Raw genomic sequence first — 115,343 nt, forward strand, 5'->3', positions numbered from 1 at the left:
CGGCGCTAAATCCATTTCATGTTTAGGTTGGCTAAGTGTTGAGCCCAACCATTGTTTAAATAACTTATCGTTTTCTAGCAGTGAAGCCATGAGCGTTTTAACTTTATCAACCTCAAGGTTTGTAAGTTCACCTTTTGACTTCCTCAGTGCTAGATTGTGATCGGTATAGCGTTTTTGGCCGCTTTCGGTATCAATAATATGATCGGCAAAACTTGAAAGTAAATCTTGTTGATTAGGCGCTCTAAAACCAACTGAATAATTTAAGGCATTTTCTACTGCGTAACCTTCGTGAGGGCAGCCTGGTGGAATATATAAAATGTCGCCAGGCTCTAAAATGCAGTCAATGACCGCTTCAAAAGCTTCTACTTGCAGTAGCTTTTTGTTTTGAGCGAACTGCTTAAGTGTAGGATCGGGTAAACCTACGCGCCAATGGCGCTTACCTTCACCTTGAATAATAAAGACATCGTACTGATCTAAATGCGGACCAACGCCACCGCTAGGTGTTGAATAGCTGATCATTAAATCATCGATGCGCCAATTAGGAATAAACCTAAATGGTTCGAGCAGTTGTGCAGCATCTGGATGCCAGTGATCAACCGCTTGTACAAGTAAAGTTGAATGTGTGTCTGTTAGTTGTTCAAAGTCTTCAAATGGACCTTGATGCGTTTGCCAGTCATTTTTATTATTTGTGATAATACGTGATTCTATACTTTCTTCCATAGCTAAACCGGCAAGTTCATTAGCATCAAGCGGGTCTTGAAAATGACTAAACCCTTGTTTGATTAAAAGTGGTTTTTTTTGCCAAAAATCATTCAGAAATTCTTGTTCAGATAAGTTGTTAATTACTAATTGATACATACTTTTTACTCAAAAAAAAGTGGTACGTTTAAATAAGAGAAAGTTAAATTTAACTTAGTCACGCTATATTCGCACTAATATATCAAATAAAACAAAGCTATTCAGCTTAAAACCAGAGTTACCATAGTTCAATCATTTAATCACAAAAATTATCCAACGGTATTATGCTTTTGATTAAATATTACTGGAGAGAATTTAAAATCTAGATCTAGATCAATAAATGTTCACAAAAGTTAAGTATTTGTTATTTATATTTGTCACTCACTTTATTTATATTTACCCTGCACACCCCAAGTAATTTAATCCACACATTAATTATATCAAGGCAAATTATGGAATGCTTAAAACGGACAAAGGATATTACACCAATTACAACCCCTTCTTTTGAAATTATAGTTAATCAAAAAGCGGTTGAAGTGAGTGGAGGTGAAACTATTTTATCAGTGCTGCTAGCAACAGAACACACCGAATTAATGGCCAATGATCATCGAGTTATATCTGGTGCTTATTGTGGTATGGGAGTATGTCATTGCTGTCATGTTAAAGTTAATCAACGCTTTAAGAAAAGAGCATGTCAGACAATAGTACAGCCTAATATGGTAGTTGAAACATTAACAAATCGATTTTTAGAGGAGGGGATAAAATGAGTAATTTATCATACCCAGTTGTTATTGTTGGCGGCGGTCCTGCAGGTACCGCTGCGGCTGCTCAATTAGGAAAATTTGGCATTAAAAGTGAGATAATCGAAGAGGCTTCAAAAATAGGAGGGGTTATCTATCGTGGTCCTTTACGTAATACACTTTCTTTACCCCATCTAGATGATAATTTAAAAAGAGCTATGTCGGCTTTACAAACGCGTTATGAAAGTCAGCATGCTAATATTAAATTAAAATTAGACACGCGAGTATTAGGGCCTGAAGCTAACAGTAAGTTATTGTTAAATAAGGATGATGCACTCGATATTATTGCTTATCAAGAGCTGATATTAGCAACGGGTTGCCATGAAAGAAGTATCCCTTTTGGAGGTTGGGAGTTGCCAGGCGTGATGTTGATGGGAGGCGTACAATTACAAATTAAAAGTGGTTTAGTAAAACCTGGTAGTCGTATGGCACTTGTTGGTACTGGACCTTTACTACCGCTTGTTGCTTGTCAGTTACATAAATCAGGTGTTGAGGTGGTTGGTGTTTATGAGGCCAGTCAATTTAGTAAACTGGCTAAAGAAGCCGTTGCTCTATTAAACAAACCAAAGCTGACGCTATCAGGTTTGGGTATGATGGGTTATTTGAAAAAACAAAATATACCATTTCATTATGGGTGGGGTGTGGTTAAGGCGAAAGGGAAGCAAAAATTAAATCAACTTATTGTTGCTCCTTATAATGAACAATGGCAAGCAGATACCCACAAATCTAAAACTATTGATGTTGATTCTATTGGCGTTGGCTATGGTTTTGTAGCGCGTAGCCAGTTAGCTATGTTACTGGGTGTTGAGCATAGCTACAGTAATGTTAGTGGCAATGTTCCCGAGCTAGATAAGTGGCAGCACAGTAGCATTAATAACGTGTATGTCGCAGGGGATAGCAGTGGTTTACTTGGCGCTGATGCGGCTATTTGTGAAGGTCAAATTGCTGCGATCCGGATTGCACAAAATCGTGGTAAGTTAACAGCTGAACAAGCGACTCAACTAGCAAGTAAAATAATTAAAAAGCTAGATCGCATCAAACGTTTTCGATATGGATTTGATCGTTTCTCAACAAGGCAAGTTGGCTTGATGGATTTAGCTGAGGTTGACACTATTGTTTGTCGTTGTGAACAAACTACACGTGGACAAATTGATATTGCTATTGCTCAAGGAGTAAAAGATATAACAAGTTTGAAGATGCGGACTCGGATTGGTATGGGAGATTGCCAAGGTAAAACCTGCTCTAGTTATGCAATAGATAGGCTACACCAAGCTGGCTATACAGAAAATGTTGACGTGATAAAACCTCGCTTTCCACTTGATCCAATTCCTTTTGCTATGTTGGAAGAACACATATGAAAAAATTTGATATTGTAATTGCCGGTGGCGGCGTTATTGGTGCTGCATGCGCTTATTTTTTAAGCCGAGATACAGATTTAAAAATTGCTCTGATTGATATTAAGAAACCCGGCAATGCTTCGCGAGCATCTGCTGGTGGCCTATGGGCAATTGGTGAGTCAGTTGGACTTGGATGCGGCGTTATATTCTTTAAAACGTTATCTAAGTTGCAAAGTGAAGCTAATGGTAAAGAAATTCCTGTCATGCGACCTCATCAGTTACCTGATTGTTTTTTTGAGTTTGCATTAACATCAAATGATATGTATCCCGCTCTGCATCAAGAAATGTTAGATCGTCATGGCGTTGATTTTAAATTTGAACGCACAGGCTTGAAATTTATCATGTATAACGAAGATGACAGAATTTATGCTGATCAGATCACCAGCGGTATTCCTCATCTGGCAGATCAAATTAGGTGGTTAGATGCTGAACAGTTAAAAGAAGAAGAGCCTTATATAACACCTGATGCTATTGGTGCCATCGATTTTATTTGTGATCATCAAGTAAATCCTTACCGCTTGGTTGATGCATATACGGAAAGCGCACGTCAAAACGGTGTTGAGCTAGTACTCAATACAGAAGTAACATCTGTGATTCGAGAAGGAAGTCGAGTTATGGGAGTTGAAACAACATTGGGTAGTTTTCAATGTGATACTTTGATCAATGCAGCTGGTGCTTGGGCTGATGAATTATTTCATAAAGCCACTGGATACAATATGCCTGTTTATCCTGTTAAAGGACAAATTGTGTTGTCTGAACGTATGCCTAAGATTCTTAATGGCTGTATCAGTACCAGTGATTGTTATATTGCGCAAAAAGACAATGGCGAGATATTGATCGGTTCAACGACCGAAGAGAAGGGGTTTGATACGACGAATACACTAGATAAGATAACGGAGCTTTCACAAGGAGCAATGAAATGTTTACCTATCTTAAAAGAAAGTAATATTAAACGTTGTTGGGCAGGGTTACGCCCTGGTACGCCAGATGAGCTACCCATTTTAGGTGAAGTGCCTGGAATTGAAGGGTATTTAAATGCATGTGGACATTTTAGAACGGGTATTTTAACTTCGGCTATTACTGGAAAATTAATAACTGAGCTAGTGAAAGGTCAGCCAACTAGCTTGGATTTGACTCCATTTAGTGTTGTGCGTTTTTTAGAGGGCTAAACGATAGGATCAAAAAAGCGAAAGAAAACCTTTCGCTTTTTTATACTGATTAGCTATTAAACTAAATCATCAATAAACTCAACAGCACGACCAATATAGTTAGCCGGTGTTAATTTTTTCATTGCTATTTTTGCATCTTCAGGAAGGTCTAAACCATCGATGAAGTCAGCCATTATTTCTTTGTTAACTCGTTTACCGCGCGTTAAATCTTTAAGTTTTTCGTACGGCTTTTCAATGCCGTATTTACGCATAACTGTTTGAATTGGCTCTGCGAGTAATTCCCAGTTTTGATCAAGCTCGTCAGCTAAACGTTGCTCATTTACTTCAAGTTTACTTACACCTTTAAGTGTTGATTGGTATGCAATAAGTGCATAGCCCATACCTACACCTAAATTACGTAATACCGTTGAATCGGTAAGGTCACGCTGCCAGCGAGAAACGGGTAATTTTTGTGCAAGGTGTGCAAAAATAGCGTTTGCTAATCCTAAGTTACCTTCTGAGTTTTCAAAATCAATCGGATTAACTTTATGCGGCATTGTTGATGAGCCAATTTCGCCAGCAATTGTTTTTTGCTTAAAGTGATTAAGGGCAATGTAACCCCACATATCACGGTCAAAATCGAGCAATATAGTGTTAAAACGAGCGATTGCATCAAACAACTCTGCAATATAATCGTGCGGTTCAATTTGTGTCGTAAATGGGTTTAGTGTTAAACCTAAACTTGATACAAATTTATCAGCGTGTGTATGCCAGTCGTAGTCTGGGTATGCGCTAAGGTGAGCGTTGTAGTTACCTACAGCGCCATTAACTTTACCTAGCATTTCCACTTGTGCAATTTGGTCACGTTGGCGTTTTAAACGCATGTATACGTTTGCAAACTCTTTACCCATAGTTGACGGTGTAGCCGGTTGTCCATGCGTTCGCGTCATCATTGGGATAGATTTGTACTCAATCGCTTTTTCTTTAATTGCGCTTAAAAGTTCATCGCAATAAGGAAGTAAAACATTGTTGCGCGCTTCGCTAAGCATTAAACCATGAGATAGGTTATTAATATCTTCTGAGGTACAAGCAAAGTGAATAAATTCGTTGATTGCATGAAGTTCACTGTTATCGGCTACTTTTTCTTTTAGTAGGTATTCAACCGCTTTAACATCGTGATTTGTAGTACGTTCAATGTCTTTAACGCGCTGTGCATCAGCTTCACTGAAGTTATCTACAATGGCGTTTAGTAGTGCATTAGCTTGTTCGCTAAATGCAGGTACTTCTTTAATATCGCTTGCCGCAGCTAACGCTTGCAACCAACGCACTTCAACGGTTACGCGGTATTTGATTAAGCCAAATTCGCTGAAAATACTGCGCAGTTCAGTGGTTTTGCTGCCGTAGCGACCATCCACTGGAGAGATAGCCGTTAACGCTGAAAGCTCCATAATAACTCCTAAATTTTAGTTTGAACGATAGTTAAATTTTTGTTTTAGCAATAGCGAGTATTTTTCTTTTTGCAAAGAAAAAGTGACGGCGTTTACCGCCCATTTGTCGCCATAATACTGCACTTCTAATGCCGGCTAATAATAATGCACGGATTTTATTTTGAGTGAGTTGCTGTTTTAATAACTCGGGTTTACCATAAACCTGTATTCGGTGCCCAAGGGGGCTCAGCACCGACGAGTATATATCTGCTAAACCGGCAACAACGCTCTCGTCGGTAATAGCAAAGTGGTCTAAACGACGATGAATATCATCAATGCGTTTACCTAATTCGTTTAAGCTTTTGTCGTTTGCACTCAGTGCTCGCTCAAGCTGCATTAAACCACCCACGTATTTGACTATTTCAACATCTTTTTGAGCACCCGCTGTTAGCTGTGCCATTAATGTTTTATAGCCATCACGTAAGTTGTCAGTACCTTGATAAACATCTTCTGGCGATGCAGGTGATGTTTGAATAATACTGGCTAGTAATATTTCTAAATCGTGTTCGTTATTGCTGCCGTACTGGGCAATTTTTTGAACTTGTTTAGCTACTTGGCACATGGCGGCAAGGGCCATGACTTGGTGTTCATTCATTACTTAATCACCGAATCAATAATACCACCACCTAAACACACATCTTCTGCATAAAATACGGCAGATTGACCTGGAGTCACTGCTTTTTGTGGCTCGTCGAATAATACGCGTGCCATGCCGTCTTCGCCGACAAGTAGTGTACAGCTTAAATCTTCTTGGCGGTAACGTGTTTTAACAGTACAACGAGTAGTACCTTTAGGACCAACGCGGTCGACCCAATGTAATTGGTTTGCGTTAAGGCCGTTGCTGTACAGGCGAGGGTGATCTTTACCTTGGCCCACAATAAGTACATTTCGCTCAAGATCTTTATCAACTACATACCAAGGTTCACCAGAGCCTTCTTTCATACCACCAATTAACAAGCCTTTGCGTTGTCCAAGTGTGTGGTACATTAAGCCTTCGTGCTCGCCTACGTTGTTACCGTCAGTGTCTTCGATAACGCCAGGTTGTGCTGGTAAGAACTTTTGTAAAAAGTCTTTAAATTTACGCTCACCAATAAAGCAGATACCTGTACTGTCTTTTTTATCGTGAGTGATTAGGTCTTGTTCTTCTGCTATGCGGCGTACTTCTGGTTTTTCGATATCGCCTACTGGGAATAACGTTTGGCCAATATGTTCATGGCTTAGGGTATATAAGAAGTAGCTTTGATCTTTATTGTTATCAAGTCCGCGACACATGACGTATTTGTCATCGCGAAGCTCACGGCGAACATAGTGACCGGTTGCAATATAGTCAGCGCCAAGAGCTTGAGCCGCAAATTCTAAAAAGGCTTTAAATTTAATTTCTTTATTACACATTATATCAGGGTTAGGTGTACGACCGGCTTTGTACTCTGCTAAAAAGTACTCAAATACGTTGTCCCAGTATTCTGCTGCAAAGTTAACAGTGTGAAGCTCAATGCCTAATTTATCGCATACGGCTTGTGCATCTTTTAAATCATCAGCGGCAGCACAGTATTCATCATTGTCGTCTTCTTCCCAGTTCTTCATAAACAGGCCTTCTACTTGGTAGCCCTGTTGTTGTAATAAATATGCAGATACAGAAGAATCAACACCGCCGGACATGCCAACAATGACTTTAATGTGACTATTTTCGCTCATGAATAATTTCGCTTATACAGATTGCTGTTAACTTGGAAAGGCCGCGATTATAGCATGTATTTTGTTTGTCCTTAAAGAGAGTAAAGGGGCAAAGGAAGGAATTAGTCACTATTTTATTTATATAACAAATAGAAAAAGAAACTTAGAAAGTATAAAAAACAATCCTTTTGTTTTAATTAGGTTTTTATATTGCTAACTATGTTATGAGTATGAGTGAATTTTGTTATATTTTTTCAGTGATTTAGTATTATTTTCTTTCAAATATTCGGCAGTAAATATAAACTGCGCCAGCACGAGGGCGTGTTGACCTTTCGTGATTGATTTTGCAGCAGACTGTTTGGTATTTGGGCAAGGCAGAGCCTATGGTGTGTGGTTATCCCCCATAAATAGGCGATAACGCAGCATAAATGCCAAACATGCGCTGCCCTTTGGGTTCTTTCTAGGGACGATTAACTCTTTGTTGCTCGGTTTTTACTTAGCCCACTAGGTTACAAACCTCGCGCAGCGATTAAATCGTCCCTAGATTGAACAAGTTTCAATCTACAAAGGTCAACACGCCCTAGGATATAACCTTGTTATATCGATTTAGGGTGCTGGGCAATATAATCAATGGAATGAATATATGAACTACGTTGAACAAATAAATAAAATTAAATCGTTAGTTGAATATTACACTTGCCAATCTAATCAGCCTATTAGTGAGTTACTAAATAACCCCTCAAGTGAATTTAAGCAATCGGCTTATCGTCTTTTTTACGAACTTATTAAGTTTAAAAGTCCTTCTTTTTATCAAGAACCAAACCCTATAAATGAGGTGTTTAGCTTAATCAAACGCTCAATTTCTTGCACTGAACACTCAAAAAAATCAGTACTTGAATGTGTAGAGCGTTGGTGGCTTGAATGGTACTTCACGCTAGAAATGGACACCAAACTTACATCAAACATAACTGATATCCCTGCGTGTTTTGTATCATCAAGTACACAGCATCCGATGCGCAAACATGAGCTAAGCCATTACGCTAAGTTATTTACGGTGCTGCCAATGCCAATTTGTAATGTGTGTGCCCGAACTGGTGATCTATTAAAAGTAAATCAGCGCTTTGTTGATATCTTTGGTTACACATTAGATGAAGTGCCTAATTTAGCTGTTTGGTGGGAAAAAGCCTTTCCAGATCCCGAGTATAGAAAATCAGCCAAAGCATTATGGAAAAATTCTTTGCAGTTTGCGAAGGAAAATAACAATGATATTCCTGCAAATGACTATCGTGTTCGTTGCAGTAATGGTAGCGAGTTAGTAATGGAAGTGTCGGGTATTGATAATGGTGATGAATTTATTGCGGTATTTTACGATGCCACTGAACGTTTAAAAGCACAAGATATATTACGTGATATGGCTTTTCTTGATTCGTTGACAAAGATAGCAAATAGGCGCCGTTTTGATGAGCAGTTTGCGTATGAGTTTGAGCGATTAAAAAGCAGTGCCGATAAACTATCTATGATCTTTATTGATGTTGATCATTTTAAACAATTTAATGACCGATACGGGCATGTAACTGGCGATATTTGTTTGCGTGATGTCGCGCAAAAAATTGCAGCGACGGTGAGTCGCTCTGAAGACTTTGTAGCGCGGTATGGTGGTGAAGAATTTGTTGTGTTATTGCCGCAAACGGATACGAAGGGTGCACTTTTCATTGCTGAGCAGATTCAAAAAGCAATAGAAGAGCTAGCAATACCACACCAAGATAGTTTTACAGGACTTTTGTCAATCAGCATGGGAGTTAACACAGCGGATACGAACGATGACAAACTTGTCTTTTTAAAAGCAACCGACAGTGCTCTTTATTATGCAAAAAGACAGGGACGAAATTGTATTGCACTTAGCTCTGAAAATTTGTAAATATGCTTCTTTAACTTTAGGGCGTGTTGATCTTTGTGGATTGAAAATTGTTCAACCTAGGGGCGATTTAATCGCGGCGCGAGGTTGTATCCTAGTGGGCTCGGTAACTGCTCTTGCGTTACTCTAATGGCTTACATCCCTGTAAGAATAAGTCAAAGCCGAGCAACAAAGAGTAAGTTGCCCCTAGGCAGAACCCTTCGGGCAGCGCATGTCTGGCATTTATGCTGCGTTATCGCCTATTTATGTGGAATAACCATACACCATAGGCGCTGCCTTGTCTGAAATTCAACCTCAAAAAATCAGCACGGCCTAATTAATTATAGATAGTATCTAGGTTAAGAGGCTGTTTGTGTAAGCTATCCTCTATGCATTTTAAAACTAATGGGCTTCTAAGAGGGAGTGTCTTAATTTGTTCTAGGGTATACCAATCAGCAGAGATGATATCCGGGTCGATAGGTTTAGGTATTTTAAGGGTATCGCACATTTCAAATATAAAACAAAATCGTAAATAGTGAGTGCCGTTATCAGCATATAAGTTGTAAATACCTAATAAACCTAGGGGCAACAACGTTAATCCAGTTTCTTCAAGTAATTCTCTGCTCGCGGCTTGTGCAAGAGTTTCGTTTAGCTCTAAATGCCCAGCCGGTTGATTGTAACAAATTTGCTGTGTAAATTTATCGCGCTCTTTTACAAGTAAAAACTCATTTTTCTTTTTTACTATTGCAGCAACTGTTACATGCGGTTTATGCATCAACTACGCCTTTAATTATTTTGTACTCACCTGAGTTAATGTCGTCCAACGTATAATTGCCAATACTGTAGCGAATGAGGCGAAGAGTAGGGTGGCCAATATGCGCAGTCATACGGCGGACTTGCCTGTTTTTACCTTCGTTAATGGTAATGCTTAGCCACGTAGTGGGGATGGCTTTTCGTTCACGTACAGGCGGATTACGCGCCCAAATTATAGGCTCATCTATTATTTTAACGTTAGCGGGGAGTGTTAGCCCGTCTTTAAGCTCTACGCCATTGCATAAATCGTTTATTGATTCACTCGTGGGTTTACCTTCAACTTGTACCCAGTAGGTTTTATTGGTTTTTTTATCTGGTGCGGTTAAGGTGTTTTGTAATTTTCCACAGTTTGTTAAAAGCAATAAACCTTCACTGTCTCTGTCGAGCCGTCCCGCTGCGTATACTTCTTTAATAGGGATAAACTCTGCAAGCGTTTTCCTATCGGCATCATCTGTAAATTGACAAAGCACATCAAATGGTTTGTTAAACAGGACAATTTTTCTGTCTTTAGACGCTATTGGTGGCTTGATTTCTCTTTTACCAGAAGGCGTTTTGTTAAGTGCGCTGCGTGAATAAGTGCGGCCAGTGTTTCTTTTAGGCTTAGCTTCACTTGCTTGGTTATTACCTGATTTAGCTCTCATTATATACACCTAGCTGGTTTTGGTAATCCGGCAATTTTTGTGGCTTGTTTAGCAGGACCTTTGGGAAATAATTTATATAAATAAAGGCTATTCCCTTTATCTTCACCGAGGGCTTTTGCCATCGCTTTTACTAGCATTCTAATTGCGGGGCTAGTGTTATATTCAAGGTAAAAGTCACGCACAAAATTAATCACTTCCCAGTGTTGTTCACTAAGTGTAATGTTTTCTTGGATAGCAATTACAGGTGCAAGCTCCTTTGACCATAAAGTATGGTCGAGTAAGTAGCCTTGTGTGTCGGTTTCAATCTGTTGGTTGTTAAATTCAAGCATGAGTTACCACGTAATTGATTGATTAGTTGATAAAGTGAGTGCTACAAAATCGTTATAACTAATCGCTTTATCGTTATCTGCTAATTTTATTGCACGTACTTGCGCGTCTTGTTCGAGTATTAGCAGTGTATCTGCAAATTGCCTAAACTGTTTTTTTGCAAAGCAGGCATCACCAACCAGCAAAATGCTATCGGTTGGTAAAATTAAATTTTTTAATTGATTTGCACAGTAATAGTTAAGTGGCTTTGAAAAAATATGTAAGGTGCTCATAGGTTCACCACATGTTGCTGTGCTTTAATTAATGTTTGTTGTTGGCTAAAGTTAAGTGCTTTTGCTTCGATGAGTAAATCATGTTTACTTAAACCATAATCAAGTAATGACTTCTCACACACGTAAATGTTTTCAACATCGAAGATTTCGAGTGTTTTTATATTTTTAAAAAAATCTTTTAAGCCAATATTGTTCGGTTGCTGATGCTTTTTTAAAGCCAAAACGGCAGGGCCGCTAAATAGCCAACTTACATTTTGATCAACGGCAGCAAATATCAACGTCATATCAAGTGCATCACGAATATTTAAATCATCAAATGGGCTGCACTGGCTCATTACTAGTACGTTTATCATTTAAATTGCACCCATTTGTCTGCATCAGATGCAAGCATGGCAAATTCAGCTAACCCTGCGACTGCAAATACACCGGTATTTTTAATATCTAATCCGCGTTTTTCAGCGGCGGTAACACACAGCATCAGGTTTATATCTTTATCAGCTATTTGCTGCCAAAGCTCTGTTATTTGAAGTTCGTCTGAGGATAAATCAAAATTATTTGAAGCGTGATAAATGCCTTGCTGATATAAAAATATCGCATCTATAGTATGGCCTTGCGCTAAACATGAATTCGCAAATTTAACTATGCGTTGCGTGGTATCGTGATCGGATGGTGGTGTATGTAATGAAAGAACAAAGCGTGCCAAAACAATTCCAATAAAAAAGCCCCAATAGAGGGGCTATTTTAACAGAACTATTTAATTAGTCATCACTTGCGCCAAGTAGAGCAAGCAAAGACGTAAATAAGTTATATACGCTTAGGTATAAAGACACTGTTGCGCGGATATAGTTAGTTTCGCCGCCGTTGATGATTCGGCTCGTATCGAATAAAATCAAACCAGACATAATCAATACAACTGCCGCATTAAGCACCATAAACATCAATGAGCTGCCAACAAAAATATTAACAATGCTTGCTACAATCACAACGATTAAGCCAACAGTTAAAAAGCCACCCATAAATGAGAAATCTTTTTTAGTGTTAAGTGCATAAGCAGATAAGCCAAAAAAGATAAGCGCCGTAGAGCCCAGTGCTTGCATAATAAGCATTGGACCATTAGGCATTGCAGCATAATGGTTAAGCAATGGACCTAAGCCTGCGCCCATTAGACCGGTGAAAGCAAACACCCAAAATACACCAGATGCGGTATCTGCTTTTTTATTGACAACAAATAATAAGCCAAATGAAACAAGTGTAAACACAATCCCCATAAAGTAAGGTAATTGTAGTGCCATTGAAATACCAGCAGTTACTGCACTGAATGCAAGTGTCATTGCTAATAAAAAGTAGGTGTTTTTAAGTACCTTGTTTGTTTCAATGGTAGACATTACCGGTTTCGCGGTATTGTACGATTGATTAAACGCCATTGTAGAGCTCCTTTAAGTGAAACGTGTGTGTTTCGATAATTTAACTGAAATTAGATTACCAACTCTTATATGTTTGGGCAAACCTTTGTAGATCAATAGAGTCAAATATTTTAATAAAAGTTCATTAGCGATTAAATTAAAAACACTTTGCTCTAAGTTTGGACAAATCAATTGTTTTTTAATCACTTAAACAATTAATTTAAAAAAAAGCTTCACAAAAGGGATGGGTTTCCCTATTATGCAGGCCGTGCGGAGAGATGGCAGAGTGGTCGAATGCACCGGTCTTGAAAACCGGCATGGGTTTATAGCCCATCTAGGGTTCAAATCCCTATCTCTCCACCACTTATTTAATAAATGTGTGGTAATTAAAGTATCATTCATTTAAATAGTTATTAGTACACTCTTACTTTTAACTTAGCAGTATCGGAGAGATGGCAGAGTGGTCGAATGCACCGGTCTTGAAAACCGGCATGGGTTTATAGCCCATCTAGGGTTCAAATCCCTATCTCTCCACCATATAACAAAAAAGCCCGCTAATTTAGCGGGCTTTTTTGTGTCTATAGAAAACTAAAATGCATTATACCAACCTGTATAAATCTTTGATCAATTTAATGAATTAAATTGCACTACAACGTCGTTAAAAATTTTTCATTTAGAACAACTAGATACAAAAACCTTTGCTTAGTTCTAGCGTAATTTTCTTAACGTTAAATAGACCCCATATATAAGCAGATTGGTATTATTGTTAAATAGACTTCATATATAAGCTGATTAGTATTACTTATCATTTTATATTTACTGAGAAAATGAAACCAGTAATTAGCGATGAATTTGTGGTATTTTATTAGCAAGCTTTTTTTTAAAGGTATGTAAAATATGACGTTGTGGCTTAAAGATGATTTAGCGTCAAGAAAGTTGGTTGTATACAGGGCAATTTTATTTTCGATAGTAACTCTATTTATTCTATTTGTATTCCAACCTTTTGGTACAACCAACGATACTGAACCTTATAAATTACTCCGCCTTTCAGGTTACGGCTTAGTCACGTTTTGCGCTTTATTGCTTTCGGGTTTTATTGAGATCTTTTTAATTAGGTTAAATATTAGCAATAAACTTCGGATAATAGTGACCCCTAGCCTTTATATTTTAATTACTGCTTTGTTTAACCACGGATATTTTGTTGTTGCTATGTTAGGGGCTTGGCATTGGCAAAACCAAATACTCTTCATTGTATATACATTAGCAGTTGGGTTATTCCCGATTAGTTTCATATTTGTTGTCAATCGTCATGCAAAGCATATGGTCTTAACAACTGAAATAATACCGGTTGTTAAGACTGAACAGCGTTCTTGTGAAGAGATAGAAAAAAATAACGTCCCCCCACATCGCCTAATAACACTCATTGGTGATAATAAAGGTGACAAGCTAACAATTGCGCTATCGGATATATTGTTTATTAAGTCAGCCGATAATTACTGTGAGCTCGCAACGATAGAAAACGATGTTGTTTCTCATAAATTGCTGCGTATAACGTTAACTGGTTTATTAAAACAATTACCCCAAAATACATTTTTATATCGCTGTCATCGGTCTTATGCGGTTAATTTACAATTAGTCGCAGTAAGTAAAGGGAATGCCGGAGGGTTACAGTTGTCGATGAACTCATTTGATTTCACAATTCCAGTTTCGCGAACTTATGTTGATGTCATTAAACAAGCCTTGTTGTTAACCCCTAATGCTTGTTGACGACCCCAAAAACGTGTAGTTAGCACCTAAAAATGAAATTTAGCCCTAATTGATCGATTTCATAATTAGTGATTGCCATGATTAAGTTGAATTTAAAATTGTAACTTAAGAAGGTACGTATGAACCATACAATTAAAGCACTGCTACTAATCACCACATTTATATTTTGTCATTACATGATGAAAGAGTTCTGGGGGGATAACTGGGTAAGTGTCCTATCTGATCTTGATCAACAATCAGCCCTTTTGTTATTTCCCGCTAAATACTTGTTTATTTATGGGCCATTACTAGTTGTGGCAACATTATTATTTAAACATGAGAGTTGGTACAACGTTTTAGGTGTCGACATTGAAGGTTTTCAACGTTATTTACTCGCAGCGGTGGTGTGTTGCACACCTATGGTGATAGGTTACGCTTATTTAAGTAACGCGCTAAACCTTTCAATTACGGGAATAATTACAGGTTCAATATATGCGGGAGTTTTTGAAGAAATAATTTTTAGGGCTGCTTTGTTCGGCGTGTTATTTCGTTTTTGTCGTTGGGGGTTTATTCCCGCCGCATTAATTAGCTCAACGATATTTGGTTTGGGTCATATTTATCAAGGACATGATGCTATTTCAGCTGTGATGGCTGTTGCAATTACAACAATAGCAGGAACTTGGTTTGCGTGGTTATTTTGCGAATGTGGATACCGTATTTGGTTTCCACTATGGATGCATATATTTATGAATGCGGCTTATGGCATATTTAGCATGTCAGGTGGTGCTGCAGGGGATTTAAAAGGCAATTTGTTCAAGGCAACTGCAATAATTTTAAGCATACTCTACGTAAACTTACTTATACGTCGTGGTAAACCACGCCAAATAACACTCTCTACACTATTTAAAAAACGTCCATATTTTTCATCTCAACATTATAAATTAGCAACACAAAACACTTAAAGGAGATAATAATGTTTGAATTATTTTTAATTATAATGATTTTTTTGTCGCCTTTTTTACTTTTAGTGCTAATTAAAAATTACTTTACTTATAAAACAACTGCTAAAGAAAAGTCACTTTTATTACAAGATAAAAATCAGAAAAATACGATTGTGACTATGCAAAAAAAGTTAGACTTTTTAGTTGAAAGAGTCATAGTGCTTGAAGAGTTGGCGATAAATAAAAATATCGATTTATCACAAAAAATAGCTCAGTTGTAACTACTGAGCTATTTGTTATTTCTTTTAAAAACTGGGCTTTTATTACTTTATTAAATTACCTAGCTTATATGTTGTCTATTTTACAATCATAAATTACGACCATAGTCTCTATTTCTAAGCTTTAGATCTTGGTGCATTCTTAATACATTAAATTTTATACGCTGTATTAAGGATTATTAGATGAAACATCAACTTGCAAAAAGCGTCGCGCTTTCATTATTGTCCCCGGTGATTGTTGGCAGTTTATTAGGTTTGTATTATGCACTAGCGTTGCAGGGTGATTTTCTATCTGTGTTCTTTCAACTATTGATGACAGCCATATCAAATGCACATATTGTAGGTTTAACGATGGCGGCTTTTGTTGTACCAGGGTACTTACTAATGTTTAAGTATTCTAAAGTTAATTATTCAGGTGTTCTGACGCTTGGTTTATTGGGTGGAGCTATATTTAGTTATTTGTTGAGTGCATCAACGGGTGAGATATTTTTAATTAATAGTGTAATGTCGGCATTTGCAGCTGGGCTGTTTTTATTTGGACTTCGTAAATCGATAAAAAAATAATCGCAGCATTATTGACCAAGCACGCTGATAAACGGTGCGATTTCCTTTTTTTTACCTCCAAAAGGTTCCAATTTTTCACGACAAAGAGTACCTTTAGCTACTGTCTGTTTAATAAGAAGTAGTTTGGTATGCAAAAGCACGATTTTTACCAGTCATTAGTTAAGCAAACTGAATCACTAATAGCTGGTGAATCTAATGTAATTGCCAATATGGCAAATATAAGCGCGCTATTATTTACCTCTTTAGAAGATGTAAATTGGGCGGGTTTTTACTTTATGGATTCTCCTACTGAATTAGTACTTGGCCCGTTTCAAGGTAATCCTGCATGCATCCGTATTCCAGTAGGAAAAGGGGTATGTGGAACTGCTGCGGCAACCGCAGAAACACAATTAGTTGAAGATGTTCACGCTTTTGACGGGCATATAGCCTGTGATGCAGCGTCTAACTCCGAAGTGGTTGTACCTATCATGAAACATGGTAAAGTATTTGCTGTACTCGATATCGATAGCCCTAGTATTGGTCGATTTGATACTGATGACAAAGCCGGTCTTGAAGCGATAGTTAAATGCTTAGAGGCGAGCCTGTAATGAAAGATTTGCTAAATGTTCAAGACTACCTATTTGCTGTGCAAGATGTTGGCGATTGGGAAGGCGAAGAAGAACATGTAGCGGAAACGCTCAATGATTTGATTCACATTGCTTGGGATCGTCTTCCAGATGACGCAGAATGTGAATTTATTGATGAAACAATTAATGGTATTTGGGAACACCTTCGAGGTGATATGGCTGTTATTGAAGCCGATTTCGAAGAGTTGGTCGACTGGGTAACACACTACGTCGATTCGTCCCTTGATGAAAAGATGTGAAAAATAGGTTCTAAAATGGAAACCACAAACAAGCTAAAAGATGTTAATGAAGTGTTGGAATTTTTATATCAAGAATTTCCACAATGTTTTAAACAAAAAGACGGTATCAAACCGCTTAAAGTTGGTATCTTTAAAGATATTGCTGAGCGTATTGAAGGGTCTGATAAAGTAAGCAAGACTCAAGTACGTCAAGCGCTTAGAAAATATACGTCTAACTGGCGTTATTTAGAAGCTGTGACCAAGTCAGAGTTTCGTATTGATCTTGATGGCAATCAAGGTGAAAAAGTTGAGCAAGAGCATATCGACCATGCACAAAAAGCATTGGAAGAAAGCCGCGCTAAAATGGCAAAACGCAAAAAACAACAGCGTCCTCGCCAAGATTCTGATGCTAAATCTTTCAAGAAAAAACCAGCACATGCTAGCAAAGCAGGTGATAAAAACGCCTCCACTGCTAATAAACCAGCTAAAGTTGCACCGGCTAAGCGTTCAGGAAAAATTGAACCTTTACCAGCAACTGAGGTCAAGGTTAATAATAAGGTTAAGGTTAAACTTGGCCAAGCACTTGTAAATGCAGTAATCACTGAAGTGAACAAAGATGACGTTCATGTTGAATTAGTGACGGGTATGCAAGTTAAAACCAAAGCTGACAGTTTATACATCGTTTAAACTGTAAATAAATTAAGGAGTTTGTATGAGTAAAAAGTTTACGCTCATTCCGTTAGTTGCTGCCCTGTTTTCAGGTTCATTATTTGCTGCTGTTGAAGCCGTCACAATTGACGATTTACCCCAGCTCAAACAAGAAAGTCAACATGGTACTGCCAGCAAGCGCGTGGCTAGCTTATTTACTCGTTCACACTATATCCCAGTTCGATTTAACGATGAGCTTTCTAGTAAAGTATACGATCGTTATATCGAATCCCTTGATTTTAATAAAAGTGTTTTTCTAGCCAGCGATATTGCCTCTTTTGAGCAATATCGTGATGACTTTGATAACGCTTTAATTACCGGTAAAGTAGGCTTCACATTTGATATTTTTAATTTAAGCCTTAAACGTCGTTTTGAACGTTATGAGTATTCATTAGCATTACTTGAAAAAGAAATGACTTTTGATAAAGAAGATGAATACTTTTTTGATCGTGAAGATGCCGCGTGGCCAACGTCTCAGGCTGAGCTTGACGAAATTTGGCGCGAACGTGTTAAATACGATGCACTGCGTTTAAAAATGACAGGTAAAGATTGGAAAGGTATTAAAGAAGTGCTTACCAAGCGCTATAGGAATGCCCAAAAGCGTTTAGTACAATCAAACGCTGAAGATGCATTCCAAATAGTACTAAATTCTTTAGCACGCAGTATTGAAGCGCATACATCTTATTTATCGCCACGCCGTGCAGAGCAATTTAAAATGGATATGGACCTAGAGCTAGAAGGCATAGGTGCAGTATTAAGTCCAGATGAAGATTACACGGTTATTCGCAGTTTAGTGCCAGGTGGCCCTGCGGATAAAACCGAACAGATTAAAGCTGATGACCGTATTATAGGTGTTGCTCAAGATGGTGAAGAGTTTACTGATGTCATCGGTTGGCGTTTAGACGACGTCGTTGATTTAATTAAAGGTCCTAAAGGGACTAAGGTGCGTCTGCAATACTTAAAAGGTGCTGATGCCCATGGTACGCCTAAAACAGTTGAAATTACCCGTGATAAAATTCGCCTCGAAGATAGGGCGGCCAAATCAGAAGTGTTTGAGGCTAAATATTCAGACTTAACCAGTAAAATAGGGGTGATCGAAATACCTGGTTTTTACAACAATCTTTCCAAAGATGTAAAAGTTGAATTGGCAAAGCTTAAAGAAGAAAAAGTGGATGGTATTATTATCGACTTACGCCAAAACGGTGGCGGCTCTTTATACGAGGCAACGCAGCTTTCAGGATTGTTTTTTGACCAAGGCCCTGTAGTTCAAATACACACTTTAAATAATCGTATTGAAGAACAAAGAGATCGTGATGGTATTACCTATTACGATGGCCCGCTTACAGTGTTAGTTGATAGATACAGTGCGTCCGCATCTGAAATATTTGCAGCAGCAATGCAAGATTATGGTCGAGCGGTTGTTATTGGCGAGCAAACATTTGGTAAAGGCACGGTACAACAGCACAAACGCTTAGGTCGTAAGTATGATTTATACGACAACCCACTTGGCAGTGTGCAATATACTATTGCTAAGTTTTACCGCATTAATGGCGGTAGCACGCAGCACAAAGGTGTGATCCCTGACATATCGTTTCCTTCAGCAATCGATCCTGCACAGTGGGGAGAAAGCAAGCAAGACAATGCACTGCCATGGGATAGTATTGTAAAAGCTAAATATAATAAGCTGGATAATTTAACGCCAGTTATTACGCAGCTTCAAAAGCAACATGAAGTACGTATTAAGTCAGAGCCAGAATTTAATTATGTACTTACTGATATTGCACGCTACAACGAAGAAAAGGACCGTAAAACAATTTCGTTAGTAGAAGCTAAGCGCGTTAAAGAAAAAGATGAAAACGAAGCACGCGCACTTGTACGCACTAATGAGCGGCTTAAGCGTTTAGGTAAAGATCCGGTAGAAAACCTAGATGATTTACCTGAAGTCATCGAAGAGCTAGATCCATTTTTAGAAGAAGCGGCGTTAATTACTCAAGATTATATTAAGTATGGCCGTATAGCTAAGCAGTAACAACTAGTTTTACCTCTATAAAAAAGGCGCTTATGCGCCTTTTTTACTACCTATAATTTACTAAATTGTTATAATCTCTGATTACATAAAGTTGAGCCAGATCAAAGGTGCTCAATTAATGCGCTAATTGTGCTTAAAATAATAATTAGACACACCTTAAGTGTGTGTAGGAGTCTCTACTTTGAAGCCATTGGAAGATAAACCAATTAAACCCGCCTCGTTTTTTGATGCACTTATTCCGATTTCAGTTTTGATCTGTTTGCTTGGAGCTGCCGTTTACCTATTTGGCGATAACTCATCATCGGGTCCAAACCAAATTGCACTTTTATTTGCTACCTTTGCCGCTGCGTTAATTGGTCTTAAAAATGGGTACACTTGGAAAAAACTTGAGCAAGCCATGATTGAAGGGATCACACTTTCACTTGGTGCTATTTTGATTTTACTAATGGTAGGTGCCTTAATTGGCACATGGTTACTTTCGGGAACCGTACCAACCTTAATTTATTATGGCTTGCAGGTTATCAATCCGAGCTGGTTTTATGCAGCTAGCTGCTTAATTTGTGGCATTGTTGCAATGAGTATTGGTAGTTCATGGACAACAGCTGCAACAATCGGTGTTGCGTTATTAGGTGTTGCAACGGGTCTTGGCCTTGAGCAAACGGTCACAGCAGGTGCGGTTATATCGGGCGCGTACTTTGGTGATAAATTAAGCCCGCTGTCAGAAACCACAAACTTAGCACCAGCAGTGGTAGGTGCTGATTTGTTTGAGCATATTCAACACATGCTTTGGACCACAGTACCAAGTTTTGTGATTGCGCTTATTATATTTATTTTTATGGGCTTTAATGCAACGGCTTCAAGTGAAGCGGGGCGCATTGATGAGATAACAGCTATTTTACAGCAAAACTTTAATATTGGTTTTGAAATGTTAATACCGCTTATTGTATTACTCGTATTAGCGATTAAAAAAATGCCAGCGTTTCCAGCTATTTCAATTGGCGCAGTTGTGGGTGCTATTTGGGCTATGTTGTTTCAGTCTGATTTAATTAGTAGCCAAATAGATATTTCCCAAGGGCAGTTAGTAGGGTACTTTAAGCTTGTTTGGACCACCTTTTTTGATGGCTTTAGCATAAATACAGGCGATGATAAAATGGACTCACTCCTTAGCGGTGGTGGTATGTCAGGTATGCTAACAACCACGTGGCTTATTATGACTGCACTGATGTTTGGTGCCATTATGGAAAAAACAGGCCTTTTGGATATTTTTGTTAAAAGCATACTTAAAATAGCTAAAAGCACGGGCTCATTAATTGCTGCCACTATTGCTACTTGTATTGGTACCAACGTTATTGCGGCCGATCAGTATATTGCGATTGTTGTACCAGGGCGTATGTTTAAAGACGAATATAAAAAACGTGGGTTAAAGCCTGTAAATCTATCTCGTACTTTAGAAGATGGCGGCACGATCACGAGTCCATTAATCCCTTGGAATACATGTGGTGCTTACATGCAAAGCGTTTTATTAATAAATCCTTTTGATTATGCGCTTTACGCTTTCTTTAACTTGATAAACCCTGTTTTAGCGGTTATTTATGCCTATTTAGGTATTAAAATCTTACGCATTAAGCCAAAACAATCTGCCTAATTTAAATAGCTCCTTTTAACTCAAAAGGAGCTATTTTGGAGTATTTATGACTGAATCAAATAAACCTCAAGCACAATATCTTAAAGACTATAAAGCTCCTGATTTTTTAATTAATCACACAGAGCTAACTTTTGACTTACTGCCATTATCAACGAAAGTGAGCGCTTTGTTGACGCTTACACGTGTAGGGGATAAAAAAGCACCTTTAGTGCTTGATGGCATTGATTTACGCTTACTGTCTTTATCTGTTGATGCCGTGGACATAACAGATTATGAAATTATTGGCGAGCAACTAATAATTAATAATCTGCCGGATAGTTGTCGATTAAGTATAGTCACTGAGATATCGCCTGAAACCAATACTTCACTTGAAGGTTTATATTTATCAGGTGGTGCGTATTGCACACAATGTGAAGCACAGGGGTTTAGAAAAATAACCTATTACATGGACCGTCCTGATGTTTTATCTACATTTGATGTAACGATAATTGCTGATAAAAAATACCCACAATTATTGTCAAATGGTAACCAAATAGACAGTGGTGAAACTCAAAATGGTCGTCATTTTACCAAATGGCAAGATCCGTTTAAAAAACCAAGTTACTTATTTGCCTTAGTTGCTGGCGATTTTGATGTATTAAAAGACAGCTACGTTACTCAAAGCGGTAGGGATGTTGAGCTTGCATTATTTGTTGATAAAGGTAATTTATCTAAAACACCCCATGCTATGACTTCACTTAAAAAAGCGATGCAATGGGATGAAGCGCGTTTTAATTTAGAATATGACCTTGATATTTATATGATTGTAGCAGTCGATTTTTTCAACATGGGCGCGATGGAAAATAAAGGGTTAAATATTTTCAACAGTAAATGTGTTTTAGCAAATCAAGAAACGGCTACAGATAAAGACTATCACACCATTGAATCAATTGTAGGGCACGAATATTTCCATAACTGGACGGGCAATCGTGTAACGTGCCGAGATTGGTTTCAGTTATCGTTAAAAGAAGGCTTAACGGTATTTAGGGATCAAGAGTTTAGTAGTGACTTAGGCTCGCGTGCGCTTAATCGAATTGATGCTGTAAAAGTAATGCGTACACACCAGTTTAGCGAAGATGCTGGTCCTATGGCACACCCCATTCGTCCAGAAAAAGTTATTGAAATGAATAACTTTTATACGGTTACAGTGTATGACAAAGGCGCTGAAGTTATTCGTATGATGCATACGCTACTAGGCGAGCAAAACTTTCAAAAAGGCATGACGCTATATTTTGAGCGTCACGACGGTCAAGCAGTAACCTGTGATGATTTTTTAAGTGCAATGAGCGATGCATCAGGGATTAACTTAGCACAATTTAAACGCTGGTATAATCAAGCTGGTACGCCACGTCTAAATGCGCTGCAAAGCTTCGATAAAGATTCAAATACCTACAGCTTAACAGTAGAGCAATTAGCACCGCTTAATCAACCAAATAATGAGCCTTTACACATTCCTTTTGCGATTGAGTTATTGGATGCAAACGGACACAGTATTGCGCTTGAGTATCAAGGCAAAAAAATTGTGCATGTGTTAAATGTGACGCAATCTACGCAAACATTTAACTTCGATAATATTAGCAGTAAACCAGTTGCTGTATTACTGGAAGATTTCTCTGCACCGTGTATTTTAAATCAACAAACAGATGAACATGCGCTTCTTCATATTATGCGTTTTGCACGGAGTGATTTTTCTCGTTGGGATGCCCAGCAGCAGCTATTTATCAATGCAGTAAAAGCAAATATAAAGAGCGCCGAAAGTATTGCACTAAGTGATGAAATAATTAATGCGCTCAGAGTGTTAGTTGTAAACCAACAAGGTGATTTAGCGCTAATTGCTGAGCTATTAAAGTTACCTAGCTTTGATACATTGGCCGGTGAATTTGAAGTTATTCCTGTTGATGAAATAATTAAAATTACGCAGCAATTTGAAAAACAAATAGCAGATTCGTTATGTAGTGAATTTATTCAATGTTTTGAATCATTATTTGATGACGGCAGTGTAAGTGCTAATGCGGTTGCTATTCGTTCATTAAAACAGTTATGCCTTCATTACTTAGCCAAAACTCAAAGTATCCAGGCAGCTGGATTTATTAAAGATGCAGCGAGTTCATCTAATATGACGAATGTGTTAGGTGCGTTGAGCGCAGCGGTTAAAGCATCGCATGAAGTGTGTGATGAATTATTAAATCACTTTGATAGTCAGTGGCGCCACGATGTTTTAGTTATGGATAAATGGTTTGCTTTACAAGCGATGCAAACATCAGAAAACGCAATCGAAAATATTAAAGCCCTTTATGAGCACCCATGTTTTGATTTTTCTAATCCTAACCGAGTTCGTGCGTTAGTCGGCAGCTTTAGTCATTTTAATACGCCGCAGTTTCACCGTGCCGACGGGCAAGGTTATTCACTATTAGGTGACTTATTAATAAAGCTAAATGCTATAAACCCACAAAATGCATCACGTATGTTAACGCCTTTTATGTCCTGGAAACGTTACGATAAAGTGCGTTCTCGTGCAATGAAGCAGCAATTAGAGCGTATAGCTGCGTTGGATGGCCTAAGCGACGATTTATTTGAAAAAGTTGAAAAAGCGCTAGCGTAAATGATTGAGTACTATTTTAACTTAACACTGAGCTACAACGATTGCATGGATTATTATCATGGTCGTTTTAGCTCCTTACAAGTAGTGGAAGATGGGGGGAAAAGAATTCGTTTTTCTGCTAACCACTTGAGACCTTACATTTCTAGCTTAGGAATACGAGGTCGTTTTAGAATATTATTAACACCTGAAAATAAGTTCATTCGTATTGAACGAGTGGCTTAGCGCGCTATTTTTATGTTATAGATACATAAAAATATTGTCTTTTTGTTAATTTCAATTTGTTCTATTGTTAAATAACGTGTATAAATTATCTGGTATGACGTCTTACCAATACGTAAACGTCAGCCAGAATAAATGTATAACAGATTGAATGCGACCATTTGTAATTTATTAATATCGCTTCTATCGTTATGATTACACTAAAAACAATAATTTGATCACACAAAATGACCCGCGACAGGGGGGAACCACAATGATAAGAAGATCGCTTTTTGTTCGAAACAAAATAGCTTTAAGCATAGCAGCCGCTAGCTTAGGGTTGTCTGCAGCCAGCACACAAGCTGTAACATTCGAAGCTGGAGGTTTTGATATAACCTTCGACTCTACTTTTTCTTACGGGCAAAGTGTCCGTGTAGAAAATAGAAACTTTGACCTAATAGGTAAAAGTAATAATCCAGCGTTTAATTGGACGGGTTATAATCCTGCAATAAACACTGTCTATTCATCGCAAGATGTGTGGGCACAACCAGGCTCTTATTCAAATAATGGTGACGCCGGTGGGTTAAACTTCGACAGTGGTGATTCATTTTCAAAACTGTTAAAAGGCACACACGACCTATCAATTAGCAAAGATAACTACGGTTTGTTTACCCGCTTTATGTACTTTTATGACTTTGCGTTAATGGATAGCGATCATGCTTACGTTAATCCAACATCAGGTCAAGGCGTTGATCCGTGTGATGATAAAGATACTAAAGAACAAAGCTGTGCAGATATTCGCTTATTAGATGCGTATGTGTGGGCTAATTTTGATTTTAATGATGGTAATAATCCTTTATCAATCCGCATTGGTCAACAAGTTGTTAACTGGGGGGAAAGCACACTTATTTCTCACGGTATCAATATAAACCCAGTTGATATTGCGCGTTTAAAAGCGCCAGGTGCAGAGCTCAAAGAAGCTTTTATTCCTGTTGGCATGCTATGGGCTTCACTTGGTATTACTGAAAATATAACTCTTGAAGGTTTTTATCAGTACCAGTGGCATGAAACACGTTTACCAGCAGCGGGAACTTATTTTTCAACGAATGACTTTGCGGCTGAAAACGGCTATCAACAAAACGTTCAATTAGGTTTTACATCGAACCCTGACATCGATTTAGCATTTTTAACAAGCAGCTTAAATAATTTAACGACTAATTTTGCTCAAGTCGCTGCAGCTCGCGGTATTGACCCCTCGAGCACTGAAGGCCAAGAATTGCTTTCAAATATGTACCTTGCCCATCCAACTAAAGTTGCGTTAAAGGGTAAAGGTGATGAGGGTAAATCAGAGCCTGACGATGGTGGCCAGTATGGTTTGCGCTTAGGTATGTTTTTACCTGACTTTTATGACACCGAAATTGCGTTATACCATGTCAATTACCATAGCAGCCGCCCACTCATTTCTGGTCGAGTCTCAAACTTTACGCAAGCCTCTATAGCACAAGACTTAGCGATGCTCTCTACTACAGAAATCACACCTGATAATATATCAGATTTAAGAGCGTTTTCTAAAGCGACCAACGAATACCCTGAAGATATTAAACTCTATGGTTTGAGTTTTAATACGTCACTGGGTGAGACTGCCTTTGCAGGTGAGTTTACTTTTCGCGAAGATGAGCCACTGCAAATAGATGATGTTGAACTGCTTTATGCAGCTATGCCAGAGCAACTTGCTGTTGCTGGGCTTCGTCCTGAATTTGCTGGTATTTCACAGTTAAGTATTGGCGATGCGATTAGTGCTGTAGGACCTGGAGAACTAGCTAAAGGTTACATTGAGCGAAATACATCGCAACTACAGTTTACTGCTACTCATTTATTTGGTCCTTCATTAGGTGCTGATAGTTGGGCTGTGGTAGGTGAGATTGGTGGTGTGCGTGTTAATAACATGCCCTCATATGACGAGACGCGTTTAAATATTTCAGGTACTGGACGAAGTGGTCGAATTTCAGGCCCTAATGCAAGTGATTACTCAACGTTGCAAATGGGATTGTCTAATGGTGCTGAACAAAAATCATTTGCGACTGCATCCTCTTGGGGTTACCGGCTGATTGCTAAAGGTGATTATTATAATATTTATAATGGTATTAATTTCTCACCACGCTTTGTTTTCTCTCACGATGTAAATGGTAGTACACCTGATCCTATGTTCTTGTTCCTTGAAGACCGTAAATCATTAGGTGCCACTATGAGCTTTAACTATCAAAATGCGTGGTCACTTGATGTGAGCTATAACTCTTTTTGGGGCGGCGGTGATATAAATACTTTTTCAGACCGCGACTACGTTTCTTTCAATTTAAAATATTCAATCTAGGGGTAACATGATTATGATAAAAAAACCTACCCTCATCGCAACCGCTTTTTGTAGTTTGTTTGCAAGCAATGCAGCACTAGCAAAACTCACTGCTGATGAAGTTGCACAATTAGGCCAAAACTTAACACCACTTGGTGCAGAGAAGGCGGGCAATGCTGATGGATCTATTCCTGCTTGGAATAATGGCATAACGACTGCTCCGGCAGGTTATGAGCCTGGTATGCATCACCTTGACCCCTTTGCAACAGATAAAGTGCTTTTCACTATTGATAAAAGTAATATCGATAAATACAAAGCGAACTTAAGCCCTGGGCAAATTGCATTATTTGAAACGTATCCTGATACATTCAAAATGCCAATTTACGAAACACGCCGTTCAGCGTCTTTCCCTCAGTTTGTTTATGATGCAACAAAACAGTTTGCAACAACGGCTGAGTTAGTTGAAGAAGGTAATGGCATTAAAAGTACTGCAATTGGGACGCCATTTCCTATTCCAAAAACGGGTTTAGAAGCAATTTGGAACCACTTATTGCGTTACCGAGGTCAGTCTATCGAACGTTTTGGTGGTCAAGCGGCTCCTACAGCATCGGGTTCTTACAACTATGTTGGTTTTGATGAACAGCTATTAGTTAAATATTCAGATCCAAGTGCAACGCCTGCTCAGTTAAAAGATTCAAATATTTTGTTTAAATTTAAACAAAAAGTAACCGAGCCTGCGCGTTTAGCCGGTACTGCATTACTTGTTCATGAAACAATGGATCAAATATTAACACCAAGACAAGCGTGGACTTATAACTCAGGACAACGTCGTGTGCGTCGCGCGCCAAATGTTGCATATGATGCACCAGGTACAGCCGCTGATAGCTTACGTACGACTGATGATTTTGATATGTTCAATGGTTCGCCTAATCGTTATAACTGGACGTTGAAGGGTAAAAAAGAACTTTATATTCCATATAATAGTTATAAACTTCATAGCGATCAGCTTAAATACGATGACATTTTAATGCCTGGCCATATTAATCCTGCACATACGCGTTACGAAAAGCACCGTGTTTGGGTTGTTGAAGCTAACCTAAAAGACGACACTCGTCATATTTATAAAAAGCGTGTTTTTTATATTGATGAAGATAGCTGGCAAGTTCAGGTAACTGATATTTATGATAACCGTGATCAACTGTACCGTGTTGCAATGGCATATGGTCTTAATTACTACGAAGTGCCTACACAGTGGAGTACTTTAGAAGTTTATCATGATTTGAATTCACGTCGATACTTAGCAATTGGTTTAGATAATCAAGAGAAAATGTACGACTTTTCGCAATCGTTTAACGATAACGAATTTACTTCAAGTGCACTACGTCGCGCTGGTAAATAGTCCTAAAGTTGGCATCTAACTAATTGGTTAGGTGCCTTTTTCCTTTCTCATCGCGTTTGTCTTGTTAACGCGCTGGACTTTCCTCAGTATTAAAGACAAACAATTCCTCAGTTCAAGGCGATTAAAACTTATGAAGTATTTGGTATATGCCAGCCTAATTATAAGCGGTGCGAGTATTGCGCAAGATGCTCCTAAAAATGCTATTAACGTGATCAATGCAGATAAAACCCTCTTAACCGATATCACGAGTACAGATACACACTTAATTGCTGTAGGGAAGCATGGCACGATCATTAGAAGTACTGATGGAGCTCAATGGCAACAAGCTGACGTGGTACCAACTCAAGTTTTACTTACTGCTGTTGATTTTAGTAGTGACAATAATGGTTGGGCATGTGGTCACGATGCGACAATAATTAATACAACGGATGGTGGTGTAAACTGGCAGCTACAACAATCTAGCCCACAATTAGACAAACCATGTTTAGATATTCTTTTTAAAGACGACTTGCATGGCTTTGCTGTGGGGGCTTATGGCATGTTTTATCAAACCAGTGATGGTGGTGCGCATTGGCAAAAACGTTTTCTAGATTCATTACTTTTTAGTGAAGATAGAGAATACTTAAATGATTTAAAAGAAAATGATCCACAGGCATACGATGCTGAAACAGCGTCAATCTTGCCACACTTTAATCGGATAGAACAAAGTGCAAGTGGGTTGGTTTTGGTTGGTGAAATGGGCTTAATGGCAAAAAGTATGGATGCAGGCCTTACTTGGCAGCGTATAGAAGAAATTTACCCAGGTTCATTTTTTGCGTTTAATTCAGATGACGCACTCGAAGTTGTTGCAGGCTTACGTGGTAATGTATTTACTAAGCAGCGCGAAGAGCAAGATTGGCAACATTTAGAAAATGTTAAAACGGCAACCATTAACAGTATTCTCAATTATAACAATGAACAATGGTTAATGTTGGCCAACAGTGGTGTGATTTTTCATTTAAAAGATGGGCTGCTCACTTATGAGCAACTAGCAGATGGTAAAGCAATTCTTGATGGCGTGATTTCAAATAATAAGTTAATCATGGCAACAGAAAACGGCATTAAAGTGAAGGAGTTGACCCCTTAATGCATAAAATATTAGATTTTATAGAAAAAGCGATTTTTAGGCATCGTTTGATTATGCTTATAAGTTTTGCACTTATAACGTGTTTCCTCGTATTTAAAGCGACACAGATCCAACTTGATGCCTCGTTTAACAAAAATATTCCGTTAAACCATGAATACATGAAGGTATACACGAAACACGAAACACAATTTGGCGGTGCAAATAGCATTTTAATTTCGGTGTGTGATGACAGCGGGAATATATTTAACCCTGAGTTTTTCACGCAATTGAAAGCGGTTCACGATCAACTCTATTTTATCCCAGGTGTAAATCGTCCTTTAGTAAACTCAATATTTTCTCCCAGTGCTCGTTTTGTCGAAGTAGTTGAAGATGGCTTTGCCGGCGGCCCTATTATTCCTGCAAACTTTACAGCGGATGCGCGTGGTTTAGGCGTTGTTAAAGAAAACATCGAAAAAGCAAAAGTCGTTGGGCGAATGGTTGCTAGTGATTATTCGTGTGCGATGGTCACAGCGCAGCTTCTAGAAACTGATCCACAAACGCAGCAAAAACTAGATACGCTTTTATTTGCGCAAAAGTTAGAAAATGAACTTCGTGAACCTCTAAGTACTGACAAAGTCAGTATCCATATAATTGGCTTTGCTAAAATGGCGGGGGATATTGCTGAGGGTGCAAAAGGGGTCGTACTATTTTTTGCTATAGCGATTGCCTTTACGTTTATCATGGTGTGGTTATTTTGTGGTAGCTTAAAACTAACTATTTTACCTATTGCCTGCTCAATTATAGCCGTTATTTGGCAGTTAGGTCTACTCTCTAGTTTAGGCTTTGGCCTTGATCCTATGTCTATTTTGGTGCCATTTTTGGTGTTTGCTATTGGCGTAAGTCATGGTGTGCAAATGATCAATGCCATTGGCAAAAAAGTAGGTGAAGGCAAAAGTACACGTATTTGTTGTCAATCGAGCTTTCGATCTTTACTGGTGCCAGGTGGCATTGCCTTGCTATCTGATACGGTTGGCTTTTTAACGTTACTCACTATTGATATCGGTATAATTCGAGAACTTGCTATAACAGCGAGCTTAGGTGTTGCCGTAATTATATTTACTAATTTAATTTTATTACCTGTGTGGGCTTCGTACATGAAGTTTGAAGGCAGCGTGCATATTCAATCAGGCGATGCTAACAAGCCTAATATGCTCGATAAAATTAGAGATTTACTTGTCAAAGCAACTGACCCTAAAGTCGCAAAAATGATTATCGGATTTACGTTAGTGTTATTTGCGTTAGGTTACTGGCAAGCAGATAAAATGCGCATTGGTGATTTACATGCAGGTGCGCCATCACTGCATCAAGATGCTCGTTATAATCAAGATACTTTTTTGATCTCGGATAGATACACTATTTCATCTGATATTTTAAAAGTAATAGTAGAAGCTTACCCAGCGGCGTGTACTGAGCACGATGTGATGCAACGTATCAGTCGTTTCCAATACAAGGTAGAAAATGTTGTTGGTGTACAATCTGCGGTTAGTTTAAGTTCTGTGGCACAGTCGGTAAATGCAGGCTATAACGAAGGAAATCTAAAATGGCAAAGTTTACCACGTAATTCGGCAAGCTTAGTCCAGTCTACCTCTCGCGTAGAAACAAGTACTGGTTTATTAAACGGTAATTGTTCTGTTATGCCAGTGATTATCTTTTTAAATGATCATAAAGCACAAACTATTGACCGTGTAATAGAGAGCGTTAAGCAATTTGCACAAGAGGAAGGCACAGATAAAGTAGCCTTTAAATTAGCATCGGGTCCAGTTGGTGTAATGGCCGCTACGAATGAATCGGTATCTGAAGCCCAGATACCGATGATGTTATATGTTTATGGCGCTGTAATTATTTTATGCTTACTGAGTTTTAAAAGTGTAAAAGCGACGATTGCTGTGGTCCTTCCACTTTATGTGGTTTCAACACTTGCACAAGCACTAATGGTACAACTGGAAATTGGTTTAACAGTGTCTACATTACCCGTAATTGCATTAGGTGTTGGTATTGGGGTCGATTACGGTATTTATATACTCTCATCGATGATGGGCCAGCTAAAGCAAAATGTACCGCTTTCAGTGGCGTATCGTAATGCGCTAGTTGAACGTGGTAGTGCGGTCTTGTTCACTGGTATTACTCTAGCTATCGGTGTAAGTACGTGGATTTTCTCTGATTTAAAATTCCAAGTGGATATGGGAATACTGCTTACCTTCATGTTTTTAGTAAATATGCTAGGCGCAGTACTGTTATTACCTGCAATTGGTAGCCTGCTCTGGACCGACCAGAAAAAATAATGTGAATAATTTTGCTCCTAAATGGCTAGGAATAGCCATTTATATCTATGTTTTGTGAATAGATGACCAAATAGCTGAAATGCTTAAAATGTTTTCATCGAAAAGGCTGTTTATTAGTTGTAAAAGGGTTAGAATTTAACTGACTCCACGCTAATAAATGGCTGTACAAAATTCCTGCTCCTGAGCAGTAATAGATTAAGGAACATACAATGACACGAAATGAAGGCCAAGCCTCGGTTATCCTAGATAATGTCTGTAAGCTGATCCAGAAAAAAGTTCACGCTGATAATGTGTTACTCGTTGAAAAATTCGCCAAAGCCTTGTACAGCAATATGTCTAAAGAGGATTTGGCAAACCGCAACGATAGTGACTTATATGGCGCTGCACTAAGCCTTTGGAATTCGCTAGAAAAAAATACTAACGACGACGCTGTTATTCGCGTTTTTAATCCAGAAGTGGCAAAAGATGGCTGGCAGTCATCACATACAATTGTTGAGATTATTGCTAAAGACATGCCGTTTTTAGTTGATTCAGTTCGTATGGCCATGACTCGCGAAAATATCGCCTCTCATTTACTACTTCATAGCCCACTTAAAATTCAGCGTGATAAAAACGCTAAAATATCGGGCTTATCAAATTTAAAAGCAGAGCAAGAATCAACATCAACAAAAACAGTGTTTTTTATTGAAATTGACCGTCAAACAGATTCTTCTGTGATTGAGTCTTTTAAGAAAGAATTAGAGTCAGTCCTTGTTGATGTGTCTGTTGCGGTAGAAGACTGGCAACCAATTCGCAAAAAATTAATTGCGGTAAATAAAGCGCTGCCAAAGCGTAGCCACAATAAAAATGAAAGTGAAGTATCAGAAACAGTCGAATTTTTAGATTGGTTAGTTAAAGATAACTTTACCTTAATGGGTTACCGCGAATATGAGTTAAGCCCAGTGCAGGGTGATTATCAACTTAAAGGTAAAATGGAAACAAGCCTTGGTTTGATGAAAAACTCGACTGAAGAGCACACGCGCTTACTTTCTGAATTACCAGAAGTGGCACGTCAAGAAGCGCGCAGTAGCAATTTGCTTATTTTAACAAAAACAAATTCACTTTCTCGCGTTCACCGTCCTGCTTATATCGACTACGTTGGCATTAAGCGCTTTGATGAGGAAGGTAATGTTATTGGTGAAGATCGCTTTATTGGTTTGTTCTCATCAAATTTTTATAACAACAGCGCCTCAGATGTACCTGTTCTTAAAAGTAAAATTAATCGCATCATGGATATGTGTGATTTTGCTAAAGGCACGCATGCGTACAAAGCGGTACTGAATATCTTAGAAACGTATCCACGTGATGAGCTTGTTCAAGCACGTGAAAGTGAGCTGTTAGAAGTTGCCACCGGTGTTTTACAGGTACAAGAACGTGATATGTGCCGCTTATTTGTGCGAAAAGATGCCTATGGTCGCTTTTTCTCTTGCATGGTGTATGTACCACGAGAGCGTTACAACACAGCATTACGCCGAGAAACGCAAGCTATTTTAGGCAATGCATTTAATTCTGACGACAAAGTCGAATTTACTACTTATTTTTCTGAGTCAACACTGGCGCGTACTCATTATACCGTTCGTGTGACCGACAACAATATCGAATATAATGTGAAAGACATCGAAAACAACTTAGTAGAAGCTGCCCGAACATGGGAAGATAAATTACAATCTGCATTGCTAGAATCTGCTGGCGAAGCACGCGGAAACGATTTAAATCGTAAATATTGCAATGCATTTGCGCGCTCATATAAAGATGAAGTTTTACCTAGCGCAGCCGTTGTCGATATTGAAAAGTTAGAATTACTAACCGATGAAAATAAGCTGGAAATGCTTTTTTATCGCCCGCAAGAAGAAGCCAACAGTAATATTGTACGCTTAAGCTTATTCCATAAAGATGAGCCGATTCATTTATCGGATGTAATGCCGATGCTTGAAAACTTCGGTTTACGTGTTGTAGGTGAAACACCTTACTCAGTTAAAACCAGTGATGGTCGCATTAATTGGATCATGGATTTCTCTATGCTGATAGACAGTAAAGGGATGGCTGATTTTGATAAAGTGTCTGCTCGTTTTCGCGCAGCGTTAACTAATGTTTGGGCTAATCGCTTAGAAAATGATGGTTTTAACCGTTTAGTACTCATGGGTGGCTTGGCTGGACGTGAAGCTTCAATTCTTCGCGCTTATGCTAAATACATGCGCCAAATTGGTGTTACCTTCTCGCAAACGTATATTGAAAGTACATTTGCTAACTACCCAAACATTGCCGCGCAGATTGTTAACTTATTTGCTAAAAAATTCTCAGTTAAAGCACCCGCCAGTGCAAAAACAATAGAGAAACTTATTGCTCAGGTTTACTTAGAACTTGAGAATGTAGCGAACCTTGATGATGACCGCATTATCCGTTTATATGTTGATATGATTGTAGCTACACTTCGTACCAACTATTATCAAAAAGATGCACAAGGGCAGTTTAAATCGTATGTTTCATTTAAGATTCAACCTAGCTTAATTCCGGATGTGCCATTACCTCTACCAGCATTTGAGATTTTTGTTTATTCGCCTCGCGTAGAAGGTGTGCATTTACGTTACGGAAAAGTAGCGCGTGGTGGACTTCGTTGGTCAGACCGTCGTGAAGATTTCCGCACTGAAGTACTTGGCTTAGTTAAAGCACAACAAGTTAAGAATACAGTAATTGTACCTGTTGGTTCTAAAGGTGGTTTTGTATGTAAACAGCTACCGACTGAACGCGAAGCGTTTATTAAAGAAGGGCAAGAGTGCTATAAAATCTTTATTCGTGGTCTATTAGATATTACAGACAATATTGAGCGCGGTGAAATAGTGCCGGCTAAAGATGTTGTACGTCACGATGAAGACGATGCGTATTTAGTGGTTGCGGCCGATAAAGGAACTGCTACGTTCTCAGATATCGCAAACGGTATTGCTAACGAATATAATTTCTGGCTGGGCGATGCATTTGCTTCAGGTGGCTCTGTCGGTTATGACCACAAGAAGATGGGTATTACCGCTAAAGGTGCATGGGAGTCGGTAAAACGTCATTTCCGTGAAATGGATATTGATTGTCAGACGACAGACTTTACCGTTGTTGCAATTGGTGACATGGCGGGGGACGTATTTGGTAATGGTATGCTGTTATCTAAACACATCCGTTTACAAGTTGCATTTAACCATATGCATATTTTTGTAGATCCTAACCCAGATGCTGCTAAATCATACCCTGAACGTGAGCGTTTATTTAATATGCCGCGCTCTTCTTGGGAAGATTATAATAAAGACCTTATTTCTGCCGGTGGTGGTATTTTCTCTCGTGCGGCTAAATCAATCACATTAAGTCCTGAAATGAAGAAAATGCTTGGCACGAAAAAAGCAAGCATGACACCAAATGAATTAATGAAAGCGTCATTAATGATGAATTTCGATTTACTGTGGAATGGCGGTATCGGAACATACATTAAAAATTCAAAAGAGACCGATGCTGATGTAGGGGATCGTGCAAATGATGCACTACGTATTAACGGTAAAGAATTAGGTGCGAAAATTATAGGCGAGGGTGGTAACTTAGGTGCGACCCAACTAGGGCGAATAGAATTTGCTGAAAAAGGCGGTCGTGTTAACACAGACTTTATTGATAACGTAGGCGGTGTGGCGTGTTCAGATAACGAAGTTAACATTAAGATTTTACTTAATGGCTTAGTTGCAGAAGGTGATTTAACACGTAAACAACGAGATGAATTACTTTATTCGATGACAGATGAAGTATCTGAGTTAGTGCTAAAAGACTGCTATCGTCAAACGCATACCATCTCAATTACGCAGTCTAAAGGTACTTCTACGCTTAAAGAGAAAATACGCTTTATCCATGCACTTGAAAAAGAGGGCAAATTAAACCGTGCAATTGAGTTTATCCCTAGTGATGAAGAACTCGCTGAGCGTGCAGCAGCAGGTAAAGATCTAACTCGTCCTGAGCTTTCAGTGCTTGTTTCATACGCTAAAATGGTATTGAAAGAGACGTTAGTAAGTGATGAAATTACTGAAAACCCTTATTACCGTCAGCTGCTTGTTAAGTCATTCCCACGCCCGCTACGCGAGAAATTTGACGATGCGATGAATAATCATCCGCTTCGTAAAGAAATTATCGCGACTAAGTTGGCTAATAATATCGTCAACGATATGGGTTTGAACTTTATGGTTCGTATGCATGAAGAAACCGGTGCAAACGAAGCTGAAATTGCAATGTGTTATTCAATTGCCAGTGAAATCTTCGAGATGCGTGATACTTGGTCATCAATTAGTGCGCTAGATAATAAGATACCGTCAGCAGTACAAACTGAAATGCTGTATCAATTACGCCGTACTGTACGTCGTACTACGCGTTGGTTCCTACGCCATAGAAATAAAGCGCAAACGATTGAACAAGCAATTGCGCATTTTGCACCAACCTTTAAAGACCTAAGTGATAACCTAGGAAACTATATGGTCGAAAAAGAAAATGACCGTATTGTTATTGAAGCGAATAAACTGATAGAAGACGGTGTACCTCGTCAGATTGCTGAACGCATTGTGTCGTTATCAAGCTTGTTCTCTGTAATGGACCTAGCTGAAGTAGCAAGTAAAACAGGTCGTAATATAGCAATGGTTTCTAACACTTACTTCAAGTTAGGTGCGCGAATGGGGCTACATTGGTTCTTAGATCAAATCACAAATCAACCTGTTGCTAACCATTGGCAAGCACTTGCTCGTTCTTCTTACCGTGAAGAATTAGATTGGCAACAACGTACGTTATCTGAAGTTGTATTAAATAGCTTTGAAGGTGACGATAGCGATGTAGATAGCCAAATTGATCAATGGATGGATAGCCAAGAATTACTGCTTCTACGTTGGAAGCAAATGCTGGCTGAATTTAAAACATCACAAAGCCACGATTTCGCTAAGTTTTCTGTAGCGCTCCGTGAACTGATGTTATTAAGCCATAATTGCGATACATCTGTTAAATAATTTAGTATTTGGGTTATTATTTCTTTCGTAAATAATAAGTTAATCATTAAAATTGTTATACAATACCTCAGCCTTGTCTGAGGTATTTTTTTGTCTGTTATTTATTAGAGGATTATCTTGATGTTTTATGATTTAGCTCGCCGGTTTATGTTCACTCGTGATGCAGAGTGGGCCCATGAGTTTGCCCTCAATAATCTTCGTCGCTTTGCACACACCCCTTTAAAAGCCGCATGGTCACAAAATGTTGCAGACAAGCCTGTTAATTTTTTAGGCCTTGAATTTAAAAACCCAGTGGGACTTGCAGCAGGGCTTGATAAAAACGCTGAGTGTATTGGTGCCTTTAGCCAAATGGGCTTTGGCTTTATTGAAGTAGGTACCGTTACACCTCGTCCTCAAATAGGAAATGATAAGCCGCGTATCTTTAGGTTGCCAGAGTCAAATGCGATTATCAATAGAATGGGTTTTAATAATAAAGGTGTTGATAACTTAGTCGCCAATGTAAAAGCGGCAAAATACAATGGCATACTAGGCATTAATATTGGCAAAAATAAAGACACACCGAATGAACAAGGTAAGGATGACTATATTCATTGCATGCGCAAAGTATTTGAACATGCTTCGTACATCACAGTGAATATTTCATCGCCCAATACCCCAGGCCTTCGTGATCTGCAGTACGGTGCGGCGCTGGATGATTTATTACAAAGTTTGAAAAATGAACAGTTAGATTTAATCGCAAAATATAATAAGCAAGTCCCCATGCTTGTCAAAATTGCGCCCGATCTGGATCAGATCCAAATTGAGCAAGTAAGTGAGTCTTTGATTAACAACAAAATTGATGGTGTTATTGCCACTAATACCACGTTAGAGCGAAGCGCAGTGATTGGTCAGCAATATGCTGATGAAGCGGGTGGGTTATCAGGACACCCAGTAAAAGAGCGCTCTACGCACGTGGTAAGTGAGTTAAAACGTTTAACTCACGGGCAACTACCAATAATAGGGGTAGGTGGTATTGATGATGCGCTATCGGCAAAGGAAAAAATAAATGCCGGAGCAGATTTAGTGCAAATTTACACCGGATTTATTTATAAAGGACCGCAATTGGTAAAATCAATTGTAAATGGCTTATAAGGATCTGCTATCTAAGCTTTTGATCGTTCGATAAATGTTCTAAGTAAATATTTATATAATGGTTAAAAGCAGTTATACTCTAAGCTTATTGTATTATTTTAATTACATCACTTAAGTAAGGGGGGTTATATGTTACAAGCATCAAAGCAATGGCAATGGATTGCTTGTGCCGATAAAAATCGCTTACTGCTTGATTTAAATGACGATATGCAGTTGTGCACCCCCTATAAACTAAGGTTATTAACCGACTCTGTATTTAAAAACCCTTACTTTAGCGTGGAGGATGCCGCGTTTTACGAGCAAGTTTATAACTATTTAGTAGGCTTTAACGTGTGGAGTCCTGCAAAAATATGCCAAATATCACTTAATGCAACTGCAGTAAAATACCATTTAAAGCCAGTTTTAGCTAAAAGTTGGTTTTTTAAAGAGTATACTGGCTCAGATCCTAGTGTTGAAGCGATTGTAAAATTAACATCTAAAGCACAATCGGGTGATTTTCTTATTGTGGAGCATTGCCCTGATGCTTCTATTTGTTTAAACCTGAGTGAGGACTTTAAACTGGATGAAAATTTATCATTAACGCAGTTTGAAGTTATCCGTATTTTGAATAACCGCGTACACCCTATCTTAAATCAGCAATATCAAAGCCAAACCGCCTAACCAAATTTACCTTATATGCACGTGTTTATGGCGTGTTTGTATGCCAACCTATGATATAATCCTGCGCAATTAGCTATTAAGGGTTACTACTTTGCAATTTATCGCACTTACTTCTATCGGAATCGAAAATTTATTGGTTGATGAACTAACAGAGCTTGGCGCAACGGTGTCTAAGCAAACTGTGGGTTCAGTTCGTTTTGAGGCTGACTCATTACTAGCGCAAAAGGTTTGTTTATCAAGTCGTTTTGCTACGCGTGTGCTTATGCTTATTGAAGAAAAAGAAGGCGTAGATGACAAAAGTAGCCTGTACAACTTTGCGCGTTCGCAGCCATGGCAAGAATGGTTTGGACCAACGCAAACATTCGCAGTTGACTTCAATGGCACAAATGATTCATTAAAAAATACACAGTTTTCTGGTCTTGTAATTAAAGATGCGATAGTTGATTACTTTAATGATTTATTCGAACAGCGCCCAAATGTAGATAAGCAAGATGCTAACGTACGTGTTGTTGCACGTTTAAATCGTTATGGTGTATCAATGTATATTGATTACTCTGGCCCCCGCTTATCTGAACGTGGCTACCGTCAAGGTCAAGGTAAAGCACCGATTAAAGAACATTTAGCAGCCGCTCTAATTAAGCGCAGTGGTTGGCTTGAAAATGTAAAACAGCCTTTATTTGATCCATGTTGTGGTGCGGGGACTATTTTAATTGAAGCTGCTGGTATGGCACGAAATGAAGCACCGGGCTTGTTCCGTGAAGGTTTTGCTTTTGAGCGTTTGCCGAGCTTTAGAGCCGCCAAATTTAAAGAACTAAAAGAAGAGTTACTTGCTAATATTACCGATCCTAAATTGTGGTTAATTGGTCACGATTACGATGAGCAAGTGTTAAGTAAAGCTATTGATAATGCAAAACGTGCTGAGCTTGATGACGTTATTAAATTTAAACAAAGCGATGCAACCAAACTGACTGCAGTTGCTAAGTTACCAGGTGTGGTCATTTCAAACTTACCGTATGGTGAGCGTATTGGCTCTATGGCTGAACTTGTAGACTTACACCGTAATTTAGGTGTTGGCTTTAAAAAGCATTTTAATCACTGGAAACTTGCCCTACTAGGCATGGATGAGAGCTTATTTAAACTTTTAAAACTAGTTCGCCTTAAGCGTTATAAGTTTAAAAATGGCCCGCTTGACGTTGAACTTAACTTATATCAATTAGATGATAAGCAAGTAAGCCTAACGACAGATGACAAAAAAGCACTTAATTTTGAAGGCTCAACGTCATTTGCAAATCGTTTAAAAAAGAATAAACACGGTTTAAAAAATTGGCTTAAACAAAATAAAGTGGATGCTTACCGAGTATATGAAGCGGATATCCCTGAATACAATGTTGCTGTGGATATTTACGGTGATTCAGCGGTTATTTTTGAATACGCGGCGCCTAAAGAAATCGATGAAAAAACCTCAGAAAAACGCCTGCAAGATGTAATCAGTTTAACGTCTCAACAGCTTGAAATTGCCCCAGAAAATATTGCTGTAAAAGTGCGTAAAAAACAAAAGGGTGAAGATCAATATACGGCAATGTCTAAACAAAACCGTACTATGGTTGTTGAAGAATTTGGCGCTAAGTTTAAAGTCAATTTATTTGATTATTTAGACACTGGATTGTTTTTAGATCACCGTTTAATGCGTCGTTACATTCAAGAAAATGCCAAAGATAAACGCTTTTTAAACTTGTTTGCTTACACGGGTACAGCGTCTGTGCATGCAGCCTTAGGTGGCGCTAAAGCCATTACTACCGTTGATTTATCAAAGACCTACTTAAAATGGGGCCAAGATAACTTTGATTTAAATGGTATTAATAATACACGTTACCGTTTTGAACAAGCAGACTGCTTAAAATGGTTAGAACATGCAACCGCGCAATACGATTTAATATTTTTAGATCCGCCGACTTTCTCTAATTCAAAGCGTATGAAAGATGCATTTGATGTGCAAAGTGATCATATTAAATTATTAACCTGGGTTAAAAAGATTTTAAGCCCATCGGGTACGTTAATTTTCTCTAATAACAAACGTGGCTTTGTGATGGATGAAGTCGGGCTGATCGGTTTAGGTTTAAAAGCCGTTAATATTTCAGATAAAACATTATCACCCGATTTTAAGCGCAATAAAAAAATCCATAATAGCTGGTTAATTACGCATGGCTAAATGGGTTTTATATCACACGGATGGTTGCCACTTGTGCGAACAAGCTGAGCAACTTATCACTGAGGTACTTAGTGATACTAGTGGGTTATTACTAATCGATATTATGAGCGATGAGCAGCTTATAGCTGAGTATCAAATCAGTATTCCTGTATTAAAAAGTGAACATGGCGAACAGTTGTTTTGGCCTTTTACCTCACACAGTGTGCGTGAATTTTTAGCGCAAACAGAATAAGAGCAAATAAGAACTATGGATTTAATTAGAATTTTAAAAGCACAACTTGCCTTTGGTACACACGCCTTGTTGAACAAAGCTGATGCTGTAATTGAAAGTGGCGAGCGAGTGTGTGTGGTTGGCAGAAATGGCGCGGGTAAATCAACGTTATTAAAAGTACTTGATGGCCAAGTTGTTTTAGATGATGGTGAAATAAATCAGCTTGGCGGAATACGAATTTCACGCTTAGAGCAAGATCCACCAAAAGGTGCAAGTGGAACAGTATTTGATTACGTTGCGCAAGGTATGCCAGAAATTGCTAATTTACTCATTGATTTTCACCATGTAAGTAATGAGTTACAAACAGAGTGTAATGATAAGTTATTAAACAAACTTGAGCGTTTATCAAACCAATTAGAAGCTGCGGATGGCTGGCGCTTTGATAGCCGAATTCAATTAGTATTAACTCAATTAGAGTTAACACCAGACGCTAAACTCGAGTCTCTTTCAGGTGGTTGGTTACGTAAGGTGGCACTTGCTCGTGCACTTGTTAGTGAGCCTGATTTATTACTTCTTGATGAGCCAACAAACCACTTAGACATGGCAAGTGTTATGTGGCTTGAGCAGTTTTTAAAAGAATTTAAAGGCGGTATTGTATTTATATCGCATGACCGTGCGTTTATTCGTGCTGTTGCTACGCGTATTTTAGATTTGGATCGCGGTAAACTTATATCCTATCCTGGTGATTACGCGACTTATTTAGAACAAAAAGCGCATGATTTAAAAGTTGAAGAAGCTCAAAATGCATTGTTCGATAAACGTTTAGCAGAAGAAGAAACATGGATCCGACAGGGTGTTAAAGCACGTAGAACGCGTAACGAAGGACGTGTTAGGGAGTTAAAGCAGCTTCGTACCGAGCGCAAACAACGTGTTGATCAAGTAGGTAAAACTGACTTTAATATCGAAACGGCAGATCGCTCTGGTAAGTTAGTGTTTGAAGCTAAAAATTTATGTCATGCATTCAAAGACAAAGTCATTGTAAATGACTTCTCTACACTTGTTATGCGCGGTGACCGTATAGGTTTAGTTGGCCCAAATGGGATTGGTAAAACAACCCTATTAAAATTAATGTTCGGCGATTTAGTGCCAGATAATGGCATAACTAAACAAGGTGTTAATTTAGAGTTCGCTTACTTTGACCAATATCGTGAAAAGTTAGATGAAGAAGCAACAGTACAAGATAACGTTGCTGAAGGTAAACAAGAAGTGATGATGGGTGGTCGCTCACGTCATGTTTTAGGTTATTTACAAGACTTTTTATTCCCGCCAGCACGTGCTCGAACCCCTGTTAAAGCACTCTCTGGTGGTGAAAAAAACAGATTACTATTAGCTAAATTGTTTTTAAAACCGTCTAATATACTTGTTCTCGATGAGCCAACGAATGACTTGGATATTGAAACACTTGAGTTATTAGAGGACATAATTAATCAATACCAAGGTACAGTGCTGATTGTAAGCCATGACCGTGAGTTTATTGATAATACGTGTTCAAGTGTTTGGGCATTTGAAGGAAATGGTAAAGTAACTGATATAGTAGGTGGTTACAGTGACTATGAAGCTTATGTTAGCTACTTAGCAGAGCAAGAGAAACAAACACCGCAGCTAACAAAAAAGACTGAAAAATCGGCACCGGTGACGTCTGTAAAAGTAGAGAGTAAAGGAAATAAACTAACGTACAAATTAAAACTTGAATTAGAACAACTGCCTAATAAAATGGAACAACTTGAAGTTGATATTGAAACTCAACAAGCTGTTGTTAGTGACGTTGACTTTTTCAAGCAAAACAGTGATGTAACAACGAAAGCGTTGAACCATTTAGCACAACTTGAGTCTGACCTTGAAGCCGCCCTAGAGCGCTGGGAAGAACTTGAAGAATTACAGAATCAGTAGTAAGGATAAAAATGAAATATAAATTACTCGCTGCCAGTGTTTTAGCGACCCTGAGCACATCAGCAATGAGCGCAACGTATCAACTAAGCGAATTAGGCACACTCGAAGGCGCTAAACATTCTTATATAAGCGATGTGAGTAAAAATGGCCATATTATCGGTTTTGCAAACGGTGTTTACAAGCTGCCGATAGATATTAGCTATATTGATTTTACAGAAAGTGTAATAAAAACGGCTTATAGTAATGAGAAAAAAGCTTTCGAAGAAAGCGATAAAGTAATCACATTTACGCTGGATGATATTGAAAATAAAGATGCCATTAATACTAACCCAGATGCCCACAGTTTCATGGTTAGATTTTTATCATCACTTTCAAATAACTTTGAATACCAAAAGCTTAGCTCTTTGGTTGCAGTCAATTTTAAAGATACCAATGTAATAGAGCAGCCACTATTTGATATCGCTGCTGTTGATTATGATGGCCTAACCCAGTCCACTACCAATGTTTATAACGCAGTAAGTGAAGATGGTGTTACGGTTGGCTGGGGAAGCGCGCCTTATGATAAAGTGTCATTTACACCTGATGGTGAAGACGAGGCTGAAAGCTGGTTTACCCATGAATTTATTGAACGAGGGATCGTTGTTAGTGCTGATGGAGTGCGCGTACCTCTGACACCTGAATTTAATGAATATGGCGGGACAAGCCGCGCAAACGATATTGTAAAAACAGCAAACGGCTATACTGTTGTTGGTAGCGTATCTACAAGTATTCCAGACGACAGACAAGATAATATCAATGATAGTTGTGATAATGAAGATGAGCCAACATCAGTCTGCATTAACTTATTAAATACCAAGATTGCAAGAGGGTTGTTTAATAAACGCGCAGTTAAGTGGGAGCTAGATAATTCATTGAATATAACTTCTGTTGAACAGCTTGGCTTAGCACTTACTCCAGATGAAGGCGAAACTGAAGATGATGCTTTTACAAGTACAGCTTTTGCTATTAATGCAAATGGCACTATCGTTGGTTCTTCAAATATTCGTTATGACAATAATAATGACATAATTATAACAATGCCGGTATATTTTAAAGGTGGTAAGGCTGTTTCTTTTTTAGAGCAAGAGAATGATTCCATCCAATCCGGCAAAGCAGTAGCCGTTAATGACAATGACGTCATTACAGGTTACGCAACGAAAGTTATTGAAAATACTCGCCGTAATAAGTTTTTCTATCATGATATAAAAACAGGCAACACTGTTTTTCCAACAGGTTATTTTAATAGCTCTAGCTCTTTCGGTAACGATATAAACAACAAAGGTTATATTGTTGGTGAAGGCGAAGTAGGTACTACTGATAGTGCTCGACGTAAACAAGCATTTGTCTATAAAATTGGTGATGATAAAGTTACGAATCTTAATGACTTATTGCCGTGTTTTGAAGCGGATGGTGAAACGGCGTACGCTTATACTATGGCAGAAGCTAAAGTTATTAACGAAAATAATGAAATATTTGGCGTAGCGACTAAAACGGTTGAAAAACGTAATTCTTTAGGTGGTATTGTTACTGATATTGACGGTAAAACTGAATTTGAAAGCGTAGCGGTTGCTGTAAAGCTTACACCATTAGTGGATGGAACAGTAGAGAGTTGTGCTCCTCCTGAGGTAGAAGTTTATGAGCGTAATTCAGCGAGCTTTCCTTGGTATGCATTACTGTTATTACCACTAGTTGGCGTAAGACGACTTTTCCGCTTTTAGTCGATTAGTTTATTACCTCCTCAAGCAAACTGTTTCGTAATGCTTGTACACTGCCTATCATTTATACCTGTAAAGAGTATGGGTGATAGGTAGCTTTAACAACGTAAGCTTGCCCCTACCAAATAGTGCCGCTAAGATTATTATAAATATGCCCAGTTGCGTGCATTTATTATTGATTAGTACCTAAATTCAACATAATAAATCGATTACAAACCGCTATTTTCGATGCTAACTGAATTAAATTTACTGCAACAAGTCAGTAAATTTACTAGAGCCTGTTTATCTTTCGAGGTTAAATTTGCAGCAGACTGCTTGGTATTTAGGCAAGGCAGAGCCTATGATGTGTGGTTATTCCCCATAAATAGGCGATAACGCAGCATAAATACCAAACATGTGCTGCCCTTTGGGTTCTGCCTAGGGGCAATTAACTCTTTGTTGCTCGGTTTTTACTTATTCTTACAGGGATGTAAGCCATTAGGGTAACGCAGGAGCAGTTACCGAGCCCACTAGGTTACAAACCTCGCGCCGCGATTAAATCGCCCCTAGCTTGAACAAATTTCAATCCACAAAGGTCAACACGGCCTAGCCAGAGTTATCGAGTTTTTTATTACTGATAAACACAATGAAAATTTAGTCATTCTAAATAAAAACTGAATAGAACAACTAAATACTATAATCTCATTATTAATTTATTAGTAGGCTTTATCAACACGCACGGTATTGTCATTTAAATACACTAGCCTAACGTTGTCGCCTTTGCTAAAACGCATTGACTGGTCTTGATCTTGAACGACCATAAACTGCTCGCCACTTTCAACCTGTATCAATAACTCCACAAAGTGATTTTGTTGGTAGTGATTTCTCTGTTGTTTATTATGTGCGACACTGCCACCAATAACTGAGCCAAGTATTGTCGCGACAGTTCGACCGCTTCCGCCACCGAACTGATTCCCAATAACCCCACCTAACAATGCACCACCAAATGTTTCCCATCCGTTATTTTTATCTTGGATGATTTCTTGATCGGTAATATTACGCACCGACTTGACATCCCCAAATAGAACTTGTTGTACGGGCACCGCTTTATTGCGTTCATATTTAGCAAAAGTAGGTGCGCTTACCGATAATAAAGTACACATTAATACAGTAATTACTTTCATCACTCACTCCCACTAGCTACCAGCCAAAGGTTGATTTTTCTTTTGTTTTACGAATTTCAGTTTCGTCTGCCCACTCTATAAGGCCGCTTTCCATGTCCATTAAACGCATTGTAAATTTGTAGTAAACGTCGGACTTGTCGGCATTTGATTTAACAATGCTTGATAAGTTTCCGTATAACATAAATTGCGCACCAATCTGCTTACCAAACGCTACAGCTGTTGCTGGATTAACAAGGGCGTCTTCGTTTTGGAATGTTAACTGCTCACGTACAGACTCGACACGACTCATATCAACAAAGCGGAATTTACCGCTGCGAAGCATCTGAGTAGAGATTGAATCGGTGATTGATTCTGTATCAATGTGCTCACTGGTTTTGTTTTTAATACGCTCAACAAACACAACAGGGCGTTTATTCGCTGTCATAGTGCCAACTACTGGCGAGCTTAGCAATGAGTCTGTCATTTGACTCGCCACTTTCTGTAAGTCTGTCGAGCCAAAGTTAATATCGGTTGTTTCTACCGCTTGTGCATCTCCATAACTGACTACGGCTTTGTTTGCACAGCCGCTTAATACCAAGGCACTTAAGCCAACTAAAGCGTAAGTAGATGCTGTTTTATACTTTTTACTGATGATCATTGTCGTTTCCTTTAATCTTTGAATTCTTGTGACTTGGTTGAGACTTCTCTTACTGCTAATGAAAAGGTGACCGCATCTGGACTTGGTGCTAAGCCCGGTAATTGTGTTTTTGCAAAACCAAATAAAGTAAGTGCCTGCCAAGGCGAATGATTGCCTTTGATAATAAAGCCATCTTTATCAAACCAATTGAATTGATATTGCAAGTATTGAGACTTTTTATAATTGCTAGAAAGCGTAACGACCACGTCGGTTAACTGGTTCGTTTGGCGAGTTTTTACATCAGTGATAGCGAGCTTTTTAGCTAAATTTGGATTATCAACACGGAGTTGATCACTAAATGAGTTTTGATGTTGTTCAACAGAGATACCTGATGTAACGGGTCTACTTGAACATGCACTGAGCACTAAGGCTGCTAATAATGGCGCGATGTATTTCATGATGCCTCCTAAAGTTGAACTACATGGTAGTTAAAGTAATTATTAACAGAGGTTAAGTAAATTAATGTTAACCTTTGCTTACTAACGGTAAAATTTATAGGTGCGTGTGTACCTACATATAATGAATGTACGCCCACGTTAAGTGTGTCACGGGCGACACTAATTTGATTCGGAAGCGTAAGCCAGCTACGAGTATCGGCTTGCTCAGATGCTAAATTATAAATATTGGCTAGTATATTACCTACATCACCAGCACTGCGTGCAAGCTCCGCACGCACCTTTTCTTTCGCAATTAATCGCAATACTTGACGAGCTACTTTTGCAGGTATTGCATCCTCTAATGTTTTTGCAGCCAGCGCCTCAATATGTACCAAAGGGCTAAGTGCTAAATTTTGTGTATCTATATTTATATTATTGACGAGACGAACATAGGCATTATCTTTGTACACAGGTATTGCTAGGCTGTAAAAGCGCATATCGTCACGTGATGTATAAATTGGTAGACGTAATTTAAATTCATCTTGCTTTGGAACTAAACCTTGTTCAAATAAAACAATAACTTCGCCTTGATTTGCAGCCATGCTAGGTGCATCACTAAAACGTTGTTTAAACTCGTTTAAATCTTGCTCAAACCCTTGTTTTTTTGCAAGGCGCATTACGTCGCGTTGTAAATAAATATTATTTGGCTCAATTGCGAGTGCTTTTTTATAATCAATATAAGCATCGTCGTATTGTTTAGCGCTTTGATATAGCAAAGCAGATAAGTAAAAGGTATAAGCGTTTTGAAAGCCATTTTTTATCTTTCTCGTTATATTATTCATACTTGGATAGTGCCGTTGCGCTTCTTTTGCTATTGAATCAACGTCTTTATCATTTTCAACAAGCGCATCCACTTGTACCTTATTTGCTCGGCGAATTTCGACTAAAGCGCTTTCAACGTCGTTTTTATACACATAGTTAAGTGCTTTATAACTGTGTAGCATGCTCATTTCGTAAGCGGGAGGGACGTAGGTAATAACTGAGTCGTTAGTAAATAATGCGTTACTTTGCTCAAGCCCTGCACTGACTTGTATTTTTGCTGCTGCACGCTTGCTCTGCATTTGTTTGTATACGTTTTCGAACTTGTTTTGTGCATCATCAGCGCGCTTAGCAAAATCATCTAAGCGTGCTTGCTCTAATTGATTAAGTAAATAACTACTGTGCGTGGTGTTATTTTTAGCAATAAGAGAGCGTGCTTCTTCGATATTATTATTCTCGATCGCGTTTCTTACTGGTGTCATTTGAGTTGCGTAGTCATTAAATAGATCACTAAAACCTATGGTGCTACAACCACTTAAAATAAAACTAAAGCTTAAAATAATACTGCGGCGCACTGAGCACTCCTTTTAATTTACGCTCATACATTAACATACTCTTATCGGTTAAATATGTGAAAGATTGTAAAAAATCGTAGAGTAAAGTTGGTGAACAAAACGTGAATTTTTAAATTTTTTATCAACTACACTGAAATAGTTATTTAGCTTTTGCGGTCTAGCTATTTGTTATATCACTCAGAGGAAATAAAAATGAAAAAGTTCACAGGTGCTGCAATGGCAGTAATGGTTGCGGGTTTAGTTGGTTGTAATGCGACTGAAACACAAACGTCTTCATCAAATACAGTTGCGAATAATACAGCAACAACCGATTTAGTTCATTGTTACGATGCTAATGTATGTGGCGGCCATAACGATTGTAAAACAGCCGAAAACGCATGTGCTGGTCAAGCATCGTGTAAAGGCACTGGTTTTGTAGCAATGCCTGCAAAAGCATGTGCTGACGTTGGCGGTAAGGTAAAAGATAAATGGGTTGGCACAGTTACTAAAACTGATTTAGTACACTGTAATGATGTAAATGTGTGTGGTGGTCATAACGATTGTAAAACAGCTAATAATGCGTGTGCAGGTCATGCATCATGTAAAGGCACCGGTTTCGTTTCTATGCCAGCGAAAGCATGTGGCGATATTGGTGGCTCTGTAGGCAGTTAATAGCTAATTATTAATAATTAAAGTTATAAAATAAGCCTGAGCAACATATCAATTACAAATGTATTACTCAGGCTTTTAAGGAAGTATATGACGAACCGCTTTTTAGGTTTTGGCTTAGGCTTAAGAGCCCCACATTTTGAACAGATTATCACACAACAACCATCTGTAGATTGGTTTGAAATCATTTCAGAAAACTATTTTGTTGCAGGGGGTAAACCTTGGCATTATTTAAATAAAATTAGAGCGGATTATCCAATTGTGATGCACGGGGTATCAATGTCTATTGGTAGTGTTGATCCGATTAATAAAGCTTATTTAAATCAGTTAAAAAACACAATTGAAAGAGTTGAGCCGCAGTGGGTGTCTGATCATTTATGTTTTACCCAAGTAGGGGGGATCAATAGTCACGATTTACTGCCAATGCCTTACACTAATGAAGCGCTGAATCATTTAGCAACTAAAATAGCGCAGGTGCAAGACTACCTTGGCCGTGAAATGATTTTTGAGAACGTGTCGAGCTACTTAACGTATAACGATTCACAAATGACAGAATGGGAGTTTTTAGCGCAATTACATAAGCAAACGGGCTGTAAATTTTTAATGGATGTAAATAATGTTTATGTAAGTGCACGTAATCACGATTTTAACGCAATGGATTATCTAGCAGCGATACCGAGTACTGCTATAGCGCAAATTCATTTAGCAGGGCATCAAGACTTTGGTACGCATATAATAGATACCCATGATGAAGATGTACCTGACGCAGTGTGGGATTTATATCAGCAGTATGCGCAAACGCTAAGCCCAACAAGCACCATGATTGAGCGCGATGATAATATAGGCTCGTTAGATGAACTAATTAGCGAGCTTGAGCATGCTAAAACATTGGTAAAACCGTTTTGGAAAATGACGTCATGAGTGATTTAGCAAAGCTGCAACAACAGTTTATGGATTTACTGCAAGGTGAAAATTCGGATATTACCGAGCAAATTGCACAGCAAGGGCAGTTAAGTACACAGCAGCGGCTCTCTATTTATCAAAACGCTTATAAAATTCGCTTAAGAGCAGTGATAGAGCAAGATCACCAGCAGTTAGGTATTTACTTAGGTGATGATTTATTTGAACAAATGGTTGATGGTTATTTAGCCCTGTATCCTTCATCTCATACATCGCTACGAATTTTTGCAGATAAACTACCTGATTACCTAGCGACCCAAACTCCTTTTAAAAATTACCCCATACTCGCAGATATAGCCAAATTTGAACGCTTGTTGCTAAGTGCGTTTGATGCAAGTGACGCTGCATTGTTAGCGGTAGAATCCTTAGAAATGGTTGAACCGCTAGCATGGCCGACTTTAATATTAAACCTGCACCCCAGTGCTCAATTAGTAAAGTTTAGTACATCCGCTGTTGAAAGTTGGCAAGCAATAAAAGAAAAGCAAACCCCGCCAGATCCCCAATTATCAGCGCTGCGTTTTTGGGTTATAGCGCGTGATGCTGACAGGCGTACGCAATACGTAAGCGTTGATGAGCAAGAATACCGTCTATTAAATCTATTAAAACAAAAGACCCCCTTTGCACAGTTATGTCAATCCTGTTTAAATGAACTTCCTGGCGATAAAATCGCTGAGTTTTTAATTATTAAAGTTAATCAATGGCTTGAACGTGGTTGGTTAATAAGCGGTTAAATTTAAACAACGTTGTTCTTTTTAAGGATTTTTTTTGAAAGCCACCCTATACACAATTATTGCTTTAATAGCATTTGCTGCAAATTCTCTATTTTGCAGAATGGCATTAGCAGAAGGTTATATAGATGCTTGGAATTTTACCATTATTCGTTTACTCAGCGGCGCTGTGTGCTTGGGTATTATAATGGCTATTTATACGAGTAATTTAAAACGTAAAGGTAGATTTGATCGCACTATTCTAGATGATAAAGGCAGCTGGCGAAGTAGTATTAGCTTGCTTGTTTATGCAATTTGTTTCTCTATAGCTTACGTAAAACTTGATACCGGTACGGGGGCACTTATTTTATTTTCGGCTGTGCAACTGACCATGATTGGCTGGGGGATTTATAAAAAAGAGCAATTAAGTGCCCTTCAGTGGTGCGCGTTTTTAGTTGCGTTAGGTGGCTTTTTGTACCTAATGTTGCCCTCTGCTGCAGTGCCATCTATTCTTGGTGCATCACTTATGGCGTTAAGCGGAATAGCATGGGGCATTTATAGCATTCGCGGAAAAGTGTGCGTATCGCCATTACGTACAACAGGTTTTAACTTTATAAGAAGCTTAGTTGCTATCCCTATTTTACTGCTGGTAGGCATGAGCCATTTACAAGATGTGAGCATTGAAGGGGTGTTACTTGCCTGCGCCTCGGGCGCGATAGCATCGGGTATGGGTTACAGTATTTGGTATGTGGCTATGCCATTACTCAAAAGTACGCAAGCTGCTGTTGTTCAGCTGTGTGTCCCCGTACTTGCAGCAATGGCGGGTGTGTTATTTTTATCAGAGCAGGTAACAATGGAGTTTACAGTAGCAAGCTCATTAATATTAGGCGCTGTACTTGTATTTATTTTAAATAAAAAGAAGGTTTAACGTCACTTAGGCAAAGCAGACCTTCTTTTTAGGGTGGACTCACGTTTGTTACAAAGCGTGTATATATAGCAGGCAAGTTATCAAGTATTGCCTGCTTACCCTGTAGTTCACTGTTTTTTATGCAGTCAAAAAATGCGTGTTCGTCAAGCCTATTCACTAATAGCTGTGATTGCTTAATATGGCTTATATGCCAAAGCTCTGGCGCTACGCCGCCTAAATCATGCTGGTAAGGGCGATAAAAACCATATTTAACTAAGTTAGCATCAAGCCAATTACTTAAAGGTGAAAATGGCCCGCCTAGTTGGTATTCATCGGGCGTTAGCTGTAGTTTGTAATCGTCATTCACTGCTGCTTTATCAAACACATCCAAGTCAGTGCCTAAATGATGCCTGCTTGTCCCTGGTAGTGCAGAGTAGCGCATTATCGCAATACACTTATCTATATCACTTAGTTTAGTTAAATCCACAACGTTTTGCTGTTTATCATAAACAGGTCGTAAACTTGCAAATTTATTATTCCAAATAATGGATTGGCGATTAAAATCACGAAAGCTTGAGGCTATCGCGAGTTCGAACCCTGCCTTTTGGGCAGCATTTTGTAGTGCTAAAAAATCGCTAATGATGGCGCTGTGCAAGCGATGGTTTTGTATATCAGTTAAATGTGTGTCACTTTTTCCTGTGATACACAATATTGATGTGGGTTGAGTGACATCCATTATGTTAATATTTGCTCTAGTATTTGCTCATAAATGTCGCTAAGGGCTATTAAATCATCGGTACTTACACATTCATCTACTTTATGAATAGTGGCGTTACGTGGCCCTAGTTCAATTACTTTAGCGCCTGTTTGTGCAATAAAACGTCCGTCTGATGTACCGCCTGTGGTTTCTAGGTTAGTTGTTAAACCGGTTACAGACTTAATAGCATTTACTGTGGCATCAACAAGTGGACCGTGCTCGGTAATAAAAGGTAAGCCATTGACTATCCAATTTAATTCATAATTTAAGCTATGCTTTTGTAAAATGTCGTTCACTCGTTGCTGTAATTGCTCATGCGTTACTTGCGTGCTAAATCTAAAGTTAAACTGTACTTCTAGCTCTCCTGGAATCACATTACCAGCGCCAGTGCCGCTATTGATATTTGATATTTGAAAGCTGGTGGCGGGGAAGTATTCGTTACCGTTATCCCATACTGTTTGACTAAGCTCTGTCAGTGCAGGCGTTGTTAAGTGAATTGGGTTGTGTGCTAAATGGGGGTAGGCAACATGACCTTGTACGCCTTTAACTGTTAAAAATGCGGTAAGTGAACCTCTTCGACCATTTTTAACCACATCCCCCAATTTATCGCGCGATGAAGGTTCGCCCACTAGGCACATATCAATTTTTTCACCGCGAGCTTCAAGGGTATCAATTACACGAGTCGTCCCGTTGACAAACGGACCTTCCTCGTCAGACGTAATTAAAAAAGAAATAGAGCCTTTATGATCTGGGTTTTTAGTAACAAAACGCTCGGTTGCTACAAGCATTGCGGCTAATGAGCCTTTCATATCGGCAGCGCCCCGGCCATGTAATAAACCGTCTTTTATTAATCCTGAAAACGGCGGATGTTGCCAATTTTTTTCAGGCCCAGTTGGCACTACATCGGTATGGCCTGCAAAACAAAAGTGCGGCGATTGTGTACCTTTCCGAGCCCAAGTGTTTAATGTATCGGTGAAAAATAATGATTCAATATTAAAGCCAACCGCAGCAAGGCGCTCGTTCATCATTTGTTGGCAGCCAGCATCTTCGGGCGTTACTGATTCACGTTGGATTAGTGCTTGGGCGAGTTTAATTACATCATTAGTCATTATTAAAAATCTCGTCGTATTGAGTGGCTTTAAATCCTAAATGGTAATTGCCATTGTTTACCAGTACTGGGCGTTTGATCATAGCAGGTTGTTCAACTAACAGAGAAATAGCACTCTCTTTAGTCAGGCTTTGCTTTTGCTCATCAGTTAAAGCCCGATACGTAGTACCACGCTTATTAACAAGCTGTTCCCAATCGAGTTGATCAGCAAAAGTACTAACCATTTTCTCGTTTACGCCATTTTTTCGGTAGTCGTGAAAAGTAAACTCGATGTTGTTATCAGCTAAATATTTTTTTGCTTTTTTTATCGTATCGCAATTGCTAATACCGAATAGAGTGATCATAAATCTAGTTCTTCTTAATAATAGTTAATAGGGTGTCTTCACCTGCTTTTACCTGCGGGTGAGAGTAATGAAACGTACCGAGATGATGGCCGTTTAGTAAAATTAAACTTGCAAGTAAAGGGCTGTCGAGCTCGCGTAAATCAAAATAAGCAAGGCGTTGGCCTTTGATTATTTTACTACCGTTAAGCTGTGCTATATGGGTATGCATTATCGATTGCGAATCGGGGATAGTTAAGTTAATTAAAATCTTTAAACCATTTTTAGCTTGTAATACAAACTCAGTACCTGCGTTTTTTACTTGTAATAAAGTGCCGTCGAACGGCGCTAAAATTTTATGATGTGTTAATTGCACCATTATACCAGGGCCCAATGTACCAAAACGAAACAAAGGCTCAGAGTGTTCATTAAGCTCAAGTACTTTACCTGAAAAAGGGCTGGTAATATTTATGGCATTTTTGGGGATTTTATTTTGCGCTATGTACTGTATTTTTTGAGCTTTCATGATTTATTCGACCACCACGTTGTAACCATCTTTTTTTAGCGCAGTAATAGCCAGAGGTACCGTTTGTTTTTTTACTAGTATGTAATCGGTATCGTAGGTCGAAATAGAAAAGATAGAAATTTTAGCACGCGCTAAGACACCTGAAATATTCGCCATAATTCCTGTTAACGAAAAGCCAAGTGGGCCAATAACTTCAAGAGCTTGCCAGTTTGGCTCTGTGTCTAAGCTGTCTATTTCAAAGTTACTAGGGCAGACAACCGATACTTCGTCATGGGTTTTAGAAATAAAAAATAACGGCAGTGTTAACAGTGCCGCAGGTATGTCGGCATCAACATCTAGACTGTGTATAGATAAAATGGTGCTGTGTAATTGTAATGTTTGTTTTGACATTAAAAACCTGCGAAACAGCAATATAGATAGCTTTATAGTATAGATCATTAGCTTTGAATTAAAGGTGTAACAGTAACTAACCTCATAGTAAGTGAGTAAATTCCCGAAGATAGAAAAACTTACCCACAATTTCTGTGGATAACTGTGGGGGTTGCGGGGTATAAATAGCCTAACTAGTTAATTATTAAATAAATAATAGCTAGGCTATAAAAAACACATGTTAATTCAACAGTTAATTATGTGTCTGCGCCTGTGCTGCTTGAATTGCAGTTAGGGCAATTGTATATACGATATCATCAACTAAAGCACCACGGCTTAAGTCGTTAACTGGTTTGCGCATACCTTGTAGCATAGGACCAATACTTATTAAATCCGCGCTACGTTGTACCGCTTTATACGTTGTATTACCGGTATTTAAGTCAGGGAATATAAATACGGTCGCTTTTCCTGCAACAGGGCTATTGGGCGCTTTTTTAAGAGCCACGTTTTCCATGATTGCGGCATCGTATTGCAGTGGGCCATCAATAATAAGATCAGGGCGTTTTTGCTGTGCTATTTTTGTCGCTTCGCGTACTTTTTCAACATCAGCACCGGTGCCAGAAGTACCGGTGCTGTAGCTGATCATCGCCACGCGTGGCTCTATACCAAATGCAGCGGCTGAGTCGGCTGATTGAATTGCTATATCAGCTAATTGGTCGGCGTTTGGATCTGGGTTAATAGCACAGTCACCGTAAACTAATACTTGATCTGGCAGCAGCATAAAAAATACCGAGGAAACAAGCGACGAGCCTGGCGCCGTTTTAATTAACTGCAGAGGTGGGCGAATTGTATTGGCTGTGGTATTGACCGCACCCGATACTAAGCCATCTACTTTGCCTTGTTCTAGCATCATAGTGCCAAGTACTACGTTATCTTGTAGTTGTTCTTGTGCTACAACAGCTGTTAGGCCTTTGCTTTTGCGAATTTCGACCATAGGCGCTATATAATCATTAATGATGCTTTGAGGCTCAATAATACTTACGTGTTCGTTAAGCTCAATGCCTTGCTGCTCGGCAATACGCATTATCTCTTCACGATCGCCAAGTAATATGGTTTTAGCAATACCGCGTTGACCACAAATAGCAGCGGCTTTAATGGTGCGTGGCTCGTTACCCTCAGGTAGTACAACGGTTTTGCCTGCCTTACGTGCTTTATCGGTTAATAAATAACGAAATGCGGGAGGGGATAATTTGCGTGTTTTACCTACGTTTTTGGCTAATGTGTCTAGCCAATCAGAATCAATATGTTCAGCGTTATGATCTTTTACTTTTTCAATACGTTGGTCATCATCGCTGGGAACCTCCATATTAAAGTTATGTAGTAATAATGAGGTACGCCATGTATCAGCGTCAGTAGCGAGTATAGGCAAACCCGTTTGCATTGCTTGTTCACACAAAGCCATAATACGTGGCTCTGGTTCAAAGCCACCGGTAAGTAATATAGCCCCCAGTTTTGTACCATTCATTGCTGATAAACATGCAGCTACGAGTATGTCTGAGCGATCGCCTGGTGTTACCAATAAGGCACCTGGGGTAAAGTAATTTAAAATATTTGACACTGTACGCGCACAAAAAGTAATACGACGCAGACGACGATGCAGCATATCGCCTTCGTTTATTATCGTTGCTTTTAAATACGCGCTTAAATCTTTTACGCGCGGTGCGACGAGGTCAAAATCCCACGGAATTGCACCAAGTAACATAAACGGGTTTTTTCTAAAAATAGGTAACGACGCTAAACGGTTTAATTCGTTTTCAAGTTCTTCTGGTTTGTAGGTATCAACTAAATCAGCGCGCGCGCGGCCCTCTTCATCAAGTGGTGCATTTACTTTATTAAAAATACAGCCCAGTACGCGAGGGTGGTCAATACCGCCATAGTTCCCGGCTGCAATCTCAAGGCGGTCCTCTATTTGTGTAATGCTGTAATTACCAGGTGTAAGGACAAATACAATGTCTGCTCCCAGTGTTTGTGCTATTTCGCGGTTTACACGCCCAGCGTAAGGCTGACGTCGAGTAGGGACCATACCTTCAATGATGGCCACTTCATCATCGTTTATTTTGCTTTCAAAGCGCTCAACAATTTCTTCAAGTAGGTCGTCACCTTTACCATCGCCAATCATTTGCTCTGCATAATCGAGTGCAAAAGGAGTGGGTGGGTTAATAGGAGAGCCTTGGGTAACTATTTGCGTTGATTTTTCAGGTCCTGTTTCACCCGAGCGAGGCTGGGCAATTGGTTTGAAAAAATTCACTTTCACTGTTTTTTGTTCAAGAGCACGCACTAAGCCAACAGAGACAGAAGTTAAACCAACACCTGTAGATACAGGGATTAACATAATACGACGTGCCATATTAAAGCTCCTTGGCTATGTTTGCAGCATCAAGCGCAATAACCCATTCTTCATTTGTAGGCATAACTACAGCTTTACTGCGTGCCTGTGAAGAACTAATTACGCCTTCTTGGCCAAAGCGGGCATTAAGATTAGCTTGTTGATCGCAATCAACACCTAAAAAGGCAAGTTGGGAAATTACTTTTTCGCGGATAATATCGGCGTTTTCGCCAATACCACCGGTAAAAATAATTGCATCAAGGCGTTGTAGAGGCACCATATAAGCAGCAATCTGTTTTGAAAGACGATAGCAAAACATATCAAGCGCGAGCATTGCTTTTTTATTACCGGCAACAGCCGCGTCCTCAATTGTGCGGCAATCATTAGAAAGCTCGCTGATACCTAATAAACCACTTTTTTGATTGAGTAGGTTATCTACTTGCTGTGCAGTGTAATCGAGCTGCGTGGTTAAAAAGTTAAACAGACCGGGGTCTATATCACCACTACGCGTGCCCATCATAAGCCCCTCTAGTGGTGTTAATCCCATACTTGTATCAACACTTTTACCATTTTTTATTGCACATACTGAGCAGCCATTCCCGAGATGAGCACTAATAAAGTTACTTTTTTCAATTGGTTGATTAAGTAGCTTTGCAGTTTGTCCTGCAACATAGAAGTGGCTTGTGCCATGAAACCCATAACGCCTAACGCCAAATTCTGTATATAACTTATATGGCAGTGCATAAAGGTAAGCTACTTCATTCATTGTTTGATGAAACGCAGTATCAAATACAGCTATTTGTGGTAAACCTTCGAACGATGCCTGTGCAGATGCGATGCCTAATAAATTAGCATGCCCATGCAGCGGCGCAAGCGTTGCAGCTTGTGTAATACCCGCAATGACCTTCTCGTCAATCAATACCGATTGTGTAAAATGCTCGCCGCCATGCACAACACGATGGCCCACAGCAATAAGTTGCTCATCTAAGTTATGATCTTTTATTAGGCTTACTAACGTATCAATAGCTTCGGCATGGGCTTGCTCCGCTGCCAAGTTAATGACTGTTTTAGCGCCGTTAAATTTATATTTTATAGAAGGAGTTGCTGCACCTAAGCGCTCTGCCAAACCCGATATGATTTCGTGGCCTGTGTTTGCATCAATAATGGCAAATTTTAAGCTGGAGCTACCACAATTTAGTACTAAAACGTGTTGTGACTTAGGAGAGGTTGTTGGCATAAATTCATTTCCATAAACAAAATTTAGTAAGTGAACGTAAACATTAATCGTTACACTCAAGGTGATAAATAAGGCTAAAACATTTAATTAAGCTAAACTAAAACGTAGCTGAATCAATGCGTAATATTTTACCCCAGTTACGAAATTTAGTTTAGTGTTTTGCACACTTTAACAGCAAAATTAAGCACTTTTACTGATAAAGTAAAAGCCTTTAAAATTGTGTTACACTTTAGAGATAACCCATTTAGTATTGTGTTTTAATAGAGTCACTGTGAGGAGTCATGATGCAAAAAAGTGTGATGTCACAAGTACAAACAGGGCGATTGTACGCAAAACAATGGCCAATGAGAAAAGAGTTAGCACCTCTATTTATCGAGTTTAAGGTTATTAAAGCCACAGATCTTGCGATCACAGTTATGCCCATTTTAGCCATGCTTACGTTGTTTTTTCAGATAAATTATTTAGGGCCAGATTTTTTACCGCAAGCTATTGCAAGTGCTTTATTTTTTATATCGTTACCGTTGCAAGGCTTATTGTGGCTAGGTAAACGCGCGCAAACGCCTTTAGAACCAGCTATGCAAAGATGGTATAACGATCTTTACACAAAAATGCTTGCCAATGGTTATCAAACACAGCTAAATGAAAAAAAGCCTCGTTATCTGGAGCTTGCAAATCTTTTAAAAGACATGTTTGATAAAATGGATAAAGCATTTACAAAAGAGCAATTTTAGAGGTTGTTAACTCACAACCTCATTTATCTTAAGCTTTTTTTGTAAACTGGGTGATGTAAAATGATAAGGTGACATTGTGCTCACCTTTTTCTTCGAGTAACGTCCAGTGTTCAGGTCTGAATTTCCACGCAAATGGTGTCATCATAATCAGGTTCTTTACGTCGTTAAAATTAAGCGTTACCTGCTCAGTTAGCAGTATTTGCTGTGCTTGAAAAAATCCACTTGGGGTATCTATTTGAGTATGCTCATTAACGTTTTCGTAAATATAATTTTTTAATTCTTTTAAGTGCCAGGGTCCTGGGCTTGCAACAATCAGTGTTGCTTCAGATTTAGCAAGCCTAGCCAGTTCTTGTTCAAATAAAGGAGCAAACACACTCACTAACACATCGGCGAACTGGTTTTCAAACGGCGCCTGACTAATTGAGGCAACACTAAATTGACAATTACCATAACGCTTTGCAGCATATTTTATTGCTGACTTTGATATATCTACACCATACACATTAGCGTTTGTTTTATTCGCCAGTGCATGCGTGTAAAAACCTTCCCCACACCCTAAATCAATAATATTGCCTGCATCTAATGTGCTAACTATGTTACCCAGTGCGTGTTGTAAAAAGCGGTAATAACCGCGCTCTAAAAATGTGCGTCTGGCTTGTACCATTTCTAATGAATCGCCTGGCTGCTTAGAGTTTTTCTGCTGTACAGGTAATAAATTGATATACCCTTCTTTTGCCAAGTCAAAACTGTGTTTATTTTCGCAGCTAAGCGTGTTGTTCGTTTTTGTAAGCATGTTGCTGCACAAGGGGCAGCGATATTCAAGACTCATGAGTCTAGGTAGTCCTTATCATAAAAAGTTTTTACCCAATGTGGGCGATAAGTGATCATTATAGTAATGGCCATTCCATTTAGCATGGCTTCAGGAAACCAAATTATGGCACTTAAATATACATAGTTATCAGTGAGCTCTTGCCAATTATATTGCCCAATAGCTAAGTAAAATAAGGCACCCAAGCTTATTTTTAGACACGCTATGAATCCTGCAGTAATAAAAGCACAGACAAATATATAAACAAAAAAGTGACGAGGTAAATAATGATAACTAACAATAAAAGCTAAGTAGCTAACTATTATAGGTATGAATGCATTAATAAGTATTTGCACCGCGAGTAATTCAAGCTCAATAAGCCCAAAAGCGAATAGTAACGCAGTTGCAAGCAAACTACTTAAAATAGCCAAGCGCCAACCCAGAATTAAAGTGGCTGCGGTTACGCCTAAAATATGTAAATCTAGGCCTGTTAGTATTCCAGCTTTGATCCGCCATAAAAGTGCAAAGACCAGCGCACAAGCCAGTACACCCGTTTGTCGAACGGGTGTAGCAAAAAGCGCTTTATAAGTCGCTTTATCAAAACTGAGTAAACTAAATATTATTACTAGGGCCCAAAGTAACCCTTGTAATTGTACGCTCAACATCATAATTATTTAAACGTTGACCAAATTGGTGCGTGATCTGACGGTTTTTCAATGCCGCGTAGTTCGTAATCAATTCCAGTTTCAATACAACGAGCTGACAGGTCGTTAGTTGCAAGCACCACATCAATGCGCAAACCTCGGTTATCTACAAATCCTTTTGAACGATAATCAAACCACGAATATTGATCGCTTGTATCAGGGTTTTGCTCTCTAAAGGTGTCTTTAAAGCCCCAGTTAAGTAATGTAGCAAGCCACTCACGCTCCACGGGTTGAAAAGAACATTTACCCGTTTTTAACCAACGTTTTGCGTTTACATCGCCAATCCCAATATCTAAATCGGTTGGAGATATATTGATATCGCCCATAACGATAACATCTTGAGCGGGTGTATGGTTTGCTTCAAGGTGAGTCATTAAATCTTTATAAAACTGACGTTTATAAGGGAATTTAGTTTCATGATTAATATTGTCGCCTTGTGGGAAATAGCCATTCATTACGGTTAAATCACGACCGTTTTCTTGCTCCACGGTAACGCTGATCATACGTTTTTGTGATTCTTCAGTATCTGTAGCAAAACCTTTTAAGACTGATTTTGGTTCTTTTTTGCATAACATAGCTACGCCGTAATGTGCTTTTTGACCATGGTAATACACGTGATACCCCATGTTTTGCACATCTTCTAACGGGAACGCTTCATCATGAACTTTAATTTCTTGTAAGCCAATCACGTCTGGTTGATGTTTATCAATAATAGCTTGTAACTGGTGAAGACGAGCACGCAGACCATTGATGTTAAAAGAAATCACTTTCATTGGATTTGCCTTAAAATTAGTTCGATTTAATACACCAAATTGTATCAGTAAATACGCTTACATAACATGACTGAAATGAGAAAATAGCTGCGCAAATGTTGTACAAATGGTGTTTAAAGTTTAAACATTGTTAATGTTCTATTAATTTGTAAAATAAATAAAAAATTCAATTGATATGTGGATTGTTGGTTATATAATGCGCGAAATTATTTAGCAACCACGTTCAAATAGGAACTCTCATGAAAACACAATTAATTCTAGCTGCAGCACTTTTAGTATCAACAACTGTTTCTGCACAAAGTAATTCGTATTTTAGTAAAGACAATAAAATTGAATCTAAATTATGTGTACTAAGTGCAAATGAGGGTTTTACAGCTGCTCGTAAAGTAGCGGCTCAGCATGGTGTATTTTTATCGCGCTTTTCATCAAGCATCTTGTGTAATGGTGAAGATATTCGCGATATCGCCAAAAAAGAAACAGCCAGTAAAGTAACTAAAGCTAAGGTTGAAGTATTTGCTAAAGATGCTCAACAAGAAACACAATTATGCCTTACAGCTTTAAAACAAGGGCTAGCACCAGTTCGTCAAAAGTTAGGTAATGTAGACTCGTTAAAATGTAATGGGCAAACAGTCACTGAATTTGTTAAGCGTTATCAAAACGCCGCTATTTAATCGCTAAAGACTTAAAAAGAGCTCGGTATTTTTACCGAGCTTTTTTTTGTAAAAATTACAAGGTTTACTGAAAAGTCTGCAGAAATGATGTGATAAAATAGCTCCTCTCGAAGATGCATTGAATGCATGTCATTGATTTAATTGCGCTTTCAATTTTGGCATTAGACTTGTATTAATTAGACTGACATTTATTAATTACAAGGATACGTCTTATGAAAAAGTTAACATTAGCAGCAACAATTTTAGCATCATTGAGCCTAGCAGCTTGTTCTTCACATCAAGGTCTTGATAAAATAGACAGCGATTTTGCAAGTCTGGACAATGACAGCGATGGTTATATTTCAAAAGTCGAAGCAGATGACGATAACATCTGGGAACATTTTTCAAATATTGATACCAATATGGACAATGAAATCAGCCGTAAAGAGTTTAGCGCTTACATGCAACTAAATGCCGGTAAAGTTGCGACTGATAGTGATGTGAGCGAGTCGGCATTTAAAGCCGATATTGCTAAATTTGATAAAATTGAAAGTAGTTTTGCAAGTTTAGATAATGACGAAAATGGTTATATTTCAATCGTCGAAGGTAATGACGATGATATTTCAAATCATTTTGGTTATATGGACAAAGATAAAGATAAACGCGTTAGTAAAAGCGAGTTTGTCGGTTATATTGAAAAGTACGGCAGCGCCGTGGCTGAAGATGACGCACTTGAGTCACTTAAACGCAGCTAATTTTTGCTGTTAGATTAATCAAGTTAGAAGCCAGTGATTTTCACTGGCTTTTTTGTGTCTTTAATTTAACTATTTGATAGATATATTTTCCTAGTTTGGTGTTGTTCTGTCATAATAGATGGCTGTGTATTTTTATTTGTTAAGAGTGTTTATGGCGGGTCGGCGAATTAGTGATGAGCAATTAGTTGAGATCATTGAAGCGGCGATTTTTGTTGCAGATAAACCGGTGAGTAAGCGTCATCTTAAAGACGTTGTATTAATGGATTTAGCTGTATCTATGGCGCAAATAAATAATGCAATTGATACAATACAAATACATTTTCAAACTCGTGGTATTCGCTTAGTTGAAGTGGGCAGTGGGTATCGTTTTCAGGCATGCAATAGTCTAAGTCCTTGGCTAAACAACCTTTGGCAGGAACGTGCGCCTAAATACTCACGTGCTTTGCTAGAAACATTATCGCTTATTGCATACAGGCAGCCTATTACACGCGGCGAAATTGAGCAGGTAAGAGGTGTTACTACGGGTTCGAATATTATTAAAACCTTACTCGAAAGAGAATGGGTTAAAGTGGTAGGGCATAAAGAAGTTCCGGGTAAGCCGGCTTTATATGCAACTACTAAACAATTTTTAGATTATTTTTCGTTAACTGGGCTTGAGAATTTACCAGCGTTGCCAACAGAGCAGCAAAGTAAGATTAACCAGTTATTAAGTGATCCTTCTGTGAGAGAACCATCCGAATGAGTATACAAGGTGAAAAGTTACAAAAAGTCCTAGCCCGTGCAGGGGTAGGCTCACGCCGTGAAATGGAAAAATACATTGATGCAAACCGCGTTAGTGTAAATGGTAAAGTGGCAAAGTTAGGCGACCGTGTTGAGGAAACAGACTTAATTCGTGTTGACGGACACACTGTGAAAATTGAAGAAAAAGCAGATAGGATTTGCCGTGTTATTATGTATAACAAACCAGAAGGTGAGTTAAGCACACGCAAAGATCCTGAAGGTCGCCGTACTGTATTTGACCGACTTCCTCGCATTGATGGCGATCGTTGGATTGCAGTTGGCCGACTCGATGTTAATACGTCCGGTTTAATGCTGTTTACGAATGATGGCGAGCTTGCAAACCGTTTAATGCACCCAAGCTACGAAGTTGAGCGTGAATACTCAGCGCGTGTGTTTGGCGAGGTAACAAACGAAACCCTGAAAAATTTAATGCGTGGTGTTGAGTTAGAAGATGGACCTGCCAAGTTTACTAGCGTAAAGCCTATGGGTGGCGAAGGTGTAAACCGCTGGTTTAACGTAACGTTAAACGAAGGTCGTAACCGTGAAGTTCGTCGTTTATGGCAATCACAGGATGCTGAAGTATCTCGTCTTATTCGTATTCGTTACGGAAAGTTAGAGCTAGACAAGCGTGTACCACAAGGTGGTTGGATAGAGTATGACTTAGAAACAGTTAACTATTTACGTAAAACTGTTAAATTAGGCCGTGAAACACAAACCAAACTTTCAGTTATGCCAGAAAAGCGTAAAGATAAACGCGCTAAAATCAATCAGATCCGTAAAGCAGTTAAAAAGCATAATCAACGTGTTAAGCCGACTAAACGTAAATAATCAATTAGTTATTTAATACAAAAAAGCCGCTCATTGCGGCTTTTTTAATGTGCTTTTAAATAACACAGGTCTTAGGCTGAGTTATTTTTTTACCTGAGCATCTAACGATTCGCCATTCACTTCACTAGAATCGTCACTCATTAGATATAAATAGGTAGGCATTAAATCCTCTGGTGTAGCAAGCGCGTCTCTATCTTCACCAGGATATGCAGCAGCTCGCATTGAAGTGCGCGTAGCACCTGGGTTAATACAATTTACACGAATGTTTGTTTTACCTACTTCACATGCCCACGTTTGCATCATACCTTCCACTGCAAATTTCGAAATGGCATAAGGTCCCCAAAATTCACGGCCTTTACGGCCAACACCAGATGATGTAAATACGATTGATGCACTTTCAGATTTACGAAGCACAGGAAATAACGCTTTGGTTAACATGGCTTGTGCAGTCACGTTTACTTTCATAATGTTTTCAAACGTTGATGAACAAAAATGTTCAAGTGGGCCGAGCGATCCTAAAATGCCCGCATTGTTGAGCAGCCCATCAAGGCGACCAAATTGAGATTCAATTGTTGCTGCAAGGTCACGGTAGTTTTGTTTTGTAGCGCCTTTTAAATCCATAGGCACAATTGCTGGCTTAGGATAACCCGCATTAACAATTTCATCGTAAACACATTCAAGTTTATTAGTTGTTTTCCCTAATAAAATAACAGTCGCGCCGTATTTCGCATAGGTAATTGCCGCGACGCGTCCAATGCCATCACCGGCGCCTGTGATCAAAATAACTTTGTCTTTAAGTGCATTTTCAGTTGCTTGATATGTGTGCATAAAAGTACCAATCTATATAATTTTTTTAATTTTAACATAGCAAAACGTGAAGTAATCGAATTTATTGTAAAATTAGGTGGCGAAAATAGAAACTTTACGTTAAGTTTAACTGGTCTAATGTCCCATTAATAATCTGATTACATTGTTTTAACCTAATACACTGATAAAACACACTATAAAAATAAAATATGTGCGGAGCCAATAATATGAAAAAAATGCTACTTTCACTCTCGGTTACAGCTGCTTTAGCAGGTTGTGGCGGTGGAGAAACGCTAAAAGATGTTAAAAATGATACAGCGCCTGTTATTCCTACAGCTACGGTAAAGTTTGATCCTGCTAAGGGAGTTATTTCTGTACCAAATGATTTATTAATGAGTGGTACCCGAGATGGAACCCTTAATATCCCAGATGAGCTTAACTCAGCGGGTGTGTCTATTACTCGTGCAGAATATGCAAATCCACAATTTGCAATAGGTGCACTCGATGGTTGGTCTACGCAAGTTCCTTTTAAGATAGATTTAACGTTTCCACCTTCAATAAGCTTAGACGAAGTATCAGCGGGTACACCAGGCTCAGTTCGTATTTTTGAAGTGATTATGGGTGCAAGTTTAACCGATGAGGAATGTGGTCAAGCCCCAGCGGGGGCGGCATGTAAACTTATTGGTGAACTTACTTTTGGTGTTGACTTCATCACGAAAGCATCGGGTGATGCGGTAGCGATTATCCCTTTAAAACCATTTAAAGCGGGAAGCTCATACATCAATGTATTAACGACTGAACTAAAAGATTCATTAGGGCGCTCAATAGAGCCATCTTCTACTTATGGGTTAGTCAAACAAGAAGTGCCACTCGTTACCGCCGCACAACTTGCGTTGCAAGGTGCAGTAAATAGTTACGAAAATGTAGTGGTGAGCTCAGGTAATATTACTAAAGATGAGATTATTTTTTCTGCTGCAATGACAATGCAATCAGCGGGACCAGTACTTGGTACAATCAAGCAACTGCTAGCGGTAAGTCTACAACAACCAAGCATGCCGACACCTGCTATACAAGTACCAGCTCAACCAATGGTAAATGTTCAAGATGTATTCAAAAGCCAAGGGGTAGAGGTTTCTGCTGCTTTTTCGGGTGTGCAATACCAAAAAGGTAGCATCATGTTACCTATGTACTTAGGGACTCCAACAGGCTCAGCGATCAGCGATTTAAACGATACATATTGGCAAGGTATGTGTGACAACGCAGTCGTAGTATCAGGGTATAAAGCACAGGCAGGTGATGCTTTCCCAGCCGAACCAATTAGCGTGAATGATGGCACATGTGCCGCATTAAGTGGTGGCAAACTGCGTGATTTAGGTCTAGATAGCACGCGTCATTTAACCAAATATAATACCATTCCAAAAATGCAAAGCATGGCCAATGTGCCAGTGCAAGTAACTAAGCCTATTTTACCTATAATTAATGGTGTACGTGCACAACTACAGCTACCTGCTATCGAAATGCCTGAAAATGGTTGGCCTGTTGTTATTATGCAACATGGTATCACTACGCAAAAAGAAAGCATGCTGGCGTTAACTGCTCAGCTTTCAATTCAGGGGTTTGCAACGGTCGCTATTGACCACCCTCGACATGGTGAGCGTGGTATTGATGTTGATGGCGATGGAAAAGATGATTTTAATGCGACAACAGACTCAGTACTGAGTTACATGAACTTAAGCTCATTGCTTGTTGCACGTGATAGCTTACGTCAATCAGCTGCCGATTTATTAGGTTTGCGTCTGGGCTTGAACTTTATCAACGATGCGACTATCAATAGTAAAGATGTTACCTACATCGGGCATTCACTAGGGTCTATTGTTGCGCCGGCATTTATTGCTCAAGCTAACAGCCCAATGGCTGAATCGATTGACCCACTGTTCAAGGTTAATACTGTTGCATTAGCAAGCGGCGGCGGTGGCGTTGCTAGTTTCTTACTAGAATCGGGCGCATTTGGCCCATTTGTACAAGGTTCTGTTCTTTTATCTTCAGGCACTACGGAGTCTGCTGAATTTGGCGCATTTACACAAGGTCCAGCTATCTCTAACTGTGGAGTAGCAGATTATAGTAGAGCCTTTACTTCATGTGCTTTTAAAGAATATGTTACTGCGCTTACCGTCGCAGGAGAAACAAGTAAGCTTGCAAATATTCAAGGTGTGATGACTAAATTTGCTTTTGCAGCACAAACAACGCTCGATAGTGGTGATCCGACTAATTATGCTGCAGCTGTAAAAACACTCGAAACACCGATTTATATGAATGTTGTTGTGGGTGATGGTGTTAATAATAAAGCTGATCAAGTTATTCCGCCTACCACAACGATTAACCCAATTGCAGGCAGCCTTCCGCTAGCAAACTTTATGGGCTTAGAAACGGTAAGTACATCGCAAGCGCTAAGTGCAACGCCTTCTAGCTATTTAGTTAAGTTTACCAAAGGGCACCACGGTTCAATTCTTACACCAGCACCAAATGAAGAAGCCGGTGCTGATGCTCAAGGAAGTGCAGCGGCTAATGCCGAGATGCAGCTACAAGTTGCAACCTACCTCGCCGCTCGCGGTCGTATGTTGGTAGTAACAAACAGCGATGTTGTGACTGATTAATAACCAGCAAAAAAATTAACCTTTCAAAGCCACTGCAAAGTGGCTTTTTTTTGTCTTAAAGCATGCTAAATTAGCTGAAATTTATTAATGGAGAAACCAGTTGGAATTTTTATACGAATACGGTTTGTTTTTTGCTAAAACAGTTACTTTTGTTATTGCTATCGCGATTATTTTAATGTTGATAGTAGGTGCTGCTGTTAAGCCGAAAGCTAAAAAAGGTGAGATACAAATAGATGATATATCAGAGCAATTAGTCGAACTCAAAGAAAGTTTTTTACAAAATACGCTTGGTAAAAAAGAACTTAAGGCACACCACAAGCAGCTAAAATCACAAAGTAAATTAGCCGATAAAGAAGAGCCTAAACCTCGTTTATATGTTATTGATTTTGTAGGAAGTATGGATGCTCACGAAGTGGAAAGCTTAAGAGAAGAAATAACTGCAATTATTTCTATTGCTGAGCCTAGTAAAGACAAAGTTCTTATTCGTTTAGAAAGTGGTGGTGGCGTAGTGCATGGCTATGGCCTTGCTGCTTCTCAATTACAACGTATTAAGAATGCGGGCATTCCTTTGAGTGTTTCAATTGATAAAGTGGCTGCTAGTGGTGGTTACATGATGGCATGTGTTGCAGATGAAATACTCGCAGCTCCGTTTGCCATTGTTGGCTCAATCGGTGTTATAGCACAAATTCCTAACTTTAATAAAATATTAAAGAAAAATGACGTGGAATTTGAACAAATAACCGCAGGTGAATTTAAACGCACATTGACATTGTTTGGTGAGAATACGGATAAAGCCCGTGAAAAATTTCGTGAAGAAATTGAGCAAACACATGACTTATTTAAAACATTTGTGAGTACGCAACGTCCTAGCTTAGACATGAGCTTAGTCGCCACTGGTGAGCATTGGTTTGCAACTCAGGCCATTGAAAAAGGCTTGGTCGACGTAATAAAAACAAGCGACGATGCCTTATTAGATCAGCAACATGAACGTCAAATATATAAAATTAAATACAAAGTTAAAAAAGGGCTGAGCGATAAGCTAGCGCTTGGCTTGAGTAGTGGCGTAAATAAAGTCGGGATAAACTTACTTTCTAAATTTAAGTCCCTAAATCCTTAGATTAGAATTTTTAACCTGAGAACAAGCTAATTATTTTTACTCGAAAAAAAACCTTGATGGATTGCATCAAGGTTTTTTTATAGCTGTATAAATGTAGCTTATGAGTCAATAGATTTATGATAATCTTCTAAGTCTTTAGCTGCGTTAGGGTCATTGAATACGCTTTCATCAAGTTCTCCTTCAGATTTAGCCACAACACAAGTCACCATACAATCGCCCGTTACATTTACCGCAGTACGGGTCATGTCAAGCAATCTATCTACACCAATTATAATAGCGATACCTTCAACCGGTAAACCAACTTGGTTAAGCACCATTGCTAGCATAATTAAACCAACACCAGGCACACCTGCAGTGCCTACAGAAGCAAGCGTAGCGGTTAGAATAACCATTAAATAATCAGAAATAGTTAAATCAACACTAAATACCTGAGCAATAAATACGGTTGCAACACCTTGCATAATAGCGGTGCCGTCCATGTTAATGGTAGCACCTAAAGGAATAGTGAAAGAGGCGACAGAATTGCTAGCGCCTAGCTTTTTAGTGGCGGTTTCAAGTGTAATAGGCATGGTTGCACTAGAGCTTGATGTACTAAACGCAAATAAGCACGTATGTTTCATTTTTGCCAAGAAAATAGCAGGGCTTAGTCCTGTGAGAAGTTTTAGTAAAAGCGTGTAATTTACAAATGCATGTAACAGTAGGGCTAAAACAACAACAAAAAAGTATTTTGCTAAGCTTACAATTAGATCCAATTCTATAGTAGTAAAAAGCTTAGCCATTAAGAAAAATACACCGTAAGGTGCAATGTTCATTAATAATGTGACTAATTTTAAGATTACAGTGTTTAAATCTTCAAATACGGCCGTTACTCGTTTACCAGCTTGGCCGCTTAACGCCATAGCAATACCAAATAATAAAGCAAACACAATTACCTGTAACATATTACCTTTAGCCATTGCTTCAAATGGATTCGTTGGGAACATGTCAATGATAACTCTTGCAAGTGTAGGAGCTTCTTTTGCATCATAGCTTGCTTGAGAGGGAAGGCTGATCCCTTCACCTGGATTAAATAACAATGCCAGTGATATAGCAACGGTTATAGCAATTGCAGTGGTTAATAAATAAAGGCTAATTGATTTACCGCCTAAACGACCTAACTTTTTTGGATCGCTAAGGCTACAGGTTCCACACACTAGTGAAACAAAGACCAAGGGAACAACCAACATTTTTAAGCTGGCAATGAATATTTGTCCACCTACGTGAAAAATACCATCTACAAAAAAGGCTTTAATTGGCAAAGAGAATAATCCAAGTGGGATTAGATAATCGTCTTCACCAGCTAAAATAGCCTGAAATATAAAGCCTACTATAACGCCGAGGCCCATGCCTATCATGATGCGGGTGGTTAAACTCATTGAACGGATTTTTGACATATACCCTAATCTACTTTAAATAAATTTTGCCATAGACTACCAGTCTATAAATATTTATACAGAAAAAATTAGTATTTATTGAAAATTATTTTATATAAAAAAGTAATAAAAAACGGAGATTTTAAACTAACTTATAGGTTAATATTAGGTAAATGACGTTTAGCAAATATTAACTACACTAGGGAGAGGTAAATGCCTTTAACGCGACTGCTCAGTATTACATTACTTAGCTTTTTTCTTATGGCTTGTGGCGGCGGCGGATCACTTGAAAAAAGTGGCACGGTTGGTGGTGGCACCGACGGCACAGATACGAGCAGCTCACTTGCTTTACAGCTGACTATTTTAGATCAAACAGGGGCTGCATTTTCTGATTCGAACCCTGTGAGTAAAGATAACAAAGGCGTTGTGACAGCAACACTTACAAATAACGCTGTAGCACTTACTGACAAACTCATTACGTTCACCACAAAATTCACAGGGAAAATAACCCCAGAACTTGGCACGGCGCTTACCAATAATCAAGGTCAAGCAACTGTTAGCTTAAGCAGCGGTAATTTTAAAGGTGCGGGCGAAGTGGTCGCAACGTATGTAGCTGATGATCAAACCATTACAAAAACGCTGGGCTTTATATCCAGTGGTGATGATGCGTCAAGTGAAGCGGCCGTAGTTGCAGTAGATATTAAGCTATTACAAGGATGTAGTGACGGTTGGGACAGCGATAGAAACACAGTATCGCTCGAGCAAAGCTATGTTGCTTCTGGCTGTAAATCGGTTAATCAATTTTCGTCAGATGAACTGATTGATGTGTTAGTTAAAGTAACCGATACGAGCTCGGGTGATGGTTTTGTTGGTGTGATCAGTGATATTACGACTGATTTGGGAAGTTTGTTACCTGTCTCTGGTAAAGCACTAACAGACAATTTTGGCTTTGCAATTTTGAAATTACAACCTGGTGCGAACAGTGGCGCCGGTGAAATTACAGCAACATCAAAATCAACATCGAGTCAAAAAGCATTTGAAATTTCGACTGCTGAGCTGCAAGTTAATATTAGTAATGGTTTATTTAACAAATTAGATGCCAATGGTAACCCTATAGCAAATGAATACCAGCCATTAGCCGCTGGTGCGACAACCGTTATTAGCGTTGAAATATTAGATAGCAATGGACAGCGAGTAGTATCAACACTTGATGTGCAATTTAGTTCTAGTTGTACCCAAGCGGGTTTGTCAATTTTGGATGCAAACGCAAAAAGCATCAGTGGAATTGCAACGGCCACTTATCGTACCAATGGTTGTAGCGCCTCACTCGGCGACACCGTGACTGCAACCGTGCTTACCGGTGGCACACCCGTCGTTAAATCGGTTAACATTCCGGTATCAATTGCTGAGGTTGAGTCCATTGAATTTATGAGTGCAACACAAAATGTAATTGCACTTAAGGGCACTGGCGGCCAATCGCGCTCTGAAACATCTGAAATCACGTTTAAATTAAAAGACAGAATCGGAAAACCGGTTGTCAGTAATAGAATGGATTTTCGTTTAAGTTCAACAAATGGTGGTATAAGCCTATCGCATAATAGTGTATTTACTGATGCACAAGGTTTGGCCCGCGTGCAAGTAAACTCAGGATTTGTCCCTATGGCAGTGCGAGTACAGGCTTGTTATATCCCTCAGAGTCAAATTCCAGCAAATCAAAATAATGATGTGACTTGTTGGCAAGACGTTTACTTAGAGTGTAAAAAAGATGCGTCACAAAGAAATAATAGTGTTTCGTGTCCTATTGGGGAGCTTTCTTTAGTTTCACTTGATGAACAAGTTGTAACTGTCTCTGATTTAGTCTCAATTAGTTCAGGTCTTCCTGATGGGAATAGTTTTACCGCAGGTGCAACGAGTATTAATATTGAAGCACTTGATTATATCGGTGACACTAATGAAATTTCAATTTTTCTAGCCGATCACTTTAACAACCCCGTGCCTGACGGTACCACTGTTTATCTAACCACTGAAGGCGGTGCAGTTGGCACACTGGATGGGACTGCTTTTAATCCACAGCTTGAATGTAATACAGTCGATGGTGCATGTAAGGCACAATGGCGCAACCAAAATCCAAAACCATTTACAGAGGCTAAATGGGGAAATCAAATCAGTTCTATAAATCCTAAAACAAATACTATTAATTGTGATCTGTATTTCAATGCAGCTGCGCCTTGTATGAATGGGATCACTAACGCAGCAGACGATGTTAACAATGGTGTTCCTTTAGGTGGGCGTGTAACCGTTGTTGCGACAGCGAAAGGGCAAGAATCATTTATTGATATTAATGGTAATGGCCGTTTCGATACCAATGAGTATTATAGTGGTTACGATTTACCTGAAGCGTTTGTCGATCATAATGAAAATGGGATATACGACGGATTAGCGGGTATTTATGACCCGGTCACAGCAACTGTAAAAAAAGCAGCCGAGTTTTGTAAAGAGGGTGATACAAATGATCCATGTAGCCCTAAAAAGACGAATGGCGGTCATTTTGAAGAGAGCTTTGATATTGATTCAAATGGTATGCATACTTTAGCTGATGGTAAGTACAATGGCCTATTATGTACAGAAGCGGCAACTAATCCACCTGCTAATGCAACCTTTGCAAGCCTATGTACAAAAAATTTACTCGATGTGCGTGAATCATTTCAAATTATATTATCGGGCAGTACTGTTTATAGTCGTTTTGTAGTTGCTAAAGAAGAGCTTACCAAAAAATTTCCACTTGAATCAGCAAACATAGCAAGCTGTAGCAACATCACAGGGGATAGAAATGGTAATAGTGTCGATATTTTGAGATTAGAACCTTCAGATTTAAGTACTCATTGTGACGTAGATTTGATTGATTTAAGCCCAAATATTGCACCTGACACGTTTGATAGCCTTACGTTCAGAATTTACTACTCTGATAGATACAATAATCCTATTCCCTCAGGAACTACGGTATCAATATCGACAAAAAATGGTAAATACGATGGTCGTGGCAGTTTCACGATGCTTGAAAGCGGTTGGACTAAAGCACACTCAGAGCCGCTTACTATTAGTCGAGAAACAGATCCAAATGATGCAACTACGGGCTTATTTACAGTTTCATTTGAAACGCCTAAAGGGGTGCAAACATCATCGACACTGACTATTAGAGACGATGGTTAAAGGTTTATAATTGCTTTATTTGTAAAAATGCCAACCGAAAGGTTGGCATTTTTGTTTGTGTTCTATATATTCCACAGCAATTATCATAAAAACACCTGTTTGTTTAAATTAACAACAGAAATTGTTTGTTTATTCAGTAAATACTGAAAAGTTTGTATTAAAAGCTTGTAACAACTAGTGTTTGTAGATATACCTATAAATATTCGCGCCGCTTATAGCGGTAAACACATTTTTAATATTTGGTTAGAAATAGGCAACTATGGGCAAATCGCTAGTAATTGTAGAGTCACCTGCTAAGGCTAAAACAATTAATAAATATTTAGGTAACGATTTCATCGTAAAGTCTAGTATTGGACACGTACGAGATTTACCTACTTCAGGTTCGAGCAAAAATAAAGTGCCGGCAACTAAAACGCCTGCAGAAGTTCGTAAAATGGAACCAGAAGAAAAAGCAGCGTATAAAAAGCAACGAGATTATACTAATTTAGTCGCGAGAATGGGGATTGACCCTGATCAAGGCTGGGAGCCGCATTACGAAATACTGCCTGGTAAAGAAAAAGTTGTTCAAGAATTACAAAAGCTGGCAGAAAATGCAGACCAAATATACCTCGCAACGGATTTGGATAGAGAAGGGGAAGCAATTGCTTGGCACCTTCAAGAAATCATTGGCGGAGAGCCTGCAAAGTATAAGCGTGTAGTTTTTAACGAAATTACAAAAAATGCGATTCAACAAGCATTTGAAACACCTGGCGAGCTAAATACCGATATGGTCTATGCGCAACAAACGCGCCGTTTTTTAGATCGTGTGGTTGGCTTTATGGTGTCACCGTTACTGTGGGCAAAGGTTGCTCGTGGACTTTCAGCAGGTCGAGTTCAATCAGTTGCAGTGCGTTTATTGGTTGAGCGCGAACGTGAAATTAAAGCGTTTATCCCAGAAGAATTTTGGGATATTCATGCTGATGTTAAAAATAGTGAGTCGGAGTTACGTTTAGAAGTAACCAAACAAGCTGACAAGCCATTTAAGCCAGTAAATGAAGCTCAGGCTAGCGCAGCGGTTAAAAGCCTTGAGAATGCCGAATATAAAGTTGTTAATATTGAAGAAAAACCAAGTAAGAGCCGCCCAAGTGCGCCTCTGATCACTTCAACAATGCAACAAGCGGCGAGCACACGCTTAGGTTATGGTGTTAAGAAAACCATGATGCTAGCACAGCGCTTGTACGAAGGCGGTTATATTACGTATATGCGTACCGATTCAACTAATCTATCAAAAGATGCAGTTGCAATGTGCCGTGAATATGTAACAGAACAATTTGGTGAAAAATACTTACCAAAAGATCCAATTAATTACAGCTCAAAAGGCAACGCACAAGAGGCGCATGAAGCTATTCGCCCATCGAGTGTAGCCGTACTTTCTGGCCATATTGAAGGCGTAGATGCCGATGCTAAAAAGCTTTATGAGCTTATTTGGCGTCAATTTGTTGCATGTCAAATGGTACCAGCAGAGTACGATTTAACTACTTTGACCGTTGCAGCAAACGATTTTCAGCTTAAAGCAAAGGGTCGTGTATTACGCTTTGATGGTTGGACTAAAGTTCAACCTGCAATTCGTAAAAAGAACGAAGAAGATCAGTCATTACCACCCGTTACATTAGGCGAAACCCTGACCCTTGTTGAACTTGATCCTAAACAGCATTTTACAAAACCACCTGCGCGTTTTAGTGAAGCGAGTTTAGTAAAAGAGCTTGAAAAACGTGGTATTGGTCGTCCTTCTACGTATGCATCTATTATTTCAACGATTCAAGACCGTGGTTATGTGCGCGTCGAAAATCGTCGTTTCTTCGCTGAGAAAATGGGTGAAATTGTTACCGATCGTCTAGTTGAAAACTTCACAGATTTAATGAATTTTGACTTTACCGCTAAAATGGAAGGTCGACTAGATGATATCGCAGAAGGCGAGCGCGTTTGGACCGAAGTACTTGATAAATTTTATGCTGATTTCTCAACGCAATTAACAGTCGCAAAAGATGAACCAGAGCAAGGCGGTATGCGCCTCAATGAAATGGTTGAAACGGATATTGAATGCCCAACATGTAGCCGCAAAATGGGTATACGTACGGCATCAACAGGCGTATTTTTAGGTTGTACGGGTTATAGTCTACCGCCTAAAGAGCGTTGTACTACAACAATGAACTTAGTGTCAGGTGATGAAGCCGTAGCAGCTGATGTTGAAGATGTTGAAACCGAAACATTAATGCAGATGAAGCGTTGTCCAATTTGCGAGACAGCAATGGACTCGTACTTAATCGATGAAACACGTAAATTACATGTTTGTGGTAATAACCCAGCTTGTAAAGGTCACGTTGTTGAAGAAGGCACCTTTAAAATTAAAGGCTATGACGGTCCAATTATCGAATGCGATAAATGTGGTGCTGACATGGAGCTAAAATCTGGTCGTTTTGGTAAGTACTTTGGTTGTAATAATGAAGAGTGTAAAAATACGCGTAAACTACTGAAAAGTGGTGAAGCAGCGCCGCCAAAAGAAGACCCTGTACATATAAAAGAGCTTGAGTGTGAAAAGTCTGAAGCGTATTTTGTATTACGTGATGGCGCAGCAGGTATATTTTTAGCGGCCAACACTTTTCCTAAGTCACGTGAAACGCGTGCACCAAAGGTTGAGGAATTAAAGCGCTTTAGAGACCGTATTTCACCTAAGTTTTATTACTTAGCTGATGCACCAGCACAGGATCCTGATGGCAACTTAGCGGTTGTTCGTTATAGCCGTAAAAATAAGTCTCAATACGTAATGACTGAAGTTGACGGTAAAGCAACTGGCTGGACTGCACATTATGAAGCGGGTAAATGGGTAGAAGAAGCAAAGAAAAAAGCAGCACCAAAAAAGAAGCCGGCTGCTAAAAAAGCCCCTGCTAAAGCAAAGGCTAAAGCTAAAAAAGAAGATGAATAAGCACGTTATCGCTTATTCATAACTTTTTATAGGTTTTAAAAGGCTATAAAAAAACCGGAACGCACAGCTTGTGTCGATTCCGGTTTTTTTATCTATTTATATGTACTTCGCAATGGCTTTGTTAGCCGTACATATAATACCAACCTGCATAAATATTTGAACAATTTATCGAATTAAATCACTCTATAACGTTGTTAAAAATTTTTTATTTAGAACAACTAGATACAAAAATTTTTGCCTAGTTCTAGCGCGATTTTCTTATCGTTAGATAGACCACGTATATAAGCAGATTGGTATGAATATTATTAAATTTTTACAGACGATACTTTTTTGTAGCCTTCAGATTCAAGTTCATCATTTACACATTTTAATACGTAGGCGTTAAGTTCTGTATTGCTTACGTCGTCATCTTTAGCCCAGTTAACGCACATTTCTGTGTATTCTTTTATCATTTCGGCTGAAGCTGTTGGGGTGTCGTCTGCCACTGCGTAAGTTGCAGATACTGCAAATAAAGGCGCTACGATTAATGCTAGTAATGCTTTGTTCATTCGTTTATTCCTAAAAAATGGTATGACGATCGCAATACGCTTTCTCTCGTTAAGCGTAAGACAATAGTGCCCAATCCAGAACAGTTCTGTTGGTAAGTTGATTTTTAATCGAATTTGAAATAAAAGAAAACGAAATATTTTTATCGTGAGGATGAGTGATTTATACATAACCTGAACTCTGGTTAAGATATTTACTAATATATTGAATCATAATAATATTTAAATTTATTTTTCTCTAGCCAGAGATTTTCAGTGAAAACAAGGCGAACTTACGCGTCATTAGCTGGCCTATTGCAAGTAAATTCAACGTAGTTAGCGCTGAAAATAGCTGCTCGAGATAGATTTATTATCCAGAGTTCAGGTTACATAGCTATATGTACATCTATTTGTGTTGAATTGCTATATAGGCTAAGGTCGCTTTTTTTTATAAAAAGATGAACCAATGTCACTACACACACCAGATACAAAGCCGCGTCATACAAATAAAGTAGAGCACGCATTAGAATCCTTTATTTTTAAAGGGCGTTGGTTACTCGCGCCGTTTTTTGTCGGTTTATTATTTGCTGTTGTACTACTTTTGATAAAGTTTTTTAAACAGCTTTATCTAATGGGTCTAGCAACGTTTACATCTACTAACCAAGAGCTTCTCGTTGGTATTTTAACGCTAGTGGATACCGCGTTATTAGCTGGGTTACTTTTAATCATTATTTTTAGTGGTTACGAAAACTTTGTCTCTAAGCTCAATATAGACAATCATGAAGACAGACCTTCGTGGATGGGAAAGGTGGGCTTTTCAGGTTTAAAAATGAAATTGATCAGTGCCATTGTTGCTATTTCAGCTGTTGAACTGCTAAAAGTATTTATTAACTCAGGCGCGCATCCAAACGATGAATTACTATGGAAGGTGATTATTCATGTAACGTTTGTGATGTCGGGTGTTTTATTTGCATTAACAGATTACCTGAACAGTAAAACGCAAAGCCATTAGTACTAATACAAAAAAGCCCAAGTTTATGCTTTGGGCTTTTTTGCGGCTAACTAATTAGCACTTAGCGTAATAACAAGCGTAAGGCTCAAGAGTTAGTAGATTATTGCTAAGCTTAGCATTATGGTGGCTAAGCTCTGTGTATTGTGTAACAACTGATACAGGCATATTGATGCTTGCTTGCTGCGAACTTAAGTTAAATACACACAACATTTTTTGTGAGCCCAGTGTTCTATAAAAGGCAAGTGCAGGCTCAGGTGTTTCAATAAACTCAATATCACCTTCAAGTAAAACGGCTTGGCTTTTGCGCCAAGTCATAAACTCACGATATGCATTTAAAATTGAGTTACTGTCATTTATTTGTATTGCGACTGACTGTTGCTTATGTGCATCATCGACCGGAAGCCAAGGCTTTGCCTCACTAAAACCAGCGTGGTGCGATCCAGTGTGTTCCCAAGGCATTGGCGTTCTGCATCCGTCGCGCCCCTTAAAGTTAGGCCAAAACGTTATGCCGTAAGGGTCTTGTAAGTCTTCAAAGGCAACACTTGCTTCACCTAACCCTAATTCTTCCCCTTGGTACATACAGACACTTCCGCGAAGAGAAGCAAGTAGGGCTGTTAACATTTTACATTGCTGAGGGTTAATTTCGCCATTTTCACTCCAGCGGCTTGCTACGCGCTCTACGTCATGATTACTAAATGCCCAGCATGGCCACCCCTCAAGCATACGCTGTTCAAGTGTTTGAACCGTAGTTCTAATATATTCACTTGAATAATCGTTTGTTAAGAGCTCAAAGCTATAACCCATGTGCAGCTTGTCGCCGCCTTGGGTATATTCTGCCATCGTTGCTAATGAATCTTCTGACGATATTTCCCCAAGCGATACAGTACCTGGGTATTTATTAAGTAATGCACGAATATCTTGCATAAACGCAATGTTTTCTGGCTGCGTATTATTATAGTAATGGTACTGAAACGCATACGGGTTATCTTCACTAAAACCACGGCCTTGGCGTTTTTCTTTTGGTTTTGCTGGATTATCGCGAAGTAATGCGTCGTGGTAGCAAAAATTAATGGCATCGAGTCTAAATCCATCAACGCCTTTTTTAAGCCAAAACTCCACGTTATCTAGTACAGCTTGCCTTACATCAGGGTTGTGAAAGTTTAGATCGGGTTGTTCAGTTAAAAAGTTATGCAAATAGTATTGCCCACGACGAGGCTCCCACTGCCAAGCCCCCCCACCAAAAATAGAAAGCCAGTTATTAGGTGCTGTTCCATCTTCTTTGGCATCTGCCCATACATACCAATTGGCTTTGTCATTGGTTAAATTATCGCGGCTGTCTAAAAACCATTGGTGTTGATCCGACGTGTGGCTTAATACCTGATCTATAATTATTTTAATATCACGCTCATGAGCTTGGCTTATTAGTTGATCAAAATCGTTTAAATCACCAAAAAGCGGGTCAATGTCGCGATAATCACTAATATCGTAGCCAAAGTCTTTCATTGGCGACTTAAAAAATGGTGAAATCCAAATAGCATCAACACCAAGGCTTTTAATATAATCAATACGATTAATTATTCCTTTTAAATCACCAATACCATCGTTGTTGCTATCTTGGAAGCTACGCGGATAAACCTGGTAAATAACCGCACCTTTATACCACTGCTTTTGGGTCATGCTTTACTCCGTTATTCTATACAGTATTTAAACTATTCTTCTGTGATTAGGCTTAATCACGTTATTTGCAAAAAGCATACGTGAAGCCTGTGACCCTGTAAAAAGCTTGCATACGTATGCACATAAATAAGCGGCTCTAAAGCACCTTATTTAAGTGCTAAACAGCATATGGAATTACCTTAATTAGCGGTAATATTACTTACCAATTATGGATTAGCTTATATTTATGTGGTTTTAGATGCTTTAAGTTAAAGAAATATAAGAAGTTATTGTAATTTAATGCTTTATCATTAATGGTCTTACCAATTTATCTTTTGATGATGGTACGATATTTTAATGAATAAAAAATAAATCGGCTTTATTTCAAACTATTTACATGCCATTAAATTAATCATTTTGATACAAATAAGTTGGGCAGGCTAGCGTTGCTTAAAGAACAGGCCTAAATAGATTTATTATATTAAAAACAGTTTGTTATGACTTTTCATTGTGAATTTTATGTTAATATACAAGCGGGCGCCAATGCTGAATACGTATGCATAAAGTTGTTAATAAAATAAACCAAGCGTTAATATCCGTCCTGACAACAAAATTAGCTCGCCTTGTTTGACTATCACTCAAGCACTATATGCGGGTATCACACTATGGGTAACGGGAAAACATCATGTCTATGTTCAAACCAAGTATATTAACTTTAGCGTTAACAGCGGCAGGCATATCTAGCTTTGCAACCGTAGCGGCGCAAGAAAATACAATAAAAAAAGATGACGTAGAGGTTATCGAAGTTAAAGGCTTTCGTGGCAGCTTAATTGAATCTATAAACACAAAGCGCTTTTCAACACAGGTTGTAGAGTCTATTTCGGCAGAAGATATTGGTAAATTACCAGATTCATCTATTGCTGAGTCTATTGCGCGTTTACCTGGTTTAACAGCCCAACGTTTAGATGGCCGAGCGAGTCGTGTGAGTGTTCGTGGTTTCAGTGAAGATGAAAGTGCGACCACTTTTAATGGCCGTGAGCAAGTGTCTATTGGTGACAATCGAGGCGTAGAGTTTGACCTTTACCCATCTGAAATTATGAGCGGTGTCACTGTTTATAAAACACCTAATGCCAGTATTGAAGCCGAAGGCATCGCTGGTGTTATCGATATGCAAACGGTTAAGCCTTTAAGCAAAGGCGAACGTGTTGTTATGTTTAATGGTCAGCTTGAAAAAACAAGCTTTGATAAGTTAAACCCAGATGGCGATAACCAAGGTTTCCGTGGCACTTTTTCGTATATTGACCAATTTGCAGACGACACGATCGGTGTGGCATTCGCGTATAACAAAATGAGTTCACCAAACCAAGAAAAGCGTTGGAACTCGTGGGGTTACCCAGAATTTACAAGTAATGGTAAAGATTATTCAATTTTAGGTGGGGCTAAACCTTATGTGCGTTCATCTACATTAGATCGTGACTCAGCAATGCTTGTTATAGAAGCATCTCCGAATGATCGTTTGAATATGACATTTGATGCATTATATGTTGATTTTTCTGATGAAAGAATTTTACGCGGTATTGAAATTCCATTCGCATGGGGTCAAGGCAGTATAGATCCAAACAGTGTTACTGTAGACGAAGAGTCCGGTTTTATTACGAGTGCTAAGACGCAAGGGCAACGTGTTGTTGTTAGAAATGATTATGAAGAACGAAATGCTGAACTAAAGCAATTCGGTTTTAATACAAAATACGATATTAATGATGCATGGTCTGTAGAGTTTGATGCAAGTGTATCTGAAGTAGAACGTCAGCTTTGGAGTATAGAGAGCTACTCAGGAACTGGTCGCGGAGACAGTAATGGTGTTGCTGATAACTTAGGTTATACCTTTAATGGTGGTAATACTGGTGCGCAATTTACCCATGAACTTGATTACAGTGACTATAACTTAATTCAATTAGGTGGGCCGTTATCTTGGGGCGCAAGCTCTGCGTTAAATGATAGATACGGTCTAAATGATACGCCTTACCAAAATACAGCACAAGATGGCTTCATCAACGCACCAGAAATTAATGATGAGCTTCAAACATTAAAGTTAGCTGCCAGCAAAGTGCTTGAAAACGATTATATAAGTGCTATTAAATTTGGTCTTTCGTACCGTGACCGTGAAAAAACTAAAAAGTCAGAAGGTTATTTTATGACTTTGAAAGATTTTTCACTTGATAACCCAGGTATGGTCTCAGTACCTGAAAAATACCGTTTGGGCACTGCAAGTTTAGACTTCATTGGTATGGGTAATATGATTGCTTATGATACTAATGGTCTGGTTAAAGACGGTTACTACAACCTACTACAAGAAAGCTTAACAGATCAAAAACATAAAACGCAGTCTTGGACAGTACAAGAACAAGTAACGGCTTTATTTTTGCAAGCGGATATTAATACTGAACTAGGGTCGGTCCCAGTTTCGGGTAACATTGGTGTGCGTTATGTGAAAACTGAGCAATCATCACAAGGCTTTGCTGCGACGACCGAAAACGGTTTAGTTGTGGTATCTCCAACAGACATTAGTCATGATTACTCGCATGTTTTACCAAGCTTAAACTTATCATTTGCGGTAGATGAAGAACAAACCATTCGTTTTGGTGCTGCTAAAACTATTTCTCGTGCTCGTTTAGATGAAATGAATGCCTCTGTTAATGCAACATATAGCCCAACTCAAGATTCTAATGGTAATAACTGGAGTGTCTCTGGTGGTAATCCGCAGCTTGAACCTAAAGAAGCCACTGGTTTTGATTTAAGCTATGAAAACTACTTCCATGAGGAAGGTTACTTTGCTGCAGCGTATTTCTATAAAGATATTTCTACTTGGATTTTTGACGGTAACTACGCAATAGATATGACCGGTGTCGCTAATCCATCAACAGGTGAAATACCAGCAAATAGTCAAGGTTCGGGTTCAGGTAAAGTCAATGGTGGTGGCGGTAATCTTTGGGGTTACGAGCTATCTCTTTCTTTACCATTGAGCATATTTAGTTCATCACTTGAAGGCTTTGGTTTAATTGCTAGCCATACTGGTGTAGAGCAAGATATTGAAGATCAAAATGGGACTGAATATAAACTGCCTGGTTTATCAGAGAAGATCGATAGCTTAACTTTTTATTACGAAAGAAATGGCTTCCAAGCGCGTACAAGTATGCGTAAACGCTCTGACTTTAAAGGTAATGTTAACGGCTTAGGGCTTGCGGCTACGCAAGTTGATATTAAAGGCGAAACAATTTGGGATATTCAAACCGGATATGATTTCGCAGAGTCTGGTATACAGGGCCTTGAAGGGTTATCTGTTACATTCCAAATTCAAAACTTAACGGAAGAACCATTTACTTCTCTTTCGGGAGATAACAATTTACAAGTACGTGATTACCAAGATTACGGTCGCACTTACTTGTTAGGTTTTAGCTACAAGCTATAATAAAAATTGTGTGTAGAAGCCCTTGTAATTTGTTTTACAAGGGCTTTTTTATAGCTAGTTTACCTAACTTTTTAATCATACTTTGATTTAATAAAACGTGGATAATAAGATGAAACCAATAAAACACGTCGTGATTGCAGGCGGTGGCACCGCAGGTTGGATCACTGCAGCACTGCTAAATAAAGTGTTAGGTAAAGTAATTAATATCACATTAATAGAGTCATCATCTATTGGTACAGTGGGAGTGGGCGAAGCAACCATACCGCCTATTATCCAGCTTAATAATGCATTAGGCATTAACGAACAAGAGTTCATAAACGAAACTAACGCAACAATTAAACTCGGTATTGAATTCGAAAACTGGAAAGCACCAACGCACAGATATATGCATGCGTTTGGCTCGATTGGAAAAGACTTCCCGTTCTGTGACTTTTATAATTTTTGGTTGAAAGGGCACATTACAGGTTGTGAAGACGAGTTATGGGATTTTTCACTTAATTACCAAGCTGCTAAACAACATAAATTTGCGCCTTTAAATACAATTCCTAATACCCAACTACCAGGGCTAAGTTATGCGTATCATTTTGACGCCACACTTTACGCTGAATATTTAAAAAAGCTGGCAATATCGCGCGGTGTAAAACACATTGATGCCAAAATTAGTGAAGTAACGCAATGCTTAACAACGGGTAATGTAGAAACACTCATACTCGATGATAATAAGCAAATCAATGGTGATTTATTTATAGATTGCACGGGGTTGTGTGCGTTGCTTATCGAGAAAACACTCAATACTGGGTTTGTAGATTGGTCTCATTATTTACCATGCGATAGTGCCATTGCAGTACAAACAAAATCAAACGATGAATTAAAACCTTATACGCAATCAATTGCGCACAGTGCCGGTTGGCAATGGCAAATTCCGCTACAAAGTCGAATAGGCAACGGCTTGGTTTATTGTAGTCGTTATTTATCTGATGAAGACGCAAAGACGTTGTTACTTAATAACTTACCCGCAGATCCAATAACAGAGCCACGATTCATTAAATTCAAAACAGGGCGACGCATAAAACAATGGCATAAAAATGTAGTCGCGGTTGGTCTATCAAGTGGCTTTTTAGAGCCATTGGAATCGACAAGCATTCATTTAATTCAAAGCGCAGTTACGCGGCTGATTAAATTATTTCCGCACCACGGCATTAGCGATGCGTTAGCAAGCGAGTTTAATAAACAAAGCGTGATTGAAATAGAGCATATTCGTGATTTTATTATTTTGCATTACAAACTTACTGAGCGAGAAGACTCCGCGTTTTGGCGTCAATGCATGCAAATGGACATACCGGATTCACTGAATCATAAACTTAATTTATTTAAGCAAACAGGCAAGGTTATGCGCGAAGACGATGAGCTATTTGCCGAAATAGCATGGCAACAAGTGATGATTGGGCAAGGTTTGATGCCTGATGATTACAGCACAATTGTTGACTCGTTAACGAATGAGCAGTTAAGTGATTTGTTTATTAGTTTAAAAACATTAATAAATTCGACAGTTGAAAAACTGCCTACTCATAAAGAATTTTTAGCCAGTATTAAAAGGGCGTCGTAATGCGATTTATACAGCAAGTACTCTTACTCTGTTTATGTACTATAACAAGCATGTCATATGCACTGAGCGTTGAGCCTGCTAACTGGTGGGTGGGCATGAAAAAAAACACAATTACGCTGATGTTGCATGAACAAAACATTGCAAACACCCAGTTTAAGCTTTTACCTTATCAAGGGGTTGAGCTAACCAATGCGACGCGCACCGAAAACCCTAATTACGTATTTTTACATGTAACCATTAGCGATACAGCCCAAGCTGGAACATTAAAATTTAATAGCAGTGATAATAATAATTTTAGTTTTTCTTTACTTGAGAGAACAAAAAATAGTGCTGAGCGAGAAGGTTTTAGCAGCAAAGATACAGTGTACTTAATTAACCCTGACCGTTTTGTAAATGGCGATAAACAAAATGACACCGTGAGCGGTATGTTGGAGAAAGTAAATCCAACATTTAAAGGAGGGCGTCATGGCGGTGACATTCAAGGTGTTATTAATGCATTGCCTTATTTAAAAGATTTAGGTATTACACAGTTGTGGTTAACGCCGGTGCTTGAAAATAACATGCCTGATTACTCTTATCACGGTTATGCTATTACCGATTTTTATAACGTAGACCCACGCATGGGTTCTAACTCACTTTATAAATCGCTTTCAATAAAGGCCAAAGACCAGGGGATTGGTCTTGTTATGGATATGGTGCTTAATCACTTTGGTGCTGAGCATAAATGGATGAAGGATAAACCGAGCAAAGATTGGATCAATTTTAATGGTGAATTTAAAAATGGTAAAAATGCGACAAGTCATGCCCGCCAAACAATTCAAGATCCACACGCAAGCGAGTACGATAAACGTCAATTTAACGATGGCTGGTTTGTAGCCAGCATGCCAGATTTAAATCAGCGTCAGCCACTTTTGAGCGAGTATTTAATTCAAAATGCGCTGTGGTGGATCGAATATGCTGATTTAAGCGGGATTCGTGTAGACACTTATTCTTATTCAGATAAAGCATTTTTAACAGCGTGGACAAAGGCCATTATGGATGAATACCCACACTTTAATATTGTTGGTGAAGAATGGACCTCAAACCCCGCTATCGCGTCATATTGGCAGCGCAAAAAGGTGAATCAAGACGGCTATACGTCAAGCTTACCGAGCATTATGGATTTTTCATTACAAGAGGCGTTAATTCAGGCGCTAAATGAAGAAGAAAGCTGGAGTACAGGCTGGGTTAAAGTATACCAATCGTTGGCCAATGACTTTCTATACCCTGATACAGATAACATTATGGTATTTGCTGATAACCATGATATGAGCCGTGTTTACACTGAACTTAAACAAGATTTAGCCAAAACAAAAATGGCAATGACCATGTTATTGACGACACGGGGTATCCCACAAATCTACTACGGTACTGAAGTACTACTCGATAACACCCCAAGTAAAGATCACGGAGATATACGCATTGATTTCCCCGGTGGATTTGAACACCAACAGGCAAATGCATTTACAGGTGAGGACTTAACAGCTGATCAACACAGCATGCACACAATGATGTCTGCTTTACTTCATTTTAGAAAAACCAGCCCAGCGCTCACTAACGGTAAATTAACTCACTTTAGCCCAAAAAATGGCGTGTATAGTTATGCACGACTTAGCGATGAGCAAACAGTTTTAGTGTTTTTAAATAAAAATGCTCAAACCATTAACCAAGAACTTGATTATATGAAAGAAGTTTTACCACATAATACAAAAGCTAAAGACATACTAAGTAATGAAACGCATATGCTTAAAAGTAAACTCACACTAAAACCCATGAGCGCAACCGTATTAGTCATTAACAAATAATGAATTAGCTCCTGAATACGTATGCAGCTACTGTATGGCGGCTGTTGTTATCTTTAGTATAAAGCTATCACTGACATAGAAATGACACACATAATGAAAAAAACAATGTATGCACCTGTACTGCTTTGCAGTGCGCTTTTTATAAATGCATGTGCAGATGATGAAGTTACGCAAACGCAAGTTATTGCACAAAAGCAAAATGAATTAACTAAGCCTGTTGTTTATCAAGTTTTTACGCGCTTATTTGGTAATACGCATACTACAAACACGCCTTGGGGAACGATAGAGCAAAATGGCGTAGGTAAGTTTGCCGACTTTAATGATGCCGCTCTCAAAGGTATAAAGGAGCTGGGAACAACGCACGTTTGGTATACCGGCGTATTACATCATGCTCTCGTTGGAGATTACACCGAGTACGGTATAAAGCAAGACGACCCTGATGTTGTAAAGGGACGAGCAGGTTCGCCGTACGCAATAAAAGATTATTATGATGTAAACCCTGATTTAGCCATTAATGTAGCCAGAAGACTCGATGAGTTTAGTGCGTTAATTGAGCGCACTCACAGCCATGGTATGAAAGTGGTTATTGATATCGTGCCTAATCATGTGGCACGTAATTATCACTCTGTTGCCAAACCTAAAGGTGTCAAAGACTTTGGTGAGCAAGACGACACCAGCAAAGCGTACGATAAAAACAATAACTTTTACTATGTACCAGGGCAGTCTTTTCAAGTGCCTGCATCGGCGACTTATCAGGTATTAGGTGGTAACAATCATCCATTAGCAGATGGTTTTTTTGACGAAACACCCGCCAAATGGACAGGTAATGGTGCTCGTTCTCCAAAACCAGATATGAACGATTGGTACGAAACAGTTAAAGTTAACTACGGAGTAAAGCCCGATGGGAGTTATGATTTTCCTACATTGCCCAAAGAGTTAGAAAACCAAGATTACCGCGCCCATTTTGCTTTTTGGCAAAATAAAGAGTTACCTAATAGTTGGTATAAATTCAGAGATATCACCCTTTACTGGCTTGATAAAGGCGTTGATGGTTTTAGGTATGACATGGCCGAAATGGTGTCAGTTGAATTTTGGAGTTTTTTAAACTCATCAATAAAAATGCAAAAACCTGATGCATTTTTACTTGCCGAAGTTTACAACCCACAAATGTACCGTGCTTATATCCATCAAGGTAAAATGGACTATTTATACGATAAAGTCGGTTTTTACGATACCTTAAAAGCAATTATGCAAAGCAAGCAACCTGCAAACACTATTTTTGATGCGCAGCAACAGGTTACTGATATTGAACAGCACATGCTGCACTTTTTAGAAAATCACGACGAACAACGTATCGCAAGCCCAGACTTTGCAGGCAAAGCTGTGTGGGGTAAACCAGCCATGGTGGTTTCAAACCTGATTAGCCGTGCACCCACCTTATTATATTTTGGCCAAGATGTAGGGGAAGATGGCTCTGAAAATGCAGGTTTTGGCTCACCAACCCGCACCAGTATTTTTGATTACATTGGCGTACCAGCGCATCAAGCATGGATGAACAATGGCAAATTTGATGGCGCTAACCTTACTATTGAACAGGTCAATCTTCGTCAATATTACAAATCAATTATGGCCCTTAATGATATGCCTGCGGTTGTTGGCGGCGATATGCATCCGCTAAACGTGGTTGGCAGTGAAGCTGTGGTGGGTTTTTCACGTTCGTTAGGTAATCAATCAATTTTTGTTGTTAGTAATTTTAGTGAACAAGCGCAAACCATAACGGTTACTTTAAATAAAAATCAAACAAGTAAAGTAGATACAGCGGATGCTTTACACGATTTACTTGAAAATAATAACGGTATTTTAGTATCAAAAAATGCGAATGGCGCTTCATTCACCCTCACTTTAGGTCCACTTAGTAGCGCGGTATTAACGAATAAGGCAAAAAATGAATAATAATTATGACAGCAATAAACCAAACCTAAGTTTTTGGCAAATATGGAATATGTGCTTTGGTTTTTTAGGTATTCAATTTGGTTTTGCTCTGCAAAACGGTAATGTGAGCCGTATTTTTCAAACCCTTGGCGCACAAGTGGATGATATTCCTATTTTGTGGGTAGCAGCGCCACTAACCGGTTTAATCGTTCAACCTATTATTGGTTATTGGAGCGATAAAACGTGGTGTCGTCTTGGTCGTCGTCGTCCATTTTTCTTTATGGGCGCAATATTAACAACCATTGCATTGTTTCTTATGCCACATTCGCCAACATTGTGGATTGCCGCTGGTATGTTGTGGATTATGGATGCATCTATCAATGTCACAATGGAGCCATTTAGAGCGCTTGTAGGCGATAACTTGCCAGAAAAGCAACGTGCGACAGGGTATGGTTTGCAAAGTTTTTTCATTGGTATTGGTGCAGTTTTGGCATCAGCACTGCCATGGATGATGACCAATTGGTTTGATGTGAGCAACACCGCAGCCATTGGTGAAATACCCGATTCAGTTAAGTACTCGTTTTACTGGGGCGGCGTTGTTTTACTAGCCACCGTGTTGTGGACTGTTGCAAAAACTAAAGAATACACCCCTGAGCAATTAGCTGAATTTGAAAAGCAAACTGCCAAACCGACTAACACCGCATTAGTAGATATTAACTTTAATAAAGGTGCCATTATTTTTGTGGTGCTTGGTTTAGCGACCCTTGCATTAGTAATGGGCTTATCGCTTGAAAAAGAGTTATACCTACTTGCTGGTGGCTTATTAGCTTTTGGTATTGTGCAATGGATAGCAGCGGCACTTAAAAGGGCTAATAAAACCCAAGGGGGCTTTTATCAAGTAGTGCAAGATGTATTTACAATGCCAACTGCGATGAAGCAATTAGCTTGGGTGCAATTTTTTAGTTGGTTTACCTTATTTGCAATGTGGATTTATACCACGTCGGCAGTAACAAGCTTTCATTATGGTAGTAGCGATACAACATCAAAAGCGTTTAACGATGGCGCTGATTGGGTCGGTATTTTATTTGCTGCCTACAATGGCTTCGCTGCTATTGCCGCAATGTGCATTCCATTCTTAGTTAAAAAAATGGGCTTAAAAGGCGCGCATTGTTTTAACTTATTACTAGGCGCATTAGGCCTTGCCAGCTTTATGTTTATAACAGACCCTAAAATGTTACTTATTCCTATGATCGGCGTTGGTTTTGCGTGGGCTTCTATACTCTCATTGCCTTATGCGATGCTAAGTAACTCATTACCGAGTAATAAAATGGGCGTTTATATGGGGATATTTAACTTTTTTATAGTTATTCCACAGCTACTTGCAGCCAGTATTTTAGGGCTTATTTTGCGCCATGTATTTTCTAATCAGCCTATTTATGCCTTGTTAATTGGTGCTGCGTCTTTTGTATTAGCAGCCATTGCTGTTATGCGCGTTAAAAATTCTAATTAAGAGTAAAAAAATGAAAAACTATAACCTAATTACTATCTCATTATTAGCACTTGGATTAACTGCATGCGGTGCTCAAAATACAAATCAGGCACAAACATCTAAAACAACTGCGCCTGGTGCACCAGGTAACGATCCATTTTGGTCATACGCAGGTAAAACAGGGATTGGTACATCGTACGAGCAATACCAAAATGGTCATTACACAAATGATGCACCAACAGGTGTAGTATCAAAAGTCTGGTTTTCAATTGCTAAAGGCATGATCACCGAAACTATGTTTGGCCTTATTCATCAAGCGCAAATAAAAGATATGCAATTTGTGGTAACAGGAAAAAACTTTACTGTTAGCGAAGCAGACGATCTTGATGTCACGATTGATTATTTATACAAAGACGATCAAGGTCGCCCGTTATCACTTGCTTATAAAATAGTAAGTAAAGATAAACAAGGTCGATTCACTCTTGAAAAACACGTATTTACCGATCCTGATGGGCAAAGTTTATTTGTTCGTAGCATGTTTAATACCGACCTTAAAGACGTTAAAGCCTATGTTGTGGTAAATCCATATATTAATAATAACGGCCTTGATGATTTTGCAAAAACTACCGAGCAAGGTTTAGTGGCTTGGCAAGATGATAACTACTTAACATTGCAAGCAAGTACTGAGTTTGGCGCAAAAACGGTTGGCTTTACGGGTGTAAGCGATGGTTTGGATGAGCTCAAAAAGTCACAATCATTAAATACCAGCTATAGCAATACTGGTGAGCAGTCAGGTAATGTCAGTCTACTTGCTGAGCTTGGTAGTATTGAAAGTAATACCACGTTTGATTTAGTACTAAGCTTTGCACGTAGCGAGCAACAAAGTGCAGAGCAGGGTGCCCAAACATTAGCAAAAGGCTATCAAAGTGTACTTGATAGCTACAATGGTAAAGGTGCGGCATTTGGTTGGCAAGATTACCTACAAAACCTAACTCCGATCAATAAAATGACGGAGCAAACGGCTGATAACGGCAAGCTACTTTATACCAGTGCAATGGTATTAAAAGCACAAGAAGACAAAACGCACGCAGGCGCACTTATTGCTTCGTTGTCTAACCCGTGGGGCGAAACCGTATCGGCTAAAACAGGCTCAACAGGTTATAAAGCGGTGTGGGTACGAGATTTCTACCAAGTGGCCATGGCATTTATGGCACTGGGTGATACAGCCACGGCAAAAACAGCATTTGAATACCTTGAAAAAGTACAAGTTAGTAGTAAAACGCCAGGTAACAATGGCGATACAGGCTGGTTTTTACAAAAAACACATGTCGATGGCGAACTTGAATGGGTGGGTGTACAGCTTGATCAAACTGCGATGCCAATTATGCTCGCGTGGAAATTACACCAAGCAAATGTACTTAGTGATGCAGAGCTTAAAGACTGGTACGCACGTATGTTAAAACCTGCTGCGGACTTTTTAGTCGAGGGTGGACGCGCGAAAATTTTATGGAATGATACACAAATCACACCACCGGCAACCCAACAAGAGCGCTGGGAAGAGCAAAGTGGCTATTCGCCATCAACTACCGCTGCGGTTGTTGCTGGTTTAATTAGCGCCGCAGATATCGCGAATATGGCAGGTGATACAAAAAATGCAGAACGTTATTTAGCAACGGCAAAAAGCTATAACGCTGACATCGAAAAAGTGATGTTTACCACCCAAGGTAATTTAAAATCAAAAGCCACCGATGGCGAATATTTCATCCGTATTGGTCAAGATGAAAATGCTAACTCGAATACCACAATTAACGCAAATAACGGCCGAGAAGGTTTTAATAAAAAACAGATTTTGGACGGTGGCTTTTTAGAGTTAGTACGCTATGGAGTACGTGATGCACTTGCACCAAGCATTGTAAAAACGCTACCAGAATATGATGACGAAACACTCGCTAACAATCTGCAAGTAAAATACAGCTTTAACTTTAGCGATGGTAGCGGCTCATTTGCAGGTTATCGTCGTTATGGCAACGATGGCTATGGGGAAGATGAAATAACCGGTACAAATTACGCTGAAAATGGAAGTAATACACCTGGGCAACGCGGACGTGTATGGCCATTTTTTACAGGCGAACGTGGTCATTATGAAATTGCAGCAGCCAATGCCAGTAATACATTCAATGACGTAAAACAAGCTGAAATTAAAAACAGTTACGTTAAAGGGCTAGAGCAATTTGCCAATGAAGGCATGATGTTACCAGAGCAAGTATGGGACGGCGTTGGTGTAAACAAAGCAGATTATACACTGGGCGAAGGGACTAATTCAGCAACTCCGCTGGCATGGACTCACGCTGAATATATTAAGCTGGTACGTTCATTAAGTGACAAGCAAGTATGGGATCATTACCCCGTTGTTAAACAAGCGCTAAAATAGCATTTATTTATATTCTTAAGCAAAAAGCCACAGTGTAGCAGCTGTGGCTTTTCTGTTCTTAAAGCCTAGCCACGTCTTAAAATAGATTGTATGTTAATAAACCTCCTTTTAAAAACAATAAAAACAACAACTAAACGCCTTTAAAATGGCGATAAACAAAGGTATCGATTGAATCACAACAACAACTCAGTTAAAGTTTCTAGATAAGTACATCTGAACGAATAACTCTATATGCTCGTTAAAGTTAAGGAAGATCATGGATATATCTCTAAAAGAAGTAGATAGTTCAAATTATGAATCTGTCTGCGAGTTGGATGTTTCAAAAGAGCAAGAAGAATACGTAGCGTGTAATATGTGGTCGCTAAAAGCACCGTAAACCTAAAAGAAATTGAAATTTGCTACAACCCTAATAATCCAGTTGCAAAAGAATTCTATTGTAGCTTTGGTTTTCAAGAAGTGGGCTTAGATGATGATGGTGAAGATATGCTCGCGCTCATTAAGCTATAATGCTGAACAGCTTAAATATGGGCGATTTAGTTCGTTAAATTGTTCAAATACTTATCCAGATAGTATAAATTTTTTAAATGCCTCTTATGAATGCCCTGTGGCCATAGAATGATGTTTTAGAGTGTTTGGTTTTTATCCATTTAGCTCATTTTTATCAAATTTAGCCTGTTGGCATTATTTTTAGAATGTATCGGCTTTTCAATAAATTATATAGGTGCGTGGCATGCAATGGTTATCTAGTATTGAGTTAAAGGGTGAGTTTGTTACGCTTGAACCATTAAATAAAACTCACACTGAGGGCTTAAAACAAGCTGTTTTAGATGGTGAATCTTGGAAGCTGTGGTTTGCCAATGTTCCATCGCCTGACGCTATGGCAAGGTATGTCGAAGAAGCTGTTAAAGCAGGAACAAAGGGTGATATAGCGTTTGCGGTAAAATGCAATGATTCCGATGAAATAGTAGGTACGACTCGTTTTTATAATACAGACCAAATAAATAAACGGGCTATGTTAGGATACACGTGGTATTCATCATCGGTTAGACGAACCCCTGTTAACACCGAATGTAAATTACTTTTACTTAGTCACCTTTTCGACACCCATACAGGTTTAGCTGTTGAGTTTAGAACACATTCTTTTAATCAAGCTTCTAGAAATGCTATAAAAAGGCTTGGCGCAAAGCAAGATGGCATTCTTCGAAATCATCAAATTTTAAAAGATGGAAGCATAAGGGACACGGTTATTTACTCAATAATTAACACTGAGTGGCCAGCGGTTAAAAGTGATTTGCAAAACAAGGTCTATTCATAAATTAGTGAAGCTGGAAGTAACGCCAATTGCTCAGTGCATTGCTCACCCTCCTGCATCCATGCAGTCGACTATGAATAATTTTTAATGCAGTAGAATGATCATGTTTTTAATAACATTGGCATAACAGGACATTTTAAAATCTCAAATACAGTCCTATCTGCTAAGAGCGAACTAAGCTTGCAGCTTATTTATCTTAACTTTAATTAAATCAGAATATGAAGCATAGAATTAAAACGACTAAAGCATTGTTTGGTGTAAAACTATTACATAATCATAATGGCTAAAGTTTAAAATAGCCGATAAAAGTAACAAAGAATAATACTGAAATGAATGACTAAGATTGTTTAGCTGTAAAATCCACTTAAACGCGTTAATATTTCTCCAACTTAAATAAAAACCCACTAAACATACCGTTATACCCCTATACAAACAGAGGAAAAAATTGAACCAAAATAGGAACCAAGTTATGGTCTGTAAAATCAAAAGTAAATCGCTGATTTTAGTCGTTATCTAAACTTATTTTAAGCTATTAATATAATTCACTTAAAACATAGTAGCAGATGCTTCTGCTTTACTAACGCTACACCCACTATTTTATTTATTACGTAAGGTCTTATTAATGTCTCAGTACAAAACAAACTGTCTTTGTGGGGCGGTACAAATAACTGCAGAGGAAATTAATCCTAAGTTTACGGTGTGTCATTGCCAATCCTGTAGGACTTGGGGTGGGGCCCCATTTTTTGCTGTAAAATGCGGGACTAAAGTCAAAATCGAAGGAATGGATAAAGTTAAAATGTACGAATCTTCATCGTGGGCGTCTCGTGGTTTCTGTATTGAATGCGGCACTCATTTGTTTTATAAGTTCAAAGCAACAGGCGAATATAACATGCCAGTAGGTATGTTCTCTAATTTGAAAGGCTTAGAAATGGATATGCAGTATTTTAGTGACATGCGACCAAATTATTATTGTTTTTCAAATGAAACTAAAGAAATGACCACTGCTGAGATAATGGCTTACTTTGCTGCTAAAATATAATAAAGCATTTAACGTATATAATTACAGCTTACAAATTTCTAATTGATTCGTTTACTACAAAATTCCTAATGAGGTTTACTTTTTTATTATAAGTGGGATAACGCTCTAACAGTAAAGTGAGGTGCGTCATCATTATTTTTTATATAATTATTAGAGAGTGAATACACCAAAATGCAGATATGCAAAATATCATCTGAACAAACAATGTTACTACGCCAACGTGTATTGTGGCCCAACGAAACAACTGAGTTTTGTCGTGTAGACGGTGATGAAGATGCGAGCCATTTTGGTGCTTTTATAAACGACAATTTAGTGTGTGTTGCCTCTGTTTACTTGACGCAGGGTAAAGCACGCTTACGTAAATTTGCAACCGACACGGATTATCAAAACCAAGGTGTTGGTTCTAAAATGTTGAGCCATATTATCCAGTCATTAAAAAGTACAGAAGCTAACCTTTTTTGGTGTGACGCGAGAGAATCAGCCTTAGATTTTTATAGACGTTTTGGTATGACTCCGTACGGAGTACGTTTTTATAAGCAGGACATTCCATATTTTAAAATGAAGCTTACTTTATAGCGAACTGTAATAAGCAATTAGTTACGGTGCTAACGGGCTAAATGAAAGTCTAGCAAAGGCTTCGTATCGGCTAACTGTAGTGTGGTAGTAATTTGGGCACCCAGCCTATTCACAGTTTTCTTTCTTTGTTTTGCAATTACATTGAAATGTTCTTTGGCAAAGGAACGTCATGACATAGTTTAATACTCGTCGAATCCATATATTTAATACCTATAGGCTTTTATTATTTTTAGGAGAGATTACATTAGTATTTTTGAAATAATAGTGATTTTGCATATGAAAATTAATATGAGCTCAATATAACTGTAAGGTTGTTGAAGGGCTTTAAAGATTCACTTTTTCAAAATTAGCGATAAATAATTAATTTTTCAGGTTACGATTATTTGCTCTATACTCAATGTATTATACTTTTAGGTTGCAGATAAATGTACAAAAGGAATGTTTTTTTAAGTATTGCAAAAAGCAATAAACTGGTACTTTTTACTGTGATGCTTTTTTTACTCATTGCACTTCCTTCTCTTTTTGTCTTTGATCAAAAAATTAGAGGCGATATATATCGCGCGTCTCATATTGAACTAAAACGAGAGCTTGAAAATAAAACCGTCGCAATAAAAAAACACTTTCAAGATAGCGTAACGGCCATTCGTTTCTTAGACGCAACACCACCAATTAAAGGAATTACGCGCGCGACTGAAAATAATCGTGTAGATCCACTACTTGGTACACCAATGGCTATATGGCAAGAGCGTTTAGCTAGTATTTTTTCAGGTTTTATGCGAACAGATGAGAGTATTCTTCAAGCTCGTTATATAGCGCTTGCTGAAGGAGGGCAAGAGATAGTTAGAGTTGATCGAAATTATCAAAGCGAAATTAAGCGGGTACAAGGCTCTCAGTTACAAAAAAAAGGACAACGTGATTACATTATAAAAGCCAGTATGCTGGATGAGAATACCGTTTATATTTCACCCATTAATTACAATCGTGAAAATGGAGATATTCAAAAACCTTATGTATCAACTTTCCGTGTTGCTAAACCAGTGTTTGATAAGGATAAGCAAGTCTTTGCAGTGCTTGTGACAAACTACTTTGCGGATCAACTATTTAAAAGCTTAGAGTTTGAATTACCTAAAAATACAGCCATTTATTTAATGAATAGTGAAGACGAGTTTTTATTTCATCCAAACCCTGATTTAAGCTTTGGTTTTGAGTTTAACAGAGGTAAAACTTGGAGTGATGAGTTTAAAAATGCACAAAGTATGACATTAGAAGGCGCAATACCATTAAATAATTTACCCAAAAAGTATTTTATTAAAAAACGTATTTACTTTGATGGCAATATTGCAATGCTGCCATTGGAGTTAGCTGTAAGTGTAGATAGCGATATGCTTATGACACAGGTTAATAAAAGGCGTGAAAACTTCATCGCTCTACTTGCTATTTTTCTGATTGTTTTGTTAGTTGTTACCATTGTTTATCAGCGTTTTATTAATCGAAAACTGTTGATTCATTCGCTAAAAGAGCAAAATAACAAAGTTATTGAAAATTCCTTAGATGCTATTTTTACAATAAAAAGTACGGGTATCATTGTTCATTGTAATAACACAGCAAAGTATGCGTTTGATCATGCAATAGAGAACGAAGTTGACTTTGTTTCTATGTTTACGTTGGCAGATATAGATAAAGATTGTCTATCGCAAACTATAAATGCAGGTTCGAAGATGCCTTTTGAAGCCATTTATACTGAGCCTAATGGAAATAAGCAATATTATTCAATTACTTTAACGAGTGTGTTTGATGTATATGAAAATGCATATCAAGTCGCAGCAATTTTAAGAAATATAAGCTCCTTAAAAAATACTCAATCAGCACTGGAAAGTTTAAACAATACTTTAGAGTTGAAGGTTTCACAAAGAACACTTGAGTTAGAGTGTGCCATTGATCAAGCTTTAATTGCTAGCCAAGCAAAAAGCGATTTTGTGGCAAATATCTCTCATGAAATACGTACACCAATGAATGGTGTATTAGGTATGCTTGAAATGCTAAAAGAGGACGGTTTATCCGAACAACAGCATCATTATTTAAAATTGGCAAACAGCAGCGCTCACTCTTTGATGAATTTGATAAACGATATTCTCGATTTTTCTAAAATAGAAGCAGGCAAACTTGATATCGATAATCATACATTTGATATAGTGACAGTATGTAGCGATATGATTAGCTCTTTAGCATTACAAGGGCAGCGTAAAGGCCTTGAAGTATTTTTAGATACTAAAGATGTAGTGGATAGAATGGTGATTGGCGATAGCCATCGACTTAAACAAATTTTAATTAATTTAGTGAATAATGCATTTAAATTTACTCATCGGGGTGAAGTGAGTTTAACAGTCGGGTCTAAATATATCACTGAGAGTAAATTATTAATGAGTTTTACCGTAAAAGATACCGGTATTGGAATAGCGGCTGAGAACATTGCTAAATTATTTGACATGTTTACACAAGAGGATTCTAGTACTACGCGTCATTTTGGTGGTACAGGTTTAGGGTTATCTATCAGCAAAAAGCTTACTCAGTTAATGGGAGGTAACATATCCGTTGTTAGTGAAAAAGGAGTCGGTAGTACATTTTGTGCAACCATTGAATTACATATAGCTAAAAATAAAAAGTTAAATACAGGTATTGAACTTGCTACGAATGTTCGTATTGCAACATTAATCGCCCATGATAGTGTTTATAAAAACGTCTGTGATTTATTACAGAACACCTGCAAAATACACAGTACAAATATCGAAAGGCTCGACTACTTTAGCGATCATAAGGAGTTTGAAGCTGACTTATTAATAATAGATGATGAACATTTACAAATTAATGCTTTAGTTCGTTTTTGTGAGCAGTATAACAAAAAGTATGTGTTGATTTTACGTGATATGGTGGCAGATAGCCCAGCTAAAGCTGTACTTTCTAAAGGCAGCCATATTTTAAATAAACCACTTACCCAAGATCAATTTAGTTATAAACTCGCTAGTTTATTTGGCTCGGACAGTGAGCTCATTATTACGCCGTCAAAAGAGTTAATCGATGAGTGCATTGAGCCTGATTTGTCGCCATACCATATATTACTGGTAGACGATAATATGATAAATATAGAAGTGGCTAAAGCGATTTTAAAGCCGACTCAAGTTAGAGTTACTTCAGCATCAGATGGTTTAGAAGCTTTGGAGGTATTAAAACAAAACAAGGAGCACGTCTTCGATGTTATTTTAATGGATTGCCAAATGCCAAACTTTAATGGTTACGATACGACCAATGCAATCAGAAATTCGAAAGCAGGAAGTAATTACGCAAGTGTACCTATAATTGCAATGACGGCAAGCGCAATGGAAGGCGACAGACAACGATGTCTCGCAGCAGGTATGAACGACTATATAACCAAACCTATAAAGCCACATACTCTAAAGAGTAAGTTATTGACCTGGTTAAACTAAATTACAAGTGCGCGCTCAACTGCTATGCAGCTGATTTTTTAGGTTTAATCTTTACTGAACTGACTATCGGTGTCGCTAGTTTTGTTACATCAGCGCTATCAAGTATGGTTTGTGTATCTGACCAATGTAATAACTCAATTCTCCCATCTTGCTGCTCTACAAGAGCAGTACAGCTTTCAATCCAATCTCCATCGTTGCAATACACAATTCCATCATCAACTTTTATTTTTGGATGATGAATGTGACCACAAATAATACCATCTACATTTTGTTTTTTAGCTTCATGAATTGCAGCGTCTTCAAAGGCTGTAATTGCTTCACGTGCTTTGTGTACGCGGGTTTTGATCCATGCAGCAAGCGAGTAGTAATTACCACCAAATACCTTTCGAATACGATTTGTCCAGCGGTTTAAAAATAATAAAAAGTCATATCCTACATCACCTACTATACTAATAAATTTGTTATAGCGAGTCGCAGAGTCAAAGTCATCGCCGTGCACCAGCAAAAATCGTTTATTAGCCTTAGTAGTGTGAATAAACTGCTGGTGGACTTCAATACCAAACAGAGTCTGATCTATGTAATTGCGAAAAGTCTCATCATGATTACCAGGAATATAAATGACACGTGTCCCGCTAGCTGCTTTTTGCTGTATACAGCTTAATACTTGATAATGGGAAGGGTGCCAATAAAATTGACGTTTCATCGACCATAAATCAATAATATCACCCACCAAGTACAGCGTGTCAGATTCTACAGAGTTTAAAAAATCAAGTAAGTAATCGGCTTTACAGTCTTTGTATCCCAGATGAACATCAGATATCCAAATAGCAGGGTAGTGTGGCTTTTTACTGTTTGTAGCGTTACTCATTTTCATTCCCTAAAGTATCGAGTGTAATACCAAACTGCATAAATCTTTGAACAATTTAACGAATTAAATTGCACTATAACGTCGTTAAAAATTTTTTATTTAGAACAACTAGATACAAAAATTCTTGCCTAGTTCTAGCGTAATTTTTTTAACGTTAAATAGACCTCATATATAAGCAGATTGGTATAATAGTTAAATAACCTGAACTCTGGTTAAGAGATTTACTAACGTATTGAATCATGGTGATATTTAAATTTATTTTCTCTAGCCAGAGATTTTCAGTGAAAACAAGGCGAATTTACGCGTTAATAGCGAGTCTATTGCAAGTAAATTCAACGCAGTTAGCGCTGAAAATAGCTGCTCGAGATAGGTTTATTACCCTGAGTTCAGGTTAAATATTTTAGGGAATGAAAATGACAACTATACGACAGTAATACTAAAGCTAAATGACACAGATAAAATGTAGGTATAAAAAAACCGCTTTTAAAAAGCGGTTTTTAAATTATTTCAAAGCTAATTATTACTTAACCTTTAACGGCTGCTTTAATTGCATTGATTGCAGTATCAATATCAATCATTAGCTTTTCACCTGTGCGGCGGTTTTTAAGCTCAACTTTGTTTTCATCAAGGTTGCGCTCGCCAATTACAAGTGTGAATGGCACACCAATTAGCTCCATATCGTTAAACATTACGCCTGGGCGCTCTTTACGGTCATCAAACAATACATCAAGGCCTGCATCTTTTAAACCTTGATAAAGGGTATTTGCAATATCTGGAATACGATGCGATTTGTGCATGTTCATAGGCACAATTGCTAAGTCGAATGGCGCGATTGGTTGTGGCCAAATGATCCCGTATTGATCGTTGTTTTGTTCAATAGCAGCAGCAACAATACGCGAAACACCAATACCGTAACAGCCCATAGTCATTGTTTGATTTTTGCCGTCTTCGTTTAATACGCCAGCTTTCATTGCTTCTGAGTATTTAGTACCCAGTTGGAAAATATGCCCTACTTCAATACCACGTTTAATTTGTAAAACGCCTTGGCCACATGGGCTCATATCGCCTTCAACAATATTACGAATATCAGCAACTTCGTAATCTGTGATATCACGATCCCAGTTAATGCCGCTGTAATGTTCACCGTCTTTGTTAGCACCAGCCACAAAATCAGCAAGTACGTTAGCTGACCTATCAACAATAATTGGCATAGATAAGCCAACAGGGCCAAGTGAGCCTGGTTTTGCACCAATGGCAGCAACAATATCAGCCTCTGTTGCCATTTCAAGCGGAGAGTCGATTAACGGGTGCTTTTCAGCTTTTAGCTCGTTTAATTCGTGATCGCCACGCAGTATCAAGGCAACTAAACTACGTACTTCGTTTTCATCAGGCGCACCATATACGATTAACGTTTTAACACCGCGATGTGGTTTAACACCGTAGTGTTTTTTAAGTTCGTTAATTGTTTTAGCGTCAGGCGTTGGAAATGCTTTTAGCTCTTTTAATGCTTCAGGGCGCGGCTCGCTTGGTGCCAGGGCTTCTGCTTTTTCAATATTAGCGGCGTAATCGCTGCCATCACTAAATGCAATAGCATCTTCGCCCGATTCAGCAAGTACATGAAACTCATGCGATACGCTACCACCAATAGAGCCTGTATCTGCTATAACAGGGCGGTAATCTAAATTTAGACGCTCAAAAATATTACAGTATGCTTTGTGCATTGCTTGATAAGTTGCATCTAAACACTCTTCACTTAAGTGAAAAGAGTAGGCATCTTTCATTGTAAATTCACGTGCACGCATAACACCAAAGCGAGGTCGACGTTCGTCGCGTACTTTAGTTTGTACTTGGTATAAAGTGACTGGCAGCTGTTTGTAGCTGTTTATTTCTTTGCGTACGAAATCAGTTATTACTTCTTCGTGTGTTGGGCCAAGTGCAAACGTACGGTTATGACGGTCGGTAAAGCGCATAAGCTCAGGACCAAATTCATTCCAACGACCAGACTCTTCCCATAAATCAGCAGGTTGAATAACAGGCATTAGCATTTCAATCGCACCAGCTTTATCCATTTCTTCACGTACAATATTTTCTACTTTACGTAGCACACGTAAACCAGAGGGTAACCAAGTGTATAAACCCGAAGCGACGCGACGGATCATACCGGCTCTAAGCATTAACTGATGCGATACGATTTCAGCATCTGATGGCGTTTCTTTGAGTGTTGCGAGTATATATTGGCTTGTACGCATGTTTTTTCCGAAATAGAGTAATTATGTTCTTTTAATAGAGCTTAAGTTTAACAGCGGATGCTTTTACACTAAAGCGCTAAGTGAGTTATTTAGTTTTTTTCTATGTTTGTTACTACGTTATGCTCACCATTGACTTGCCAGCGAATATTATAGTTGTACAAAGTCATACCATAGCTCTGCTCGCCGTCTTTTTGTTTTTTATAGGCAGGGCGGGGATCTTGTTTTAAAACATTGGCTATAAAGTCATGTAAGTCTGGATATTGCGTTTGCGCATTAACAAACTCAATTGCTTGTGCGCTAAATTCAACCGTCATATGTGTTTCTGGACGTGTGTCAGCAAAACCAGCACTTGCATCAGGCATTGAGTCTGAATAAGGCAAATATGGTTTTATGTCAACAATCGGTGTGCCATCAAGCAAATCAATGCCAGCGAGCAATAAACTAAGTTGTCCGTTTTTATACTCAATACCTTCAAGTTTTACGGCGCTCATACCAATCGCGTTTGGTCTGAATGTAGCGCGGGTAGCAAATACACCTTTTCGCTCATTGCCACCTAAACGGGGTGGGCGCACCATCGCAGAATAACCTTTATCGGCCGTTTCATGAAAACGAAATAACAACCAAATATGAGTAAATTCATCTAAACCACGTACAAACTCTTCGCGATTAAAATCAGGTGCAAAAATAAGTTTTGCCTTGGCTTGTGGCACTAAACGAGGCTGCCTAGGTATAGCAAACTTCTGTTTATAAGGAGATTGAATGTGGCCAATAGCCGAAATGGTATAATCGCTCATAGTACTCGGTTACAAATAAAATAGAGCCTTATTCTACCTGTATTTAGCATTTATGGCATTAATGTAATTGAGTTTGTTACTTATAAACCGGATGGTTTAAATGATTGGATCAAGCCAAGTACTTTATGGTTGCAGCTTAACAGGTTATTAAAAATAAAAAAGGTAAGCCTGAGCTTACCTAGTTGTATGCATGCTAAAAACTAATTAAAACATGTATTGAACTGATACTGATGCGACATCCATATCTGGATCAATATCATCATCAAGTTTGTAACGTTCATACTCTAAACGAAATTGAACATTTGTTGTTAGTGCATATTCAATACCTGCACCGTAAAACGCATCACCACCATCTGTAGAAGTTGATATACTGCCTACTGGTAACTCTTGTGTGTAGTCTGCGTCCCATTCAAGCCAACCACCTTTTGCGTATACAGTGAAGCTTTCAGATAGTGGCAGACCCAAACGTGCGGCAAGAGATACGCCATCAATTTCAGCTTTGCTGTCTATGTCACTCACTTCATCAAAGTTTTGGTAAGCAAGCTCTAAGCTTAAGTACTCGTTAAATTGAGTACCAACATAGCCCTTTAGCATTTGTGCATCGTCGTCAAAGTCAGTGTCGTTATCACTGTCTTCAAACTCAAAAGAATATTGACCATAACCGATACCAGTATAAATACGTGGAGAATCAAAATCAGAAATATCAGCGTGTGCTGTAGAGTTAAAACCCAGTGTTGCTAATGCAAGTGCAGAAAGAGAAAGTGTTTTAATCATTGTGAATAGCTCCTTTACAAATTAAAAAATAATGTTTAATTAAGTCAATCAAACTTCAATGTAGTAAATGCAGCGAACATGCCAATTTTAAAAACAAGTAAAAACGCTTAAAAAAACCTACTTTAGTATTGGTTTTTCCGATGTGAAGTTTAAATAATGAACAAAGTGAACTTTTGTAATGAATTGTTATCTAAAGACTTTTGTAGCTTTTACAAGTTAACATGAGTTTTTTACATAGCTAGGGCGTGTTGACCTTTGTGGATTGAAATTTGTTCAATCTAGGGACGATTTAATCGCGGCGCGAGGTTTGTAACCTAGTGGGCTAAGTAAAAACCGAGCAACAAAGAGTTAATCGTCCCTAGATCGAGCTCAAAGGGCAGCGCATGTTTGGCATTTATGCTGCGTTATCGCCTATTTATGGGGAATAACCACACACCATAGGCTCTGCCTTGCCTAAATGCCAAACAGTCTGCTGCAAATTCAACCACCAAAGATAAACACGACCTAGAGGAGTGGGAAAGCTTTCAGGGTCTAAATTTGTTTTATTTACAGAGGGATTAACTGTAACGAGCGATTTTTTAACCTAGTAATACCAAATAGATTGAAATGATCATGTTTTTGAAAACTAAAATTAGCTCGGTAATTATTCCAGCGTTACTCTATGAGTTATACGAGTCTACATCCATGTAGACAATAAAGAGTAAGTCAGTCACTTCTAAACAGAACAAGTTTTAAAGTAAAAAGGTCAACAGGCCTAAAAAAACATATTGCTAGATTTAACCTCGAAGTTAAACACGCCCTAAACTTTGTGTAATAAATTTTCGGTTTCAATCGCTATTTCTTTCATTTTTATAGCGTAGTTTTCTAATTTAATATCTTCGTCAGTCACAGCCTGAAAAGAGGGAACTTCAATTGGGTAACCTGTTTCATCCATAGCAATAAAACTAATAACACAATGATTTGTTTCAACCATATTTTGTGTCTTTGGATCACCACAACGCACCTGAATAAAAATTTGCATGCTGGTTTTACCTGTATGCGCTATTTTAGCTTCTACTTCAACAATTTGCCCAACTAATATAGGGCGTCTAAATTTAACACCCGCCACCGAAACCGTTACACAATAATGGCCACTCCATCCTGCAGCACACGCATAACCAGCTTGGTCAATCCATTTCATGACGGCTCCACCATGAACTTTACCACCAAAATTCACATCGGTAGGCTCTGCTAAAAAACGAAAAACAACTTTTGACGACGGCATAAGAAATACTCGATTTATTAAAACTAGTGTCAGCATAGCGCAAAAAAGGGGCCGAAGCCCCTGCAATTTAGGATATGTTTATAATTTATATGTAAAAATTACGAATATATAGTGGTTCAACGCATAATTTAGTTACATATTAGGGTAGTTTGGTCCACCAGCACCCTCTGGGGTTACCCATGTAATATTTTGACTAGGGTCTTTAATGTCACAGGTTTTACAGTGCACACAGTTTTGGGCGTTAATAACAAACTCTTTATTTCCCGCTACTTCTTGTACTTCGTAAACGCCTGCTGGGCAATAACGCTGCGCGGGCTCATCAAACTTAACTAAGTTTACGTTGATAGGAATTGACGCATCTTTGAGCTTTAAATGACACGGTTGTGATTCTTCGTGGTTAGTATTTGATAAAAACACGCTCGAGAGTTTATCAAAGCTCAATTGTCCATCTGGTTTTGGGTACGCTATTTTGTCAGCGGCGTTAGCATCAACAAGGGTCGAGTGATCGGGCGTATTATCTTTAAACGTAAACGGTAAACCACCATTAAAAATGTTTTGATCAAGCGTGTTATACGCCCCCCCTATAAACTTACCGAGTTTGTGCATAGCAGGGCCAAAGTTACGAGATTGATATAGCTCTTTATATACCCACGATTGCTCAAACGCAGTTTGATAATGAGTTAAATCGGTATTTGCCAACTCATTTTGCAATGCTTCAAAAATAACCTCAGCGGCAATCATTCCTGATTTCATAGCGGTGTGATTACCTTTAATTTTTGCAAAGTTAAGTGTACCTGCATCACACCCTACAATTAAGCCACCTGCAAAATGCATTTTTGGTAATGAATGCAAACCACCTTTGGCAATTGCACGTGCACCGTAAGCAATACGTGCGCCACCTTCAAGTACTTTTTTAAATACTGGATGATGTTTCATTCGCTGAAATTCATCAAAAGGGCTTAAATGTGGGTTTGAGTAATTTAAATCAACAATTAAACCAACAACGACCTGATTGTTGTCACTGTGATACATAAATGCACCACCGTTAGTATCGCCGCTAAGTGGCCAACCCGTACCATGAACAACTTTACCAAGCTCATGCTTACTTTCATCAATTTGCCAAATTTCTTTAAAGCCTAAACCGTAATGCTGTGGTGATGAATCTGCATCAAGGGCAAATTCATTGATTAATTGCTTACCTAAATGACCACGGCAACCTTCAGCAAAAATAGTGTATTTTGCACGAAGCTCCATGCCTGGCATGTAACCGTCTTTTTCATTACCGTCTTTGTCGACACCCATATCGCCAGTAATAATGCCTTTTACTGCGTGATCCTCAACGATTAAAGAATGCGCGCTAAACCCTGGAAATATCTCTACGCCTAAGTTTTCAGCTTGCTCTGCAAGCCAGCGACAGACGTTACCCATTGAAACAATGTAGTTACCTTCGTTGTGAAATGTTTTTGGTGTAGCAAAGTGGGGGATTGATGTCGCTTTTTGCTCATTATTAAACCAATAAATCTCATCGTTGGTTACTTTGGTAGTAACTGGTGCGCCAAGTGCTTGCCAATTTGGCAGTAATTCATCCAGCGCTTTTGTTTCAAAAACAGCACCAGAGAGTACATGTGCACCAACCTCAGAACCCTTATCGACTACGCAGATCATGCACTCTTGTTGTTTTTCTTGTGCTAATTGTGCGAGTTTAATTGCGCTGGCAAGCCCCGCTGGGCCTGCACCAACAATAACTACATCAAATTCCATGGTTTCACGTTCGACCATAATAACCTCTTTCTTTATGACGGACTTATTTGAATGTTCACTACCCATTTAAATAAGGTGTACAGCCTATTTTTAACCTTGCAAATTAAACGTTACAGACTATGAATAGTTAAAGGTTATTTTAGGTTGACGTTTACGTCAACAGGAAGTAGTCTAATTTCATAAAATAAATAGGTTGACGCGCACGTTAGCTTGTAGGTTTAAATAATTATGGAGTTCCTATGAAAGTTCTCGTACCAATAAAAAGAGTGATAGATTACAACGTAAAAGCACGCGTTAAAAATGACAACAGTGATGTTGATTTAACCAATGTAAAAATGGCAATGAATCCGTTTTGCGAAATAGCTATAGAAGAAGCAATACGTTTAAAAGAAGCAGGAACCGCGACTGAAGTCATTGCTGTAACTATTGGTCCAAAAGCGTCGCAAGAGCAATTGCGTACCGCACTAGCACTGGGCGCAGATAAAGCCATTCACATCGAAACCGATGAAAAGCTCGAGTCACTTCATATTGCAAAGCTTCTGGCTAAAGTTGTAGCGCAAGAGTCACCAGAACTTGTCATTTTAGGTAAGCAGTCAATTGACTCAGATAATAATCAAACAGGTCAAATGCTCGCTGCGCTTACTGCTCGTGGGCAGGGGACATTTGCATCAAAAATGGTTATTAACGATGGCAAAGTAAACGTGACCCGTGAAGTTGATGGCGGCCTGCAGACAGTAGCACTGAGTTTACCTGCGGTTGTGACAACAGATTTACGATTAAACGAGCCTCGTTACGCATCACTGCCAAATATTATGAAGGCCAAGCGTAAGCCGCTTGAAGTAATAGCAGCTGATTCATTAGGTGTTGATTTAACACCACGCATTCAATTAATGCGTGTAGAAGAGCCAGCTAAACGCACCGCAGGAATTATTGTTGAAGACGTTGCACAGCTTGTAGAAAAATTAAAAACAGAGGCAAAGGTGATTTAAATGAAAACACTCGTAATTGCAGAGCACGACAACGGTGCCTTAAAACCAGAAACCTCAAAAACTATTAACGCTGCAGTAAAAATGGGTTTTCCTGTTGATGTACTTATTGCAGGTAACAGCCTAAGCACAATGAGCGCACAAGTTGCCAGCATTGATGGCGTAGCTAATGTTTTAGTTGCCGATAATAGCGTTTATAAACATCAGTTAGCTGAGAGCATGGCTGATTTAGTTTTATCGCTTAGTGGCAACTACAGCCACATAGTTGCAAGTGCAACGACAACAGGCAAAAACTTTATGCCACGTGTTGCTGCGCTATTAGATGTTGCACAAATTTCTGAAATTATCGCAGTAGTGGACGCCGATACATTTAAACGTCCAATTTATGCTGGTAATGCAATCGCCACGGTTAAATCACTCGATAGTAAAAAAGTAATTACCGTACGCGCAAGTAGCTTTGATTTACAAGGTGAGCAATCTGTTGTTGCTGTGACTAATATTGATACAGTGTCTGATTCGCAATTAAGTCGCTTTGTAAGTGTTGAACAAACTGAATCAGAACGTCCAGAGCTAACTGCCGCGACAGTGGTTATATCGGGTGGTCGTGGTATGCAAAATGGCGAAAACTTCGCGTTGCTTAATGGCATTGCTGATAAGCTAGGCGCTGCTATTGGCGCATCGCGCGCTGCAGTTGATGCAGGCTTTGTACCTAATGACATGCAAGTAGGGCAAACGGGTAAAATTGTCGCGCCTAACTTGTATATAGCTGTTGGTATTAGTGGTGCAATTCAACATTTAGCGGGCATGAAAGACTCAAAAGTAATCGTAGCTATCAATAAAGACCCCGATGCACCTATTTTTCAAGTCGCTGATTACGGTTTAGTCGCTGACTTATTTGATGTGTTACCAGAGCTTGAACAAGCGCTCTAAGGTGTAGCTGTTTTATTTATATAAAAATAGCGTATTCTGATTTAAAGCCGTCATTTCATTTTTGATTCGACGGCTTTTTTTTCATATCATAGTGACAACGTTGTCATTTTAAGAATATACAATATAAGTAGGAGCCATATAATGGCAAGGTATAAAGCACTTGATGCTATGCGAGGGTTAACGGTAGCGTTAATGATACTGGTAAACACGCCTGGTTCGTGGTCTCATATTTACGCCCCCTTGTTACACGCAGACTGGCATGGGTGTACGCCAACGGATATCATTTTTCCATTTTTTATGTTTATGATTGGCTCTGCAATGTTTTTTTCATTCAATAAATCTGACCATTTAGGTAATTCAAAGCAGGTTTTACGGATTATAAAGCGCGGCGTAATTATTTTTGCTATAGGTTTGGTCTTAAATTATTACCCATTTATAAGCAATATCGAAAACCTAAGAATACTCGGTGTATTACAACGTATTGGCATAGCCTACATTTTAGCGTCTGTGTGCGCGCTCGTGCTAAATAGGAATGGGATATTAATGCTATCGCTTATTGTGTTAGTACTTTATTGGCTATTGCTATTAAGCGTAGGTGCAGAAAAAGCATACACGCTAGAATATAACGTCGTTAGGTTGGTGGATATTACCGTATTGGGTGAGTCGCATTTATGGCAAGGCAAAGGGTTTGCTTTTGATCCAGAAGGGTTGTTGAGCACCATCCCAAGTATCGTAAGTGTATTACTAGGTTTTGAGACCACTCGCCTATTAGCTAATACTCAAAACAAATGGACAAGTATAAAACGCCTCGTTTTAATTGGCGCAGCAGGGATTATCATCGCACAGCTAGGCGATATTATTATGCCAATTAATAAATCATTATGGACAAGCACCTATGTTATTTACACATCAGCGATTGCCTGTATTACATTAGCTTTTTTTGTCTGGCTTTGCGACATAGTAAAACCACTCACTATTGTTGAGTCGTTGATTGTTTATGGCTCAAATCCGCTGTTTATCTATGTGCTCTCTGGAGTATGGGTAATGAGCTATGCGTTGGTAAGCATAGGGCAGTTAACTCTAGATGATTGGTTATATCAACATTTAGCGTTAATATTTACCGCAAAATTGGCATCATTGATTTACGCGCTGTTACACGTTGTGGGCTTTTGGCTGATAGCAAAGGTGCTTCATAAACGGCGTATATTTATAAAAATCTAAATAACCAGAGTTCAGGTTAAATACTTTATTATGAACAATAAAAAACCAACTCGTAAGTTGGTTTTTTATTTAACATTACTAAATAAGGATTTAGTAAGTTGCACTGCCTTTCGTACGCGGGAAGGCAATAACGTCACGTACGTTGCCCATACCTGTTACATAAGCAACTAAGCGTTCAAAGCCTAAACCAAAGCCTGAATGTGGTACGCTACCGTATTTACGTAAATCTCGGTACCAGCTGTAATCTTCTTTGTTTAAGCCCATTTCTTCTAAGCGTGCATCAAGTACATCTAGGCGTTCTTCACGTTGTGAACCACCAATGATCTCACCAATGCCCGGTGCTACTACGTCCATTGCAGCAACGGTTTTTCCGTCTTCGTTTTGGCGCATGTAAAATGCTTTAATATCGCGCGGGTAGTTTTTAATAACTACCGGTGCTTTAAAGTGCTCTTCTGCAAGGTATCGTTCATGCTCAGACTGTAAATCTACACCCCATTCAACAGCGTACTCAAACTTTTTACCACAGTTTTTAAGGATTTCTACAGCGTCGGTGTAATCAACTTGTGCAAAATCTTTATCTACAAATTCTTCTAAACGCGTAATTGCGGTTTTTTCTACGCGTTGTGCAAAAAATTCCATGTCATCACGGCGCTCTTCAAGTACGGCTTTAAATACATACTTAAGCATGTTTTCAGCAAGTTTTGCGATGTCTTCTAAATCGGCAAACGCAACTTCAGGCTCGACCATCCAAAATTCTGCAAGGTGGCGAGATGTATTTGAGTTCTCAGCACGGAATGTTGGGCCAAAGGTGTAAATTTTTGACATTGCAGACGCGTAAGTTTCACCGTTTAACTGGCCAGATACAGTAAGAAATGCTTCTTTACCGAAGAAATCTTCGCTGTAATCAACATCGCCTTTGTCTGTAAGCGGTAAGTTTTGCATATCAAGCGTTGATACACGGAACATCTCACCCGCGCCTTCACAGTCACTGGCCGTAATGATTGGCGTGCTGATCCAGTAAAAGCCTTGCTCGTGGTAAAAACGGTGAATAGCTTGCGCTAAACAGTTACGTACACGAGTTACCGCGCCAATCATATTTGTACGAGGGCGAAGGTGAGCGTGCTCACGTAAGTACTCAATGCTGTGGCGCTTTGCCGACATTGGGTATGAATCTGGGTTTTCTACCCAACCTAACACAGTCACAGTGTTAGCTTGAATTTCGTAAGATTGACCTTGGCCAGCAGATTGTACTAAAACACCAGTAACCGACACAGAACAACCGGCTGTTAAGCTAGTAACTTCATCATAATTATTCAGTGAATTAGGAACTACCGCTTGAATAGGATCAAAACACGAACCGTCATGAACGGCTAAAAATGAAATTCCTGCTTTTGAATCGCGGCGAGTACGGATCCAGCCCTTAATTGTTACTTGGCTGTCTACCGCAACATTGCCTTTTAATAGCTCTGAAATCGCTAAATGGCTCATCTTCACTCCAATGATATAAGTTGCCTAACTATTTTTATTTAACTGTGCGCAGCACATTGGCATAAATTGCCCATAAACGGTGCTGCACTTGAACCCTGTATCTTACCTAGTAAAGTTAAATAAAAAAACTATTGTGGGCAACTCTTTAAAATTTTTTATGCATGCGCTTTATTTTTAAGCAGTTTTAAGCAGTTTATTAACACTATTGTTATTTGTTACTCTTAAATTTAGTGATTTTGTGGCATTATTGACGAACAAATCAAATTTATGTTTTTCACACTTAAAAAATCGATGCTATGAAACAAGTTTTTATATTACGAGGGCTACCAGGAAGCGGTAAGTCTTATTATGCGCAGAATCTTGCCGACGAATTAGGGGGAGCTGACGAAAGCCAGTACCTAATATGCTCAACAGATGATTATTTTATTAATGAACAGGGTGAGTATCATTTTGATAAATTTAAATTACCGCAATTTCATAATCTAAATTTAGCGCGTTTTATAAGCGCACTTGCTCAGGGTACACCTTTGGTAATTGTAGATAATACCAATATTAAAAAGTGGGAATTTGTAGCGTATTCGCAAGCCGCTATTGCTCTAGGTTATCAAGTAAAAGAAGTGATTGTCGGTGAAGTGAAAGACAAATCTATGCAGCACTTATACGCTAAACGCAACTCTCATCACATCCCACTAAAAACGATTAGCAAAATGGCGTATATGTTTGAGTGGTAAGGGATTATTATACTTAAATTAATTAGATAAACGATTTGCTATATAAAGTGCGAACTCATCATCACATCGTTGATGCGGCTATAAATAATAACTGCCAAAATTGTTTGCTACTCTAAGGCCTGTTGACCTTTGTGGATTAAAATTTGTTCAATCTAGGGGCGATTTAATCGCGGCGTGAGGTTTGTAATCGAGTGGGCTCGGTAACTGCTCCTGCGTTACTCTAATGGCTTACATCCCTGTAAGAATAAGTAAAAACCGCGCAACAAAGAGTAAATTGCCCCTAGACAGAACCCTTCGGGCAGCGCATGTTTGGCATTACGCTGCGTTATCGCCTATTTATGGGGAGCAACCACACATCACAGGCTCTGCTTTGCTTACATACCAAACACACTGCTGAAGATTTAACCACCAAGGGTCAACACGTCCTGGGACTATATGCAATAACGATACGCCTCATAAAAAACCGTCTTTCATTTAAACGACCTATTATACCAATCCGCAATAATACTGACTCAATTTAGAGATTAAATCAGACGCTAACTGCGTTAAGCTTACTTGTAATACGCCCGCTATTGGTACGTAAATTAGCCTTATTTTCGCAAAAAAATCTCTGGCTACATAAAAATAAATTTAAATATCATCATGGTTTTTGGTAAATCCCTTAAAAAGGATTCAGTTTGGGTACAGCTCCCTTTTGTTCTAATATTTGCAGTTTTTTGAACTTACATTGAATTAACATTTCGAGCTGGTATGTTAATTCTTGTTATCGGTAGAATTTATACTACTCAATATTTTATTGTTTTTTGCAATAAAAAGCATCTAAAAAGCTTGTTAATTCTCAATTACATAAAACAAAAACATTAATATTTATTAATACGATATAAATTATATTGTATACAATGATAATTAAATGTTATAAATTTGATGTTCGGAAACCCATTCTGGATTGAGACACAAATTATCTAAGGTACATTATGAAACTTAATATATTGATTATTGCGTTACCAATACTAGGCTCAAGCTCTCTTGCGCTTGCAAACACAACACATGAACGCTTATTTACACCACAAGCTGCGGTTGTTGAGCGTGTTCATCACCATGGTGTAGAGGATAACCATAACGAAAGAGCGCCAATTGCCCGTGTAAAAGTACAGCCCCAACAGCTAAACAATGTAATGCTGAGCTCTCAAGCGATTATGGCAACCTGTGATTTAAATGCGTTGGCGTCTGCGAATTCTTCAAATATTAGCAATGAAATTAAAACTCAGGGTAGCGCGTGTATAAACGAGTTATTTAGCGCGTCGAGCTCCATACAAAGTCAGGTGTTCACTTCTGACAAAATGTTTGCGGTAGCCAATCAAGCAAAATCGCTTTCTCAAACTTATCCAGGTGGCGGTGATACCGATTTACAGGCACTATTTTTGTATTTGCGTACCGGCTTTTATGCAGAATTTTACAACGATAATATTAGTTTTAGTTCGTGGGTTACACCCGCAGTAGTCGATGCAATTGACGCATTTGTAAATAATAGCCATTTTTATGACGACAATGATGGGCACGGCAAAACGCTCAATGAAGTGATTATTACAATGGATAGTGCAGAGCAGCAACACCGCTACTTACCTGTTGTTAAGGAGTGGCTTACGCGCTTTAACGGAAGCTATGCGGCAAAATGGAATATGCGAGGAGCCATTAATGGCATTTTTACATTGCTTTATAGAGGCCAATGGAATGACGCTTATGTAGCTGCGGTTGCAACGGATGTTGATTTGGTTGTAAAACTTAATGCATTTACACAAAAGCAGTGGATGATAGACTCTGATGCTGAATTTTTAATCGTAAATGCTGCAAGTGAGCTCGCACGGTTAAAAAAATATTCTGAGACCGCTATTCAAAGTGAGGTAGATAAAGGCGTTAAAGCTATTTTTAGCACTTATAATAGCTTTGGCTTTGGTGATGCTGTTTGGCTTGCCGCAGCTGATTCAGTGAGTTATTACGCCGAATGTAGTCTTTATAATATTTGTGGTTTTGCAGAGCAATTAACGCAACAGGTATTAGCTCAGAGTTACAGTTGTAGCAGTACGATTAAAATTAGATCGCAAAATATGACTGCAATCCAACATGCATCGGCATGTGATGCAATGGGTGCTGAAGAGGGCTATTTCCACAATAAACTAAGTACCAATTTGACTCCTGTTGCTGATGATAACAATAGTTTTTTACAAGTTAATATTTTTGATAGTAACGACGATTATAGTAAATATGCAAAAGCTATTTTTGGCATCGACACTAATAACGGAGGAATGTACTTAGAAGGCGACCCTTCAGTGGTAGGAAATCAAGCTAATTTTATTGCCTATGAAGCAAGTTACGCCAATGCAGAACATTATGTGTGGAATTTAGAGCATGAATATGTGCATTATTTAGATGGTCGCTTTGACTTGTATGGTAATTTTAACTCGCCAACAGAAGAAATAGTGTGGTGGTCTGAAGGTGTCGCAGAATATATTGCTAATCAAGATGACAACGAAGCGGCTAAAAATACAATCAGTGATGGATCTCGTTATACCTTAGCGCAAATCTTTGTAACCAATTATGATGGATTTGATCAAGACCGTATATACCGTTGGGGCTATTTAGCGGTTCGTTTTATGTTTGAACGCCATGGTGACGATGTTGACAGTATGCTTACAGACACCCGCAGTGGTAACTGGAGTGCTTACAAAGCTAAAACGGTTCAATGGGCTAATCGCTATGAAAGTGAATTTGTGCAGTGGTGTGATGATTTGGTGGCAGGTACAACAACAAATGCACCGCCTACAGCAAAAATAAACGGTCCTTACTCTGGTGTTATAAACGCAGCAATTAACTTTTCAAGCAATGGAAGTACTGACAGCGATGGCGAGATTGCGAGTTATCAATGGCGTTTTGGTGATGGCGGGAGTAGTAATGAAGCAAATCCAGCTCATACATACACAAACGCAGGTCAGTACACTGTCTCATTAACAGTACTTGATGATAAAGGGTTAGGGCAAACAGTCACATCTACAGTAATGGTTGAAAATGATAATAGCTCTGGGGATGAGGAGCTTGTAAATGGACAGAGCCGTATTATTGCAGGTGATCAAAATGAACAACTATATTTCACTCTCAATGTACCTCAAGGAGCAACTGATCTCACATTTAATTTAAGCGGGGGTACAGGCGATGCCGATTTATATGTGAGCTATGAAACAATCCCGACAACAAGCAGTTATGACTGTCGTCCGTATGTTGGTGGCAACACAGAACAATGCGTAATAAACCCAGCACAAGTGGGTACTTATAAAATAATGGTCAATGGTTATAATTCATTTGATAACGTTCAGCTGACTGCATCGTACAATGCTGGTAGCAGCAATGTCCCCGATGCTTGCTCTACTCAAGGTAGTCGCAGCAGTGGTCGTTTAGAAGATGGCGAGGTTATTTGTTTAGGTAACAGTGGTCCGCTATGGTTCAGTATTGCTGATGTAAAAAGCCAAAACGGCGTTGCGATCACGACTTCAAATGGCAGCGGTGACATTAGTTTAAGCTACGCAAGTAGTGGTTGGCCTAATACAAATAATGAATCTGCTCAATCAAATAATGCTGGTAATGATGAGTGTATTTATATTTCAAGTCAGGATGAATACTGGGGCTACTTAAAAATTGCAGGTAACAGCACTGGTGCAAGCTTAGTTGTTGATTTTAACAGCCAAGGTTGTCGATAAGGCGTTTCAAATACTTAACTAACCTGAACTCTGGTTAAGATATTTACTAATAAATAACCAAAAAGCCCATGGAAATGGGC

91 protein-coding genes, 2 tRNA genes and 1 pseudogene (1 of these 94 only partly in view) are annotated in these 115,343 nt (G+C 38.8%); 58 read left to right on the plus strand and 36 right to left on the minus strand.

Going from position 1 to position 115,343, the window contains the following annotated elements; translation table 11 throughout:
• On the minus strand, window positions 1–858 hold the 5' portion of the coding sequence (locus PALI_RS06080) for a cupin domain-containing protein (RefSeq protein ID WP_193155252.1). It extends 300 nt beyond the left edge of the window; 858 of the gene's 1,158 nt are visible here — the first part of the coding sequence; it begins with the start codon at window positions 856–858; its stop codon lies beyond the left edge, outside the window.
• 332 nt (window positions 859–1,190) lie between these two features.
• On the opposite strand from PALI_RS06080, the gene PALI_RS06085 reads away from it, so the two are divergent.
• Genes PALI_RS06085 through PALI_RS06095 form a run of 3 tightly spaced genes read left to right on the plus strand, consistent with a single transcriptional unit; the run spans window position 1,191 to window position 4,104 of the window.
• Window positions 1,191–1,505, plus strand: a complete 315-nt coding sequence (locus tag PALI_RS06085; protein ID WP_077537763.1) for a 2Fe-2S iron-sulfur cluster-binding protein — start codon at window positions 1,191–1,193, stop codon at window positions 1,503–1,505.
• Window positions 1,502–2,896 carry an FAD/NAD(P)-dependent oxidoreductase gene (locus PALI_RS06090; protein WP_193155253.1) on the plus strand — a complete coding sequence of 465 codons (1,395 nt, stop codon included), beginning with the start codon at window positions 1,502–1,504 and terminating at the stop codon, window positions 2,894–2,896. Before PALI_RS06085 ends, PALI_RS06090 begins: the two co-directional genes overlap by 4 nt.
• Window positions 2,893–4,104, plus strand: a complete 1,212-nt coding sequence (locus PALI_RS06095; protein ID WP_077537765.1) for an NAD(P)/FAD-dependent oxidoreductase — start codon at window positions 2,893–2,895, stop codon at window positions 4,102–4,104. The genes PALI_RS06090 and PALI_RS06095 overlap by 4 nt, the downstream gene beginning before the upstream one ends.
• Window positions 4,105–4,160: 56 nt before the next feature.
• Here the strand turns inward: PALI_RS06095 and purB are convergent, their stop codons facing one another.
• The 3 genes from purB to mnmA are packed head-to-tail and all read right to left on the minus strand — an operon-like array spanning window position 4,161 to window position 7,265.
• Window positions 4,161–5,531, minus strand: coding sequence for an adenylosuccinate lyase (gene purB / locus PALI_RS06100; RefSeq protein WP_193155254.1), 1,371 nt, complete (start codon window positions 5,529–5,531; stop codon window positions 4,161–4,163).
• Between the two features lie 31 nt (window positions 5,532–5,562).
• Window positions 5,563–6,165 (minus strand): high frequency lysogenization protein HflD, encoded by a 603-nt coding sequence (hflD, locus tag PALI_RS06105; protein ID WP_193155255.1) that lies wholly within the window; start codon window positions 6,163–6,165, stop codon window positions 5,563–5,565.
• Complete coding sequence (gene mnmA, locus PALI_RS06110) at window positions 6,165–7,265, minus strand: tRNA 2-thiouridine(34) synthase MnmA (RefSeq protein WP_138585472.1); 1,101 nt, start codon at window positions 7,263–7,265, stop codon at window positions 6,165–6,167. Before mnmA ends, hflD begins: the two co-directional genes overlap by 1 nt.
• A gap of 622 nt (window positions 7,266–7,887) precedes the next feature.
• Here mnmA and PALI_RS06115 point away from each other — a divergent pair.
• Window positions 7,888–9,162 (plus strand): sensor domain-containing diguanylate cyclase, encoded by a 1,275-nt coding sequence (locus PALI_RS06115; RefSeq protein ID WP_193155256.1) that lies wholly within the window; start codon window positions 7,888–7,890, stop codon window positions 9,160–9,162.
• 313 nt (window positions 9,163–9,475) lie between these two features.
• On the opposite strand, the gene PALI_RS06120 is transcribed toward PALI_RS06115, so the two are convergent.
• The 7 genes from PALI_RS06120 to PALI_RS06150 are packed head-to-tail and all read right to left on the minus strand — an operon-like array spanning window position 9,476 to window position 12,615.
• Window positions 9,476–9,913: an NUDIX domain-containing protein gene (locus PALI_RS06120; protein WP_193155257.1), complete on the minus strand. Its 438-nt coding sequence runs from the start codon at window positions 9,911–9,913 to the stop codon at window positions 9,476–9,478.
• Complete coding sequence (locus PALI_RS06125) at window positions 9,906–10,592, minus strand: pseudouridine synthase (RefSeq protein ID WP_193155258.1); 687 nt, start codon at window positions 10,590–10,592, stop codon at window positions 9,906–9,908. Before PALI_RS06125 ends, PALI_RS06120 begins: the two co-directional genes overlap by 8 nt.
• Window positions 10,592–10,921 carry a TusE/DsrC/DsvC family sulfur relay protein gene (locus PALI_RS06130; RefSeq protein WP_193155259.1) on the minus strand — a complete coding sequence of 110 codons (330 nt, stop codon included), beginning with the start codon at window positions 10,919–10,921 and terminating at the stop codon, window positions 10,592–10,594. The genes PALI_RS06125 and PALI_RS06130 overlap by 1 nt, the downstream gene beginning before the upstream one ends.
• 3 nt (window positions 10,922–10,924) lie before the next feature.
• Window positions 10,925–11,191, minus strand: a complete 267-nt coding sequence (locus tag PALI_RS06135) for a DsrH/TusB family sulfur metabolism protein (RefSeq protein WP_193155260.1) — start codon at window positions 11,189–11,191, stop codon at window positions 10,925–10,927.
• The gene (tusC, locus tag PALI_RS06140; RefSeq protein ID WP_193155261.1) at window positions 11,188–11,544 is read right to left on the minus strand and encodes a sulfurtransferase complex subunit TusC; all 357 of its coding nucleotides are present in this window, start codon (window positions 11,542–11,544) and stop codon (window positions 11,188–11,190) included. The genes PALI_RS06135 and tusC overlap by 4 nt, the downstream gene beginning before the upstream one ends.
• The gene (gene tusD / locus PALI_RS06145; RefSeq protein ID WP_193155262.1) at window positions 11,541–11,894 is read right to left on the minus strand and encodes a sulfurtransferase complex subunit TusD; all 354 of its coding nucleotides are present in this window, start codon (window positions 11,892–11,894) and stop codon (window positions 11,541–11,543) included. Before tusD ends, tusC begins: the two co-directional genes overlap by 4 nt.
• Before the next feature lie 55 nt (window positions 11,895–11,949).
• The gene (locus tag PALI_RS06150) at window positions 11,950–12,615 is read right to left on the minus strand and encodes a Bax inhibitor-1/YccA family protein (RefSeq protein ID WP_007580214.1); all 666 of its coding nucleotides are present in this window, start codon (window positions 12,613–12,615) and stop codon (window positions 11,950–11,952) included.
• A 251-nt stretch (window positions 12,616–12,866) separates the two neighbouring features.
• Between PALI_RS06150 and PALI_RS06155 the strand changes: the two genes are divergently transcribed.
• The 24 genes from PALI_RS06155 (at window position 12,867) to PALI_RS06270 (ending at window position 44,353) form a co-directional block, all read left to right on the plus strand.
• A tRNA-Ser gene (locus PALI_RS06155) sits at window positions 12,867–12,957 on the plus strand.
• Between the two features lie 83 nt (window positions 12,958–13,040).
• Window positions 13,041–13,131: transfer RNA gene (locus PALI_RS06160), tRNA-Ser, on the plus strand.
• Between the two features lie 360 nt (window positions 13,132–13,491).
• Complete coding sequence (locus PALI_RS06165) at window positions 13,492–14,361, plus strand: LytTR family DNA-binding domain-containing protein (protein ID WP_193155263.1); 870 nt, start codon at window positions 13,492–13,494, stop codon at window positions 14,359–14,361.
• A gap of 119 nt (window positions 14,362–14,480) precedes the next feature.
• On the plus strand, window positions 14,481–15,302 hold the full coding sequence (locus PALI_RS06170) for a CPBP family intramembrane glutamic endopeptidase (RefSeq protein ID WP_193155264.1): 822 nt from the start codon (window positions 14,481–14,483) through the stop codon (window positions 15,300–15,302).
• An 11-nt stretch (window positions 15,303–15,313) separates the two neighbouring features.
• Entirely contained in the window at window positions 15,314–15,562 is a 249-nt protein-coding gene (locus PALI_RS06175; protein ID WP_193155265.1) for a hypothetical protein, read from the plus strand.
• A 180-nt stretch (window positions 15,563–15,742) separates the two neighbouring features.
• Window positions 15,743–16,123 (plus strand): hypothetical protein, encoded by a 381-nt coding sequence (locus PALI_RS06180; RefSeq protein WP_077537777.1) that lies wholly within the window; start codon window positions 15,743–15,745, stop codon window positions 16,121–16,123.
• A 128-nt stretch (window positions 16,124–16,251) separates the two neighbouring features.
• Window positions 16,252–16,710, plus strand: a complete 459-nt coding sequence (locus tag PALI_RS06185) for a GAF domain-containing protein (protein WP_193155266.1) — start codon at window positions 16,252–16,254, stop codon at window positions 16,708–16,710.
• Complete coding sequence (locus PALI_RS06190; protein WP_193155892.1) at window positions 16,710–16,988, plus strand: hypothetical protein; 279 nt, start codon at window positions 16,710–16,712, stop codon at window positions 16,986–16,988. Before PALI_RS06185 ends, PALI_RS06190 begins: the two co-directional genes overlap by 1 nt.
• Window positions 16,989–17,003: 15 nt before the next feature.
• Window positions 17,004–17,654, plus strand: a complete 651-nt coding sequence (gene proQ / locus PALI_RS06195; protein ID WP_193155267.1) for an RNA chaperone ProQ — start codon at window positions 17,004–17,006, stop codon at window positions 17,652–17,654.
• Between the two features lie 25 nt (window positions 17,655–17,679).
• On the plus strand, window positions 17,680–19,704 hold the full coding sequence (gene prc / locus PALI_RS06200; RefSeq protein ID WP_193155268.1) for a carboxy terminal-processing peptidase: 2,025 nt from the start codon (window positions 17,680–17,682) through the stop codon (window positions 19,702–19,704).
• A 181-nt stretch (window positions 19,705–19,885) separates the two neighbouring features.
• Window positions 19,886–21,349 carry a Na+/H+ antiporter NhaC gene (gene nhaC / locus PALI_RS06205; RefSeq protein WP_193155269.1) on the plus strand — a complete coding sequence of 488 codons (1,464 nt, stop codon included), beginning with the start codon at window positions 19,886–19,888 and terminating at the stop codon, window positions 21,347–21,349.
• A gap of 46 nt (window positions 21,350–21,395) precedes the next feature.
• Complete coding sequence (gene pepN / locus PALI_RS06210; protein ID WP_193155270.1) at window positions 21,396–23,990, plus strand: aminopeptidase N; 2,595 nt, start codon at window positions 21,396–21,398, stop codon at window positions 23,988–23,990.
• A complete protein-coding gene (locus tag PALI_RS06215; protein WP_077537783.1) occupies window positions 23,991–24,212 on the plus strand; it encodes a DUF2835 family protein in 222 nt (73 codons plus the stop codon).
• 250 nt (window positions 24,213–24,462) lie between these two features.
• Window positions 24,463–26,559, plus strand: coding sequence for a DUF1302 domain-containing protein (locus PALI_RS06220; protein ID WP_193155271.1), 2,097 nt, complete (start codon window positions 24,463–24,465; stop codon window positions 26,557–26,559).
• Window positions 26,560–26,572: 13 nt separating this feature from the next.
• On the plus strand, window positions 26,573–27,937 hold the full coding sequence (locus tag PALI_RS06225) for a DUF1329 domain-containing protein (protein ID WP_077539010.1): 1,365 nt from the start codon (window positions 26,573–26,575) through the stop codon (window positions 27,935–27,937).
• Window positions 27,938–28,067: 130 nt separating this feature from the next.
• The gene (locus tag PALI_RS06230) at window positions 28,068–29,063 is read left to right on the plus strand and encodes a WD40/YVTN/BNR-like repeat-containing protein (RefSeq protein ID WP_193155272.1); all 996 of its coding nucleotides are present in this window, start codon (window positions 28,068–28,070) and stop codon (window positions 29,061–29,063) included.
• Window positions 29,063–31,384, plus strand: coding sequence for an efflux RND transporter permease subunit (locus PALI_RS06235; RefSeq protein ID WP_193155273.1), 2,322 nt, complete (start codon window positions 29,063–29,065; stop codon window positions 31,382–31,384). The genes PALI_RS06230 and PALI_RS06235 overlap by 1 nt, the downstream gene beginning before the upstream one ends.
• Window positions 31,385–31,593: 209 nt before the next feature.
• The gene (locus PALI_RS06240) at window positions 31,594–36,435 is read left to right on the plus strand and encodes an NAD-glutamate dehydrogenase (protein WP_193155274.1); all 4,842 of its coding nucleotides are present in this window, start codon (window positions 31,594–31,596) and stop codon (window positions 36,433–36,435) included.
• Between the two features lie 120 nt (window positions 36,436–36,555).
• Entirely contained in the window at window positions 36,556–37,566 is a 1,011-nt protein-coding gene (gene pyrD, locus PALI_RS06245; protein WP_193155275.1) for a quinone-dependent dihydroorotate dehydrogenase, read from the plus strand.
• 129 nt (window positions 37,567–37,695) lie between these two features.
• A complete protein-coding gene (locus PALI_RS06250) occupies window positions 37,696–38,226 on the plus strand; it encodes a cell division protein ZapC domain-containing protein (protein WP_077537789.1) in 531 nt (176 codons plus the stop codon).
• Between the two features lie 91 nt (window positions 38,227–38,317).
• Window positions 38,318–40,435 carry a bifunctional 23S rRNA (guanine(2069)-N(7))-methyltransferase RlmK/23S rRNA (guanine(2445)-N(2))-methyltransferase RlmL gene (gene rlmKL, locus PALI_RS06255; protein ID WP_193155276.1) on the plus strand — a complete coding sequence of 706 codons (2,118 nt, stop codon included), beginning with the start codon at window positions 38,318–38,320 and terminating at the stop codon, window positions 40,433–40,435.
• On the plus strand, window positions 40,428–40,667 hold the full coding sequence (locus PALI_RS06260) for a glutaredoxin family protein (protein WP_193155277.1): 240 nt from the start codon (window positions 40,428–40,430) through the stop codon (window positions 40,665–40,667). The genes rlmKL and PALI_RS06260 overlap by 8 nt, the downstream gene beginning before the upstream one ends.
• A gap of 15 nt (window positions 40,668–40,682) precedes the next feature.
• Complete coding sequence (gene uup, locus PALI_RS06265; RefSeq protein WP_193155278.1) at window positions 40,683–42,596, plus strand: ATP-binding cassette ATPase Uup; 1,914 nt, start codon at window positions 40,683–40,685, stop codon at window positions 42,594–42,596.
• 11 nt (window positions 42,597–42,607) lie between these two features.
• On the plus strand, window positions 42,608–44,353 hold the full coding sequence (locus PALI_RS06270) for a DUF3466 family protein (RefSeq protein ID WP_193155279.1): 1,746 nt from the start codon (window positions 42,608–42,610) through the stop codon (window positions 44,351–44,353).
• Window positions 44,354–45,045: 692 nt separating this feature from the next.
• Here PALI_RS06270 and PALI_RS06275 read toward each other — a convergent pair.
• From PALI_RS06275 to PALI_RS06290, 4 genes are read right to left on the minus strand one after another with little or no spacing between them, the layout of a single operon-like run.
• Complete coding sequence (locus tag PALI_RS06275; RefSeq protein ID WP_193155280.1) at window positions 45,046–45,513, minus strand: outer membrane lipoprotein; 468 nt, start codon at window positions 45,511–45,513, stop codon at window positions 45,046–45,048.
• 16 nt (window positions 45,514–45,529) lie between these two features.
• On the minus strand, window positions 45,530–46,150 hold the full coding sequence (gene lpoB, locus PALI_RS06280) for a penicillin-binding protein activator LpoB (protein WP_182702417.1): 621 nt from the start codon (window positions 46,148–46,150) through the stop codon (window positions 45,530–45,532).
• A gap of 11 nt (window positions 46,151–46,161) precedes the next feature.
• The gene (locus PALI_RS06285; protein ID WP_193155281.1) at window positions 46,162–46,587 is read right to left on the minus strand and encodes a YcfL family protein; all 426 of its coding nucleotides are present in this window, start codon (window positions 46,585–46,587) and stop codon (window positions 46,162–46,164) included.
• A gap of 8 nt (window positions 46,588–46,595) precedes the next feature.
• A complete protein-coding gene (locus tag PALI_RS06290) occupies window positions 46,596–47,960 on the minus strand; it encodes a COG3014 family protein (protein WP_193155282.1) in 1,365 nt (454 codons plus the stop codon).
• 192 nt (window positions 47,961–48,152) lie between these two features.
• Between PALI_RS06290 and bufA2 the strand changes: the two genes are divergently transcribed.
• From bufA2 to PALI_RS06310, 4 genes are all read left to right on the plus strand, one after another.
• Window positions 48,153–48,611, plus strand: coding sequence for a BufA2 family periplasmic bufferin-type metallophore (gene bufA2, locus PALI_RS06295; protein ID WP_193155283.1), 459 nt, complete (start codon window positions 48,153–48,155; stop codon window positions 48,609–48,611).
• A gap of 87 nt (window positions 48,612–48,698) precedes the next feature.
• The gene (bufB, locus tag PALI_RS06300) at window positions 48,699–49,529 is read left to right on the plus strand and encodes an MNIO family bufferin maturase (protein ID WP_193155284.1); all 831 of its coding nucleotides are present in this window, start codon (window positions 48,699–48,701) and stop codon (window positions 49,527–49,529) included.
• Window positions 49,526–50,299 carry an HvfC/BufC N-terminal domain-containing protein gene (locus PALI_RS06305; RefSeq protein ID WP_182702412.1) on the plus strand — a complete coding sequence of 258 codons (774 nt, stop codon included), beginning with the start codon at window positions 49,526–49,528 and terminating at the stop codon, window positions 50,297–50,299. Before bufB ends, PALI_RS06305 begins: the two co-directional genes overlap by 4 nt.
• Before the next feature lie 34 nt (window positions 50,300–50,333).
• Window positions 50,334–51,203, plus strand: a complete 870-nt coding sequence (locus PALI_RS06310) for a DMT family transporter (RefSeq protein WP_193155285.1) — start codon at window positions 50,334–50,336, stop codon at window positions 51,201–51,203.
• Between the two features lie 28 nt (window positions 51,204–51,231).
• On the opposite strand, the gene PALI_RS06315 is transcribed toward PALI_RS06310, so the two are convergent.
• The 7 genes from PALI_RS06315 to PALI_RS06345 form a co-directional block, all read right to left on the minus strand.
• A complete protein-coding gene (locus PALI_RS06315) occupies window positions 51,232–51,918 on the minus strand; it encodes a M15 family metallopeptidase (RefSeq protein ID WP_193155286.1) in 687 nt (228 codons plus the stop codon).
• The gene (gene dapE, locus PALI_RS06320; protein WP_193155287.1) at window positions 51,918–53,048 is read right to left on the minus strand and encodes a succinyl-diaminopimelate desuccinylase; all 1,131 of its coding nucleotides are present in this window, start codon (window positions 53,046–53,048) and stop codon (window positions 51,918–51,920) included. The genes PALI_RS06315 and dapE overlap by 1 nt, the downstream gene beginning before the upstream one ends.
• Window positions 53,041–53,391 (minus strand): ArsC family reductase, encoded by a 351-nt coding sequence (locus PALI_RS06325; RefSeq protein ID WP_193155288.1) that lies wholly within the window; start codon window positions 53,389–53,391, stop codon window positions 53,041–53,043. Before PALI_RS06325 ends, dapE begins: the two co-directional genes overlap by 8 nt.
• A 4-nt stretch (window positions 53,392–53,395) precedes the next feature.
• A complete protein-coding gene (locus tag PALI_RS06330) occupies window positions 53,396–53,893 on the minus strand; it encodes a PTS glucose transporter subunit IIA (protein ID WP_193155289.1) in 498 nt (165 codons plus the stop codon).
• 3 nt (window positions 53,894–53,896) lie between these two features.
• A complete protein-coding gene (locus tag PALI_RS06335) occupies window positions 53,897–54,283 on the minus strand; it encodes an ACT domain-containing protein (protein ID WP_138584935.1) in 387 nt (128 codons plus the stop codon).
• 232 nt (window positions 54,284–54,515) lie between these two features.
• Complete coding sequence (gene pta, locus PALI_RS06340; protein ID WP_193155290.1) at window positions 54,516–56,669, minus strand: phosphate acetyltransferase; 2,154 nt, start codon at window positions 56,667–56,669, stop codon at window positions 54,516–54,518.
• A gap of 1 nt (window position 56,670) precedes the next feature.
• The gene (locus PALI_RS06345; RefSeq protein ID WP_193155291.1) at window positions 56,671–57,885 is read right to left on the minus strand and encodes an acetate kinase; all 1,215 of its coding nucleotides are present in this window, start codon (window positions 57,883–57,885) and stop codon (window positions 56,671–56,673) included.
• A gap of 284 nt (window positions 57,886–58,169) precedes the next feature.
• On the opposite strand from PALI_RS06345, the gene yfbV reads away from it, so the two are divergent.
• Entirely contained in the window at window positions 58,170–58,616 is a 447-nt protein-coding gene (yfbV, locus tag PALI_RS06350) for a terminus macrodomain insulation protein YfbV (protein ID WP_077537808.1), read from the plus strand.
• A 28-nt stretch (window positions 58,617–58,644) separates the two neighbouring features.
• Here yfbV and PALI_RS06355 read toward each other — a convergent pair whose 3' ends face one another.
• The 3 genes from PALI_RS06355 to xthA are packed head-to-tail and all read right to left on the minus strand — an operon-like array spanning window position 58,645 to window position 60,901.
• Complete coding sequence (locus PALI_RS06355) at window positions 58,645–59,445, minus strand: putative RNA methyltransferase (RefSeq protein ID WP_193155292.1); 801 nt, start codon at window positions 59,443–59,445, stop codon at window positions 58,645–58,647.
• On the minus strand, window positions 59,442–60,089 hold the full coding sequence (locus PALI_RS06360; RefSeq protein WP_193155893.1) for an energy-coupling factor ABC transporter permease: 648 nt from the start codon (window positions 60,087–60,089) through the stop codon (window positions 59,442–59,444). The genes PALI_RS06355 and PALI_RS06360 overlap by 4 nt, the downstream gene beginning before the upstream one ends.
• Window positions 60,090–60,094: 5 nt before the next feature.
• Complete coding sequence (xthA, locus tag PALI_RS06365) at window positions 60,095–60,901, minus strand: exodeoxyribonuclease III (protein WP_193155293.1); 807 nt, start codon at window positions 60,899–60,901, stop codon at window positions 60,095–60,097.
• A 239-nt stretch (window positions 60,902–61,140) separates the two neighbouring features.
• Here xthA and PALI_RS06370 point away from each other — a divergent pair, with 239 nt between their 5' ends.
• The 4 genes from PALI_RS06370 (at window position 61,141) to rluB (ending at window position 63,914) form a co-directional block, all read left to right on the plus strand.
• Window positions 61,141–61,572 carry an exonuclease III gene (locus PALI_RS06370; protein ID WP_138586070.1) on the plus strand — a complete coding sequence of 144 codons (432 nt, stop codon included), beginning with the start codon at window positions 61,141–61,143 and terminating at the stop codon, window positions 61,570–61,572.
• A gap of 212 nt (window positions 61,573–61,784) precedes the next feature.
• The gene (locus PALI_RS06375; RefSeq protein ID WP_193155294.1) at window positions 61,785–62,306 is read left to right on the plus strand and encodes an EF-hand domain-containing protein; all 522 of its coding nucleotides are present in this window, start codon (window positions 61,785–61,787) and stop codon (window positions 62,304–62,306) included.
• Window positions 62,307–62,457: 151 nt separating this feature from the next.
• Window positions 62,458–63,048 carry an SMC-Scp complex subunit ScpB gene (gene scpB, locus PALI_RS06380; protein ID WP_193155295.1) on the plus strand — a complete coding sequence of 197 codons (591 nt, stop codon included), beginning with the start codon at window positions 62,458–62,460 and terminating at the stop codon, window positions 63,046–63,048.
• Complete coding sequence (gene rluB, locus PALI_RS06385; protein WP_193155296.1) at window positions 63,045–63,914, plus strand: 23S rRNA pseudouridine(2605) synthase RluB; 870 nt, start codon at window positions 63,045–63,047, stop codon at window positions 63,912–63,914. Before scpB ends, rluB begins: the two co-directional genes overlap by 4 nt.
• An 81-nt stretch (window positions 63,915–63,995) precedes the next feature.
• Here the strand turns inward: rluB and PALI_RS06390 are convergent, their stop codons facing one another.
• Complete coding sequence (locus tag PALI_RS06390; RefSeq protein ID WP_193155297.1) at window positions 63,996–64,742, minus strand: YciK family oxidoreductase; 747 nt, start codon at window positions 64,740–64,742, stop codon at window positions 63,996–63,998.
• A 206-nt stretch (window positions 64,743–64,948) separates the two neighbouring features.
• Here PALI_RS06390 and PALI_RS06395 point away from each other — a divergent pair, with 206 nt between their 5' ends.
• Both PALI_RS06395 and sohB read left to right on the plus strand, forming a co-directional pair.
• Window positions 64,949–67,375, plus strand: coding sequence for a VolA/Pla-1 family phospholipase (locus tag PALI_RS06395; RefSeq protein WP_193155298.1), 2,427 nt, complete (start codon window positions 64,949–64,951; stop codon window positions 67,373–67,375).
• Between the two features lie 100 nt (window positions 67,376–67,475).
• Window positions 67,476–68,492, plus strand: coding sequence for a protease SohB (sohB, locus tag PALI_RS06400; RefSeq protein WP_193155299.1), 1,017 nt, complete (start codon window positions 67,476–67,478; stop codon window positions 68,490–68,492).
• Between the two features lie 98 nt (window positions 68,493–68,590).
• Here the strand turns inward: sohB and PALI_RS06405 are convergent, their stop codons facing one another.
• Window positions 68,591–69,925, minus strand: a complete 1,335-nt coding sequence (locus tag PALI_RS06405) for a dicarboxylate/amino acid:cation symporter (RefSeq protein WP_193155300.1) — start codon at window positions 69,923–69,925, stop codon at window positions 68,591–68,593.
• Window positions 69,926–70,117: 192 nt separating this feature from the next.
• On the opposite strand from PALI_RS06405, the gene PALI_RS06410 reads away from it, so the two are divergent.
• Complete coding sequence (locus PALI_RS06410; protein ID WP_193155301.1) at window positions 70,118–73,114, plus strand: Ig-like domain-containing protein; 2,997 nt, start codon at window positions 70,118–70,120, stop codon at window positions 73,112–73,114.
• Window positions 73,115–73,373: 259 nt separating this feature from the next.
• Window positions 73,374–76,076: a type I DNA topoisomerase gene (topA, locus tag PALI_RS06415; RefSeq protein WP_193155302.1), complete on the plus strand. Its 2,703-nt coding sequence runs from the start codon at window positions 73,374–73,376 to the stop codon at window positions 76,074–76,076.
• A gap of 305 nt (window positions 76,077–76,381) precedes the next feature.
• Here topA and PALI_RS06420 read toward each other — a convergent pair whose 3' ends face one another.
• Window positions 76,382–76,624 carry a hypothetical protein gene (locus PALI_RS06420; RefSeq protein WP_182703326.1) on the minus strand — a complete coding sequence of 81 codons (243 nt, stop codon included), beginning with the start codon at window positions 76,622–76,624 and terminating at the stop codon, window positions 76,382–76,384.
• Between the two features lie 442 nt (window positions 76,625–77,066).
• Here PALI_RS06420 and PALI_RS06425 point away from each other — a divergent pair, with 442 nt between their 5' ends.
• Window positions 77,067–77,612 (plus strand): TIGR00645 family protein, encoded by a 546-nt coding sequence (locus PALI_RS06425; RefSeq protein WP_182702788.1) that lies wholly within the window; start codon window positions 77,067–77,069, stop codon window positions 77,610–77,612.
• A 54-nt stretch (window positions 77,613–77,666) separates the two neighbouring features.
• Here PALI_RS06425 and PALI_RS06430 read toward each other — a convergent pair whose 3' ends face one another.
• Window positions 77,667–79,289, minus strand: coding sequence for an alpha-glucosidase family protein (locus PALI_RS06430; protein WP_193155303.1), 1,623 nt, complete (start codon window positions 79,287–79,289; stop codon window positions 77,667–77,669).
• Between the two features lie 664 nt (window positions 79,290–79,953).
• On the opposite strand from PALI_RS06430, the gene PALI_RS06435 reads away from it, so the two are divergent.
• From PALI_RS06435 to PALI_RS06485, 11 genes and pseudogenes are all read left to right on the plus strand, one after another.
• On the plus strand, window positions 79,954–82,737 hold the full coding sequence (locus tag PALI_RS06435; RefSeq protein ID WP_193155304.1) for a TonB-dependent receptor: 2,784 nt from the start codon (window positions 79,954–79,956) through the stop codon (window positions 82,735–82,737).
• Between the two features lie 109 nt (window positions 82,738–82,846).
• Window positions 82,847–84,343 (plus strand): tryptophan halogenase family protein, encoded by a 1,497-nt coding sequence (locus PALI_RS06440; RefSeq protein ID WP_193155305.1) that lies wholly within the window; start codon window positions 82,847–82,849, stop codon window positions 84,341–84,343.
• Window positions 84,343–86,187 (plus strand): glycoside hydrolase family 13 protein, encoded by a 1,845-nt coding sequence (locus PALI_RS06445; protein WP_193155306.1) that lies wholly within the window; start codon window positions 84,343–84,345, stop codon window positions 86,185–86,187. Before PALI_RS06440 ends, PALI_RS06445 begins: the two co-directional genes overlap by 1 nt.
• Before the next feature lie 93 nt (window positions 86,188–86,280).
• Window positions 86,281–88,140 (plus strand): alpha-amylase family glycosyl hydrolase, encoded by a 1,860-nt coding sequence (locus PALI_RS06450; protein WP_193155307.1) that lies wholly within the window; start codon window positions 86,281–86,283, stop codon window positions 88,138–88,140.
• Window positions 88,133–89,629 (plus strand): MFS transporter, encoded by a 1,497-nt coding sequence (locus tag PALI_RS06455; protein ID WP_138584552.1) that lies wholly within the window; start codon window positions 88,133–88,135, stop codon window positions 89,627–89,629. The genes PALI_RS06450 and PALI_RS06455 overlap by 8 nt, the downstream gene beginning before the upstream one ends.
• 10 nt (window positions 89,630–89,639) lie before the next feature.
• Complete coding sequence (locus tag PALI_RS06460; protein ID WP_193155308.1) at window positions 89,640–92,039, plus strand: glycoside hydrolase family 15 protein; 2,400 nt, start codon at window positions 89,640–89,642, stop codon at window positions 92,037–92,039.
• 256 nt (window positions 92,040–92,295) lie between these two features.
• A pseudogene (locus PALI_RS06465) lies at window positions 92,296–92,546 on the plus strand (hypothetical protein).
• A gap of 223 nt (window positions 92,547–92,769) precedes the next feature.
• Window positions 92,770–93,354, plus strand: coding sequence for a GNAT family N-acetyltransferase (locus tag PALI_RS06470; protein ID WP_193155309.1), 585 nt, complete (start codon window positions 92,770–92,772; stop codon window positions 93,352–93,354).
• 619 nt (window positions 93,355–93,973) lie between these two features.
• Window positions 93,974–94,390 (plus strand): GFA family protein, encoded by a 417-nt coding sequence (locus PALI_RS06475; RefSeq protein ID WP_138586417.1) that lies wholly within the window; start codon window positions 93,974–93,976, stop codon window positions 94,388–94,390.
• 171 nt (window positions 94,391–94,561) lie between these two features.
• Entirely contained in the window at window positions 94,562–94,966 is a 405-nt protein-coding gene (locus PALI_RS06480; RefSeq protein WP_138586418.1) for a GNAT family N-acetyltransferase, read from the plus strand.
• 425 nt (window positions 94,967–95,391) lie between these two features.
• Window positions 95,392–98,448, plus strand: coding sequence for a response regulator (locus tag PALI_RS06485; RefSeq protein WP_193155310.1), 3,057 nt, complete (start codon window positions 95,392–95,394; stop codon window positions 98,446–98,448).
• A gap of 22 nt (window positions 98,449–98,470) precedes the next feature.
• Here the strand turns inward: PALI_RS06485 and PALI_RS06490 are convergent, their stop codons facing one another.
• The 6 genes from PALI_RS06490 to PALI_RS06515 all read right to left on the minus strand — a co-directional run bounded on the left by PALI_RS06490 (window position 98,471) and on the right by PALI_RS06515 (window position 106,176).
• The gene (locus tag PALI_RS06490) at window positions 98,471–99,316 is read right to left on the minus strand and encodes a UDP-2,3-diacylglucosamine diphosphatase (protein ID WP_193155311.1); all 846 of its coding nucleotides are present in this window, start codon (window positions 99,314–99,316) and stop codon (window positions 98,471–98,473) included.
• A gap of 524 nt (window positions 99,317–99,840) precedes the next feature.
• The gene (locus PALI_RS06495; protein ID WP_193155312.1) at window positions 99,841–101,565 is read right to left on the minus strand and encodes a proline--tRNA ligase; all 1,725 of its coding nucleotides are present in this window, start codon (window positions 101,563–101,565) and stop codon (window positions 99,841–99,843) included.
• Between the two features lie 89 nt (window positions 101,566–101,654).
• Entirely contained in the window at window positions 101,655–102,359 is a 705-nt protein-coding gene (gene tsaA / locus PALI_RS06500; protein ID WP_193155313.1) for a tRNA (N6-threonylcarbamoyladenosine(37)-N6)-methyltransferase TrmO, read from the minus strand.
• Between the two features lie 204 nt (window positions 102,360–102,563).
• Window positions 102,564–103,133 carry an outer membrane beta-barrel protein gene (locus PALI_RS06505; RefSeq protein ID WP_193155314.1) on the minus strand — a complete coding sequence of 190 codons (570 nt, stop codon included), beginning with the start codon at window positions 103,131–103,133 and terminating at the stop codon, window positions 102,564–102,566.
• A 799-nt stretch (window positions 103,134–103,932) separates the two neighbouring features.
• Entirely contained in the window at window positions 103,933–104,397 is a 465-nt protein-coding gene (locus tag PALI_RS06510) for an acyl-CoA thioesterase (RefSeq protein WP_077537838.1), read from the minus strand.
• Window positions 104,398–104,529: 132 nt separating this feature from the next.
• Complete coding sequence (locus tag PALI_RS06515) at window positions 104,530–106,176, minus strand: electron transfer flavoprotein-ubiquinone oxidoreductase (protein ID WP_193155315.1); 1,647 nt, start codon at window positions 106,174–106,176, stop codon at window positions 104,530–104,532.
• A gap of 221 nt (window positions 106,177–106,397) precedes the next feature.
• On the opposite strand from PALI_RS06515, the gene PALI_RS06520 reads away from it, so the two are divergent.
• From PALI_RS06520 to PALI_RS06530, 3 genes are all read left to right on the plus strand, one after another.
• Window positions 106,398–107,147 (plus strand): electron transfer flavoprotein subunit beta/FixA family protein, encoded by a 750-nt coding sequence (locus PALI_RS06520; protein WP_193155316.1) that lies wholly within the window; start codon window positions 106,398–106,400, stop codon window positions 107,145–107,147.
• Window positions 107,148–108,074, plus strand: coding sequence for an electron transfer flavoprotein subunit alpha/FixB family protein (locus tag PALI_RS06525; RefSeq protein ID WP_193155317.1), 927 nt, complete (start codon window positions 107,148–107,150; stop codon window positions 108,072–108,074).
• 141 nt (window positions 108,075–108,215) lie between these two features.
• Window positions 108,216–109,295 (plus strand): acyltransferase family protein, encoded by a 1,080-nt coding sequence (locus tag PALI_RS06530; protein ID WP_193155318.1) that lies wholly within the window; start codon window positions 108,216–108,218, stop codon window positions 109,293–109,295.
• A 90-nt stretch (window positions 109,296–109,385) separates the two neighbouring features.
• On the opposite strand, the gene asnS is transcribed toward PALI_RS06530, so the two are convergent.
• Window positions 109,386–110,783 carry an asparagine--tRNA ligase gene (asnS, locus tag PALI_RS06535; RefSeq protein ID WP_077537843.1) on the minus strand — a complete coding sequence of 466 codons (1,398 nt, stop codon included), beginning with the start codon at window positions 110,781–110,783 and terminating at the stop codon, window positions 109,386–109,388.
• Between the two features lie 296 nt (window positions 110,784–111,079).
• On the opposite strand from asnS, the gene PALI_RS06540 reads away from it, so the two are divergent.
• Both PALI_RS06540 and PALI_RS06545 read left to right on the plus strand, forming a co-directional pair.
• The gene (locus tag PALI_RS06540; RefSeq protein ID WP_077537844.1) at window positions 111,080–111,514 is read left to right on the plus strand and encodes an ATP-binding protein; all 435 of its coding nucleotides are present in this window, start codon (window positions 111,080–111,082) and stop codon (window positions 111,512–111,514) included.
• Window positions 111,515–112,488: 974 nt separating this feature from the next.
• Entirely contained in the window at window positions 112,489–115,263 is a 2,775-nt protein-coding gene (locus PALI_RS06545) for a collagenase (protein WP_193155319.1), read from the plus strand.
• Window positions 115,264–115,343 lie beyond the last annotated feature (80 nt).

This window comes from Pseudoalteromonas aliena SW19, assembly GCF_014905615.1.
In the GTDB taxonomy this organism is placed as follows: domain Bacteria; phylum Pseudomonadota; class Gammaproteobacteria; order Enterobacterales; family Alteromonadaceae; genus Pseudoalteromonas; species Pseudoalteromonas aliena.

Coding starts and splice junctions, on each gene's coding strand:
- PALI_RS06480 (WP_138586418.1), top strand. CDS start 94,562: ATGCAGATATGCAAAATATCATCTGAACAAACAATGTTACTACGCCAA.
- pyrD (WP_193155275.1), top strand. CDS start 36,556: ATGTTTTATGATTTAGCTCGCCGGTTTATGTTCACTCGTGATGCAGAG.
- PALI_RS06215 (WP_077537783.1), top strand. CDS start 23,991: ATGATTGAGTACTATTTTAACTTAACACTGAGCTACAACGATTGCATG.
- PALI_RS06360 (WP_193155893.1), bottom strand. CDS start 60,089: ATGTTGAGCGTACAATTACAAGGGTTACTTTGGGCCCTAGTAATAATA.
- PALI_RS06085 (WP_077537763.1), top strand. CDS start 1,191: ATGGAATGCTTAAAACGGACAAAGGATATTACACCAATTACAACCCCT.
- PALI_RS06240 (WP_193155274.1), top strand. CDS start 31,594: ATGACACGAAATGAAGGCCAAGCCTCGGTTATCCTAGATAATGTCTGT.
- yfbV (WP_077537808.1), top strand. CDS start 58,170: ATGCAAAAAAGTGTGATGTCACAAGTACAAACAGGGCGATTGTACGCA.
- PALI_RS06165 (WP_193155263.1), top strand. CDS start 13,492: ATGACGTTGTGGCTTAAAGATGATTTAGCGTCAAGAAAGTTGGTTGTA.
- PALI_RS06515 (WP_193155315.1), bottom strand. CDS start 106,176: ATGGTCGAACGTGAAACCATGGAATTTGATGTAGTTATTGTTGGTGCA.
- PALI_RS06125 (WP_193155258.1), bottom strand. CDS start 10,592: ATGAGAGCTAAATCAGGTAATAACCAAGCAAGTGAAGCTAAGCCTAAA.
- PALI_RS06285 (WP_193155281.1), bottom strand. CDS start 46,587: ATGAAATACATCGCGCCATTATTAGCAGCCTTAGTGCTCAGTGCATGT.
- PALI_RS06375 (WP_193155294.1), top strand. CDS start 61,785: ATGAAAAAGTTAACATTAGCAGCAACAATTTTAGCATCATTGAGCCTA.
- PALI_RS06275 (WP_193155280.1), bottom strand. CDS start 45,513: ATGAAAGTAATTACTGTATTAATGTGTACTTTATTATCGGTAAGCGCA.
- PALI_RS06410 (WP_193155301.1), top strand. CDS start 70,118: ATGCCTTTAACGCGACTGCTCAGTATTACATTACTTAGCTTTTTTCTT.
- PALI_RS06355 (WP_193155292.1), bottom strand. CDS start 59,445: ATGAGTCTTGAATATCGCTGCCCCTTGTGCAGCAACATGCTTACAAAA.
- PALI_RS06510 (WP_077537838.1), bottom strand. CDS start 104,397: ATGCCGTCGTCAAAAGTTGTTTTTCGTTTTTTAGCAGAGCCTACCGAT.
- PALI_RS06390 (WP_193155297.1), bottom strand. CDS start 64,742: ATGCACACATATCAAGCAACTGAAAATGCACTTAAAGACAAAGTTATT.
- pepN (WP_193155270.1), top strand. CDS start 21,396: ATGACTGAATCAAATAAACCTCAAGCACAATATCTTAAAGACTATAAA.
- pta (WP_193155290.1), bottom strand. CDS start 56,669: ATGGCACGTCGTATTATGTTAATCCCTGTATCTACAGGTGTTGGTTTA.
- asnS (WP_077537843.1), bottom strand. CDS start 110,783: ATGAGCCATTTAGCGATTTCAGAGCTATTAAAAGGCAATGTTGCGGTA.
- mnmA (WP_138585472.1), bottom strand. CDS start 7,265: ATGAGCGAAAATAGTCACATTAAAGTCATTGTTGGCATGTCCGGCGGT.
- PALI_RS06470 (WP_193155309.1), top strand. CDS start 92,770: ATGCAATGGTTATCTAGTATTGAGTTAAAGGGTGAGTTTGTTACGCTT.
- PALI_RS06095 (WP_077537765.1), top strand. CDS start 2,893: ATGAAAAAATTTGATATTGTAATTGCCGGTGGCGGCGTTATTGGTGCT.
- PALI_RS06230 (WP_193155272.1), top strand. CDS start 28,068: ATGAAGTATTTGGTATATGCCAGCCTAATTATAAGCGGTGCGAGTATT.
- PALI_RS06445 (WP_193155306.1), top strand. CDS start 84,343: ATGCGATTTATACAGCAAGTACTCTTACTCTGTTTATGTACTATAACA.
- bufA2 (WP_193155283.1), top strand. CDS start 48,153: ATGAAAAAGTTCACAGGTGCTGCAATGGCAGTAATGGTTGCGGGTTTA.
- PALI_RS06115 (WP_193155256.1), top strand. CDS start 7,888: ATGAACTACGTTGAACAAATAAATAAAATTAAATCGTTAGTTGAATAT.
- PALI_RS06120 (WP_193155257.1), bottom strand. CDS start 9,913: ATGCATAAACCGCATGTAACAGTTGCTGCAATAGTAAAAAAGAAAAAT.
- PALI_RS06150 (WP_007580214.1), bottom strand. CDS start 12,615: ATGGCGTTTAATCAATCGTACAATACCGCGAAACCGGTAATGTCTACC.
- PALI_RS06430 (WP_193155303.1), bottom strand. CDS start 79,289: ATGACCCAAAAGCAGTGGTATAAAGGTGCGGTTATTTACCAGGTTTAT.
- PALI_RS06525 (WP_193155317.1), top strand. CDS start 107,148: ATGAAAACACTCGTAATTGCAGAGCACGACAACGGTGCCTTAAAACCA.
- PALI_RS06170 (WP_193155264.1), top strand. CDS start 14,481: ATGAACCATACAATTAAAGCACTGCTACTAATCACCACATTTATATTT.
- topA (WP_193155302.1), top strand. CDS start 73,374: ATGGGCAAATCGCTAGTAATTGTAGAGTCACCTGCTAAGGCTAAAACA.
- tusC (WP_193155261.1), bottom strand. CDS start 11,544: ATGATAAACGTACTAGTAATGAGCCAGTGCAGCCCATTTGATGATTTA.
- bufB (WP_193155284.1), top strand. CDS start 48,699: ATGACGAACCGCTTTTTAGGTTTTGGCTTAGGCTTAAGAGCCCCACAT.
- PALI_RS06370 (WP_138586070.1), top strand. CDS start 61,141: ATGAAAACACAATTAATTCTAGCTGCAGCACTTTTAGTATCAACAACT.
- PALI_RS06175 (WP_193155265.1), top strand. CDS start 15,314: ATGTTTGAATTATTTTTAATTATAATGATTTTTTTGTCGCCTTTTTTA.
- PALI_RS06235 (WP_193155273.1), top strand. CDS start 29,063: ATGCATAAAATATTAGATTTTATAGAAAAAGCGATTTTTAGGCATCGT.
- PALI_RS06460 (WP_193155308.1), top strand. CDS start 89,640: ATGAAAAACTATAACCTAATTACTATCTCATTATTAGCACTTGGATTA.
- PALI_RS06130 (WP_193155259.1), bottom strand. CDS start 10,921: ATGCTTGAATTTAACAACCAACAGATTGAAACCGACACACAAGGCTAC.
- PALI_RS06420 (WP_182703326.1), bottom strand. CDS start 76,624: ATGAACAAAGCATTACTAGCATTAATCGTAGCGCCTTTATTTGCAGTA.
- PALI_RS06335 (WP_138584935.1), bottom strand. CDS start 54,283: ATGTCAAAACAAACATTACAATTACACAGCACCATTTTATCTATACAC.
- uup (WP_193155278.1), top strand. CDS start 40,683: ATGGATTTAATTAGAATTTTAAAAGCACAACTTGCCTTTGGTACACAC.
- PALI_RS06495 (WP_193155312.1), bottom strand. CDS start 101,565: ATGCGTACAAGCCAATATATACTCGCAACACTCAAAGAAACGCCATCA.
- PALI_RS06185 (WP_193155266.1), top strand. CDS start 16,252: ATGCAAAAGCACGATTTTTACCAGTCATTAGTTAAGCAAACTGAATCA.
- PALI_RS06545 (WP_193155319.1), top strand. CDS start 112,489: ATGAAACTTAATATATTGATTATTGCGTTACCAATACTAGGCTCAAGC.
- lpoB (WP_182702417.1), bottom strand. CDS start 46,150: ATGATCATCAGTAAAAAGTATAAAACAGCATCTACTTACGCTTTAGTT.
- prc (WP_193155268.1), top strand. CDS start 17,680: ATGAGTAAAAAGTTTACGCTCATTCCGTTAGTTGCTGCCCTGTTTTCA.
- PALI_RS06220 (WP_193155271.1), top strand. CDS start 24,463: ATGATAAGAAGATCGCTTTTTGTTCGAAACAAAATAGCTTTAAGCATA.
- PALI_RS06270 (WP_193155279.1), top strand. CDS start 42,608: ATGAAATATAAATTACTCGCTGCCAGTGTTTTAGCGACCCTGAGCACA.
- PALI_RS06505 (WP_193155314.1), bottom strand. CDS start 103,133: ATGATTAAAACACTTTCTCTTTCTGCACTTGCATTAGCAACACTGGGT.
- PALI_RS06485 (WP_193155310.1), top strand. CDS start 95,392: ATGTACAAAAGGAATGTTTTTTTAAGTATTGCAAAAAGCAATAAACTG.
- PALI_RS06250 (WP_077537789.1), top strand. CDS start 37,696: ATGTTACAAGCATCAAAGCAATGGCAATGGATTGCTTGTGCCGATAAA.
- PALI_RS06540 (WP_077537844.1), top strand. CDS start 111,080: ATGAAACAAGTTTTTATATTACGAGGGCTACCAGGAAGCGGTAAGTCT.
- purB (WP_193155254.1), bottom strand. CDS start 5,531: ATGGAGCTTTCAGCGTTAACGGCTATCTCTCCAGTGGATGGTCGCTAC.
- PALI_RS06490 (WP_193155311.1), bottom strand. CDS start 99,316: ATGAGTAACGCTACAAACAGTAAAAAGCCACACTACCCTGCTATTTGG.
- tsaA (WP_193155313.1), bottom strand. CDS start 102,359: ATGAGCGATTATACCATTTCGGCTATTGGCCACATTCAATCTCCTTAT.
- PALI_RS06260 (WP_193155277.1), top strand. CDS start 40,428: ATGGCTAAATGGGTTTTATATCACACGGATGGTTGCCACTTGTGCGAA.
- PALI_RS06090 (WP_193155253.1), top strand. CDS start 1,502: ATGAGTAATTTATCATACCCAGTTGTTATTGTTGGCGGCGGTCCTGCA.
- rluB (WP_193155296.1), top strand. CDS start 63,045: ATGAGTATACAAGGTGAAAAGTTACAAAAAGTCCTAGCCCGTGCAGGG.
- PALI_RS06440 (WP_193155305.1), top strand. CDS start 82,847: ATGAAACCAATAAAACACGTCGTGATTGCAGGCGGTGGCACCGCAGGT.
- PALI_RS06315 (WP_193155286.1), bottom strand. CDS start 51,918: ATGGATGTCACTCAACCCACATCAATATTGTGTATCACAGGAAAAAGT.
- PALI_RS06455 (WP_138584552.1), top strand. CDS start 88,133: ATGAATAATAATTATGACAGCAATAAACCAAACCTAAGTTTTTGGCAA.
- PALI_RS06325 (WP_193155288.1), bottom strand. CDS start 53,391: ATGATCACTCTATTCGGTATTAGCAATTGCGATACGATAAAAAAAGCA.
- proQ (WP_193155267.1), top strand. CDS start 17,004: ATGGAAACCACAAACAAGCTAAAAGATGTTAATGAAGTGTTGGAATTT.
- PALI_RS06225 (WP_077539010.1), top strand. CDS start 26,573: ATGATAAAAAAACCTACCCTCATCGCAACCGCTTTTTGTAGTTTGTTT.
- PALI_RS06405 (WP_193155300.1), bottom strand. CDS start 69,925: ATGTCAAAAATCCGTTCAATGAGTTTAACCACCCGCATCATGATAGGC.
- PALI_RS06435 (WP_193155304.1), top strand. CDS start 79,954: ATGTCTATGTTCAAACCAAGTATATTAACTTTAGCGTTAACAGCGGCA.
- PALI_RS06520 (WP_193155316.1), top strand. CDS start 106,398: ATGAAAGTTCTCGTACCAATAAAAAGAGTGATAGATTACAACGTAAAA.
- PALI_RS06305 (WP_182702412.1), top strand. CDS start 49,526: ATGAGTGATTTAGCAAAGCTGCAACAACAGTTTATGGATTTACTGCAA.
- dapE (WP_193155287.1), bottom strand. CDS start 53,048: ATGACTAATGATGTAATTAAACTCGCCCAAGCACTAATCCAACGTGAA.
- PALI_RS06395 (WP_193155298.1), top strand. CDS start 64,949: ATGAAAAAAATGCTACTTTCACTCTCGGTTACAGCTGCTTTAGCAGGT.
- PALI_RS06180 (WP_077537777.1), top strand. CDS start 15,743: ATGAAACATCAACTTGCAAAAAGCGTCGCGCTTTCATTATTGTCCCCG.
- hflD (WP_193155255.1), bottom strand. CDS start 6,165: ATGAATGAACACCAAGTCATGGCCCTTGCCGCCATGTGCCAAGTAGCT.
- PALI_RS06190 (WP_193155892.1), top strand. CDS start 16,710: ATGAAAGATTTGCTAAATGTTCAAGACTACCTATTTGCTGTGCAAGAT.
- PALI_RS06330 (WP_193155289.1), bottom strand. CDS start 53,893: ATGAAAGCTCAAAAAATACAGTACATAGCGCAAAATAAAATCCCCAAA.
- PALI_RS06530 (WP_193155318.1), top strand. CDS start 108,216: ATGGCAAGGTATAAAGCACTTGATGCTATGCGAGGGTTAACGGTAGCG.
- scpB (WP_193155295.1), top strand. CDS start 62,458: ATGGCGGGTCGGCGAATTAGTGATGAGCAATTAGTTGAGATCATTGAA.
- PALI_RS06135 (WP_193155260.1), bottom strand. CDS start 11,191: ATGAGCACCTTACATATTTTTTCAAAGCCACTTAACTATTACTGTGCA.
- PALI_RS06475 (WP_138586417.1), top strand. CDS start 93,974: ATGTCTCAGTACAAAACAAACTGTCTTTGTGGGGCGGTACAAATAACT.
- PALI_RS06345 (WP_193155291.1), bottom strand. CDS start 57,885: ATGCCAACAACCTCTCCTAAGTCACAACACGTTTTAGTACTAAATTGT.
- PALI_RS06425 (WP_182702788.1), top strand. CDS start 77,067: ATGTCACTACACACACCAGATACAAAGCCGCGTCATACAAATAAAGTA.
- PALI_RS06450 (WP_193155307.1), top strand. CDS start 86,281: ATGAAAAAAACAATGTATGCACCTGTACTGCTTTGCAGTGCGCTTTTT.
- xthA (WP_193155293.1), bottom strand. CDS start 60,901: ATGAAAGTGATTTCTTTTAACATCAATGGTCTGCGTGCTCGTCTTCAC.